Origin of the sequence: Anoxybacillus sp. EFIL (assembly GCF_013096955.1) — a bacterium.
In the GTDB taxonomy this organism is placed as follows: domain Bacteria; phylum Bacillota; class Bacilli; order Bacillales; family Anoxybacillaceae; genus Anoxybacillus; species Anoxybacillus ayderensis.
This window is the reverse complement of record NZ_SDLH01000003.1, coordinates 1-108,238: the sequence shown is the minus strand read 5'-3', so window position 1 is coordinate 108,238 and position 108,238 is coordinate 1. Positions and strand designations below refer to the sequence as shown.

The following is a 108,238-nucleotide window of genomic DNA, read 5'->3' as shown; positions in this document are numbered from 1 at the left end:
GTACGAAGCAGGACTCGTGTTGCAAGGAACGGAAATTAAGTCGATTCGCGCTGGAAAAGTGAATTTGAAAGATTCATTCGCAAAAGTGGAAAAAGGTGAAGTGTTTTTGCATAATATGCATATTAGTCCGTACGAACAAGGTAATCGCTACAATCACGATCCGTTGCGGACGCGCAAATTATTGCTTCACCGCCGTGAAATTAATAAGCTTATCGGTTATACGAAAGAGCAAGGCTATACGCTTGTGCCGTTAAAACTATACATTAAAGATGGCTTTGCGAAATTGTTGTTAGGGGTCGGAAAAGGAAAGAAAAAATACGACAAACGGGAAGATATGAAAAAGAAAGAAGCGCAACGCGAAGTAGAACGTGCATTTCGTGAACGTCAGAAATAATCCAAGAAGTTACAATTGCAAATGAGCGAGAATGTGCTATAATAAATGATGTCAGCCAGTTATAAAAGCTTAAGCTTCCTTCGTACGTTTCTCTTATACGGGGACGTTACGGATTCGACAGGGGTAGATCGAGCTTAAGCTGCGAGCCGAGGGGATCGTCCTCGTAAAAACGTCACTTAAAGATAACTGGCAAAGAAAACTACGCTTTAGCTGCTTAATTAACGCGGCTAACTCCTACCGCCATCGTCCATGTGGCGGCCTAGGGGTTCATACCAAGTGGGCTACGCCTAAGTCCGCCGTCTGAGGACGAGGGAAGAGATCAATCAGACTAGCTGCTCGGATGCCTGTCGGTAGGCGGAAGAAGCGGCGAAATAAAAATATACCGACTACGCTCGTAGACGCTTAAGTGGCGATATCTCTGGACGTGGGTTCGACTCCCACCGTCTCCATACTTAGTAAAGAGGAAAACGACTGCGTTGGCGGTCGTTTTTTATTTTGGGTATGTTTCTACCGTTTATAACTTTTTTATATACGAAAAAAACTAATTGACAAAGATTATCAATATCGATTATTATGTTATTTGTAAATGATAATGATAATCATTAGAAAGGAGAAAGGGAAATGAGGAAATTATTTTCTTATGTCCTGTCTTTATGTTTGCTTGTCGGATTGTTTGCTTTCAACGGTGGGACGGCTGAAGCATCGACCGAGTTAACCATTAAAGATTTAGCCGGGCGAACCGTGACGTTTGATCGTACACCCGAGCGTGTTGTTGTATTAAGTCCGGGGGATTTACATACGCTTCAAGCGCTTGGTGTACAAGTCGTAGGGCGACCGACTTCTGCTACACCTGTGGATGCAAGTTTACAATCTGTTCCGCAAGTAGGAAACATTCATCAACCAAACTTCGAAAAAATCGTTAGTTTACAGCCGGATGTAGTGATTGCGGGGGCATCTTTTTTAGGGCATATTCAAAAAGCACAATCATTGGGATTGAAAGTCGTTATCACTTCTGGTAGCTCCGTGGATGATATTAAGTCGTCTATTACGCTACTAGGAAAATTGTTTAACAAAACACAAAAAGCGAAAGTGTTAGTTGGAAAGATTGATAGTAAAGTAAAAAAATATAGTAAAACGAAAACAAAAGTGCGTGCTGTTATTTTATTCGGTTCAGGGGCTAGTTCCCTTGTCGCTTTACCGACATCATTTTCCGGTGATGTATTAGCGAAAGCTGGTGGAGAAAATATTGCAGCAAGCTTTTCGCAACTGAAAGACTATCCTGGATACGCTAATTTAAGTACGGAACGCATTATCGCGAGCAATCCAGATGTAATTTTCATCATTACACATGCGAACCATGCTGAAACAAAAAAAGCAATGATTAAGTTAATGTCAACAAGTTCATGGCGTAACTTGAAAGCGGTGAAAAATAAAAACGTCATCTTTTTACCAAGTGAACTGTTTGCCGCAAGCCCTGGAGTGAAAATTACAGACGCATTAGATCATATGAATAAAGAGTTATTAAAAGTGCGGGCAAAAATGAAAAAGTAATAGATGAGGGATAACATGACTGTTAGTGACACACAGGAAAGAAAACATCCTTATACAAAAAGAAGAATATGGACGTTCGTTTTTCTTCTCATCTCTATTGTATTTGTATGCTTATATTCGATCGTTACAGGAAGTGTAAAGTTGCAATTGCATGAAGTTTGGGAAGGGCTTACAGGGGAAAAAGATTCGATGTTTTATACGATCGTATGGGACTTACGATTGCCTAGAACGATCGTTGGCTTAATTGTAGGCATGTGTTTAGCTGTTTCGGGAACGATTATGCAAGGGGTAATGAAAAATCCACTTGCTGACCCTGGTATTATCGGTGTATCGTCAGGAGCGGCGTTAATGGCAGTCATTATTACGATTGTACTGCCGCAATATATCATTTTGTTGCCGCTTGCAGCGTTTATCGGAGGATTTGTCACAGCGATGCTTATTTACGCTTTAGCATGGCAAGGTGGTTCATCCATTGCAAGAATTATTTTAGTCGGTGTTGCCATTAACGCCATTATTGGTGCAACGATGAGTGCGATTATGTTGTTGTATAGCGATCGCGTGCAAGCGGTTCTTCCTTGGATGGCAGGCGTCATTTCAGGGGCGACGATGGAGCAGGCAAAATTGTTAGTGCTTTATAGCATCCCAGGATTGATTTTGTCGCTTCTTGCTATTCGGCACATTCGCATTCTCCATTTAGGAGATGAGATGGCGAAACTGTTAGGGCATCATGTGGAACGTTCTCGATTCTTTTTAATTGTCATTAGTACATTTTTAACAGGTATTGCGGTCAGTGTTTCTGGATTAATTGGTTTCATTGGTCTTGTCGTTCCACACATGATTCGACTTATTGTTGGAAGCGATGATCGTTTTGTGTTGCCGTTATCAGCACTAGGGGGCGGGGTGTTTCTTGTGTTTGCTGATACGATTGCGCGCAGTTGGTTTGATCCGATTGAATTGCCAGTCGGGTTGTTGCTTTCATTTTTAGGTGGACCGTTTTTCTTATATATTCTCCATAAAAGGGGGAATGTGCGTGCTTTCGGCTAAACATATTACGTATCAACACTCGGAGCATTTTTCAATTGAAGATGTTCATATTGACATTCAAAAAGGAGAAATTGTCAGCTTGATTGGCCCGAACGGTTCAGGAAAATCGACGCTCCTTCGTCTCCTTTCACATGTGTTAAAGCCAATCGGTGGAACCGTTTTACTAGATGGAAGTGAAATTCATACGTTAAGTCGTAAGGCGATCGCTAAAAAAATGGCGATGTTGCCTCAAACGAACAATCATCAATTGGATATGACGGTTCGAGAACTTGTCGAGTTTGGTCGAAACCCTCATAAAGGTTGGTTTCAATCGTTAAACGACGAAGATGAAAAAGTGATTCGTTGGGCATTAGAAATGACAAATTTGCAATCGTATGAATACCGATTTTTACACTCTTTGTCTGGTGGAGAGCGTCAACGTGCATGGATTGCGATGGCGTTGGCACAACGGCCTGAAGTGTTGTTGCTTGATGAACCGACAACATATTTAGATATTTCCCATCAATTAGAAGTGATGGAACTCATTCAAATGTTGAATGACCAATTAGGTATGACAGTCGTTATGGTTTTACATGACATTAATCAAGCAGCACAATACAGCGATCGAATGATTGTAATGAAAGACGGGAAGATTCAATATGATGATCGCACACAATGCGTCATTTGCAAACAAATGTTTCAAGATATATTCGGTATTGATGTCGATATCCGTTATGAAGGGGATAAGCCATTTTTTATTCCTATCCGAAAAACGTGTCACATTCCATGCTTAACGTAGAAAAGGTGAGAAAACATTGGAAGAGAAAAAAAGAGAGCGCTATGTGCAATTTGTGAAACAATGTAAAACAATGATGATCAGTACAATAAATGACCATGGTGAGCCGTTTATTAGTTATGCCCCCTTTGTGATAGACGAAAGTCATTTTTACATTTTTATTAGCCGAACGGCTGAACATTTCCAATATATAGAACGTAACGAGCGAGTTTCTGTATTGTTGATTGCTGATGAAGCAACATCAACCAATTTGTTTGCACGAGAGCGCGTTCGATTCACGTGTAAGCCAACGCACATTGGTAACAACGGAAATGATCATATTTTTGCTAAGTTTGAGGACATTCACGGCAAACCGATGATTCGTTTATTGCGAAGTATTGATTTTTCGCTTTTTCAACTTACTCCAATGGAGGGACGTTACGTTGTTGGTTTTGGGCAAGCGTTTGATGTCGATTTAAACGGTGAACGATTTACGCATGTAATTGTTGATAAAAATGAGGAAGGGAGACTTGAGGGGCAATGAGTACGAAAAAAATTATAAATATGACGGTCATCGGTTTTATCATGTTCAGTTTGCTTCTTTCTTTTCAACCGATTGTTTCAGAAGCGAAAACGAATGTGGCTACCATCGTCAATGAAGCGAAAGCGCAAATGAAAAAAGCCCATACAACGTATACAGCGTATGTTCAAAAAACAGGGAGCATCCCGCCACATGCGACCGTTTTAGCTGAGTATAAAAAGGCCCATCAGTTATATGTACAAGCGAAACAAGCTGTTCAAAAGTCTGCTGGGAAAGAGAAAAAGAAATATGTTAGTGAGTTAGATGGTGCGTATAAAACGTATATGGCTAAACGAGTCATTCCGTATTTGAATGCGTCTGTTGTATTTGAAGGATCTAAAAAGATGAGAACGGCTTTGGAGCAAGCAATTGTTGATGAAGATATGGATGCGTTGGAAGCGGCGCATAAACAGTTGCAAGTATACGTGCAAAATCGTCAGCTTCGTGTATATAACAACGTGTCCGAAGCGAATGTTCGAAAACTGCTTTTAGAAGAATTTTCAAAAAGTAAGGCGCTCTATGATAAATATGCAAATGATGTGAAGGTGTACGAGCAACTATTAAAAGCGAATGAATACCTCGAAGATGGGAAGCTCGCTGAAGCGAAAAAAGTGCTTGATGCAGTCAATGCATTATTATCAAAGCTATCGGATACGTTCCGGGCAGATTTGACAAATGAATATAACAACTTATCCGAAGTGTATAACGATTTAATTACGCCTCCTGTAGCTGAGCTAGATTATGTAGAAGCAACGAACGGTGCGCTTACGTTATATTTTGATATTCCTGTTTCTTCATTAAACGCAGCAAATATGAAAATAACGGTCGCGATTAATAAAGGGGAGGAGCAAGTTGTCCAACCGGCAACGATTACGTTAAGTGAAGACCGAACAGTAGCTACCATTGTAGTTCCGATGATCTCGGAAAAAGATGAAGAGCAGTCTGTTGTATATGCAGTTGAGTATGCAGGGAAAAAAGTAACTGCTGATCCATTCGTAATTTCAAAAAAATAAAAGGGAGAGATGACACATGTACGTTGTTACAAATGCGATTCGTGTAAAAAAAGGATATGCTTCACAACTTGTTGAGCGATTTAAAGAAAGAAAAGGTATCGAACAATCACCTGGGTTTATTCGTTTAGAATTGCATGTGACGCAAGGGCTTGAAGATTATGATGAAGTACGTGTATGCACTACGTGGGAGAACAAACAATCGTTCGAGGCTTGGACGCAAAGTGAGGCATTTCGTAAAGCGCATGAGCAAAAAGCAAAAGATCGTCCTGACTATGTGCTTGGAAACGAAATGTTTTCATATGAAGTTGCCCTTTCTTTTCAAGCATAGAAAAAAGCTAGGGAGCTAGTGCTCCTTAGCTTTTTATGCTTAATAGTACCATCCGCCGCCATATGGGTAAAACGGATATGGACGTGGTGGGTAGTAATATGGGCGTGGTGGATAAAACGGATAAGGCGTTAATGCGCTACCAAGTAATCCACCTAAAAAGCCTCCGAAAAACGGTGCACCAAAAAAGCCGAAAAACGGTCTGCGACCATACATTGAGCATTCCCTCCCTATACATTCTTCATTACATTGATAATGTATGCAGGGCATTTGTCCAATGGTTGGGCGTATAACAAAAACCGACTGCATAAGCAGCCGGCTTTTGTTATTGCATCATATTGTTGTATGGGAATTGGCTCGCGTATCCTTGAAATTGTTGATATGATTGTTGTAATTTTTGTTGATCTGCTTGTTCAAGCGCATACCAACCTTTTTTAAACATTAAGTTGTACAATTCACGTTGGCAATTTTGTGTTTCGGTGAACATATGCAAAATTTCATCATACAAATGTTGATGGCTTGCTTCGTTTAAAAATGTACAATAACTATCCGTCATATATTTTTCAGTTGATAACATATCATTAATAAAATCGCGATCGTTCATTTGTGGTGTTTTCGGAATTTGTGTTTCAGTATTTTGCACTTTCATATCGTTATGTCCTCCTTATTGCATGTGTGCGGATGGCTGTAATTGATGTAACAGTTGTTGATAATGGCGTTGATGCATTTGTCCGACACGCTCAATCACCTGTTTAATTTCTTGATCTTGGCATTGAGAAGCAAAAAAATGAGCTTTTTTCATCGCAAGTAAATTCCATGATAAGGCATCTGTCAAATAAAGGGCGTCTTTTGTTGAAATCATTTCAGGTGGTTGAGCCATCATCGCATGTTGTTGTGTATTCATTTGTTGTTGCATGATCATCCCTCCATGTAAAATCATGTTCGACTGTATATTGCCCACGTGCCGTATAGTTATACGTGTGTAGACAAAAAATATGACTATTCGACAAAAACATATTCAAGTGATTGAAAACGTGTTACAATACGGGTGGATGCGCTTGCAAAGGGGGTAAACAACAATGGAACAATTGATGCGCGACTTTTTCTTATTTTTGTCAAAAAACAAAACGTTAACAAAATTGGCGAAGCGGTACGGTCTTCGTTTCGGGGCGTCGCGTTTTGTAGCGGGGGAAACGATTGAACGTGCAGTAGACGTGATTAAAGAACTCAATCGTAAAGGACTAGCGGTCACCATCGACTACTTAGGGGAATTTGTTGATAATGAACAAGAAGCAAATGAAATGGCGAACCATTCGATTGAGGCGATTCGTGCGATTGGTGAAAATAAATTAAATTCACAACTATCGCTAAAAATGACATCGATGGGATTGGACATTTCCGATGAGCTTGTGATGAAAAATATGCGTCGCATTTTAGATGAAGCAAAAGCCCACGGGGTATTTGTGACAATTGATATGGAAGACTATTCTCGTTGCCAAAAAACGATCGATATTTTTAAGCAGTTGAAAAAAGAGTATGACAATGTCGGAACGGTATTGCAAGCATATTTGTATCGCACAGAAAAAGATATTGAAGATTTAAATACGTATCATCCAAACTTGCGCCTTGTGAAAGGGGCGTATAAAGAGTCACCAGAAGTAGCTTTTCCAGATAAAAAAGATGTAGATGAAAACTTTAAAAAGATTATTAAAATGCATTTATTAAATGGCAACTACACAGCTGTTGCCACACACGATGATGCGATTATCGAATACACGAAACAGCTCGTGAAAGAACATAACATTCCAAATGATCAATTTGAATTTCAAATGTTATACGGCATTCGCCCGGAGCGCCAAGAACAATTAGTGCGCGAAGGATATACGATGCGCGTCTACGTTCCATACGGAACCGATTGGTATGGCTACTTTATGCGTCGTTTAGCGGAACGCCCAGCAAATGTGGCATTTGTGTTAAAAGGTATATTAAAGAAATAAAGGTGGGCGCATCCCACCTTTATTCATTCCCCATATTTTCTTTTCCATATTGTTGATTTTGGCTCGTCTTTTTTCCGCCACCATCACGTTCCACTGTTGGTCCTGCATTTCCTTTTACGCTTGCAGCACTTACACCTGCTTTCGATGGGTGTTTTTTCATTTTCATCGCCATTCACCTCCTTTCGTATCATTTCCTAAATCGTTGACAAAATTCGTTACATTTATTTGTTGCGAAAATTTGAAATATAATTTATATTTAAGATAAAGGAAAAATGAATGACCATTCATTCAATCGGGATAAGGGGGAAGGAGAATGCGAATTAAAAAAGCAGCTGTTCTCGGTTCCGGTGTCATGGGATCGGGGATTGCGGCACATTTAGCAAACGTCGGCATTCCGACATTGTTGTTAGACATCGTACCGAAAGAGTTGACAGCCGAAGAAAAAGCAAAAGGGTGGACGCTTGAACATAAACAAGTACGCAATCGCATTGTCAATCAAGCGGTCGAACGTTTAATGAAGCAAAAGCCAGCACCGCTCATGTCGAAAGAAAATTTAGCGTTCATTGAAGTCGGTAACTTTGAAGACGATTTTCACCGTTTAGCAGAATGTGACTGGATTATTGAAGTCGTTGTTGAGCGGCTTGATGTGAAAAAAAGTGTGTTTGAAAAAGTGGATGAAGTAAGAAAACAAGGAAGTATTGTCAGCTCGAACACATCTGGCATTTCCATTGAAGCAATGGCGGAAGGACGCTCGGACGATTTTAAAAAGCATTTTTTAGGCACGCACTTTTTCAATCCGCCACGCTATTTAAAACTACTAGAAGTCATTCCGACAAAGCATACCGATCCATCGGTTGTTGCGTTTATGAAACAATTTGGTGAAAACGTGCTCGGAAAAGGAGTCGTTCTTGCGAAAGATACGCCAAACTTTATTGCCAATCGGATCGGAACGTACGGCTTGCTTGTCACTGTGCGCGAAATGATGAAAGGTGGCTATAGCGTAGGTGAAGTCGATTCTGTGACAGGTCCGTTAATTGGCCGCCCAAAAAGTGCAACGTTTCGCACGCTTGATGTTGTTGGGTTAGATACGTTTATTCATGTGGCCAACAATGTGTTTGAAAAAGTAGAAGGTGAAGAAAAAGAAGTATTTACTGTTCCATCTTTTATGAAAACAATGGTGGAAAAGGGGTGGCTTGGCAGCAAATCTGGTCAAGGATTTTTCTACAAGAAAGGAAAAGACATTTTTGAATTAAATTACGAAACGCTTGAGTATGAACCGACGAAAAAATTAAAGGCACCGTCTGTTGAAATGAGCAAGCAGGCAAAAGGGACAGCGAATAAATTGAAAGCGCTTGTATATGCGAACGATCGGGCAGGGCAATTGCTTTGGAACATTTTAAGTCCAACGTTATTATATTCGGCTGAGCTGCTTGGAGAAATTGCAGATGACATCGTAGCGATTGACCGTGCGATGAAATGGGGCTTTGGCTGGGAGCTCGGTCCTTTTGAAACGTGGGATGCAATCGGCGTGAAGCAGTCTGTTGAAAAAATGAAAGCCGAAGGTCGCCAAGTCCCATCGTGGGTAGAACAAATGTTGGCAAGCGGACATGAAACGTTTTATAAACACGAACATGGCCGAGTATCATATTACGACCGTGGGCAATATAAACCGGTTGAAGAAAACGAAAAAGTCATCCATGTTCAGCGCTTAAAAGAACAAAAAGGGGTCATTAAGAAAAATAGTGGTGCAAGCTTGATCGACCTCGGTGACGATGTGGCGTTACTTGAGTTTCATTCACCAAACAATGCGATCGGTTTTGATATTGTTCAAATGATTAACTATGCGTTAGAAGAAGTTGACCGCAACTATAAAGGACTTGTTATCGGAAATCAAGGAAAAAACTTCTGCGTCGGTGCAAACCTTGCGATGATTTTAATGGAAGCGCAAGATGACAACTATTTTGAAATTGAAATGGTCGTTCGTCAATTCCAACAAGCGATGATGAATATTAAATATAGCCCAAAACCAGTTGTCGTGGCGCCATTTGCGATGACGCTTGGCGGCGGAACGGAAATTTGCTTGCCAGCTTCACGCATTCAAGCATCCGCTGAAACGTATATGGGACTTGTCGAAGTCGGTGTCGGTCTCATTCCGGGTGGCGGTGGAAATAAAGAGCTGTATATTAAACATTTGAGCGGCATGCCGAACGGTGTGGAATTTGATCTACAAAAAGTTGCAAATAAAGTGTTTGAAACCATTGCGATGGCGAAAGTATCAACATCTGCCGCGGAAGCGCGTGAATTGAATTTCTTAAATGCACAAGATGGCATTTCGATCAATGGCGATCATCTCATTCATGACGCAAAACAAGCGGTGTTAGCGTTATATGAGAGCGGATACAAACCACCGGTGCGCAAAAAAATTCCGGTTGTCGGGGAAACAGGCTATGCGACGTTGTTGCTTGGTGCGCAAGGAATGTATCATTCCGGCTACATCTCAGAGCACGATTTAAAAATTGCGAAAAAACTTGCTTACGTTATTGCTGGTGGCAGCGTACCGTACGGAACAGAAGTGGACGAACAATATTTGCTTGATTTAGAGCGCGAAGCATTTTTAAGCCTTGTCGGCGAGCCGAAAACACAAGCGCGCATGCAACATATGCTTGTGAAAGGGAAACCGTTAAGAAACTAAGGGGGGATTGACGTGAAAGAAGCGGTCATCGTTGCCGGAGCGCGTACGCCTGTCGGCAAAGCGAAAAAAGGGACGTTAGCTAACGTCCGACCAGATGATTTAGGGGCGATCGTTGTCAAAGAAACGTTGAAACGGGCAGGAAACTATGAAGGAAACATTGATGATCTCATTATCGGATGCGCTATGCCCGAAGCGGAACAAGGGCTAAATATAGCGCGCAACATTGGGGCGCTTGCTGGCTTGCCATATACGGTGCCAGCGATCACGATTAACCGTTATTGTTCATCTGGATTACAAGCGATTGCATATGCTGCTGAAAGAATTATGCTCGGGCACGCGGATACAATTATTGCTGGTGGGGTTGAGTCGATGAGCATGGTTCCGATGATGGGCCATGTCGTACGTCCGAACGTGAAGCTTGCAGAAAACGCGCCAGAGTATTACATGTCGATGGGGCATACTGCCGAGCAAGTAGCGATGAAGTACGGTGTGACGCGAGAAGACCAAGATGCGTTTGCCGTTCGTAGCCATCAAAGAGCAGCAAAAGCGATTGCAGAAGGAAAATTTGTCGATGAAATTGTACCAGTCGATGTGACTGTCCGTCATATTGAAAATAATAAATTAGTAGAGAAAAAGATAACATTTAGTCAAGATGAAGGGGTTCGCCCAGATACAAATATGGAGACGCTTGCGAAGTTGCGTCCTGCCTTTTCGGTAAACGGAACAGTAACGGCGGGAAACGCTTCGCAAACGAGTGACGGCGCAGCTGCGGTGATGGTCATGGATCACGAAAAAGCGAAAGCGCTCGGTTTACAACCACTCGGTAAATTTCGTTCGTTTGCAGTAGCAGGTGTTCCACCAGAAGTGATGGGCATCGGTCCGATTGCGGCGATTCCAAAAGCGCTTAAGCTTGCGGGACTTGAGCTTTCTGACATTGGCTTAATTGAATTAAATGAAGCGTTCGCCTCACAAGCGATTCAAGTCATTCGGGAACTCGGATTAGATGAAGAAAAGGTAAATGTGAACGGAGGAGCGATTGCTCTCGGTCATCCGCTCGGTTGCACCGGAGCGAAGTTAACGTTGACACTTTTACATGAAATGCGTCGTCGCAACGAACAATTTGGTATTGTCACGATGTGTATTGGTGGCGGCATGGGTGCTGCTGGCGTATTTGAATTATTATAAGAGGGGGAATAAACAATGGAAAAAGCATTACAAATTGCGCAAGGTGGTAGCTTTTTAATTGAAGATATATCGCCAAATCAAGTGTTTACACCAGAAGATTTTACAGATGAACAAAAAATGATTGCGAAAACGACAGAAGAATTTGTCGTTAATGAAGTGTTGCCACAACTTGAGCATTTAGAAAATCATGAATTTGATCGCTCAGTTGCTCTTTTAAAACAAGCAGGCGAACTTGGATTGCTCGGCGCAGATGTGCCAGAAGAATACGGCGGCTTGAGCTTAGATAAAATTAGCTCCGCATTAATTGCTGAAAAAATGGCGCGCGCTGGAGGTTTCTCTATTTCGCACGGTGCGCACGTCGGAATCGGTTCGCTTCCAATCGTCTTGTTCGGAACAGAAGAGCAAAAACAAAAATATTTACCAGCGCTTGCGACAGGCGAAAAAATTGCTGCTTATGCGTTAACTGAGCCAGGTTCTGGTTCGGATGCGCTCGGTGCAAAAACGACAGCAAAACTCAATGCGGAAGGTACGCATTACATTTTAAATGGAGAAAAGCAATGGATTACAAACGCTGGATTTGCTGATGTGTTTGTTGTGTACGCAAAAGTAGACGGTGAACACTTTACAGCATTTATCGTTGAGCGCGAATTCCCAGGCGTATCGACAGGCGCAGAAGAGAAGAAAATGGGCATTAAAAGCTCATCGACGCGCACATTAATTTTACAAGATGCCCTCGTTCCGAAAGAAAATGTACTTGGCGAAATTGGAAAAGGTCACGTCATTGCGTTTAACATTTTGAATATCGGTCGTTATAAACTCGGTGTTGGTGCTGTCGGTGGAGCAAAACGTGCGCTTGAAGTGACGATTCAATATGCAAATCAACGTCAACAGTTTAAAACGCCAATTTCGAAGTTTTCGTTAACACAAGAAAAATTAGCAACAATGGCATCGAAATTGTATGCAGCTGAAAGTTCCGTTTATCGCACAGTCGGTTTATTTGAAGCGCGCATGGGACAATTAACAGATGAACAAGCAAAAGATGGAAAAGAAACGGCAAAAGCGATCGCCGAATATGCGATTGAATGTTCGTTAAATAAAGTGTTTGCGACAGAAATGCTCGATCACATCGTAGATGAAGGCGTACAAATTCACGGTGGCTATGGTTTCATGCAAGAATACGAAATTGAGCGCATGTATCGCGATTCGCGCATTAATCGTATTTTCGAAGGAACGAACGAAATTAACCGCCTCCTTGTGCCAGGTATGTATTTGCGTAAGGCGATGAAAGGTGAATTGCCACTTTTACAAAAAGCACAACAACTGCAAGAAGAGTTAATGATGCTTATGCCTGAAGAAGTAGGCGATGGCGTGCTTGAACAAGAAAAATATCTTGTTCGCAACGCGAAAAAAATTGCTTTAATGATCGCAGGATTAGCGGCTCAAAAATTCGGTCCGAAACTTGAAAAAGAACAAGAAGTGCTTGTAAATATTGCAGATATTGTCAGCAACGTGTATGCGATGGAGTCAGCACTATTGCGTACGGAAAAAGCAATTGCGCAATCTGGGGTTGAGAAAAATAAACAAAAAGTATTGTATACACAAATTTTCTGCCAAGAGGCGTTTAACGAAATTGAAGCGCATGCGAAAGAAACGATCGTTGCTGTGGAACATGGGGACATGTTGCGCATGATGCTATCGGCGTTGCGGAAATTAACGCGCCATACGCCAATCAACGTCATTGCGAAAAAACGTGAGGCGGCAGCAACGTTAATTGAAGCAGAGCGATATGTTGTGTAATAATGGAAGTACCAGACACATCGTCTGGTACTTTCGCTTTGTTATTGTACATAAGGATGATGAGGTGAGAAAATGACGACATTTTATTGGTATCCAAAATGCGGCACATGTCGCAAGGCGAAAAAATGGCTAGATGACAACAACATTTCCGTACAAGCTGTACATATTGTAGAACAGCCCCCGTCAAAAGAGCAGTTGCGGACGTTATATGAAAAAAGTGGGCTTGATTTGAAAAAATTTTTTAATACGAGTGGCATGAAGTATCGTGAACTTGGATTAAAAGACAAATTAAAGACGATGACAGAAGAAGAAATGTTACAATTGTTGTCATCGGACGGCATGTTAATTAAGCGTCCAATCATCACAAATGGAGAGCAAGTCATTGTCGGATTTGACGAACAAAAATATCATGAAATGTTTAAATTGTCGTGAAATCGTGTCGAAAATCGTGTATGATGAAAAGGAAAACAATGTGTTGGAGGGACAACGATGAGCATTCCAAAAGAGCTGCGTTATTCACAAGAACATGAATGGGTGCGTGTCGAGGGGGATACGGTTCGCATTGGTATTACAGATTTTGCCCAATCGGAACTCGGCGATATCGTATTTGTTGAGTTGCCAGAAGTCGGCGCACAACTTACAGCAAACGAGCCATTTGGTAGTGTTGAATCAGTAAAAACAGTATCTGAACTATATGCACCGATCAGTGGCAAAGTGATAGCTGTGAATGAAGAGTTAAACGATAATCCAGAGTACGTGAATGAATCACCGTATGATAAAGCGTGGATGATCGTCATCGAGCCAAGCGATATGAGCGAAGTAGACAACCTACTAACTGCTGAACAATACGAACAAATGATTAATCAAGACTAAAAAACAAATCGCAGGGCACCCTACAACACAGGGGTGTCTTTTTTGTTGAAACAAAAAACAATTGATATTACAAACGATGTTGTTGGGAAATTAAATAAGCATGGAAGTTTTCAGCTGTTTTATGACAACGAATGTGTTGGAGAGTTTGCTCAGGAAACGAACGAATTCAAGCTGAAAAGCGGATATGTAGAACAACAAGGGCGCATTTTGAAAACGGTGACAGTTACTGAACATCCAGATGCGAAATATGTGGATTGCGACACAGAAGGTGGTTGGTGTTAAGGACAGTGGCATCGCTGTCCTTTTCGATTTCATAAAAGGAGAAAAAGTGAACGACAACGAATATAATATACATAAATGAATGTGCAAGGTGATGACGATGGCGATCATTGAAGTGGAAAAAGTGATTATTGTCGAGGGGCGGTCAGATAAAAGAAAGATCGAGAGCATTATTAGTGAGCCAGTAGAAATTATATGCACAAACGGAACGCTCGGTACCGCCAAACTTGATGAATTAATCGAAGCTTTGTATGATAAAGATGTGTACATTTTAGTTGACTCTGATGAGGCGGGAGAAAAATTGCGTCGCCAACTTCGCCGTGAGTTTCCGGAAGCTGAGCATTTATATATTGATAAAATGTATCGTGAAGTTGCAGCTGCTCCGAAACATCATATTGCGGTCGTATTATTAAGCGCAAATATCGATGTACACGCACAATATTTGTAGAAAGTTGTGTGATGATTGTGAAGGTCGTTTATATGTACACGCCATTATGTGGCACATGCCAAGTGGCAAGCCGTATGGTTGATGTGCTTGAACAGTTATTGCCAACTGTCACGTTTGAGCGTCAAGACTTAAATTATGTGCCTGACAAAGCGATCGAATGGCATATTGAAAGCGTTCCATGCTTACTTATTTTTAAACGTGGTAAACTCGTGAAAAAAATATACGCCTTTCATTCCGTTCCACATGTATATGAAACGTTGCGAAAGCTGGCTGAATAAGCCAGCTTTCGACATATTTCTTGGGAAATTGACGAGGAAGGAAGACATTTGTCGAGCAGTTATAGAAGGAACTCACCGTCTTCGTATGGAAACAATGAATACGACAATACATGGGACGGGGGCGGTTGTATGAATATGTTAACACCAATTTTACCAAATGACGGTTTATATATTCAATTGCAATGGGAAAGCGGGCAAATTTTATTAAGCATATCAAAAGAAGGAATTCAACGCGTTGAAAAAGCGAACGAGGATCGGGTCATATCGATTCGTGGTTCCGCACAGGCCATTATGTCACTACTACAAGGATCGTTAAAACTTCAGCAACAACTTCGCTTAAACGAATTGTCCGTCACAGCATCGTTTCGCCACATTTTATTATTAGAGTCAGTTTTCTTTCTTGCTAAACCGTACGATCTTGTTCATTGACGAGCAGTTTTTATCGTGTTAAAATTCAAAATATTCAACAATTATTCGTTCAGGGGGAGAAATGATGAAATTTGAAACGATTGCTGTACACGGGGGACTACAAACCGATCCGATAACGAAAGCGCGTGCGGTACCGATTTATCAGTCAAATGCGTATTTGTTTGATAGCACAGAGCATGCGGCAAACTTATTTGCATTAAAAGAAGCAGGATACATTTACACGCGCATTCATAATCCGACGGTGACCGTATTTGAAGAGCGAGTAGCAAAGCTTGAAGGTGGTGTAGGGGCTTTAGCAGTGGCGAGCGGCATGGCGGCGATTACGATGGCCATTTTAAACGTCGCTCAAGCAGGAGATGATATTGTGTCTGCTTCCACGCTGTATGGAGGGACGTACAATTTGTTTGCAAATACGTTACCGAAATACGGCATTACAACTCATTTTGTCGATCCAGCTAACCCAGAAAATTTCCGCGCTGCAATTACACCGAAAACGAAAGCTATTTTTGCGGAAACGATCGGCAATCCGAGTTTGCATGTGTTAGATATTGAGGCGGTTGCAAACATTGCCCACGAAGCAGGTGTCCCGCTCATTATCGATAATACGTTTGCGACGCCGTATCTTTGCCGTCCGATTGAACATGGAGCAGACATTGTCGTTCATTCTGCGACGAAATGGTTGCTTGGCAACGGGACGACGCTAGGAGGCATCATTGTCGACGGTGGAAAGTTTGACTGGAACTCGCCAAAGTTTCCAGCGTTTACGACACCAGATCCGAGCTATCATAACCTTATCTATGCAGACATCGGAGCGGCAGCGTATATTGTGAAAGCACGTGTGCAGTTGTTACGTGATTTAGGACCAGCCATTAGCCCGTTCAACGCCTTTCAATTTAATTTAGGGCTTGAAACGTTGCACGTGCGCATGAAAGAACATATTGAAAACACAAGAAAAATTGTTGCATATTTAGATAATCATCCAGCTGTCCGTTGGGTGTTGTATCCTGAACATGACAACCATCCAGCGAAAGAGCTAGCGAAAAAATATATGCCAAAAGGGGCAGGAGCAGTCGTCGTTTTTGGCATTCAAGGGGGAAGGGAAGCAGGAGCTGCACTTATTAACAATGTGAAGCTTTGGTCGCATGTGGCAAACGTTGGCGATGCAAAAAGTTTAATTATTCATCCGGCAAGCACAACGCATCAACAACTAAGCACAGAAGATTTACAAGCATCTGGTGTAACAGAAGATATGATTCGTTTATCGGTCGGCATCGAAAATGTGGATGATTTAATCGAAGACTTAGAACAAGCGATTGAAGCGGCGACAGGGGTACGGTCGATGTATTCGCGGGTGTAAATATGAAAGGTGCTAGTTAGATTTTTCGACTAGCACCTTTCATTTTATGAGTTGTAACCGCAGCGCTTCGGCAACCGCTCCTGTTCGTGACGAAACTCCTAATTTTTCGAAAATAGAAGAAAGGTGACGTTCCACTGTTCGTTTGCTTATCTTTAGCCGTTCGCTAATTTGTACACTCGTTTGATCATCTGCCAACATTTGTAGTATATTGATTTCAATGTTTGTTAAACCATGCTTTGTTGAATACATAGTTTCACTATCCACCAAAAAATATTTTTCTCCTTCGTTGCTGTATCGGATCATATGTGCTAAATGAGTGGAAACTTTTTCTTTTGACAATACGACGGATACACCTGCCTCATGCGCAGATAAGGCGAGCGGTGGATAGTTGCATAGCATAATGACATTTATTGTGGGGTATATTTCCTTCGCATTTTTTATCCAGCCCAATGCTTTTATTATGTGCATGTGCACATTTATCACAATGACATCTGGTACATGTATATGTATGAAAGTATCTAGTGAATCGATACAAGAACAAGAACCGATAACTGTTATATTGCTTTCGTTTTCCAACAATTTTTTCAACCCAAGCAAATAGATAGGGTCAGAATCAATAAGCAATGTACGAATAGCCATGCAATTTCCCCTCCACTTTTTTACTAGATTCTACTTCATTTAATAAACTTTGTCATTTATTTTGAAGAAATTGGCGGATTTTCGCCAAAAAATTGGCGGAAAATACGGATTTTTTTCTTTTCTATTTTTGGTAAAATGAAAATAGCTGATCAGCTATTTTTGGGAGAAGAAGCGGAGGAGTATGAGCAATGTATAAGTTGAAATAAAGAACGTCCGATTTTTATACAATATGTTGTACCTATGGTGAGTAATCAGCTAAATAAAAATTTCTGCTTATATTCATGATACCGATGTTTAACTGGCGCTAATGTACAAGTCTATCTCATTATGGACAAGTAGCGGAGAACTAGCATTACAATTGGACTATGTGAGGAGAGAAAATAATGAAAAGTAAATTTAGAAGGCTTATTTTAGTTGCTACCCTAGCACTAACTGCTACTCTGTTATTAGATGGTTTTTTTGGGTCGTTAATTACTACTGAAGCTAGTACGCTCCCGAAACGAGTATATAAAGAGGGGAATGTAACAATTACAGTTACTCCTGCAGTAGGGAGTTCAATGGCAAAATTAAGCAATTCAAAATCAAAAATTGCTCCACTTGATACGATTGTCCGAGGAAATAAAGAAACAAAAACGGTTCAGAGTATGTATGGTACAGTGACGATGACAGTTACGTACGATCGAAATCTAACGACTAAGACTTCTACTATTACGGGGATTTATTCTTTAGTAAATACAGATTCTTACTTGAAATTAGTTGATAAATGGTATACATCTAGTGTTGCACAAGCTGACTACTATGACTCCTTTCATAAAGTGTACGTAACGATTAGAATTACAAAAGAAGAATGTAATTAAAGGGTCCGTTTGGCATGTAACTATGTATGCCTACAATTGGAAAGTTTAACTTCATTTTTTGAACTGAAGAGGCTGATCTGAAACGCTAATGCGTGCTGGGTCAGTCTTTTGCATTTTAACAAAGCGGTGGGTTGTTCGTAGCCCGACATCCGAAGAGTAGCGATTTCTCATGCTATATATTCCGTTCACTTGATTATGAAGGGGAAATAGTTGAAAAATTTTTATTGACACCGTCCTTCTTTCGATGATATACTCACTTTCGTAATTTAAAATGATCCTCAAACATATTAAAACGTTAACTGAATAAAGCGTTTAAAAGCGCTCTTATCAAGAGAGGTGGAGGGATGTGCCCGATGAAACCCGGCAACCGTCAGCGCTGCTGAAATGGTGCCAATTCACACAAAGCGTTTGCTTTGAGAGATAAGAGACAGAACGGACGATTCGCGCCTTTCTGTTCTCTTGAGCAGAAAGGCTTTTTTCATGGAAGGAAGGTGACAGCAACGTGATTACATTATCGAATGTAACAAAAGTGTACAAAGCAGCAAGTGGACATGTGACCGCTGTTGATCGTGTGAACTTGCATATTGAAGCAGGAGAAATTTTTGGCATTATCGGCTATAGCGGTGCAGGAAAAAGTTCGCTCATTCGGTTATTAAACGGATTAGAAAAGCCAACGAGCGGCGAAGTCATCGTCGATGGCAAGGAGATTGGAAAAATTGGCGGAAAACAATTGCGACAAGCGCGCCAGCAAATCGGCATGATTTTCCAACATTTCAATTTACTTTGGTCGCGAACAGTGCGCGAAAATATTGCATTCCCCCTCGAAATTGCCGGCGTCCCGAAAGAGGAGCGAATGAAGCGCGTTGATGAACTAATTCAACTTGTCGGACTGCAAGGAAGGGAAGACGCGTATCCGTCGCAATTGAGCGGAGGACAAAAGCAGCGCGTCGGCATTGCACGCGCGTTAGCGAACAATCCGAAAGTGTTGTTGTGCGACGAGGCGACGTCAGCGCTCGACCCACAAACGACAGATTCCATCTTAGATTTGCTCGTCGACATTAATAAACGTCTCGGTTTAACGATCGTATTAATCACCCATGAAATGCACGTCATTCGTAAAATTTGTGATCGTGTAGCGGTCATGGAAAACGGAAAAATCGTTGAAATGGGTGAAGTGCTTCACGTGTTTCGTAAGCCGGAGCAGCCGATTACGAAGCGTTTCGTTCAACAAGTAACTGAGCCGGAAGAAACGAAAGAAGCGATGTTGCATCTTCTTGAGCGATATCCAAATGGAAAAGTTGTACAGCTTACATTTGTCGGCGAAGCGGCTGAGCAACCGCTCATTACACAGCTTATTCGCCAATTTAATCTAAATGTGAATATTTTGCAAGGAAAAATTTCGCAAACGCATCACGGTTCATACGGGGTGTTGTTCGTTCATTTAGACGGTGCGAATGAAGAAATCGAGCGAGCGCTCGCTTTTATTCGCCAGCAAGAAGTTGGAGTGGAGGTGTTGGCGAATGTGGAATGAGCTATTTCCGAACGTCGTTTGGGATAAAATATGGGCGGCAACAGCGGAAACGTTATATATGACAGCTATTTCAGTTGCGGCGACGTTTGTGCTCGGCATTTTGCTTGGATTGTTACTCTTTTTAACGTCAAAGGGAAACATATGGGAAAATCGTATCATTAACAGCGTTATCGCATCGTTTGTTAACATTTTCCGTTCGATCCCGTTCATCATTTTAATTATTTTACTCATCCCGTTTACTAAGTTTGTTGTCGGTACGATTCTTGGTGCCAATGCGGCACTGCCGGCGCTCATTATTGGAGCGGCTCCATTTTATGCGCGCATGGTTGAAATTGCGCTTCGTGAAATTGATAAAGGAGTTATTGAAGCGGCAAAAGCGATGGGAGCAACGACAACGACAATCATCTGGAAAGTGCTCCTCCCTGAAGCGCTTCCTGCCCTTGTATCCGGAATTACCGTTACAGCGATCGCTCTCGTTGGCTATACGGCGATGGCGGGAGTTGTCGGTGCTGGGGGGCTTGGGAACTTAGCTTATTTGGAAGGATTCCAGCGTAACAATAACGATGTGACGCTCGTTGCAACAGTGCTCATTTTAGTCATCGTCTTTATCATTCAGTTTGTTGGTGACTTTGTCACTTCTAAAATAGATAAACGATAAAAGGAGGAAAAAACAAATGAAAAAATGGCTCTCTTTACTTGTTGCTGCCATGATCGTTTTCGCGCTCGCTGCTTGCGGAAACAATGAAAGTGCAGAGGAAAAAGCGAACAAGCTTGTCATCGGTGCATCAAACGTACCACATGCAGAAATTTTAGAAAAAGCAAAACCAATTTTAAAAGAAAAAGGAATTGAACTAGAAATTGTGACGTTCCAAGATTACGTGTTACCAAACAAAGCATTAGCGGATAAAGAGTTAGATGCAAACTATTTCCAACACATTCCTTATTTAGAAGCTCAAATGAAAGAACATGGCTATGACTTTGTGAATGCAGGCGGTATTCATATTGAGCCGATTGGCGTATATTCAAAAAAATACAAAAGTCTTGAAGAGCTACCAAACGGTGCAAAAATCATTATGAGTAACTCTGTTGCTGATCACGGTCGTATTTTATCGATGCTTGAAGAAAAAGGACTAATTCGATTAAAAGAAGGTGTCGATAAGACGAAAGCAACAATTGATGACATTGTTGAAAATCCGAAAAATTTAGTATTTGAAGCGGATGTTGAGGCAGGATTGCTTCCGCAAGTGTATAAAAATGATGAAGGAGATGCGGTATTAATTAACGCCAACTATGCGTTAGATGCCGGTTTAGATCCAGCAAAAGATCCGATCGCTGTCGAATCGCCAGAAAACAACCCATACGTGAACATTATCGCGGTTCGTAAAGGTGACGAAAACCGTAAAGAAATTCAGACGCTTGTTGAAGTGTTGCAATCAAAGGAAATTCAAGACTTCATTTTACAAAAATATAATGGTGCTGTTATTCCAGCAACGAAATAAGGATGTCCATTCGGGCGTCCTTTTATATTTTCTCGAAAACGACGCATGATAAAAAGGAAGGAGGAGTGCATATGTCGATGGAACAATGTTTACACGAATATAAGCAAGGGTTAGGCACGTTCACACAACAAATGCCTCATGTTGGACGAGCGTTTAACGCATTTACGGAAGCTTGCTTCGCCGAAGGGGAGCTATCAAAAAAAGAAAAACAGCTCATCGCACTAGCGATTAGTGTCGCTAAACAAGATGAATATTGTACCATTTATCATACGAAAGGGTGCATCGATGAAGGGGCGACAGAGAAAGAAATATTTGAAGCGTGTGCTGTCGCATCTGCTTTAGCTGGAGGGGCGACGATGAGCCAGTCCGTTACGCTCGTTCGACAATGTGTCGATGAATTTACTCGCATGCATTAAAGGGTAGGGGTTCCCTACCTTTTTTACATATGTGATAAAACGAGCAAACTTTTGAAACAAAAAAGTATCAAAATGCTTGCAATAAGGTTGCTAATACTTTTCATCTGTTATAAAATTGTAATGAGAATAAAGTGAGAATTACGTTTTTATGAACATAAGTGAAACTGGAGGTATTTTTTTATGGCAACATTAACGATTAAAGATCTTCACGTTGCAATTGACGGGAAAGAAATTTTAAAAGGGGTTAACCTTGAAATTAAAGGCGGCGAGTTCCATGCGATCATGGGACCGAACGGAACGGGAAAATCGACATTATCGGCGGCGATTATGGGCCATCCAAAATATGAAGTAACAAAAGGGAGCATTACATTAGACGGTGAAGACGTATTAGAAATGGAAGTAGATGAGCGTGCTCGTGCTGGTCTCTTTTTAGCCATGCAATATCCGAGCGAAATTAGCGGTGTAACGAATGCTGATTTTCTTCGTTCAGCGATTAATGCACGTCGTGGAGAAGGAAATGAAATTTCATTAATGAAATTCATTCGTCAGCTTGATGAAAAAATGGCGTTTTTAGAAATGAATCCAGATATGGCTCACCGCTACTTGAATGAAGGGTTCTCGGGCGGGGAGAAAAAGCGGAACGAAATTTTACAACTTATGATGTTGCAGCCGAAAATTGCTATTTTAGATGAAATTGATTCCGGTCTTGATATCGATGCATTAAAAGTTGTCGCAAAAGGTGTAAATGACATGCGCAATAGCGACTTTGGCTGTTTAATCATTACGCATTATCAACGATTGTTAAACTACATTACACCAGATTACGTACATGTCATGATGCAAGGACGTATCGTAAAATCAGGCGGTCCAGAATTGGCGCAACGTCTTGAAGCTGAAGGATATGACTGGATTAAAAAAGAGCTAGGCATTGAAGATGAAGTCGTTGAGCAAGAAGCGTAAGCGTTAGGAGGATTTATGATGATTGAGACGAAACTACCATTCGACCAACAGTATGTGCGCTCTTTTTCCGAAGGGCGTGGAGAACCGGACTGGCTTTTAAACGTTCGCTTACAAGCTCTTGCACAAGCGGAACAACTTCCTTTACCGAAGCCAGATAAAACGAAAATCGATCGTTGGAACTTTACACAATTTTCTACTCATCTCGTTGAAAGCGCTCCGCTTTCTTCTTTAGAAGAGTTGCCAGAGCAAGTGAAAGTGCTTATTGATATCGATGAACAACAAAAAAACGTATATGTGCAACGCGACCATACATGTGCATACGTATCGCTTGCGGATGAGTTGAAAGAAAAAGGCGTCATTTTTACTGATTTAGCGACAGCTGTTCGCGAGCATAGCGATCTTGTGCAAAAATATTTTATGGACGGTGTGAAAGTAAATGAGCATCGTTTGACAGCGCTTCATGCTGCCCTTGTAAACAGCGGGGTGTTTGTATACGTGCCGAAGCATGTACAAATTGACGTGCCGTTGCAAGCGGTGTACGTGCATGAAAAAGCGGAAGCGTTGTTTAATCACGTCATTATTGTTGCGGATGTGGGCAGTAAAGTAACGTATGTGGAAAACTACATTTCAACATGTGAACGTTCGGAAGCGATCGTCAACATCGTTACAGAAGTGTTTGCACGAGATGATGCGCAAGTGTTTTTCGGTGCGGTAGACAATTTGGCAAAGGGAACGACTGTCTATGTCAACCGCCGCGGTGTGACAGGGCGTCATGCGCGCATCGAATGGGCGCTCGGTTTAATGAACGACGGAAATACGATTTCAGAAAACATTACCCGCTTAATCGGTGATGGATCAGTCGGCGATACGAAGACAGTCGTTGTGAGTCGCGGTGAGCAAGTGCAAAACTTTACGACGAGCGTCATTCATTACGGAAAACATACAGAAGGATACATTTTAAAACACGGCGTTGTTAAAGATGAAGCGACATCGATTTTTAATGGCATTGGTAAAATTGAGCACGGGGCATCGAAATCGAATGCGGAACAAGAATCGCGTGTACTTATGTTAAGTCCAAAAGGACGCGGAGATGCGAATCCGATTTTATTAATTGACGAAGATGACGTGACAGCAGGCCATGCGGCATCGGTCGGTCGCGTGGACCCAACGCAATTATACTATTTAATGAGCCGCGGTATTCCGAAAACGGAAGCAGAGCGATTAATTATTCACGGCTTTTTAGCACCAGTTGTTAATGAAATTCCAATTGAGCGTGTGAAAAAACAATTAATTGAAGTGATCGAAAGGAAAGTTAAGTGATGAACGTAAAAGAACTTCGTCAACTATTCCCGATTTTAGATCAACAAGTCAATGGCAAACCGCTCGTTTATTTAGATAGCGCGGCAACATCGCAAAAGCCGTTGCCGGTTATTGAAGCGATTGACAATTACTATCGCCAATACAATTCGAACGTTCATCGCGGTGTGCATACGCTTGGCACAAAGGCGACTGATGCCTACGAAGGGGCGCGCGACAAAGTGCGCCGCTTCATCGGTGCTGCCTCAACGGAAGAAATTATTTTTACACGCGGGACGACAACGGCGATTAACTTAGTGGCGGCAAGCTATGGTCGAGCTCATGTGCGTGAAGGCGATGAAATCGTTATTACGTACATGGAACACCATAGCAACATTATCCCTTGGCAACAAGTTGCGAAACAAACAGGGGCAACGTTAAAGTACATTCCGCTACAACCAGATGGCACAATTCGATTAGAAGATGTCGAACAAACGGTGACACCGAATACGAAAATTGTAGCTGTCATGCACGTATCCAACGTGCTCGGTACAATCAACCCAGTAAAAGAAATTGCCCGAATTGCTCATAAGCACGGTGCGGTTGTTGTTGTTGATGGAGCGCAAAGCACACCGCACATGAAAGTAAACGTGCAAGACATCGATTGTGACTTTTATGCGTTTTCAGGTCATAAAATGTGCGGTCCGACAGGTATCGGTGTATTATACGGCAAAAAACGTTTGCTTGAGCAAATGGAACCTGTTGAGTTTGGTGGGGAAATGATTGATTTTGTCGGTCTGTACGAGTCAACATGGAAAGAGCTTCCGTGGAAGTTTGAAGGTGGTACACCAATTATCGCTGGAGCCATCGGGTTAGGAGCTGCGATTGATTTTCTTGAGCAAGTCGGTTTAGATCATATCGCTGAGCACGAACATCGTTTGGCGCAATATGCGCTTGAACAGCTCGCGACGATTGAAGGATTAACGATTTACGGTCCGAAAGAACGGGCAGGCCTTGTGACATTCAATATTGAAGATGTGCATCCGCATGATGTAGCAACGGTTTTAGATGCGGAAGGTATTGCTGTTCGTGCTGGTCATCATTGTGCGCAGCCGCTTATGAAATGGCTAAACGTGACAGCAACCGCACGCGCAAGCTTTTATTTATACAATACAGAAGAAGAGATTGACGCACTCGTTTCAGCATTAAAGAAAACGAAGGAGTATTTCAGCTATGTCTTTTAATAGCCATTTAGATACGTTGTATCGGCAAGTGATTATGGATCATTATAAAAACCCACGAAATCGCGGGGTATTAGAAGGGGAACACGTCGATATAAATATGAACAACCCGACGTGTGGCGATCGTATTCATTTAACGTTAAAAGTAGAAGACGGAAAAATTGTCGATGCAAAATTTGAAGGAGAAGGTTGTTCTATTTCGATGTCCTCTGCATCGATGATGACAGAGGCGATTAAAGGGAAAACGATCGAAGAAGCGCTGAAGCTATCGACGATTTTTTCCGACATGATGCAAGGGAAAGATTATGACGATTCAATCGATTTAGGAGATATTGAAGCGCTTCAAGGCGTATCGAAATTTCCTGCACGCATTAAATGTGCAACGTTAGCTTGGAAAGCGATGGAGAAAGGGTTGCACGGGCAACAAGGGTAGTCATAAAAAAGGAGGCGAACGGAATGGCGAAAAAAATTCCAGAAATCGGTGAATATAAGTACGGTTTCGCCGATAAAGACGTATCTGTTTTCCGCGCTGAGCGCGGATTAACGCGCGAAATTGTAGAAGAAATTTCGCGAATGAAAAATGAACCACAATGGATGCTTGAATTTCGTTTGAAAGCGTTAGATATTTTTTACAGCATGCCCATGCCGCAATGGGGTGGCGATTTATCGAGTTTAGATTTTGATGAAATTACGTATTACGTTAAACCATCAGAAAAATCTGGACGTTCATGGGATGAAGTGCCAGAAGAAATTAAAGCAACGTTTGATAAGCTCGGTATTCCAGAGGCGGAACAAAAATATTTAGCAGGGGTATCTGCACAGTACGAATCGGAAGTTGTATACCATAACATGAAAGAAGATCTTGAGAAATTAGGGGTCATTTTTAAAGATACAGACTCGGCGTTAAAAGAAAATGAAGATTTGTTCCGCGAGCATTGGGCAAAAGTCGTTCCGCCGACAGATAATAAATTTGCGGCACTAAACTCAGCCGTTTGGTCGGGTGGCTCATTTATTTACGTTCCAAAAGGTGTAAAAGTTGATACGCCGTTGCAAGCGTATTTCCGTATTAACTCTGAAAATATGGGACAATTTGAACGGACGTTAATTATCGTCGATGAAGGGGCGCATGTTCATTACGTCGAAGGCTGTACGGCGCCTGTATATACGACAAACTCGCTTCATAGTGCAGTCGTTGAAATTATCGTGAAAAAAGGAGCGTATTGCCGTTATACGACGATTCAAAACTGGGCGAACAACGTCTTTAACCTTGTGACAAAGCGCGCGGTTTGTGAAGAAAACGCAACGATGGAATGGATCGACGGAAACATTGGGTCGAAATTAACGATGAAATATCCAGCGGTCGTTTTAAAAGGAGAAGGTGCACGTGGATTGACCCTTTCGATCGCGATTGCTGGCAAAGGGCAACATCAAGATGCTGGTGCGAAAATGATTCATTTAGCACCAAACACGTCATCAACGATCGTATCCAAATCCATTTCAAAACAAGGCGGAAAAGTCACATATCGCGGTATCGTTCATTTCGGCCGAAAAGCGGACGGTTCTCGTTCAAATATTGAGTGTGATACGCTCATTATGGATAATCAATCGACATCCGATACGATTCCGTATAACGAAATTTTAAACGACAACGTTTCGCTTGAACATGAAGCAAAAGTATCGAAAGTATCGGAAGAACAACTATTTTATTTAATGAGCCGCGGCATTTCCGAACAAGAAGCGACAGAAATGATCGTGATGGGCTTTATCGAGCCGTTTACAAGAGAACTGCCGATGGAATATGCGGTTGAAATGAACCGTCTCATTAAATTCGAAATGGAAGGTAGCATTGGATAACCTTGATAAATAAAGGGTTTAGCGCTCCATTGTGGGCGCTTCACCCACAAAACACCCACAATTCATTTTTTCTCGGTGTACCGCTGATACAACTCCAGTGCCTCGTCCTCGATTTTTTGGGTCACATGGAGATATGTGTCAGCGGTCATTTTTATACTGGCGTGCCCTAAACGTTCAGAAACATACTTGATATTCGCTCCTGCTTCTAACAGATGTACAGCATGGCTATGACGCAACGCATGTGGCGATAACACAGGAAGACCAGCTCGTTTACATACCTCTTTGAAATATTCCCTCACAACATTCGTCCGCAACCAACGTCCGTCTTGTTGGTGAAAGACGATGTTCGTTTCCGGTTTCTTATAGCTAGGATATCTTAAATACATTTCGTTCCGATTGATGCGATGCTTTTTCAATAAACGAACAGTCACATCGTCTAGTTTAATTGTTCGCAAACTCGCTTTTGATTTCGGTGTTGATAAATACGGCGTCGAATTTGTCGGATATACGAGAGTTTTGTTCACTGTGAGCGTTTTGTTTTCTAGGTCAATATCATCCCATGTCAAAGCCAACGCTTCACCAATCCGCAATCCAGTTCGCGCTAAGAGTGTAAATAACACATAATATTGAATCGAATGTTGATACTTCGCGTGTTTTTGCGGCTTCTTTACTTCTTCTAAAAATCTATCCAACTGCCCTTTTGTGAAATACTTCAATTCGTCGTTTTTGTCCATCTCTTTCGGAATTGTAATTTTTACTAGCGGATTTTCACGTAAAATGCGAAACTCATGAACCGCATCGTTGAGTGCTGAACTCATCAAACTATGAATACGCCGAACTGTTCCTTCACTATAATGTTGTCTTAATTCGTTAATCCACTTCTGATACTCGACTCGATCGATTTCTTTTAGCTTGTAATTTCCCCAGCGTGGCAAAATGTTAAGTCTGACGTTTCGTTCTTGGAGCGTATACGTAATCGGCTTCACATTCGGTTTTTTATATACTTCCAGCCATTTTTCAAAATACGTATCTACTCGATCATTTCCGTCTTCCGTAAAGCCGTGATACGCAATTTCCATTTCAGCTTGTGCGGCAGCCAACTGGGCTTCTTTTTTTGTCTTGAACCCACGCTTCGCTTTTTCTTTGTACTTTCCTGTGATTTTGTCTTTATATCGAATGCGATATTCCCACGTTCCATTCTCGTGCTTACGGAAACTTGGCATATGACTACTCCTTTCTATAAAAATGATAGAAAAATAGTTAATTAGAATTTATAATAAAAGCATAGCTCATCTGAACGTAGTGGGATGTAAAGATCTCCCCTTCTGTAGACACTATTTTGTCTGAACGTAGCGGGATGTAAAGATAATCCGCACATTTTTCATGTCGGTCTTTTGCAAAAGTTTTATCTGAACGTAGTGGGATGTAAAGAAATAGCTTAAAAGAGCAACCATTTGCGTTGCTCTTTTAAATTTCTGACGTCAAAAATTTAATACCACTTTTTTTAATTTCCCGATGACTTGTACGTTTTTCATGTCTGTCTTTTGTAAAACAATCGGCTGGTATTTCGGATTTTCGCTTTGCAAAATAATTGTACCGTTTGTTTTATACACACGCTTCAAAACAATTTCGTCGTCGATTAGGACGGCGGCAATTTCTCCACTGTCCACATCTTCCTGCCTTCGGATGAGCAATAGATCGCCATCCATAATACGCGCGTTAATCATACTGTCGCCTTTCGCACGCACAAAAAAATATTCGCCGCCATTCAACCAACTTGTTGGCACTTCTTCATACCCCTCGATATCTTGGTATGCCAACACGCCATTTCCGCAGCTGACCGCCCCCACGATCGGGAGTTTGGTGAAGGTTAAATTGATACTATTTGGTTTTTCATCCCATTCAAGATTAAAACTAGGATCGATATCTGATTTCTTCACATTAAAAGCTTTAGCTAGTTTTTCTACATTCCCTGGATTAATCAGAGTCTTGCAATTAATGTAATCAGATAATGTACTTTTTGATATACCTGACATCTCACTAGTTTTTAATTGAGTCCATCCTCTTTCTTTCATTAACCTCTTTATGTTTTCAGATATGGTCTTTTTTAGCGGTAAATCTCTATCAATCAACAAACTCACCTCCCTTCACTCAAAATGTTATCCGAAATAATACGGAAAGTAAATAATTTTTCCGAAAAAAATCGAAAAAGTTATTGTGGGATTCAGGGTTTATAAAATTTATTTGATTTCCGAAAAAAATCGGTTGACATTCCGAAAAAACTCGGATAATATATAAACAAACAGAACGACAGGAGGTGAAACTGATTGCAGATTACGTTAAGAGCAGCAAGAGTGAACGCAGGACTAACCCTCATAGAAGCAGCAAAACTTTTTGGTATCAACAAGGATACACTTTCTAAATACGAAAAAGATTCTTCTAACGTGCCCAGAAAGTTTTTTATTAAAATCGAAGAAGTTTATGGAGTTCCTGTAGACAATATTTTTTTTGGTAAGGAATCCGAGTTTTTTCGGAAAGAAAAACCGAAGAGAACCGCATAAAGGAGGACGGAAATGAACCAGCTACAAGTTTTCAATCATGAAATGTTTGGGGAAATTCGATTCGTTGAGATTAACAACAACCCTTACGCTGTGGGTAATGACGTTGCGAAAGCATTAGGGTACATGAGACCACATGAAGCAATTTCAACCCACTGCAAGGGGGCGGTAACTTACCGCATCCCTACTAACGGGGGAGAACAAACGGTGAGAGTGATTCCAGAAGGAGATATATACCGATTAATAATCAAGGCGGCTGATCAAAGTAAAAATTTAGAAATAAAAAAGAAGGCGGAAGAGTTTGAACGCTGGGTCTTCGACGAAGTCCTCCCAACCATCCGCAAAACGGGCGGATACGTGGCGAACGAGGACATGTTTATCAACACGTATCTTCCGTTTGCGGACGAGCAGACGAAAATGATGTTCCGTGGCGTGTTGGAAACGGTGCGCCGACAAAATGAACAGATCGCGGCAATGAAGCCGAAAGTGGAGTATTTCGACGCGCTGGTTGATCGGAACTTGCTGACGAATTTCCGTGATACTGCGAAAGAGTTGCAGATTAAGGAACGGTTCTTCATCGATTGGTTATTGAAGAACAAATTCATCTACCGCGATCAGAAAAAGAAGCTAAAGCCTTATGCTCAATATGTTCCGTCCCTATTTGAATTGAAGGAATGGGAGCGAAATGGACGAGCTGACGTGCAGACGCTGATCACGCCAAAAGGGCGAGAGACGTTTCGGTTGTTGCTACAGAAAGAGCAAACCGCGTGAAAGGGGGTGAGGGGGATGGAAGTGAAAGTAAAACTATCTTGCTCAAACGTGGAAGAAGCAAAGCGGATTGTAGAGAAACTACTCGAAATTGAAAAAGAGCACAGCGCACGCTGCACTCTTTTCGTGGAAGTTGAAATCATTTAACTAAGAATAATGATAAGTATCGGGAGGTAGCGATGGAAAAGAATTATGCCACAGATGAAAAGAATATTCAAGCGCTGGTTGCTATCGTTGAAAAAGATGAGAAGATGAAACACGCATTTCATTGTATCGGCTGGCACCTGTATCACTTTTGGGAAGATGCAAAAGTGGAGCAGTTGGCAGACCTCGGGATGGTCTGCGCAACGTGCAAATACGTTAACGAATGCAATTGGAATCATCTTAGTCGATTCTGGCTTCTCGAAGAGCTAACAACAGACATTCGATATAGTGCGCTCATCAGACCAAATCGTAAGAGATCTCAGGAAGATTGTTGTAAATAGGGCATTGTTGCCGATCTTCATAAGAACAACCATGTAGTGAACCATAATCGCAATTGAATCCTGTTTTTCTATAACCAGTACGATGACTGTTTACAGTCGGCACACGCGCATAGTAAACGGTGATGTCATATTCACAATCTTGTTCTGGGCATGAACCGTAAACAATTCGGATCATTCTAAACACCCCCTTCCCTCGAGTTAATTCGACAAAAGGGAGGGAAAATCCTGCAATAGAAAACGGCGTGAAAGGAGGTGATGAGAGTGACAATAGAACAGCTTGAGCAAGCACTTCGTTCAATCAAGCACGTTGAACAAGAATTACAAATTGCATTGGGGAGAGACCGTTACGAAAAAGTCATGGGAGAGATCAAAGAAGCTTTATCGCGTAACGATCTCAATGAACATCAAGCGCATGAGTTGTTTAATCATCTAAGCGATATTTATCGATTGGAACGTATACATGTTTGAAATCGACTTGGAACAAGTCGTGAGACTCGTCGCTGTGACGACTTCTAAGCTCTTTGTTTAATTCGTTTACTGTACCTAACGAATGTTTAAGCATTTCTGTAAATTTTTCATTAAAACTAGATTACGAAGAATGAGAGGGGATACACGTGAATAACAAAAGAGAACAAGCGTTCAACGAATTGGTAACACACATCTGCAAACAGTGTCAGGAACACGGTTTTACACTCAAGGAACTAGAGAAAATACCACCACTTGTCAAAAAGTTTTATTACGATAATGCAATTCCTTATAGAGATAAGAGGGATTAACCCCCTTATCCGATGTGGCACTCAAAACTGCAGTGCCAACAACCATCAAAGTTAGTTTTTCCGGTTTCTCGTTTCACTCGCTCGATTGCGGATTTACAGTCGTTTTCGTACCCGATCATTATGCGGTTGTCATAGTTAGGCAAATAAGAACAATCTTCGCTGTGAACTTCGTGGTTTCCCTTATTATCAACATGTTTGTTGTAGTAATAAAACTTTGCCATTTTTTATCACCTCCCTTCCACGTCACTATTCGACACGAAGGGAGGAAATTCCTACAAAAAAGGAGGGGGAACAACTTGATTGATATCCAAGTAGATGAACACCAAGTGGAACGGCGTTTTATTGAGGAATTGCGAAAAAGATTAAACGACATTGAGCATCGGCATACGTTCTGGGACATGAAAGAGCTTTGCAAACAAACGTGTATGAGTGAAACGTTCATTCGAGAAACATTCTTTTACGATCCGCGCTTTCCAAAGTACAGGGTAGGAAAGAAGTGGCTCTTCCCAGCGAAAGAATGTGAACAATTTTTGATTATGTGGCTGAAAGAACAGCCAAGAAGCTAGAGGAGGATAACAATGAACATTAAACGCGTTTCGTTCGATGAGCTTCCGGTGTTTGTACGTAACCATGTAAATACGCTCTATGAGCAACCGCAAATCATTCAATCGTCCATTGTGGAATTTGACACTGTACCACCACTATACGTTGTGAGTGTGTTGGATTTGGATCGCAACATTATTACGGAAGTAACATTCGATGACGATAAAGGGCTACTGCACGAAAACGTGGTGACGTTAGGAACGATTCTTGAAGCGATTCAGAAGTACCCAGAACGGTTTGGGATTCGATTTCGGGAGGAGATAAAACAATGAACGTATTAGAAAACGATCGCCAGTTGGCGGAAAAGCTGGTCAACTTCGGGGCATTATGCTTACTCCAAGCGCGGTTGGAATTAGTACACGATCATTTTGACGAAGCAGAGAAATGGGCGGAGGAATTCCTTCGCTGCAAACGCGACTTGGACGAGCTTATCAAACGGAAAGAACAACATGACGAACTAGTGCGAATCGTTGAAACAATGAAAGAACGAGGCATTGACATTGCGCTTGTGATGAGAAAGGGGAATGAGTGATGAATGTACGTTTCTTCGCTACTCGCTTAATGAAAGTTTCAGAGGTTCGGAGGGTTTGTGAGGTGATGCGGAACAATCCGTTCCACATCATGGTGTTTGAGTATCGGCTCAAACAAAAGTTGCGTGAACTACAAAAACGGCCAGCGCCGCAACGCTAGCCTAACACGCACACATACCCATTATACAACAGACCATACGACAGGTCTAGTGCCTGTCGTCAGGTGCAGGAGCGCGTTTCTCCCATCCTCACGCGAGAGTCTCCCCCATCTCGCTCGCGCGTTCTTGCACTTGACGATGTGCGCTGGCGCATCGGATACATGCGAAAGGAGGTGAGTGGAATGACAAAAGAGCAAATCGCGTCTTTAGTTGAGCAACTGAAAGGTCTAAAAAAATACGAGTGGGAAAGAATTGCGCAACAAGTCAATCTATATTTCGCGTTAAAAGCCGCCAAGCTGGAGCTTGACGACTCTGAAGAATTGAAACGAAATCTCGAAGTTGAGTTTAACTTACGACGTTATTCGGACGCCATCGTCAAAACTGAGTAACGTTATTCACTAACAACTTGAATGAAATAGGGCTGATTCGATAGTCTTTCCCTTTGTAGTGAATGTTCACATAGTCCAATTGATATATGGTATGTTCATCTTTTTTATCGGGACTCCAAATCTCAGCGTTTTCTTCCCACCAAACAGAAGGGCTGACCATACGTGGTCCCATTAAGCATGTATCATCGGACGAGAGATCGACCCATTCACCAAGAAGATTGGCATATATCCTCTTCAAGGTTACTCACCCCCTTTCTTTTGTCGCAATTCGACAAAGAAAGGGGAAATCCTGCAAGAAAAGGAGGTGAGGAGGCGTGAAAGTATCCATTCAATTCAAAAATGCTGAAGAGTTCCAGCAGTTGCTTGAAAGAGCTGTCACTCTTTTGGAGCAACTACAGGAAACCCTTCAGCGGATCAATGAGTTTGAAATGGAATTTGAAGCATATACCAAGCCATCGAAAACCATCAATGTCACAAAGGATGTAAAGATAAAGTTTCCAGAGCCATTAAGCAAAGAGCGTATTCAGGAACTAGCAAAACCATTCATTTCACGACATGAATAAAATCGCGAGGGTCGAATGGATCGTTTAGATTAAGGTTTGTTAATAAAACCGTAATAAACGCGCCTAGCCTAATGGATTCAGCGACACTAACGGAAACTAGCGCAGATATCAGTTCATCATCTTTGAGTCCAAGTTGAATAAGGGTATCGTAATGGTTTCGAATACGATTGCTTATCTCAGGTTCAATAATCTCTTTGATTAAAGAGTCATCAAGAATTTGGAATATTTCTTCGATTTTCTGTAGCTTTTCTTTCATGTTAACACCTCCCTTCCACGTCACTATTCGACATGGAGGGAGGAAATCCCTACAAAAAGAGGTGAAAAGACGTGCACGACTTAGAGCATCCAGCGATCACGAGAGCATTGCGGACAGGCTATCCATACCCGATTGACTCAGAACATTGGGGTGTAGATGCGTGCGGTGATGAAATTATGTATGGCGATACGATCTATGAGTTCCCAGACGGGGAAGTCGTTCTCGAAGAAAACGTTTGGCAATATCTCATTGAAAATCTTGGTGTAGTACGAAAAATCGCAGAATGAAAAACGCCCCGATGGAGGCGAGGCGCTTTGAAAGGTGATTCACAGCTTAGAACAAGCTACCTACATAGTACAAGAATCACCTTCAAAAATCAAATGGAGGGATGAAAATGGCTGTTGTTTTTGCAAACACAAATGAAATGAGCCATGAGGAATGGCTGTCAGCGCGACGTAATGGAATCGGAGGCAGCGACGCTTCGGCAATTGCAGGATTGAACAAATGGAAATCACCTATTGCGGTGTACCTTGAAAAGACGGGACAAGCCCCAGAGGAAAGCATGAACAGCGAAGCAGCGTATTGGGGCACGATGCTTGAGGATGTCGTCGCTCAAGAATTTAGCAAGCGAACAGGTCTCAAAGTTCGACGTAAAAACGCTATCCTGCAGCATCCTGAACACTCGTTTATGTTAGCAAACGTTGATCGCCTTATTGTCGGTGAGAAAGCAGGACTTGAATGCAAAACAGCGAGCGAACATCTCAAAAATGAGTGGAAAGATGATGAGGTTCCAGCACAATATCTCATTCAATGCCAACATTACATGGCTGTAACAGGATACGATGCTTGGTGGATCGCGGTTCTCATCGGCGGAAATAAGTTCTTGTACAAAAAAATTGAACGCGACGAGGAGATTATCCAATATCTCATCGAGATTGAATCAAACTTCTGGAACAATCACGTGCTAAAGAAAAATCCGCCGATGTTTGACGGTTCGGATGCTTCGAGTGATTTGTTGAAAGCTCTGTATCCGACAGCTCAATTTGATGAGGAAATCGAATTGCCGTCTACTGCTCAAGAGCTGATTGCTAAGTATGAACAAGCAAAACAAGAGGAAGAGGAAGCTGCCACACGCAGAAAAGAGGCAGAAAATCAATTGAAAGCAATGCTTGGCGAATACGAAAAAGCTTTTGCTGGCGAGCGAATCATCACGTGGAAAAATGTTGTGAGCCATCGCGTGGATACGAAATTATTGAAAGCTAAGTATCCAGAAATCTATCAAGAGGTCGCTAAGGAATCAATATCACGGCGATTCTCTATCAAGTAGGTGAATAGACATGGCTAAATGCAGAGGTTGTGGCAAGGAGATCGAGTGGATTAAAACGCCTGCTGGCAAAGCTATGCCGGTTGATATTGAAACCATTACCGTAGTGACTGCAAAGGGTGAAGTTGTTAAAGGGCATATGCCTCATTGGGCAACTTGCTCTGCGGCGCAACAATTCAAAAAGAAATAGGGAGGTCATAAGAGTATGGCAACAAATCAAACGTTAAAAACTCAACTCGCAAACAAAGCAAAAAACACGGAGGCGACGCCTCCTTCCCCAGCTCAAACAATTGCGGCATATCTGAAAAAGATGGGACCAGAAATCGAAAAAGCTTTACCGAAACACATGGATGCTGACCGTATGGCACGCATCGCATTGACGACGATCCGGACGAATCCGAAACTGTTAGAATGCTCGGTTCCTTCTCTTCTTGGCGCGGTCATGCAAGCCGCACAACTCGGGCTTGAGCCAGGATTGATTGGGCATTGTTACCTAGTACCATTCAAGAACGGGAAAACAGGTCAATCGGACGTTCAATTTATCATTGGTTATAAAGGAATGATTGACCTAGCTAGACGGAGTGGAAACATTGAAAGTATCTACGCTCATGCGGTTTATTCAAACGACACATTCGAATATGAGTACGGCTTACATCCGAAACTTGTTCACAAGCCAGCAATGACGGATCGCGGCGAATTCATCGGAGCCTATGCGGTTGCTCATTTCAAAGACGGAGGGTATCAATTCGAGTTCATGCCGAAAGAAGAAATCGAAAAACGTCGGAAACGCAGTAAGGCGGCGAACGCTGGTCCATGGGTGACGGACTACGAGGAAATGGCGAAAAAGACGGTTATTCGGCACATGTGGAAATACTTGCCGATTTCCATCGAAATTCAACAACAAGTCGCACAGGACGAAGTAGTTCGTAAAGATGTAACAGCAGAACCAGAACCAGTGGAATACATCGAAGCCGAAGCGTTTGAAGTACCGATGGAGTCCGAAACACCGCAACAAGAGGAGATCGTCTTCGATGCTCAATGAACAGCCGCAATACAAAATCCTCCTCCCTAAATGGATTTGGGAGGAGGCAAAGGACAACGAGCATTTCAAACAGCTTGTATTGCAGTATATGCGAAGATATCCAGAATATGCTGTAAAAAGCGTGAAAGACGGGTTTGCGATTTGTGTGAAAAAATAGGAGGGATTGAGCTTGGCAGACGTACAGCTTGAGCATGGATATACCAAAATTGCAAACGAGATTTTAGAACACCTAGCGCTGACCAAGCTCAGCCCAACTCAGTTTCGATTAATTTTAGTGATATGGCGATATACTTATGGGTTTAATCGAAAAGATCATGCAATGTCTTTATCCTTTCTTGCGGAAGCTACTGGTGTTCATAAGCAACGAGTGAAGCAAGAACTGGATAAGTTGATCGAAAGTAATATCGTCATCGTTACCGAAGAAGGTACCAATTCAAAATCAAGGAAACTAGCGTTTAACAAGGATTACGATACATGGCTCTTGCAGTCAATGAAAGAGAGTGCAGTAAGCGAAATTGCTGACACCCGAGTAAGCGAAATTGCTGACACCCGAGTAAGCGAAATTGCTGACACCCGAGTAAGCGAAATTGCTGACACCCGAGTAAGCGAAATTGCTTACCAAGAAATAAAAAATATAAATAAAAATTTAAATAAATATAAAGAGGATGATGAAAGCACAGTGGACAAAATTTTAGACCTTCTACAAAAGAGTAAAATTTTAGATAAAAACGACATCACAGAATTCTTACGCGAAGACATTCAGGATGTAATTGATAACTTCGGTTTTATTAATCCAGAGGAGATGATCACAGAAGCTATTAAAGATGCAGCGCGTGGAAACGGAAAGACATGGAAGTTTGTGTATAAAAAATTGAACAAATGGAGAAAGCAAGGGATTCGAACCCTTGAAGATTTAGAAAAGGAGGATACTGATGGCAACGCGGTTCACAAACATCGCCGAGGTGTTAGCCGATCTACAAAAGAAGGCGGCAAGTCATATGAACAAGTCCTCCGAGAAGCCGAAGAGGCAAGAAGAGCATGGGGATGGAAGGGATGACTATGAGTGCCCACAATGCAAAGATACGGAGTTAATTATCAAGCGTGACGAAAAAGGAAATGAGGTCGCTGTTTTTTGCGAGTGTCGGGAACGGAAAGCGTGGAAACGTCGGTTCAAGCAAGCACTCATTCCAGATGAATTTGTGCATGCGAATTTCGAGAACTTCAAACGAGCGACGCCGTATCAGCAATCGATGTACGATATGACACTTGAGTATTTGAATGAATTCAAGAGGGATGGCGGAGAAAAGGTGATCTCGAAACATAATTTAGGTTTTATTGCGGTCTTCGGTGAACAGCGATTGCGAGACCTTCCACCTCATGAACGCGCCCCGATGAAGCAGAAGCATAACAATTTCGGCGTTGGCAAAACCCATTTGCAAATCGCTCTAGCCAAACGGCTCATTAAAGATGGGTTCAATGTGCTAGTGGTTTCAGATGTGGCATTCATGGACGAGCTCATTCAAGCAAAAATGATGAACGATGAGGGAGAAACGCTCAATCGACTTCTACATAGCGCGACCCATGCAGACGTACTTGTATGGGACGACATCGGCAAGGCGAAGTGGTCGGAAGCGAAAGAAGCATTGTACTACCAAATTATCAATGAGCGATACAGAAAGCAGAAGCCGATCATTTTTAACTCTAACGAAGATCGTGGGACGTTGAGCGAAAAAATCGGATATGCTGCAGCAAGTAGACTAATAGGGCAATGTGGCTCATATCTTCTTGAAGTTGAAGGTGAAGATTTTAGATTACAGGGAAGAAGGGATAACTGATGTGTGAAAAATGTTGCGGAAGAGGATATTCAGTTCAAGAAGTAATACCAGGGGCGTTTTCGTTCACTCCTTGTGATTGCATGTATGCAGAAATATCGAAACAGCAAGCTAGCAAGAGAATGATTGAATTTAGAAAGAGACTTGGTGAAGCGAAAGAACGGTTGAAGATGGAGGTGAGTGGATGATGGCAGTTCTCAGAGAAGTAGCTGAAAAGCAAAAACTCGTTCAAGAACGCAAAGAGTATTTAATTGATTTCCTGATCGATTACGAAGTATACGAGGGGTCAGACGGTCGGCAATTGTATGAGTTACCACTCGTTGAACTGGAACGGATGTATATCGCATTGCGATGCCAGATTGGTAGAGAGATGAGCCAAACACGCTCGTAAACTTCAAATTTTAGCCCATACGGCGTTTTTCTCGTTGAGATAATAGAAAGGTGCCAACAGAAAAGAAGAACGGCTTACAGGGCAAAATAAAGCGTTTAACAATGGATGAAAACGAGTTAAAAAAAATACGAGAGGAGATAAGGGAAAATGACAAAACCGAAAATATTGGAGCGTCTTGAAAAACTAATTGAGAATGCAAAGAGATATAGTTCGCTTGACTCTTTCAGGGCAGGTCTGGCGGCAGCAGTGGAAATACTTGAAGACGAGGAAATTGAAAAGCTTGAAGTGATGTTCCAAATGCAGCAAGCATTAGACGAACGTATCATCGCTGAGCGCAACATTGATAAAACGCTCGATGAATGGGTAATCGCGATCACGATCGCCATGGAAAGTGAAATCGATGAAATTCGTCGGGAAGTGAATTGGAAATGGTGGAAACAAGAAAAACAAATTGACTTAGATCGGTTGCAAGAGGAAGTGATTGACCTGTGGCATTTTCTATTATCCTTGTCACGCATGGTCGGGTTAACGCCAGCGACGATTCATGAGAAATACATGGCTAAAAACAAAATCAATCATCAACGTCAAGAACATGGATACTGAGGTGTAGCATGGCAACAAAGTACGGTTCAAAGAAGACAGAAGTGGATGGATACACATTCGATTCACAAGCAGAGGCACGTTACTATGAGCAACTGAAGTGGTTGCTTACGAACAAACAAATCAAATCATTCCGACTCCAGCCGCGGTATGTGTTGCTGGAGTCATTTGAGAAAAATGGCAAGACGTTCAGAAAGACAGAGTACATCGCCGACTTTGAAATCACGCATTTGGACGGTTCGATTGAAGTCGTTGACGTGAAGGGGTATGAGACACCTGTTTTCGCACTCAAACGCAAGCTGTTTGAAAAACTTTATCCCGATCACCGACTTTCAATTGTCACATACAACAAAACGCACGGTTGGATTGAATTGGACGAGCTCAAAAAGTTGAGAAGGAAGGTGAAAAAGGAGTGAGCAGATTTACGAGTATATCACCGTACCGACAAGGGTCTGTACGGTTTGGCAATCGACCTCATGGGATAGATACGACGGTGTGGACATATCAGCTGACGGCAGAGCAATTAGAAAGGTTGCGTGCTGGTGAAAAGCTTGATGATATTTTGAAAGATTGTGAAAGCGTGAAGGAGGAGAAAGATGTGTCAAACAAAAAAATCGATTTGACGGTTGATGAATATGTTGAAATGCACAAAAAAGGCATGAGTGATGCGGAGGTTGCACAAGTAAAAGGAATCACAAATCAACAGTTATATTCGTGGAAATATTTCAGAAAGGGGCATATCAAAAGAGCGCTTGAACAAGAAGCACAACAAGAGATCGCGTCTACGCTTGAAGAATCGGAAACACAAGCAATGTCGCAAGAGTCAATTGTCACAGAAGAAACGCAGTCAGACGATGACAAAGGCATTGAGTGGCTCAAACGTGAAGCGATCCACGCGCATAAGCTGTTGACGGAGAAGGAACAGGAATTGGAACAGCTTCAGGAGCTTTTCGAAACAGCTATGGCGGAAAATGAGAGATTGCACAAGGAAAACATCCTGCTAGAAAATCAGGTTCAGAGATTGAGAGAAGCGAACCAGGAATTAACCGAGCGAAATGACCGATACTCGGACAATTGCATCAATCTTCAACGTGAACTGAAAGCATTACGGCTTTATACGTTACAAAAACTGCAAAAAGATGTCTATGGTGCGTGATCGGATGAAGAAACGCAAACGCAAAGCAAAGTGGTATCTGTTGTTTCGACGTGAAGATGGACAAGCTGTCTATCGATATGAACCGTTGCGAAAATGTGAGTTGACTAGCAGAATTAGAAAAGGATGGAAGGTGGTGATGTGAGATGGGGAAATCGCTACGCAAAATCAAGCGTGAAAAGGTCCGGACATAAAAAAAAGACCGGACTTCTCCCGGCGTTCACTATATTTATTATAGCATGGGAGTGGTCCGATGGAGGAACTTTTAAAAGAATATAAGCAAACGTTGAAACAAACCAAAAAACTACTCGAATACGCACCAGAACAAGATAAAAAAATCATTCGTCAAATGATTGTCGACCTTGAATTCGTTATCGAGTGGCTCACGACAGGACGACGACCTGGTCATAAACGAGGCATCGAGCGTCGCGCAGCTTATCAACGGGAGAAACTGTTCGACCCGTTACTCATGCAAAAATATTTCCGTTCCAACGAACCTGTTTATGAATGGGACGATCACAACAAGGAAAGCATCATCACGAGTTGGGATCGGGAACGCATTGAGGACGCTTTATCCGTGCTCACTGAACGGGAACGAGAAGTGTATCTCATGTCACGAGGATATTGTCTAACATATGGCGAGATTGCGAATTATCTTTGTATCTCTTCAAGTAGTGTCCAAACGATGATTGAACGCGCTGAAAGAAAAATTAAAAAACGAATCAAAGAAAGCCTCTTCTGCATGTGCGGATGAGGCTTTTTTGTCGTGTAAATGCCACTAATAAGTAGAACGACGATTTCCTCCTTTCATGAGTGCCTAGCTTTTGACTAGGCACTTATTTTATGCATGGGGTGATGAGGATGTATAAGTTATGTGACCATTTATCGGATGATGAGATAAAAAAATTAAAAGCTAAGAAGAAAGAAAAATTGTCTATGCGTGAAGTGATGGAGTTAATGGGCGTTCGCCGTGACACGTACAAACGAGTGCGTGGGGCGATTAGACGTAAATAATGTCGAGATTTGACGAACGAATGTTGTAGGAAGATGCCTCCTTTTGTCGTAGATATTATTATAAAAAATATTTGCGTGAGATGGAGGCGTCAGTATTGAAAAGAATCTATTTGATAACTTTAATTTTTTCTATGTTTGTATTTTTAGCAGCTTGTGGTAACAATAATGAAAGAGAGCTCAATGTGGCTGAAACAAACGCATCTGAAAACATTAACAAGGATGATTCTATTTCTGTAGATAAAAACTTATTGGACGTAGAAGTTACTCTTCCTGCTTCTTTATTTGAAGGACAAGATATTGATAAAGTCGTAACTGAAGCTGAGCAAGATGGGATTAAAGAAGTTATAAAAAATGCTGATGGTTCTTTAACGTATAAAATGACAAAATCTAAACATAAGGAACTCATAAATGAATTAGAGTCTGGAATAAAGAAAACAATTGACGAATTAAAAAGAGATAAGAGTTTGATTGTAATTCAAGATATCACGTATAATGACAATTTTTCAGAATTCAACATGATTGTTGATGTATCATCATCTGAAAATAGTATGTATGGTCTAGCTGCCATCGGGTTAGGAATAAGTGGTATGTACTACCAAGTTTTCAACGGCGTCAAGGACTTCAAAGTAACTGTAAATATAAAAAATGCAAGTACAGGTGAAATTTTAGATACATTTGTATACCCAGATATTCTTAACAATTGAGTGATGAGCATCTCTTATAATGGGATGCTCTTTTATTTTTTGCAAGCTGGGGAGGTGTTGTGATATGGCACAGTTGACAGAAAAGCAAAAACGTTTTGCAGATGAGTATTTAATTGATCTTAATGCCACTCAAGCTGCGATTCGGGCTGGGTATAGTCCGAGGTCGGCTGCTGAGCAAGCTTCACGTCTGTTAAAAAATGCTAAGGTTCGCGCGTATATAGACGAACGAATGGCGGAACTGTCGAGGCGGACAGGCGTCAACCAAGAGCGTATTTTACGTGAGTTGGCTCGTATTGCATTTGTGAACGCTCCTGAGTTAATCAATATGGAAGATGCTACAATACGCGAAGATGCTACGATTGACGATATGGCTGCCATTGCAAGTGTAAGAGTGAAAGTGATTCCAACGGAGAACGGACAAGGAATTGAGCGAGAAATTCGTTTGGCCGATAAAATCCGCGCCTTAGATTTACTTGGCAAACGCTTCGCGATGTGGACAGAGCGCCAGCAGATCGATGCGAATTTCGGTGTTCAAATTATCGACGACATCGGTGAGGCTGATGAAACAGATTAGGCTTTCCGAAGTGTTTACGCCGACATTTCAAAAAGTGTGGGCGTTGGTCAAAGAACAGCGCTATTTGCGCTATGTGTTGAAAGGTGGCCGTGCTAGCGCAAAATCAACGCACATTGCGATGATGGTGTTATTGCTGGTGATGCGCTTTCCTGTGACGGCTTTGGTCGTTCGGAGAGTCGGGAACACGCTCGCAGATTCGGTGTTGGAACAGCTGAAAGAAGCTATGGAAATATTGGGCGTGACCGAGTATTTTCAGATTACGGTCAATCCAATGCGTATCACATATTTACCAAGAGGAAACCGCATTTTGTTTCGTGGTGCTGATGATCCACAAAAAATTAAGTCGATTAAAGCATCGAAATTTCCACTAGCCATTATGTGGATAGAGGAGTTAGCTGAGTTCAAAACAGAAGAAGAAGTGTCCGTTATCGAAAAATCTGTGTTACGTGGAGAGCTTCCAGACGGATTGCGATACACGTTTTTTTACAGCTATAACCCACCGAAACGGAAACAATCGTGGGTCAACCAAAAGTACGAAACGCAATTTCTTCCTGAGAACACGTTCGTTCATCACTCGACATATTTAGACAACCCATTTTTGTCGAAAGACTTCATCGAAGAAGCCGAACACACGAAGCGAACGAATGAGATGAAGTACCGTCATGAATATCTCGGTGAGCCGATTGGAAGTGGCGTTGTTCCATTCGACAACTTGGTGTTCCGAACCATTACAGATGACGAGATGAAGAGATTTGATAACATCCGACAAGGTATCGACTGGGGATATGGTGTGGATCCGTTTGCGTTTGTGCGTTGGCACTACGATAAGACACGAAGAATCATTTATGCGATGGATGAAATCTATGGCGTAAAGTTGTCGAATCGTGAAGCAGCCGAAAAAATCAAAGCAAAAAACTATCATCTCGAACCGATTATTGCGGATAGTGCCGAACCGAAATCGGTTGATGAGATGAAGAAAGAGCACGGCATTCCGCGAATTAAAGGCGCTAAGAAGGGATCGGGAAGTGTGGAATACGGTGAGAAGTGGCTAGATGATTTAGAAGCGATTGTCATTGATCCGAAGCGTACTCCGAACATTGCTCGGGAATTTGAGTCGATTGACTATCAGGTGGACGCAGACGGCAATCCGAAACCGAAGTTGGAAGATAAAAATAATCATTGTTTGTTAGGAGATACTATAATAAACACACCGACAGGAAATTTTAAAATTAAAGATTTAGTTGGTAAGAGCGGAATGGTTTATTGTTTTGATGTAGTAAATAAAAGGGCTACTGTAAGTCAATTTTTTGATGTTAGATTGACTAGAAGAAACACGGATGTTTGGGAAATAGAGTTGGAAGACGGTAGGAAAATCAGAGCAACAGATGATCACCCTGTTCTCACGAAAGAAGGATGGAAAGAACTAAAGCAATTGATTCCTGCACAAGATTGCATTTTGGACATGTCTAATCATATTAGATACAATTAGATATGAAATAGAACCAAGAGAGGTGCAGGAATGATAAAATATGAGAATAACGGTAAATATGCGTATTTTGATGGAATAAAATTCACCAGGGATGATAAAACGGGATATTATTTAAATTCAACTATTAGAAAAAGACTGCACAGATATGTTTGGGAGTACTTCCATGGAGAAATTCCGAAAGGATGGCATGTTCATCATGTTGACGGTGATAAAAACAACAACCACATTAGTAATTTAGTTATCATTCCACACGGAAAGCACGCAACTCTTCATGGGGAGATGAATGCTCTTGATGAACGATGGTTGGAATGGGCTCGTAATAATTTAGCGAAAAACGCACGTCCAAAAGCCAATGAATGGCATAAAACTGAAGAAGGAAAAGCGTGGCATAAGGAATTATGGAAGCGTTCGATTGGAAAGATGGAAAAACAGGTTTATAAATGTGAGTATTGTGCACAAGTGTTCGCTGCGAAACCTAATACAAAAAATCGTTTTTGTAGCAACAAATGCAAGTCAGCTTGGAGAAGAAAAGAAGGATTAGATAATGAAGAAAGGGTGTGCGAGTGTTGTGGGGAACATTTCGTTACCAACAGATTTAAAAAAACAAAATACTGTTCTAAAAAGTGTTCAAACAAAGCAGTTCCACGACTCCCACAATTACGTAAGAATTAAAAATATAAGGTATATAGGCAAAGGAGACGTTTACAATATGGAAGTAAAAGACCACCACAACTTTTCAGTTGAAGGTGGTCTTATCGTTCATAATTGTATCGATGCAACTCGTTACGCATTCGAAGATGATATGAAACGACCGTCTGTATCGATACTGAAATAGAGGAAGTGAGTGTATGTTGATTGAAGATTTATTTAGAGCTCCCTGGCATGAACAAGTGCTTTCGGAATTATCGAAAGGAATCATGACCGATGAACAGCTTTTGGCGGCGATCGTGAAAGACTGGGAAACGAGTGATAAGCGCAAATTGATGGTGATTGGCGAGCGATATTATCGCACGAAAATGGATATTGAAAAGAAAAACCAAGACATTACGTGGCGTTCGAATCAAAAGTTGGCGCATGACTTCGTGAAGAAGTTGGTGAATCAGAAGGTCGGCTATTTGCTTTCAAAGGAGCCGACGATCGCAACTGAAAACGAAGAATACCGCAAAATCATGCAAGACATGTTCGATAAACGGCTGCTGAAAACAATGAAAAACCTTGGCAAAGAAGCGATCAACAAAGGAATCGCTTTTTTGTATGTGTATATTGACGAAAAGGGCGAGCTGTCGTTTAAAAAGATTCCGAGCGAACAAATTATCCCGTTTTGGAAAGATAACGACCACGAAGAGATTGTGTCGTTTATTCGCGTGTATGAAGAAGTTGTATACACGAATACGCAAAAGCAAAAACAAAAGAAAGTGGAATATCACCATCCGAAAGGAATTAAGTATTACGTCCTGCAAGCTGACTCGCTCGTTCCAGACGTCCTAGCTGGAGTGGAAACGAACTATCATTTCACCATTAACGAGAAGCCATATCTGTGGGAGCGTATGCCGTTGATTGCGTTTAAGTACAACGAAGAAGAACAGCCACTCATTGATTGTATCAAGTCGTTGGTTGACGATTACAACTTGCAGGCTTCTGTGAACGCGGATTTACTTGCGGACATCCCGAATTTTATTTACAAGCTTGTGAATTACGGAGGAACAGAGCTACAAGAATTTTTAAACGATTTGAACCGATATCGGGCGGTAAAGTTAGATGAAAACGGTGATGTAGACAAGCTACAAGCCGATTTACAGACAGATGCAGTCGAAAAAGAATTATTGCGCATTCGCAAGGCCATCTATGAATTCGGACGTGGCGTCGATACGCAGGATGAGAATTTGGGGAATGCAAGTGGGGTGGCGCTGAGATACCGATACTCTGACTTGGATATGGATTGCAACATCCTTGAAACCGAGTTCCAGTCAAGCCTTGAGCAATTGATTTGGTTTATCGACCAGTATTTACTCATGACTGGGAAAGGCGATTTTACGAATGAGCCGATTTCAATTATCTTCAATCGTGACATTATTATCAACGAGTCCGAGGTAATCGCCAATTGTCAGGCGTCGGTTGGTATTCTTGATGACCAAACGATTCGCGAAAATCATCCGTGGTATACCGAGCAAGTGGAAGAACGATTGAAGAAGCAGCAGGAACAAGAACAGATGTATAACGGCTATCAAGGTGTGTTCCAAAAACAACAGAAAGATGGGAACATGAATGAATAGTCGGCAGTATTGGGAACAACGTTCGACGCAAAGAGAACAGGAAGCGCAGCTGATTGTCGAGAAGTATTTGGCGCAGATGAAGCAACGGCTCAAAGAAGCACAGCGCGATATTTTGAAGCAGATTGAAGCCTTTTACGCTCGGTATGCGAAAGATAATCAAATTTCTCTACATGAAGCAAGGAAGCTACTAACGTCACAAGAAATAGAGGCGTTTAAAGAAATTGACCTTGCTCGGTTTCGCGCGATGGCGCTTGAAGGGAATTCGCAATATGAAAATCTATTGAATGAGATCAGCTATCGCGTTCGAATTTCGCGATTAGAGATGCTTTTGGCGCAAATAGAAATGACGATGCTGCATTTATACGGCGGTAAAAATGGCTTACAAGACTACGTTTATACGGGGCTTGTCGATGTATACCAAAATTCGTACTATCACTTTATGTACGACTTTGCGATGGCTGGTATACCTGCCAATGCGCAAATTCTTGACGACAGCACGATGCGTGAAGTGATGTCGTATAACTGGAGTGGGAAAGAATTTTCCGAGCGAATTTGGGGACATGAACAAGAAACGATGCAGAACATTCGAAAGTCGCTCGAACAAAGCTTTATCATTGGTCGTTCCATCGACAAAACAGCAAAAGAAATTGTGAAAGTGACAGACGTCGCATATTCGCGCGCCGAAGCGTTGGTCAGGACGGAAGCGAGCTTCTTTCATAACTTGGCTGCGCAAAACAGCTATCGCGATGCAGGAATGGAGAAATACGAGATTTTGGCCACACTCGATATGCGGACATCAGATATTTGTAGATATCAAGATGGCAAGGTTTATAACGTCAAAGATTATAAGCCAGGCACGAATGCGCCGCCATTTCATGTCCGTTGCCGAACGACGACGATTCCGTATTTTGATGAGTCGGAATACACACACGGCGAAAAACGCCAGTCGATGAATGGATTGGTGGATTCTATTTCGTATGAGGAGTGGTATAAGAAGACGGTGTTAAGATAAACAGTTTCTCTCGTCTTTTTAGCATTTGTAGACGTTAAAGAACAAAGCGGTTCGTGGCCGTAACCACGTAAAAAAACGTAGCCAGGAGGAATGGAAATGAAACGTGAATTTCTTGAAAGTTTAGGTCTTGAAAAAGACGTCATTGACAAAATTATGGCCGAACATGGGAAGTCCGTTGAAGCTCACAAGACAAAAGTCGATGAGTTGAAAGCCAACCTTGATGATATGAAAAAGCAGCTTGAGCAGCGCGACAACGACTTAAAACAGTTGAAAAAGCAAGCAGAGGGAAATGAAGAGCTACAAACGAAGCTTGCGGACTTAGAGAAGCGATATAAAGATGAGAAGGCAGCATATGAAGCGAAAATTAAAGAAACACAATTAAACAGCGCGATTAAACTTGCGATTAATGGAAAGGTACATGACGCTGACTTGGTCGCATCGCTTCTTGATAAAAATACAATTGAACTCGATGAACATGGCAACATCACAAAAGGACTGGAGGAGCAGTTAAAGACGCTGCAAGAAACCAAGTCCTTTTTATTTGTGCCTGAAAACAGCAATCAACCAAAAATTACAGGTATTAAACCAGCTGAAGGCAGTCCGACTGGTGGGGATCCAGACGATCCGTTTTTAGCTGGATTCAATTCAATCTAATGGATACAGGAGGTAATGAGTAATGCCAATTAACTATGCAGAGAAGTATGCACCATATGTGGATGAGCGTTTTAAAAAGCAATCTCTTTCGAATGGAGCTGTGAATCAAGACTTAGATTGGGTTGGAGTCGAAACGGTGAAAGTATTTTCGATTCCGACAGTTCCAATGCGTGACTATTCTACAACAGGTTTTAATCGATATGGTATTCCTGAAGAGTTACAAAACAGCGTGCAAGAAATGAAAGTGACGCGCGACCGTGCGTTTACGTTCACCATCGACAACAAATCGAAACAAGATACGATGGGCGTCATGGAGGCTGGGAAGGCACTTGCCCGCCAGATTGATGAGGTGGTTGTACCAGAAGTGGATATCTATCGTTTTGCGGTGATTTGCGCGAATGCAGGAAATACAGCCGTGGCGCCAATTACAAAAGACAATGCCTATGAAGCTTTCTTGGATGCAACAACAACGCTCACAGACTTGAAAGTGCCATTGGTTGGTCGCGTGGCGTATATCGGAGCGAATTTTTACAAGCAAATTCGTTTGGATCCATCTTTTATCAAAGCGTCTGATATCGCGCAAGACGCGTTAATGAAAGGGCAAGTTGGTCAAATTGATGGGATTCCGCTAATCACCGTTCCATCTTCGTATTTACCAGCGAATGTCGAATTTTTCATTACACATCCGATGGCGACAGTTGCGCCAATTAAATTAACAGACTATGTGACGCATGAAAACCCACCAGGCATTAACGGTACGCTTGTAGAAGGTCGTATTCGTTATGATGCTTTTGTATTCGAGAACAAAAAGAACGCCATTTACGTGCACAAAAAAGCGTAAGGGGTGACAAAAGATGAAGAAGTTTAAAAAAAGCGACGAAGTGTTAATCGCAACAAACGACGTACAAGAAGCTGCCTTTAAAAAAGCCGGATATGAAGAAGTGACGGAAGAGGAGAAAAAAGGAACGAAGAAAGCAACAGAAAAGGTAGCTGAATGACAATGACGGTGCTTGATATTGTCAAAGCCAAGTTGGACAATCCACCGCCAGATGACCGCTTGGCTGTATACATTGACGAAGTAGGTCAAGCGATCAAAACGTTTTGTAATCGTGATGACATACCGGACGAGCTTCGGTATGTCCATGCGAACATGGTGGTCGATTTCGTTGGTCTGAAGCAAAAAAATGCTCCCGATGCCGAACCGACTGTTCAATCCATCAAAGAAGGGGACGTGCAAGTTACGTTTACAGCTCATGAAGAGAGCCAAGGAGAAATAGAAGTGGAAAGCATCGTTCATTCCTATAAGAGCGCGTTGTATAAGTTTCGCAAAATGAGGTGGTAGCATGTCGGTTCGTGACGTTTTTCTTAAAGCCAAATCCGCGGTGGAACGACTGTATGACCGAACAGCTACTATCCAGCGATATGAGGCGTATCAGAAGCCGAATGGCGCCGATGGAATGCGATGGGTGGCAAAGCATGAAAATGTGCCTTGTCGCCTTTCTTCTGTCGGCATGCAAACACTCAACAACACAGCACAAGATGATGTGAATTCCATTCAGTACGATGTGAAAGTTTTTTTGTCTAGCGACATCAACGTGCAAGCAGGAGATGTTTTTGTAATCGATGGAGTGCGCTACGAGTCAGCAAAAGAACCGTTTGTGTATGTCACCCATCAAGAAGTGCTATTAACTCGAAAGGATTACGCATAATGGGTTATGAATTTAGCGAAGTGCGGCTATTGAAGCAGCATTTAGTGGAGCTCAATAAAATCGCTCACCAAGTGCAAATGAAAGTCGCGCAGCGTATTGCACAGTTGGCCATTCGGAAAGTGAAGAAGTTAACGCCTGTCGATACAGGGAACTTGCGAAACAACTGGAAGTATTATGTGATGAGCAAGGGTGACACAATTTATATTCATATTTACAATCAAGCCGAATACGCGTCGTTTGTAGAAAACGGGCATCGTATCGTGGTGGCTGGTCAGACTGTCGGGTGGGTAGAAGGGCGGTTTATGTTGAAACTCACGATGAACGACATGCAAAAAATCGCCCCGAACATGTGGCAACGGGAGATGGAAAAGGAGATGAGGCGGATCCTTGGAGATTAAAACGCTCATCATTCAACAGATAAAAGAAGTTTTCGGAAACATCAAAGTATACGACGAAAAAGTCAAGCAGGGGCTTCAAACCCCTGCTTTTCTCGTTCGTATGATTCAGTCTGAACAAGAACGAAAAATCAAAGGGCAAGTGTGGCGGACGTATTCGTGGAATGTTGTATATTTTCCACAATCAATGGAAGTGGACGCTGAATGCGATGACGTGTTTGAAACGTTTCAAACGGAATTTCAGTATATCGCCAACAAATATCATGTGCATCGATTAGAAGGAGTAAAGCAAGATGATGTGCTTGTCATCACATTCGATGTGTCGGCGCGACTACAAGAAGTGACGACTGAAACGAAGATGCAGATGTTAGGAGGTGTTTGGATTGGCCAAACAAACTGAAAAACAAATGCGGTATGGAAAATCGGCTTTCATTCGTGCGCCAGAATACGCAAAAGATCGATTGTTGCTTGAAGTGTTACTTGATGAATCGAGAACGTACACGAAAGAAGAAGTGGACTCGCTGTTGAGTGAGTGGAAAGCGAAGGAGGTTCAATAATGGCAGGTGGAACATGGAAGACGCAAAACAAGGTTCGTCCTGGTGCGTATATCAATTTTGAAACGAACAGTTTAAACACGATGGCGCCTGATTCCAACGCAATTGTGGTGATTCCAGTCAAGTTGGACTGGGGAGAAACAAGAAAATTTGTGAAAGTTTCGCCGAACACGAAGTTTAAAGAAGTATTCGGCAAGGATTTAAGTGCAATCGTGCCGATCCGTGAGGCGTTTAAGGCGACAAATCAAGTCGTTGTCTATAACTTGAACAGCGAAGGAACAAAAGCAACGGCAACGGGCGGAGGATTAACGGCGACAGCGAAATATGCGGGTGCGGACGGAAATAAAATTTCGGTTGTCGTTACGGCGAATTTAGACGGAACCGCGACAGTGAAGACATACTTTGATGGGGCGGTTGTCGATACACAGACGGTAGCTGCCATCGCTAATTTACAGCCTAACGCTTTTGTGACGTTCAGTGGTCAATTGCCGACATCCGATGTCACGTTGACGCTTGCTGGAGGAACAACAGGGACGGCAACAAACGATGCGTACGCGGACTTTGCGGCAGGATTGGATACGCAAGAATTTAAGGTGGTGGCTGTTGGTACGGACGATTCGACGGTAAAAGCATTGTTGACATTGAAAGTCAAAGAATGGCGCGAGAATTACGGAAAAAATGTAACGTTGGTGACGAATGATTATAACGCGGCTGATCATGAAGGCGTGGTGTCGGTTCTCAATGGTGTCACGCTTGAAGGGAATGAGCAGCTATCGGCAAAAGATGCGTTGTATTGGTATGCGGCGGCATATGCGAGCGCTGGCACCAATTCATTGACCTATGCTGAGTATCCGGGCGCAATTGACTGCGAGCGCAAAACACATGAGGAAATCGAACAAGCATTGAAAGATGGACACATCGTTTATACGTTCAACCGCGACGCGGTCGTTGTCGAACAAGACATTAATACGTTCCGTTCTTTCACGTCGACGAAAAATCAAGACTTCCGCAAAAACAAAATCATTCGCGAAATGGACATTGTTTCGGACAATACGCAGTATATCTACTCCAAATATTTCATCGGGAAAGTCAATAACAACGAGGATGGTCGGAACTTGTTCAAAAAAGAAGTGATGAAAACCGTGTTAGATCCTCTCGTGCGAGTCGGAGCTTTAGAGCCATATAATCCAGATGAGATTGCAGTTGAACAAGGTGATGAAAAAGATGCGGTATTGGTGAATGTAGGACTCAAGTTCGTCGACGCCATGGAAAAACTCTATATGACAGTGGCATGCAAGTAATAAACGGAGGTGATGAATATGCCACGTGTAATGGATTCGAAAGACGCGATTTCTTCGAAAGAAGGGAAATTATATATCACGATTGATGGGAAGTCTTATGAATTTGCTGAAATCTTGAAATTCGATGCAACAATCGAATATATCAAAGCTGATGTGAAGCGTGTAGGTACACGCATGAACGGCAGTAAAATCGTTGGGGCAAACGGAAAAGGAAACATGACATATTACTATCACCACCCAGCAATTCGAGCGATGGCATTGGAATATTTACGGACAGGGAAAGCGCCGATTTTCGATGCGATGCTCGTTAATGCAGATATTACGAGCGCGGCAGGCAAGCAAACAGCAATCATTAAAAACATCGTGCCAGATAGCACACTCATTGCTAAATTGGATGGGGATTCGGATGATGTACTTAAAGATGAAGTGTCGTTTACATTTGATGATTTCGATTTGTTAGACCAATTCAAAACGATTAACTAAGGAGGAGTTACATGAGCAAGTTTAAGGCGTTTTTAAAGGGAAATGTAAAACAGTATGAAAATGTGGAATTGAAATTGGAGCGTTTTGACGAACCACTTGTGCTGCGCCCGTTAACTGCAGGCGAAGCTGATGCAATCAACGAGCGTTGTTTTAAATTCCGTCCAGGTAAAGGCGGAAAAATGGAACGTGTCTTTGATGTGGTGAGATACAACCGCGAAATTTGCGTGGCGTCGATTGTGTATCCTGATTTAAATGACCGCGAGCTGCAAGAGTCATATGGTGTTTTAGGTGCGGACAGGCTGTTTGCTGAAATGTTCCTCTTGGGCGAAGCCAACCAAATCCTTGAGAAGGTCACAGAAATTTCAGGGCTTGATAAGACGATGGATGAAGAGGTAGAAGAGGCAAAAAACTAATTGAAGAAGGTGGAGAGGCGTTTTATGCGTATGTTGCTCTCCACCGTTTTCATTGGCGACCTCGTGAATTTTTAGAAATGGATCGAAAAGAAAAAGCGTTTGTCATTGCGAGCATTCAATTGAAATTGGAAGAAGAAAAGAAAGAACACGACCGCATAAAAAGCAAAATGAGGGGGTGAGCGAATGGCTGGAGTCCAAACGACGCTAGCGTTAAATGACAAATTGACAGGACCACTCATGAAAATGATTCGTGCGATGGATGCGACCATTCGCGTCATGGAAAAAATGGATGCAAGCGCGACTCAATTAGATACAAAAGGACTAGCGAAAGCGCGCAAAGCGATTACAAACGCATCGGCTGATTTAGAACGTTTGATGGCGGCTTCTAAACAGGTGGATAGCTCTTTGACGCCGTTAGGCTCTAAATTCGCCAACTTGCCTCCACCAGTCAATCGGGCGACGAGTGCTGTGAAAGAGTTTTTCGGTGCATTTTTGTTATCGACAGCAGCTTTTGCTGCACTACAAGGAATTCAAAACGGAATTCAGTCATTTGTTCAAGCCTCAGACGCTTATGTTTCTACATCAGCTCGTTTAGCAAATATTAATGACGGTTTGCAGACACAGACAGAGTTACAAGAGAAAGTATACCAAGCTGCACAACGTAGCCGGAGTGGGTATATGGATATGGCTAATTCGGTTGCAAAACTCGGTTTATTGGCAGATGACGCATTCAAAAACAACGATGAGATGATTCGTTTCTCTGAATTAATGGGAAAAGCATTTACTGCGTCTGGTGCATCGACATTTGAACGCCAAGCTGGTATGTATCAGCTCACACAAGCGATGGCAGCAGGTAAACTACAAGGCGACGAGTTCCGTTCCATCATGGAAAATGCACCGTTGCTTGCCCAAGCGATTGCCGATTTTACAGGCAAAACAAAAGGCGAACTAAAAGAAATGTCGGCAGATGGAAAAATCACGGCTGACATCATCAAAGCAGCGCTCTTCAACGCAGCCGATGACATTGAAAAGAAATTCAAAAACATGCCGTTGACGTTCGCTGATGCGATGACCATGTTTAAAAACTGGTCGCTTCGTGCGTTTGAACCATTGTTGATTCGGTTTAATCAATTTGTCAACTCCGATGCGTTTGCGACGATGGCAGAGCATGCGATGTTTTTCGTCAACGTATTTATTAAAGGTATGGATCTCGCTTTTGATACACTAGAGTTCTTCTATCGAATGGTCGGCGCTGTGGGACGCTTTTTTGAAGAAAACTGGTCATGGATTGCGCCGATTTTAACCGTGATTGGTTCTGTTTTAGCTGGGATTGGCGCGGTTTTACTTGGGCTTGCGGCGAAATGGTTGATAGTGAAAACAGCTACAATGATTGCCGCGGCAGCTCAGTGGGCTTATAACACAGCCATGCTTAGTTCGCCAGCCACGTGGGTATTGCTTACTATCATTGCTTTGCTTGGGTTTGTTGCTTATGCCACAGTAAGATGGGGGGAGCAGACAGCAGAAGTTATTGGAGTTATTTTCGGACTATTCGCTAGTTTAGGGGCGTTCGTTTGGAATATCATCGCAAACATTTGGAATTTATTTGCGATGTTTGCTGATTTTTTAATGAATGTGTTTATTGATCCGACGTATGCGATAAAAAAGTTATTTTACGATATGGCTCAGATGATCATAAACACAATGGCGGCTATCGGCGGTTCATTCGATCGTGCCGCGAATTGGCTAGCGAATGCGTTTGTATCCGCCGCAAACAAAGCAATTGGAGCAATTAATATGGTCCTTCAAGCGCTTAATAAAATCCCGGTCGTGAACATAGGTACGATTGGAAAATTAAGTACTAATGTAGCAAGTAATATATCAGGTAGTTTAAAAAATTTCGCAGCTAATCTTCAAGCCCCAATTAGTGATACGAAAGGTGTTTCGCATTTGCCACGCCTAAACTTGATAAATATGCCAAAAGCATTTGATGCGGGGTATGCTGTTGGAAATAAAATGGGCAAATGGTTGTCTGATAAAACAGCTAATCTGTTGGATAAAGCTCAAAAACTAGCAGAAGGAATAAAAAAGGGAAATCCATTTTCGCAATCATTAGGAAGCCAACTAGCCAATAGCCCAGGCATGAAAAACCCTCTAGCAAGTGGGAAAGAGGATAAGAACCCGACAGGCGGTAAGCTTGATAAAATTGGAAAAATTGATGATGAAATCAACATTGCCGAAGAGGATTTAAAAGTCTTTAAAGAGTTGGCGACAATTAAGTCTATTCAGAACTTCGTCACATTAACGCCAACGGTGCAAGTGAAAACAGGTGACATTCGAAATAACGTTGACATCGACCAAATTGTTCGTCGTGTTGAAGAAAGTATGGTCAACGAAATCGCCCGTTCGGCAGAAGGGGTGTATGCGTGATGGAACGAGCTATTTATTTTCACGCAAATGACCAAGAAATGTTTCGGCTTCCTGTGAATCCTGAGAAAGTGAATGTAAAAACAGAAGGAGATGGAGAGGAGTTTACGATTGCAAAGCTCGGGCGTGTCAACGTACCGAAAGACAAAAAGTTATCGGGCTTCTCTCTTGAGTCTTTTTTTCCTGCACAACCTGCCCATTATGCAAGTGGAGCTGTTAGAGAGCCGCAATATTACATTGCTTTATTAGAAAAATGGATGAGAAATAAACAACCAGTGCGTTACATCTATGTCAACGGCTCCTTCACCATCAATGAATTAGTAACCATTGAGCACTTCGAATATGACGAATCGTTCGGCAGTGAAGACGTCAATTTTTCCCTTGAATTGAAAACATACGTGCCGTTTGCTCCAAAGAAAATGCAGGTGGTCAAAAAACAAACGTCATCGGCTGTTCAAGTCGTAAAGAAAAATGCGCCTGCGCGCCCAAATACGAAAGCAAAGCCAACGACGTACACATTGAAAGCAGGCGATAATCTTTGGAAAGTAGCAAAGCTTTATACAGGCAACGGCAACCGATATCCTGAGTTGCAGAAGTTAAACGGAATTAAAGACAGTCAATTGTGGAAACTACCAATCGGGTTAGTGTTAAAAATCCCTACAGATTGGGTGAAATGATGGAAGTATTAATTGATAATCGAGATGGAACGGTGTGGGATATGCCTGTTTCGAGCGTGCAATGGAAAACGAGCAGGATCGGAAAGGCTGGGACGTTGGATGCGAAGCTAGTGATTGAACAACGAACAAAGTTTCCGGTCAATAGCGGAGCAATTATCCGCGTAACAGATAGATCGTACAAAATTTTTTACGGATATGTGTTCGAAACAGGCTTTAATACAAGTAGTGAATTTCATGTAAAGGCATATGACCAATTGCGCTATCTCATGTATAACGATACATTCGTCTTTTCTGCGACGACAGCAACAGCTGGCATAAAGAAAATCGCAAACGACGCAGGGTTGAAAGTAGGAACGTTTGAAGATACGGGATACAAAGTGCCAGCGATGGTTGAAGACAACAAAAAAGCGTTCGACGTGGTCGCAAAGCTTTTAGATTCAACGTTAATTGCAACAAACAGAAATTACGTGCTCTTCGACAATTTTGGGAAATTGGAATTGCGAAATATCAATAACATGGCTATTCCAGCAGACGACTTCTACATTGGAGAAGAGAGTCTGCTTTTTGATTTTGATTACAAAAAATCAATCGACGAAGAAACGTATAATCGCGTCAAAATCGTACAAGACAACAAAAAAACAGGTAAACGAGAGGTCTACATCGCTCAAGACAGAGCGAACATTGCGAAATGGGGACGGTTGCAAGAATTTCGGAAAGTCGATGAAAAGATGACGGCAGCGCAAATTAAAGATTTGTTGGACAAGCTCATTAAGTTGCGGAATCGGGAAACTAAATCGTTGAAACTCAACTGTCTTGGTCATTGGAAAGTGCGTGCGGGTTGTTTTGTGTTTGTGTACATTGAAAAAATCGGCGTGAAACAATATTTCCTTGTCGATGAATGCACACACAGCTGGGATAGTGGCGTGCATACAATGCAACTTGATTTGAAGGTGATTTGATATGAGTTTAATAGATTTAATTAAAACGGTTGCCGTAAAGGCTGTAGAAGCGACGAATCCCGTTCATGTGTTGTTTGGCACGGTCGTATCTGAAACCCCTCTTGAGATTCAAATACATCAGAAGTTGAAGCTGACCGAAGAGTTTTTGGTTATTACAGAGCGTGTCACGCGATATGAAGTGAATTTGGAGCACAATCACGGTGGAGGGGTAAAAGCATTAAGCGGAATGTTAACTGATACACCGATTCGGACTGGATTGAAAAAAGGTGATAAAGTCGTTTTGCTTCGCGTTCAAGGTGGCCAACAATTTGTTGTTTTAGATAAGGTGGTGAAATGATGGTACTCCCTTCTGAAAACATCACAATCGAAGAAGCAGAAGTGATTGAACCATCGGCGATTCCGTCAAAAACGTATCGTCTTGATTTTGAAAATGGACAATGTAGTGGAATGATTGATGGAGTAGAAGCGATTAAGCAATCCATTTTTAAAATGTTGAACACCGATCGCTTTAAATATTTGATTTATAGCGATAATTACGGGTTTGAGAATTTAGTTGGAAAAGAAAGATTATTCGTTCAAGCTGAATTGCCGCGGAGAATCAAAGAAGCTGTATTGCAAGATGAACGAGTAACAGATGTAGACGTGACGGTGCAATTTTCTGGGGATTCAGCCGTTGCGAAAATCGTGTGCTACACCGTTTATGGAAAAGTGGAATTAACGAAAGAGGTGAACGGTGTTGTTTGAAAATCAGACGTTTGAAACGATTTTACAACGTATGCTTGATCGCATACCAGACGATATAGACAAACGAGAAGGATCGATTATCTATGATGCCTTGGCTCCTGCGGCGATGGAATTGGCGCAAATGTACGCAGAGTTAGATGTGGTTTTGCACCTTGCCTTCGGAGAAACCTCGACGGGTGAATATTTAGATAAGCGAACCGCGGATTTTGGTGTATACAGAAAGCAAGCAACACCTGCTGTGCGAAAAGGAATATTTACGGATGGAAACGATGTACCGTTTAATATTCCAATCGGAAGCCGATTTAGACTAAACGATATGGTCTATGTAGCGACTGAAAAAATCACAGATGGTCAATTTCGTATGCAAGCTGAAACACTGGGAAGTATAGGAAATCAAGATTTCGGCAGTCTTCTCCCGATTGAACCAATTGAAGGACTAGGAACAGCGACATTGGCAGATGTGTTGATTCCTGGAGAAAATGAGGAGAACGACGAGTCACTGCGGAAACGATTTTTGCAAAAGGTGCGAGAGCCAGGAACGAGCGGAAATGCAGCCGACTATAAACAATGGGCAACCAAGGTCGCAGGCGTAGGGGCAGCAAAAGTAACGCCTCTTTGGAACGGTCCGGGCACCGTGAAAGTCACGATTGTCAATACTGATATGCAGCCAGCTACAACGGAATTGGTTGAAAAGGTGCAGGAATATATTGAGCAAGTGCGACCGATCGGAGCTTCTGTCACGGTTGCTTCGGCGACAGGAAAGCCGATCGATGTTTCTGCGAATGTGGTGCTTGCGTCAGGATATACATTACAGAGTGTACAAGACGCATTTGCGGCGTCGTTGGATGAATATTTCAAAGAGATCGCTTTTTCCGTGACATATGTCAGCTATGCGAAAATCGGAACAATCCTATTGAACACGCCGGGTGTCATTGATTACAACAGATTATTTGTGAATAGTGGCACAGTCAATGTAGCGTTGCAAGATGAAGAAGTTCCAGTGCTTGGGGAGGTATCAATAAGTGTCTAATCTATTTCAATATCTCCCTAATTACTATCAAGATATACGAGAGTTTCAAACCTTAGTAGGGACAGAAAACGAAGAAGTTGAGCAATTGGGCGCTACAATAGATGAAATTTTGAAACAGTTTTATGTTGACACAGCCACATGGGGACTTTCTCATTGGGAGCGCATTTGCGGTATTCCAATCGATGAAAGTAAGCCGGTTGAGCAACGTCGTAGCGTGATCAAGTCAAAATTACGCGGCATCGGCACAGTAACGGTCGCTCTCATTAAAAACGTCGCAGAGTCATGGTATAACGGCGAAGTCGAAGTAACTGAACAACCTTCGCTTTACACCGTAAAAGTTAAATTCGTTAGCAAACTCGGGGTTCCGCCGAATTTAGCCGACATTCAAAACGCTTTGCGCGAGATTATTCCGGCACATTTGGCGATAGACTTCGAGTTTTCTTATTTGTTAATAAAAGACGTTCATAACGTAATGACGCTTTCGCAATTGGAAGCGACAACGCTCGATAAATTTGCAGGAGGTGCGTAAACATGGCAAGCACTACACCGCGACTAGGGCTGTATAAAAAAGATCCGATCGCAGATGCCAACGACACGTTTAATATACAGACGATGCTGAATGACAACTGGGACAGAATTGATGGGAAAGTCGCTATCTTAGGACCAAACGGAAAAATTCTATCTGAACAGTTGCCACAACAATCGCTACCGAATGCCAGTACCACACAGGCTGGTATCGTCCAACTCAATGATACGCTGACAAGCACAAGCACAACGCAGGCGGCGACAGCGAACGCGGTGAAACAAGTGAATGATGCAGTTGCTGCACATTCGGCTGAAACTGCGAAGCACGTTACACAAGTTGAAAAAGATGCTTGGAACGCAACACAAGCGAAAGCGAATGATCTTGAAATTCTCTATTGGATGGGGGCGATTTAATTGGCGGTAACAGCTAAAAAATTAGCAAGAGTAACAATAAACAGTACATCTACGACAACTTTATACACCGTTCCTGCCAATACAAAAACCATTGTAAAAAGTATTGCTATCGCAGGGGCAACAAACGCAGATACGGATTTTTATTTAATGATTGGTGGGGTTGCTCTTTTCAACGGTGCAACAGTAAAAATGAAAGATACGATTATCGTTGATGGTAGTTTTGTTTTAGAAGCTGGCGAAACAATCACAGCTAATTTAGCTAGTGGGACGAACATAATTTCTATTCATATTTCCGGTGTGGAGGTGGCGTAATGGGGATTCAGCGATTACAGCCTGTTAGTGGAGAAACGGATTGGATGAAAACAACACCAATCATTACAAAGTTCTCCACTATAAACAGCACATATGAAACTGCTGTCAACGTAACAGGTAAAGGGATTTTAACAGGAATAGCCGGTACATCACGATATGAAAACACCGCTGTTTATACATTTGTTGAGATTATTGTAGATGGAACGACGTTGATAACAGATTTACGCGTAAATTCACTAAATAATGGAAGTGTCGGAATACCTATGAATATCAGATTTAACAATAGTTTAAAAGTGAATGTACGTTCTACCGCAGGGGGCTACACAGTCGAAGCTACTATTACTTATGTGCTTGTATAAAAGGAGGAATAAAAATGATTTCAATATTACGTCAATACATTGAAGGCGACATGAATGTCATCGAATATACAAAAGACGGTGTAACTGTTTCTCATGTTGTAAAAACACCAGTCCAAAACGAAACGGCAGGGGAACAATTACCGCCTTTACCGCCGAATCCACTTTTGCAATTACAGCAAGAAAATCAACAACTCAAACAGCAATTAGCTCAAATTAACGGTGATTTTGTTGCCTTTATGGATTTCTATTTCTCAAATACAACAGCATGAGGTGATGAACAATGGCAGTTTATTCGTTTAGAACAAGCGCATACGCAAGAGATATTTATCTTTACGGAAATCGACGTATTTCGGATATTCCTACTGAATATCATGAACCTGTCAAACAATACGCGGCGCAAAACTTTACACAAGAGCAAATTGACAATGCGTTAGCGCAAGGGTGGATTACGCAACAAGAATATGATGAAACGCTGGCATATAAAACAGCGCAGTAGGACGATAATGTGTAATTAGCACTTGTCTCATAATGCGACATAAACACCACTGAAAAGTAGGTGTATTTTTATCCAAATTCTCCATATTCCACCCCTATGTTATATTTTGTAAAGGATGATTGGAATGAAAAAAGGATTTAAGTTATTGTGTGTTGAATGTAATGAAGCGGTAGTATTTGACAAAGATTTTGTAAAAGATGATATATCAAAAATTAACTGCTCAGTATTAGGTAACTATCCTTTTCAATCCCTTTATTTAGTTTGTTCTAATTGTGGGAATGAAATGGAAATAGAATTGTAAAATGTATAGGGGTGTGTTTATGGAACATTCGAAATTCGGAGCATTTATGATTCAATGCAATAAATGTTCCAGAGGTTGGTCGTTATCTGAAGATGACATGAAGAAATCGATTATTGTTTGCCAAGATCCGGAGTGTAAAAATGAATTTTCTATATATGAAGGCATAAAAAACGGATTAAAGAAAGTAGAAGATCATATTACTCCAAATGTCTTTCTAGCTAATGAAATGTACTATTTTTCAATTGATGTGAGAATTGGATACACCAAACAAGTGGAGTTACCTGAGAACATAAAGAAAATTTACAAAGTAATGCTATTTCCTATCGGACCATTTCTCGCAGGTGCAACTGATATTACTAGTAATGGATTTAATGTATTTACATCTTTAGCAGAACATAGTGATCCTTCAATTATTGGAGAAGTAGGAAAAATTATGATAACAGTTAATTATAAGTCAGAAGATTACGAAGTTCCATGGCTTCATATGCTTCAATATGCGTTTGATCAATTAAGATCTGAAGAATATCTTATGAGTATATTGTTATCTGAGATTGCTTTAGAAACATATGTTGATTCCACTTTAACACTAGGTTATTCAGAAATTGGGCTAGATAAAGATAGTATATCTAGGTTATTAAAAGCTGCAGAAATACCTGTAAAAGTAAATCCGTTAATGAATAATTTATTTGGAGTAAAATTAGCTACATCGTCTTCTTGGTCTAAATGGGAGAAAAAAGTTTTAAAGTGGAGAAATGAAATAGCTCATGGAACGAAAGTAAAAGCAACTAAAGAAGAAGCGATATTAGCATATGAGACTGTTGTTGATTCTATTTTTCATTTTATTGAAGGAGTAGATAATCACCTTAAGAAAAAAGGTTACGTCAACGGTTTATTCTTTAGAAGTCATACTGGCTCATAATATATATGAACGATAATGTGCAATAAGCACACTTTCGTATGAGAGTGTGCTTTTACTTTTGATGAAAGCGAGGAAAGCACATGAAGCATAATACAAACACACTATACACTACAGTTACAGGCGGTAGCGCATCAGCTATCGCCTATTTAATTGGCGGGGTGGATCATCTTGCTATTGCACTCGGAATCATGATGGCAGTGGATTATATTTCAGGTCTGATGGTTGCTGTCAGCACAAAGGAAGTGTCATCCAAGACGGCATTTCGAGGACTGATGAAAAAGATGGCCATGATTTTAGCTGTTATCGTGGCAAATCAACTGGACGCGGTGACTGGTAGCGGTGATTTTATGCGCAATACGATGATTATGTTTCTAATTGGTAATGAAGGCATCAGTTTTATTGAAAATCTAGGTCGTTTGGGCGTGTCTATTCCCGGGCAGGTCTCGAAGGTATTTGCGCAATTAAAAAGTGAAAATCAGAAGGGAGAGGAGAAATAATGTTCAAAGCGACTTATCACGAAAGGAACTTAGCAAACCTTGAAAAATTGGCTCCTAACACAAAAAGAGCAGCAATGGAATGGTACAATTGGTGCATAGCTAATGGAATTGATATTCTCATCTACGAAACAATACGCACAGAAGAACAACAGCGATATTATGTTGCCAGCGGGAAGTCACAGACTATGAAATCATATCACCTTGTTGGACAGGCTCTCGACTTTGTACCGATTATCAACGGCAAAACCGACTGGAATGGATATGGTCGATCGGACATGCGACAAGCGATCGCGAAAGCAAAGGAATTAGGCTTCGAGTGGGGCGGGGACTGGAAAGGATTCATCGACAAGCCACACCTACAATACAATTACAAAGGATATGGAACGGATAAGGAGTTAGATGGTAAACAAACTAGTGCTTCTACAACTCCAAAAACGACATACACCGTCCAAAAAGGCGATACATTGTCGGCGATTGCGAAAAAACATAATACCACAGTAGACGCGCTACAGAGATTGAATAATATCGCGAATCCGAATTTGATTCGGGTTGGGCAAAAGTTGCGCGTGAAATAACCCCTGCCACTCGGCAGGATAATAACCATGTGACAAAAATTATTGATATTTCAAGGTTTAATGGACATACCCTTTTATCTCGTGCAAAATTGGTGCAAAATTATTTTCGAGTGCAGAAAAGGCGGAATCCACTCCGCCTTTTCTTTAAGAAAAATAAGCAATAATTAGAACAATAACAACACACACCAGTACCACCACATCACTTGGCTTCATCTTTTCTTCTACCCGATATGTCCCGTACGTACCATCTACTGAATATATTCGCGGGCATATGGGCAATATAGATAATGCGTAAATAAAACTCCACTCAGGTCGCACTAAGTGGAGTTTTGGATTAGAGTTGATTAGGCATGTTCAGCTTCTAATTCTGCTAATGGGATAAACCATGCTTTTTTCCCGTAATTCTTAGCCCAAAGGACTTCTTGTGTCTTAGGGTGTCTTCGCCAAGCTCGGAAAATCCCATAAGACTGATGAGATTCAGACCATACTAATTTTGTGTTTTTTTTCATTATATACCACATCCCTTTACAAATTTTTATTTGCAAAGGGCCTTGAAAAGTGATACACTATAAATATCAATTCGGCAAAATTGATTTATAATGTAGCGACATTCACTTTTTTTCTATTCAGTTCTATGCAGGCCCTTTGCATGGGCTTTTTTTATTACACACCATTTTTTACCCTCCCATTCTTTAAATTTGACCAGATTGAATTTGAGCAACATACAATGAAACACCACAGCATAATGCAATTTCTTTTACAGACATACCTTTTATTATATGTGGTGGGGCAAGCAACTCAGCAGCAAATGTGTTTGCTTGCCACTCAGGATCCCTATATTTAGGTATGTTTTCAATAGCTTGATTTCTAGCTAAAGCTATACTTCCTGGTCTATGCATTATAAAGTGTCCAATCTCGTGAGCGACTGTAAATCTATCACGCCCAATACCCGAAATAGCATTCTCGTAAACATCCTCGCGTAACCTAATGACATTCTTTTCTGGATAAGTCACGCCATATTTATTCTTGAGTTCGTGCGGTGCTACAATCTCATAAGAAAAATCATGGAAAATTTGTGGTAGCCCCAACTCAAGAAATTCAACTACAGGAAAACATTTTTCGTCTTGTAACCCCAAGATTTCCCTAATTGCATTGGTCAAAGCCCTAATTTTCTTTCTAGAAGTAGGATTGGCAACTAGTAAACTCATTTAATCCCTCCTTTTTTTCTTTTTTGGAGGATATTTTTTATGAGCATTTTGTCGTCTTCAGTCAAATCTTTAAATTGTCTTGCTAATGCCAGTAGCGTATCTTTATCCTCCAAATCAAATCCTTCAAAATCCAATTTAACAACCTTTTGTGAGTTTTGTGCTGCTTTTTTCAACTCACTATACTCTTCGGTACCCAAAGAGTAAAGATTTGCAATTTTTTCAACCCAATCTTGAGGAACATTTCTCTTACCATTTTCAACAGCAGATAGATATGAAGAAGTTACTCCGAGTTTATCAGCCATGTGTTTTAATAACTCTCCATTATCAATTCTAAGCTTCCGACAAAATCTGCCGAACTCAGTTAACATGGTTGTTCCTCCTTTCTAATATGAAGTTTTTTCTATTAATAGATTAACATTACTCGAAAAACAAATCAACTATTTTTGTTGATTTTTTCAACAAAAATATTAAAGATTCTAGAAATTTTATCAAAATCCCCCCGCCAAACGGCGGTGATATAAAAAATAACTGAAATAGAAATTTTTTTATTTTATCTATTGTAATATTACAATAGATATGGTATAGTAAAATCAGAAAGGAGGTGAACGACAGGGAGATGATGAAGTGGCTGGACATCATCGAGAAACTTTGCAGTATCGCCGGTTTCGTCCTAGCGACTATCGCTTTCCTAGAGGGACGAAACCAAAAGAAAAAGCGACGCTCCAAAAAGAAACGTCGCAAATAAACCCAAAACGGAAGCCCGACCTTCGGGAAGGGCTTCTGTATAAAACATATTATCATCTCCCAAAAGGTATGTCAAAATTAGCCTGGATCGCAAACATCTTATTGGCGTTTGTTGCCTTACGTTTTTTCGTGACCACTGACTTTAGACATCTTGGCATATTGGACATCGTGTTATTGATCGTTATTGTTGTATGGGGGATTGCAGGTATTACTTATGTTATCTCGTATTTTCGCGACAGATGAGGGGGAAGTGAACGTGTCATATCACTTTGCATCACGAAAAGAACTCGAGGACTTCATTAAAAGTGAAGTCCTCGGAGTTGCTGAAACACTCGAGATTTTAAACGTGACATATCAACGCCTTAGCAAATTGATCGAATCGGGAAGGATTGTTCCGATCAAGAGTTTTCAAAAAGATAAATTGTTTTTCCGAGATGACGTTGAAGCACTTGTGAAAGAATTAAAGGAATTGCGCAAGAAGTATCGACCGTATGATACGGAATGGGTCTAATAACAACAAGAGGAAAAAGGCGGATCGCTCCGCCTTGTTTTTCACCCACAAAACACCCACAAAAATATTGTGGGTAGCATTTTTAATTAATGTGTCAACACGCGAAAACCTTGAAAAATCAACATTTGTGAGGTGCTATTTTCCCTAAAAAAGAGTAAAAATAATCAAATTCGAAATGGAAGGTAGCATTGGATAATAAATAGCTGATGATCTGCGCCATGCAGATCATCGGCTTTTTTTGTATGTTGTGGTAAGATGAATGTAGGTGATGAATATGATTTATGTCGGACTAACGGGATGGGGCGACCATGACAGTTTATATCCGTCTCGTCTTGCGTCAAAAGATAAGTTACAAGCGTATGCGGCTCACTTTCCAACCGTTGAGGTTGATGCGTATTTTTATGCCATTCAACCGCGCCAAAACGTTGAAAAATGGTTGACGGAAACGCCTGCGTCATTCCAATTTATCGTGAAGGCGTATCAAGGAATGACGGGGCATCAACGGGGCGACATTCCATATGCAAACAAAGATGAGATGTTTACTGCATTTCTCCAATCGATTGAGCCGTTTCAACAAGGAAATAAGCTCGCCATGGTATTGTTTCAATTTCCGCCGTGGTTCGATTGTAAAAAAGAGCATGTTCACTATTTGCGTTGGTGTCGGGAGCGAATGAAAGATATTCCTGTAGCGCTTGAATTTCGTCATCAATCGTGGTTTTCCCCTCCGTTTTACGAGAAGACGTTGCGCTTTATGGAGGAAGAGCGATGGATTCATAGCATTTGCGATGAACCGCAAGCGGGGGAAGGATCGGTACCGACCGTTCTTCATCCAACAGATCCAAATAAAACACTTATTCGTCTACACGGACGCAATGTCGCAGGCTGGAATAAAAGAGATGACGAAAATTGGCGTGCCGTCCGTTATTTATACCGCTACAACGAGCAAGAGCTACAAGAGTGGGCACAACATATTCGAATGTTACAAACAAAATGTAAACACATTTACGTACTATTTAACAACAACTCAGGCGGAGATGCTGCTCATAATGCAAAACAGTTGTTGCAGTTGTTAGGCATTGAGTATACAAATTTGGCACCGCGACAATTAGATTTGTTTTCATAATGGGGGATCAAAAATGGAATATATATTTCTTTTAATCATCGGTCTTTTAGCAGGAACGATTGGTAGCCTTGTCGGTTTAGGGGGAGGGGTCATTATCGTTCCCGCGCTTCTTTTTTTAAGTGCTGCGCACATATTGCCGACCATTTCACCGCAAGCAGCTGTCGGAACATCGCTTGTTGTCATTATTTTTAACGGATTATCATCAACTTTAACGTATATGAAGCATAAAATGGTTGACTATAAAAGCGGTTTGTTTTTTTTCATCGGCAGTGGACCAGGGGCGATGCTTGGCGCATGGGTGAATCAACATGTACATATGCACCATTTTTCGCTTTATTTCGGATTGTTTCTCATTGCCGTTTCGTTTTTGCTTATGTTTCAATCGCGTTTCTCCCCATCTAAAAAACGAACGTTTCCTGTTGTGCGTACATATGTCACGAATGAAGGGGAGGAAGTGACGTACGGGTATCATCCGTTTAGCGCTACGCTCATTGCGTTTGTTGTCGGGTTTGTTGGTGGATTTTTTGGTATCGGTGGCGGGTCGCTTATGGTGCCTGCGATGATGCTATTATTTTTATTTCCTCCTCACGTTGCCGTTGCGACATCGATGTTTATCGTCTTTTTATCATCTATTGTTAGTTCAATGACGCACGTCTTTATGGGGAATGTCGCTTGGACGTTTGCTCTTTCGCTTATTCCGGGCGTATGGATTGGGGCGAAATGTGGGGCGTGGCTTAATCGACGATTAAAAGGAAAAACGGTCGTGACGTTATTAAGAATGGTACTTATTTTACTTGGTGTTCGTTTAATTATGCAAGGACTTGGATTGTAAAAAAGAAAGGTGTGTTGCAAGCGTTGAGGGAGACGATACATATTTATCATACAAACGATGTGCATAGCCATTTTGAGCGATGGCCAAAAGTTGTTCATTATTTAAAAACAGTAAGAAAAAAGCATCAACAAAATCGCGAGCATATGGTTTTACTTGATATTGGTGATTTTATCGATCGATTTCATCCGATCACGGAAGCATCCTCTGGAAAGGGAAACGTCATTCTTTTAAACGATGTCGCATACGATGCGGTTACGATTGGGAATAACGAAGGAATAACACTTAGTCATGAACAGCTCGATACGTTGTATACGCACGCGGCATTTTCGGTCATCGTGGCGAACGTATTTTATGAAAACGGAGAGCGCCCGCATTGGATGAAGCCATATGTTATGATGACGTTTGGACATGTTCGCGTTGCATTTATTGGGGTGACCGTTCCGTTTCAGACGTTTTATGAATTGCTTGGATGGCGTGTTGCCGATCCGTTTGATACGGTTGCTAAGCTCATTGAACAACTTTCGGAAAAAGTAGATGCCATTGTTTTATTGTCTCATCTAGGGATAAGTGATGATGAAAAAATGGCTCATATGTTTCCACAATTGACTGCAATTTTAGGTGGCCATACACATCACGTATTTGAACATGGCAAGCGCGTGAATGAAACGTTGCTTTGTGGAGCGGGGAAGTTTGCGCAATATGTCGGATGTTTAACATTGTCAATTGATAAAAATAGCCGAAAAGTTGAGTCATGCGCATATGTCCAACATACCGATGCATTAGAACATGAATGTGCGGAAACGAAACAAAAATTAAATCATATGATTGAGCAAGCAACAAATGCATTGGCACAACCGATTGTGCATTTGCCCGAACCGTTACATATGGACTGGTTTTCCCCTTCCCCATTTGCGTCGCTTCTTGCGCAAGCGTTGAACGAATGGTGTGAAGGTGATATAGCGATGGTCAATGCGGGTGTTTTGCTTGCATCATTGCCAAAAGGCGTTGTGACGAAAGGGGATATTCATCGCATTTGTCCGCACCCAATTAATCCGTGCAAAGTATATTTACGTGGAAGCGAATTAAAAGAAGTCATTTTACAAGCGGAAACGGAACAAATGAAACAGTTGCGGGTGAGAGGGTTTGGGTTTCGTGGTGAAGTGATGGGACAGATGGTGTACGATGGCGTCACAATTGAGAAAGAGACCATGTCGGACGGTCAAGCACATGTGCGTCGCATTTTGATTCATCATCAGCCAATTGATGAGCAAAAAACGTATGCGGTCGCAACAATTGATATGTTTACGTTCGGACACTTGTATCCAGAAATATATCGTGCGAAAAAGAAATATTACATGCCTGAAATGTTGCGGGATGTGCTTGCGTGGAAGCTAAAAAACATGTATCAATAGGCACCCTTCGATCTTTTATTCATACATTGAATAAAAGAAAGGAGCGTGAATATATGATCGAATTAAAGCCGTTATGGATTGACGGAGAGCCGTTTACGGCCATTTCTGTTCAGTTGCCTAAAACGACGTTGTTAGCTGTTGCTAATGATAAAGGATATATTATGTGTGGGGCGTTAGATGTGGCTTTGTTAAACGAAAAATTGCGCGACCGTGGCATTGTAGCTGGAAGAGCGGTAGGAGTGCGGACAATTGATCAACTGTTAGAGGCACCGCTTGAGTCTGTTACATTTGCTGCTGAACAATTAGGTATTTCACGTGGCATGAAAGGGAAAGACGCCTTGCTCCTGATGAAATAAAATAATAATCCCCTGCTTGATCGCATACATATAGCGTGAGAGGGGGGATTTTTGTTGTATCAACAACTACGTAAAAGAAGAAAACCGCTACCCATCCGCTATATTTTTTTAATTACTTTCGTTTTTTTTATCATTTCGACTGTTGCGAGCCTTTGGTTTATTAATAGAGGAATCGAACCAACGCTGATGGCGATCGCAGAGAAAGAAACGCGCCGCTTAGCGAATTTAGTGATCAATAATGCGATTAATCAACAAATTGCTGAGGACGACTTTCGCGTTGAAAATTTTATCAAAATTGAAAAAGATGAGCATGGGAAAATTTCTGCGATCGATTTTAATGCTACCGTTGTGAATCGAGTATTAGCTAAAACGACAAATCGTGTTCAACGAAATTTAAAAGCGGCATCAGAAGGAAAACTATCCGCGCTTGAGTTTCCAGATGTTCAAATTGAAACAGAAAAAGAACAAGGAATCGTCTATTATATCCCGCTCGGACAAGCAACGAATAACGTATTGTTAGGAAATTTAGGACCGCGCATTCCGGTTCGTTTTTACGTTATTGGGGATGTTCATTCGGATGTAAATAAAAATATACGTCCGTTTGGCATAAATAACGCTTTAATAGAAATAGCAATTCATATTGAAGTCAACGTGCAAATTATTATTCCATTTGCAACAAAAACGGCAACGATTCAAAACGACATTCCTGTAGCGATTCAAATTATTCAAGGGGAAGTTCCGCAATTTTATAATCAAGGTGGGGAAGGAAATACGTCCATTGAACTTCCAGTTGAATAATAAAAAATTCTGAAAATTTTATTTTTTGAAATATTATTTTGACAAAAGGCTTGTCCGTTGATATACTTAAAACTAAAATGAAACAAAAAAGTCTGAAAAATTAAAATAATCGAACGAGGAGGTGCTCATCTTTTTATTACGTCACGATATGAAAAAATCAAAAACTGACTAAGGAGGGTATTTTATTATGGAGAGTCGTCAACAATGGGGCACACGCGCTGGCTTTATTTTAGCAGCGGCTGGCTCGGCAATTGGATTGGGAAACATTTGGAGGTTTCCGGCTGTCGCATATGAAAATGGTGGAGGGGCATTTTTCCTCCCGTATTTATTCGCATTATTAACAGCAGGTATTCCAATTCTCATATTGGAGTTTACGCTTGGACATAAGTATCGCGGTTCAGCGCCGTTAACGTTCGCCCGTCTAAGCAAAGGAACAGAATGGATTGGTTGGTGGCAAGTCCTTATTTCATTCGTTATCTCAACGTATTATTCCGTCGTTATTGCATGGGCGATGTCTTATACGTATTTTGCATTTACATCGAAATGGGGAGAAAATACAGGGGACTTTTTATTCGGTGAATATTTGAAATTAGCAGAAACGCCGGGTACGTTCGGAAGTTTAGTCCCAGCTGTTCTCATTCCACTTCTTCTCGTTTGGATCATTAACTTAGCCGTTTTGTATAAAGGTGTTCGAAAAGGAATTGAAGTCGCAAATAAAATTTTCTTACCAACGCTTATCGTTCTTTTCTTTATTATCGTCATTCGCGCTGTGACGTTAGACGGAGCGATCGAAGGATTAAATGCATTTTTCAAACCAAATTGGGATCAAATTATGAACGGAAAAGTATGGCTTGCTGCATATAGCCAAATTTTCTTTAGCTTATCGATTGCGTTCGCTATTATGATTACTTATTCAAGTTATTTACCAAAAAAATCTGATATTACGAATAACGCATTTATTACCGGTTTTGCAAACTCAGGATTCGAGTTATTAGCTGGTATCGGCGTATTTAGCGTCCTTGGCTTTTTAGCGCAACAACAAGGCGTAGAAGTAAGCGAAGTTGTGAAAGGTGGCGTTGGATTAGCGTTCGTCGTCTTCCCACAAATTATTAACCAGTTCCCTGCGTTTAATGAGCTTTTCGGGGTATTATTTTTCCTTTCATTGACATTAGCAGGACTGACATCGCTTATTTCGATTTCAGAAACGTATGTTTCAGCGATTCAAGAAAAGTTCGGTATATCTCGAACGAAAGCTGTTCTCGGCGGTGGTGGAGTAGCTGCGCTCATCGCATTAATATTCGCTTCGAACGGCGGATTATATTTCTTAGATGTCGTTGACTATTTCATTAACAACTTTGGCGTTGCGCTTGTTGGATTAGTGGAAGTAGTTGTCATTGCATGGGTGTTAAAAGAACTAAATGCCCTTCAAACACATGCAAATAGCGTATCAGATATTATGGTAGGCGCATGGTGGAAAATTTCGCTCTCTGTTGTCACACCAATTGTATTAGGATACATGATGTTTGATAGCATTAAAACAAATGTGAAAGAAAATTATGGTGGATACGATACGTTATTCGTCGTTAAATACGGATGGACTGTTGCGGCGCTTGTCATCGTTCTCGGTTTTGTTCTTTCAGTAAAACGCTGGAAAGATGGAGTGCTTTCCGTTCCGACAGACAAGGAGGTTTCAAGCTAATGGAAACAAGTGCACTTATTATGATGCTTGTCGGTATGGTAATTATTTGGGGAGGTTTTGCTGCGAGCGTCGCTCATGCAGTAAAGAAAAGTCGGCAATCATAAAAAAGATGGGGCAGATGCCTCATCTTTTTCTCATGCGTTCTTGTCGTTCCCACTGTTTTAAGTAAGGATATGGGTCAAACGACCATTCCGTATAGCCGTTATCTTTATACATGCCGTAGTGAAGATGCGGCGGAAATTTACCCGATGTGCCAGGCGGTCCGTAACCAGAACTTCCGACTGAACCGATCAACATGCCGGGCTCTACAATCGTTCCTTCCTCTAAGCCGTTAGCGAATCCATTTAAGTGCGCAAAATAATGATACGTATTGTTTATATCGCGAATACCGATGCGCCAACCTCCGTATTTATTCCATCCTTTTAATTCAACGATACCGTAACATGTTGAGCGAACAGGGGTACCGTAATGTGCAAAAATGTCTGTTCCTTCATGAATCCGTCGTCCGCCCCATCCGCGTGCATCTCCCCACGTACTGCGATAACTATATTCAAATCGTCTTGGAATTGGAAAGGCATATTGATCGAGTTGTAGCGTCCCAAAATGTTTATATAGCTTTACTTTTCCTAAAATGATATCGACGGTTTTGCTTCGCTCATAATAGTCCCACAGCGCCATTTTAATATGTGTATGGTCTGTGCCGTATGATCGTAAAAAGCGAGCAAACGCAAATAATACATCTTCATCGTTTGTTCGATCAGCGATACCGTCTCCATTCCCATCTATCCCCATTCCACCAAATTGGCTAATTGTAAATGGATTTTGATCTTCTTTATTTTGATTGAGTGGCCCAGCCCATCGTTCAGTGGGGATGTAAATACCGATAATTCCAGTTGGTTTTGGTAAATCGCGGCGCGCTTGGCGAATGCTCCGTTCATATTGATCAACAGCTGCGAAGTAGTACCACGGAATGAGCGAAATGGCTTCTGCTTTTTTATAAAGTTCCATTCGTTGATCATACACATTTGGTGCAGCAGCGAATGATTGGAACGGAATGAGAAGAAAAACGATTATGCACCATAATGTTTTCACGCATTCTTTCTCCTTTCTCCGATGTTCATATCATTAGTTTGAGGTAATCGACTGTTTTCATAAATAAAAAATGTTGGAAAAACAAACTGTTTTGTATTGTAAGGCAATAACTCGTATAATGGGTAATGTACATTAACGAGTGGAGCGTGAAAATGATGTCAACAAAAGAACAGCACCTTCGCAAACCAGAGTGGTTAAAAATAAAGTTAAATACGAATGAACATTATACAGGCTTGAAAAAAATGATGCGCGAAAAACAATTGCATACGGTGTGCGAAGAAGCGCGTTGTCCAAATATTCATGAATGTTGGGCCGTTCGTCGCACAGCGACGTTTATGATTTTAGGCGATGTATGTACGCGCGCTTGCCGCTTTTGCGCTGTGAAAACAGGATTGCCAACGGAGCTAGATTGGCAAGAACCAGAGCGTGTTGCTGAATCCGTTCGTTTAATGAATTTAAAACATGTTGTTGTGACTGCTGTTGCGCGCGATGATTTAAAAGATGGCGGTGCAGCTGTATTTGCTGAAACGGTACGTGCTATTCGACGGAAAAATCCGTTGACGACGATTGAAGTATTGCCGTCTGATATGGGTGGTGTATATGAAAACTTAAAAACGCTAATGGACGCTCGTCCTGATATTTTAAATCATAATATTGAAACAGTTCGTCGCCTCACTCCGCGCGTTCGTGCGCGCGCAACGTATGAACGCTCACTTGAATTTTTGCGCCGTGCGAAAGAAATGCAACCGGATATTCCTACAAAATCAAGCTTAATGGTCGGGCTTGGTGAAACAAAAGAAGAAATTTTAGAAGCGATGGACGATTTACGGGCAGTCGGGGTGAATATTTTGACGATCGGGCAATATTTGCAACCGACAAAAAAACATTTAAAGGTAGAGAAATATTACCATCCGCATGAGTTCATGGGGTTAAAAGAAATTGCGTTAGCGAAAGGATTTAGTCATTGTGAGTCTGGACCGCTCGTCCGCTCTTCTTATCATGCTGATGAGCAAGTACAATCGGCAAAAGCGAATGAGTAAACATATAATTAAGGATGTCCCTTTCATGTATGTGGGACATCCTTTTTCGTTATTGCATCATGTTCATTTCTTCGCGTTGCACACCGTTTTCATTTTCTCCGCTGCTCACTTTTCTACCTTGTGGCGACTTGAGCATTTCTTTAATCGTTTGTTGTAAAACTTGATCGATATTTTGATTATTTGCATCTAAACGGCCGAATCGTTCAATATCTTGAAACATGCGCGGATTGTCTGAAACGTATACGTGATAATAACGTGGAACGACAGAAATAGCTGTTTTTTTCACTTGATCGGCTGTTTCAAACCGATTTGTACTGTCTGTCTTGTAAACGACAAACACGGTATCGTCTGTGACGAGCGTCCCAACGTCATAAACGTTCGGAAGTTGGGTGCACAGTTTACTAATTAAATCGGCAACATTTTCTCTGTTTAATACAGGTATTGTCGCATACTGTGTTGTATCGCCCGGAATTGGGCTTTTTTGATGTCTTACGTAACCGAAATTTGTTAATCTCGAATCCATTCCGTTTCGAACACCATGTTCGTTATATAAATCGTTTCTTGAGCGAACGTTGATCGTTGTTCCGCTTTTCTCATACAAAGATGTGGATTCGTCGTTTATTCCAGCGCATCCAGATAAGAAAGCGATTGTACTAATTCCTGTCAGTAACCATGTATTCCGCAAAACAACTCCCCCCTTCTTTTTTATTGTTCGTTTTATTCAAAGCGTTATAATGGTGATTGCTTGGGAGAAAGACATGTTTTATGATAGAAATGGAAAGAAGAGGTGAGGATATATGATTTGCATTCATAATACATGTTACGAGCTTGTAGAAAATGTACGCAACGGATTTAACGAAGAAGCGTTTCGTGCGCGCTATACGGATATTTTAAATAAATATGATTACATTGTTGGCGATTGGGGATATAACCAGCTTCGGTTGCGTGGCTTTTTTGATGACCATAACCAAAAAGCGACATATGATACGAAAATAAGTACATTATCCGAATATTTGTTTGAATATTGCAATTTCGGTTGCGCTTATTTTGTGTTACGTAAAGTGAAAAAATAGGTCAGGCGTCCTGACCTATTTTTTATGAGTACGGTTGCTTGTTATTTTCGTTCGGATCATCGTGAACGGGATGTGCGCCTGGGTCTTGGCGCGGAATGTTTTGATGAAGCGACTTATACTCGTAATTAAACGCGCTGTAATATCGTTGCCCTTTTCGCCATGGGGTGCTTTTATTTTGAACAGGTTCATGTTCGCCGCGTGGGGAACCGTATGGACCTTCGGGCAACGTTTCTGGTACGAGGAAGTTTTTCATCGCTTCCACAGTTGAAAAATCGTGATATGTTTCATCGGTCATGTGAATTCTTCCTTTCGTTTTTTACATAGCGTACCACTTAACCGACGATTTCATGTAAAAAGCTTCGCAACTCGTTTGCCTCTTCTTCATTTAAGTTATATATGTGTTCAATATACCCAGGCTGTTGCAAGTCATCTGAACCGATAATCGCATATCGATTGCTTTGTAAATCAAGGATAAGCGCTTTCCCATAAAAACGGTCTGTTTGGACGATTGCTAAATCAAACCGTTCATTTTTTCCAACGAAGCTAACAAATCGTGTTTTCGTATCGACCGTATCGTCATATAAAAAGAAACGTTCCATATGGCATCCCTCCATCTCGTGTGTTATTGCTTCTTCATCTTAACAAATTTCTGTTAGCTGTGTAAAAGAAAGCGCTATGATACAATAAAATAAAAAACAGAAAGGGAGATGAATGATGTATTTTGTCGATCGCCAAAAAATTGAAAAAACATTGAAATATATGGAGGAAGTCGTCTCCTATGTCCAACAACCGTTTCATACGCCAATAGAGAAGCTAGCGCTTGAACGTATAGGGCATGTCATTATTGAATCAATCATTGATGTCGGAAATGCGATGATTGATGGATTTATTATGCGCGATCCAGGAAGTTACGAGGACATTATTGACATTTTAGTGGATGAGCGTGTTCTTTCTGATGAAGATGGCGAGGCATTAAAACAAATCATCCATTTCCGTAAAAAGCTTGTGCAACAATACATCGATGTACCACATGACGAATTATTGAAAGCGTTGCAAAACTATCGCCATGTTCTTCAATCTTTTCCGACCGCTATTCGCACGTATTTACATCATGAACTTGGACCTGTGTCCGCCTTTTTAAATGAAAATGTTTAAAAATTGTGTGTATAGGGAAAATCATATAAAATGGAAGAGGGTGAAAAGTGATGCGAAAAAAAACCTCTTCCACAAAAGAGCAAATTTTAAAAATGTTAAAAGTGCAAAAGCGGCTAACAGTCGGTGAAATGGCGGAGCAACTACAAATTACGGAGATGGCTGTTCGCCGTCATTTGAGCGCGTTAGAGCGTGAAGAGCTTATTGAATCGACGCTTGTTCGTCAGCCGATGGGAAGGCCGACAAACGTGTATCAATTAAGCGTAAAAGGACATCAACGGTTTCCGCGCCACTATCAACAAACGATGCTCGATTTTTTAGCTGATTTAGAACAGATGGGCGGAAAGCAAATGGTAGCCGAGCTGTTTCAAAATCGGCAAGAACGGATGAAAAAGTTGTATGAGCAACAATTTGGCAATAAATCGTTTGATGAGAAAATGAAAGAGCTTGTGGCGGTACAAAATGAGCATGGGTATATGTCGGAATTGGTACAACACGATGATGGTTCGTTTGAGTTAGTTGAACATAACTGTCCGATTGCAGAAGTAGCTCAAGCGTATCCGATTGCTTGTGAATGTGAGCGACAGTTGTTTGAAACGCTCATTCATGAAGCCGAAATTGTTCCGAAAACGTGTTTAGCTGACGGTGATGACGCGTGTCGCTACCATATTAAGCGAAAAAAATGAACAATCGTTGACATTCGTTGCGCTCTTTTTGACAAGTGCAGCTGTTTTGCGTTAAAGTTTGAACGTGCAAGTTGTCAAAAGGAGTGGCAAAAGTGAAAACATATAAAGGATATTTAATTGATTTAGACGGTACGATGTATCGTGGAACAGAACGAATTGAAGAAGCGTGCGCTTTTGTGCATCGCCTTCATGAAAAAGGTATTCCGTATTTATTTGTAACAAACAATTCTTCTCGCACACCGGAACAAGTAGTAGAAAAGTTGCGGAAATTCGGTATCCCTGCAACGAAAGAGCAAGTATTTACAACAAGTCAAGCCACGGCAAACTACATTTATGAAAAGAAGCCGAACGCCTCTGTTTATGTGATTGGAGAAGACGGTATTCGTCGTGCGCTTGAAGAAAAAGGATTTACATTTGCAAATGAAGATGCGGAAGTCGTTGTCATGGGGATTGATCGTAGCATTAATTACGAAAAATTAGCGATTGCTTGTTTAGCTGTTCGCAATGGGGCGCTGTTTATTTCGACAAACGGAGATATTGCAATTCCAACGGAGCGCGGACTTTTACCAGGAAACGGGTCGCTTACATCTGTCGTTGCTGTGTCGACACAAACGAAGCCGATTTTTATCGGTAAGCCGGAAAAAATTATTATGGAGCAGGCGCTAGAAGTGCTTGGTGTTCCGAAAGAAGAAACGTTAATGATCGGGGATAACTATGATACGGATATTATGGCAGGGATGAATGCCGGGATGGATACACTTCTCGTTCACACGGGTGTGACGACGAAAGAAATGTTGCAAACGTATGACCGACAACCGACGTATGTCGTAGATTCGTTAAAAGAATGGATGGAACGCATATAAAAAGGTGCCTAGTTGGGCACCTTTTTCCTATTTATTCGACATGGGCGGCGCGATGCGCTAGACGGCTTGAAGCAGCAGCAGCGATCGCTCCAACGATATCATCTAAAAATGTGTGGCATTGACCAGATGATTTATCATTTAATTGATGTAAAATGCCTGGTTTTTGTTTATCGATATATCCGTAGTTCGTAAAACCGATCGACCCATACACATTGACGATGGAGAGCGCTAAAATTTCATCTACCCCATATAATCCTTCGTCTTTTGCGATAAATGATTGAAGAGGTTCTTGTAGTAAACCTTTCTCTGCTAAAATATCGAGCTGAATGCCGGTAAACAGCGCGTTTTGTACTTCACGCTTAGCGATCACCCGATTCACGTTATGAATACATTCGTCCATTTGTAAGTCAGGATGATATTTAGATTGTAAATAATAAACGAGTTCAGCAATATGTTCGATTGTTACCCCGCGATCAGCAAGCCATTGTCGTGCGATTTGTTCCATTTTTCCTATTTTCTTTTCCTCCATCCAACTTCACCTATTTCGTTTTTTATTTTTTACAATGTATGTGACTTTTTTATGAAACGTGCGTTCATTTCCTCTCTCTTATGAAGTTTATACGTATTTTTGAAACATATACATGAAGGAAGGAGGGATGTGCATGGATTATTATTTTCGAGTCGATCATATGGAACAAGTAGGTGATCGCTTTCTCGTTCGAAGCGGAAATGACATATATATTGCGGTACCGACGAATGAAAAAGAAAGCGATATTCAGCAGTTATATTACATGGCGATGTATATGCGAACGCAAGGTGACGAAACGATTGCAACGTTGCTTCCAACGAAAACAGGACGTTTGATTGGCATGTTACAAGGAAAGCAAGTGAGTGTATGGAAAATGGAAAACCGAATGAAAACAGGAGATACCGCGCAACAACTCGCATTATTTCATCAGCGTGGTCGCACATATCCGTATGATGTTTCCGCTCGAAGTCGATTTGGCAAATGGGGAGAACTATGGGGACAACGAATTGATCAACTAGAACATTTTTGGCAATTACAAGTGAGGTCTTCCGAAAAAAATGAGGTGGATGAACAATTTGTTGAGACATTTCCTTACTATTTAGGTGTTGCCGAAAATGCGGTTCAATATGTGATGGATACACAATTAGATGAAGTTCCGATGCGCGGTGATATGCCGACGATTTGTCATGAACAATTTCCGCCCGAAACATGGGAAATGGGGAAAATACCAACGGATTGGGTGTTTGATCACGCAAGTCGCGATGTTGCGGAATGGATTCGAAAGCAGTGGTTAACGAAACAATCAGATGAAACGATTGAGCGTTTTTTACAAACGTATGAACATGTGCAATCGCTTAGCCGTTTTTCTTGGCGAATGATTTATGCCCGATTATTATTTCCGCTTCATTACTTTCAGTCGATTGAAAACTACTATGGATCAGAAGGTGACATGCGACAACGGTATGCGCAACAATTACGACAAGTATTTGAAGAGACTGACGTATATGAACAAAAACTTCGTCATTTTCATGATATGACTACGGTCTCTATTCCTCGTCTCGATTGGTTATAAATATGGTACAATAAAGCGGATAAAGATATGCTAAAGGGGACGAGGGTATGGGAAAACGATATGTTTTCATTACAAGAAAACTACCAGATGATGTCGTTGCACCGTTATATGACAAATATGATGTGAACATGTGGCCACATGAGCATCTTGTTGTTCCGCGCGATGTGTTACTTCAAGAAGCAAGCCGAGCGGAAGCATTAATTACGATGTTATCTGATCGCATTGATGAGGAGTTATTGCAACAAAGTCCGAAACTTCGCGTCGTTGCGAATGTAGCTGTCGGTTACGACAATATTGACGTAGAGGCAGCGACAAAACGAGGGGTCATTGTTTGTAACACGCCTGATGTATTGACAGAAACAACAGCGGATTTAACATTTGCTCTCCTGTTAGCAACGGCAAGAAGATTGGTTGAAGCAGCCGAGTTTATAAAAGAAGGAAAATGGAAAAGTTGGAGCCCGCTTTTACTTGCAGGGACGGATGTCCACCATAAAACGATTGGGATTGTCGGGATGGGGAAAATCGGGCAAGCCGTTGCACATCGGGCAAAAGGATTTCATATGCGCGTATTATACTATAATCGTTCACGAAATATCGAAGCCGAACGAACGCTTGGTGCGATGTATTGTTCGTTTGATGCGTTGCTTGAACAAGCGGACTTTGTCGTCTGTTTAGCTCCGTTAACGAATGAAACGTATCGATTGTTTAACCGCGAAGCATTTATGAAAATGAAGCGATCAGCTATTTTTATTAACGCGGGACGCGGGGCGGTTGTGGACGAAGAAGCGTTATATGATGCGTTAATCAACCGACATATTGCTGGTGCGGGGCTAGATGTATTTGCACAAGAGCCGATTCGTTCGGACCATCCGCTATTACAATTACCGAACGTTGTTGCTTTGCCGCATATCGGGAGTGCGACGAAAGAAACGAGGTACGCGATGATGCAACTATGTTGTCGCAACGTGATAGCCGTGCTAGAAGGAAAGGAGCCTTATACACCTGTACAGAGCCAATAGGCTCTTTTTTTATTTTTTTAGAAAATTTTTAAACATAAAACGTTTTCATATGGTACGATAATGAAAATAAGGATTGTAAAAGAAATGGAGATCCTCTATAATGTCTACTATACAAAAACAAATGTTCATTACAGAAAAACAAGAGGTGGGGAAGATGGTAAAAAGCGTATCAGTTGGATTGTTAGGATTAGGAACGGTTGGCAGTGGAGTTGTGAAAATTATTAAAAATCATCAAGATAAATTGATGCACCAAATTGGTTGCCCTGTTGAAATCAAAAAAGTTGCTGTGCGTGATCGCGATAAAAAAAGAGATGTCGTTTTGCCAGAGTCAGTATTAACGACAAACGTAGAAGAAGTCATTCATGACCCAGACATCGATGTCGTCATTGAAGTCATGGGAGGCATTGAAGAAACGCGACGATATATATTACAGGCATTAAAAAACGGAAAACATGTTGTGACGGCAAATAAAGACTTAATGGCGCTGTATGGAACAGAGTTGCTTTCCGTCGCATCTGAACACGGTTGCGATTTGTTTTATGAAGCAAGTGTCGCAGGAGGAATTCCGATTTTACGCAGCCTTGTAGACGGATTAGCTTCTGATCGAATTACAAAAATGATGGGCATCGTAAACGGGACAACAAACTATATTTTAACAAAAATGAGTAAATTTAATAGAAAGTATGAAGAAGTATTAGCAGAAGCGCAGGCGTTCGGTTATGCTGAGGCGGATCCGACATCAGATGTAGAAGGACTAGATGCAGCAAGAAAAATGGCGATTTTAGCTCGTCTTGGTTTTTCGATGAACATTGATTTGCAAGATGTATACGTCAAAGGGATTACCGGAATTACGGAAGAAGATTTAAATTACAGCAAACGACTCGGTTATACGATGAAACTAATTGGTATTGCCCATAGAGATGGAGAGAAAGTAGAAGTGAGTGTGCAACCGACATTGTTGCCAGAAACACATCCACTTGCGTCTGTCAATGATGAGTATAATGCCGTTTACGTTTACGGAGAAGCGGTTGGAGAGACGATGTTTTACGGTCCGGGAGCAGGAAGCTTACCGACAGCAACATCCGTTGTGTCGGACTTAGTTGCTGTAATGAAAAATATGCGCCTTGGGGTAAATGGGAGAAGCGCAGTTACCCCACAATACGATAAGCAGTTAAAAGACGATAGCGAAATATACTCGAAATATTTCTTACGCATTCATGTAAAAGATCAAGTTGGAGCGTTTGCGAAAATTACATCACTTTTTTCAGAGCGCGGAGTAAGTTTTGAGAAAATTTTACAATTACCTTTAAAACAAAAAGACTTGGCAGAAATTGTTCTCGTTACGCATCAAGCATCTTTAAAAGATTACCGTGATGTGTTGCAACAGTTGCGCGATTTAGAAGTTGTCGAAGAAGTGAAAAGTTCGTATCGAGTAGAAGGGGAAGGTGCGTTGTAATGTGGAGGGGATTGTTGCATCATTATCGTGACTATTTACCGGTGACAGATAAAACACCGATGTTATCGTTAAATGAGGGGAATACACCGCTCATTCCGCTCATTCATTTGTCGGAAAGACTCGGTGTAGAATTATACGTTAAAGCAGAGGGAGCAAACCCAACAGGATCTTTTAAAGATCGTGGGATGGTCATGGCTGTTGCGAAGGCAAAAGAAGAAGGAAGCGATACAATTATTTGCGCTTCGACAGGCAACACGTCTGCCGCCGCTGCTGCGTATGCTGCACGAGCAAATATGCGTTGCATTATCGTCATTCCTGACGGGAAAATTGCGCTCGGAAAGTTGGCGCAAGCGGTCATGTATGGGGCAGAAATTGTTGCGATTCAAGGAAATTTCGATCATGCATTAAAAATGGTGCGTCGTTTAAGCGAAATGGCTCCGGTGACGCTTGTCAATTCGGTCAATCCGTATCGTATTGAAGGGCAAAAAACAGCAGCGTTTGAAATTTGTGAGCAACTCGGGCAAGCCCCTGATATTCTCGCTATTCCAGTCGGAAATGCAGGGAATATTACAGCATATTGGAAAGGGTTTAAACAATTTCATGAAAAGCATGGAACAACATTGCCGCAAATGCGTGGGTTTGAAGCAGAAGGAGCGGCAGCAATTGTTCGTAACGAAGTGATTGAAAATCCAGAAACGATTGCAACAGCAATTCGAATCGGTAATCCCGCGAGCTGGGAATATGCTGTTCAAGCTGCGAACGAATCGGGAGGAAAAATTGATGAGGTGACAGATGCCCAAATTTTAGATGCGTACCGCCTACTTGCACGAGAAGAAGGAATTTTTGCAGAACCTGCTTCATGTGCGTCGATTGCTGGTGTAATGAAACAAGTCGAGAGCGGCGAAATTGCAAAAGGAAGCCGAATTGTTGCAGTGTTGACTGGAAATGGATTGAAAGATCCAAATGTAGCGATGGACGCAACGAATATTCAACCGATCGTCTTGCCAAATGATGAAGAAGCGGTGTTTGCGCACATTCAAGGAGCTGTCCTTCAATGAACGATGGAGAGATGTTAAAAATTGTTGTCCCAGGAAGTACAGCCAACCTTGGACCTGGCTTTGATTCGATCGGATTAGCTGTATCGTTGCATTTAACTTTAGAAGTTGTCCGTGCGGAAATGTGGGAATTCGTCCCGAAAACAAGTGAAGTGAAAAGTATTCCAACAGGCGAAAGCAATTTAATTTATCAAGTAGCAAATGAACTAGCTCGTCAGTATGGTGTGGCGTTGCCGCCGTGTCGCGTGTTTGTATCAAGTAATATCCCATTTACGAGAGGGCTAGGTAGTAGTGCAGCGGCGATTGTAGCAGCCATTGAGTTAGCAAATGAGCTTGGGCGTCTTGATTTGTCACAAGAGGAAAAAATGCGCGTAGCTAGCGTATATGAAGGTCATCCTGACAATGTCGGTGCTTCTTTATATGGGGGAGTAGTCATTGGAAGTCATTTGAAAGACCGTACACATATTGTACACATTCCTTCCATTCCAGTTGATTTAATTGCTGTCATTCCGACGTATGAATTGGAAACGAAAAAGTCTCGCACAGTTCTTCCAAGCGCATTTACGCGCGAGCAAGCCGTCGAGGCAAGCGCAATTAGTAACGTGCTTGTGGCGGCATTGTTTACAAATCATTGGTCGCTCGTTGGTGAGATGATGGATGCCGACTTATTTCATCAACCATATCGTGAATGTCTCGTACCTGAATTGCCCCATGTGCGTACAGTAGCGAAACGGAACGGAGCATTTGGGGTAGCGCTAAGCGGTGCTGGTCCGACTGTTCTTTGTTTTGCTGAACAAGGGAGAGGGAAAGAAGTATATGATGCGCTTGTGGCAACATTTCTACATTGTGATGTTCGCATGTTGTCAGTAGAAACAAAGGGGAGTTGTGTATATAAAATGGCGTTAGAGAAATAAATGATTTTCTTCATAATGAAAAGGGGTGCACATTTCGTACACCCCTTTTTCTTTAAAACACTTGTTCAACTTCAACAACGCCAGGAACTTCTTCAAGTAATGCGCGCTCAATACCAGCTTTCAATGTGATCGTTGAGCTTGGGCAGCTTCCGCACGCACCGAGAAGGCGAAGTTTAACAACGCCGTCTTCTACATCGACTAATTCACAATCTCCGCCATCGCGAAGTAAAAATGGACGAAGTTTATCTAATACTTCTTGTACTTGTTGTTTAATATCTTGATCTGCCATTTTCATCGACTCCTTTCACTAATTTTATTATAATCATCATGATGAAAAAAATCTATCAACGTTACTTAACTTTTTTCCAGGGGAGAGAATAAATATGATTGAAATATGTGTGTATGGGGCGGATATGATTTGTGCTTCTTGTGTCGGTGCACCATCATCAAAGGATACGTATGAATGGCTTCAAGCTGCCGTTTCGCGCAAATATCCGAACGATTCATTTCAATTTGTGTATGTCGATATTTTTCATCCGCCAGAAGATGAAGAAAAACGTCAATTGGCACAAAGGGTAATTGACGAAGACTTATTTTATCCTGTCGTTGTCATTGATGGGGAGATTGTTGACGAAGGAAATCCGAAATTAAAAAACATTTATGAAGCAATTGAAAAAAGGGCGAAGTAACTCGCCCTCATTCATTTTACACAACGCAAATCAGTAATTTGGGCTTCATGTTCAATGGAACGTTTAGAAAGTACATCTAAAATACGCTCTTGTCTTTTCTGATTTGCTTCAATATTTTTGACGATTTCATTCGTTTCAAGTACAGCTTGTTGGATCATTTTCAAGTCTTGTTTTGTGGCCATGGCTTTGAGGTCTTCTTTTGTGGCCATGTTTTCGAGATCTTGTTTTGTAGCCATTGTCTGTTTCATATTATTCATTTCTGCTTGAAGTTCGTTTAACTTTGTGAGAACTTGCTGGAGAACCGCTTCCAACACTTATCCCTCCTTTCTACTGGTTATGTGTATAAAGAAAACACCTTAATAAAATCTAAGGTGTTTTCGGCATGAGAAGATCATTATTTTGTTATGCTATGCTTATCATACCATAGTGTCAAACAAAAAACAGCATATGTTTATACGAAAAATGTAGGCAATTAATATCCGTTATGGTACTTGTACATCCATAAGACGCCTGATTTTAGTAGGCGCGGAACCCGTCCGGTTAGTGGGCGATCGGCAACGAGGCCAAAGCCATGTTTTTTGCCTAATGATCCTAAAATACCTTTTAACTTAATTGGCGGAAATTCGCTTGGTGGTTCTTCGTCTTTCCAGCGTTTTTGTAATACTTGAGCGATTTGTTCTGCTTGTCCTTCGGCAAGTTGGGCGCTCGGAGCGTGCGGTAAGCTTGCGCAATCTCCAACAACATATACATTTTCTATATTTGGAATATGATGTCGAGGTGTTAATACGACACGCCCTTGACTGTCTTTTTCCACATCGAGTTCGCGGACGACACGATTCGGTTGAATGCCGGCAGTCCATACAATCGCATCGCAATGGATTGCTTCGTCATGATTATACAACGTATGTTCCTCAACTTTTGTAATATTTGATTGACGAATGAGCTCTACACCATGCGAATGAAACCATTGCTCTACATAATGGCTTAGCCGTTCTGGAAACATAGATAAAATGCGTGTGCCGCGGTCAAATAGTTTAACGTGTAAATCTGGACGACTTTCAACTAATTCACTTGCCAATTCTACACCGCTTAACCCAGCACCGACGACACCGACGATGCTATGTGGTGGGAGATTGCTTAGTTTTTGATACGTTTCTCTTGCTTTATCAATTGTTTGAATGCTATAAGTAAAAATGTCTGCACCGGGTACACCGTGATATTTATCTTCACAACCTAATCCGATGACTAAGTCATCATACGGAATACACGTTCCGTCTTGAAGATGAACAACTTCATGATGTAAATCAATTTTTTTGACCTCACCAAAAACGTAAGATAGGCGAGGGTGTTCTGGGAATGGAACACGAATGTGCTGGTCACTAATTGTCCCAGCAGCTAAAGCATAATATTCTGTTTTTAAACAATGGTATGGAACACGATCAATTAATGTAATATGGATATGTTCTGGTAAATTCGGAAGGATGCGGAGTAAGATGCGCATATTTCCGTATCCGCCGCCAAGTAGCACGAGGTTTCTCATGGAAGCTTTCCCCTTTTGATAAAATTCGACCACTAAAAGTATAGCGAAATTGTGACAAAATAACAACATTTTTTCGAGAAACATGAATAATTAAGATGTTTTTCTTATGTCAATATTACATCATTTTTAGTGAAAGTGTTATAATATTAAGATTGAGGTGAATACATTGTTGAAACCGATCGTTGAATTTTGTATAAGTAATTTAGCAAATGGTTCGCAACGCGCGCTAGAGCAACTTGAAAAAGATCCGAATTTAGACATTGTTGAATACGGATGTTTAGGATACTGTGGAAAATGTGCCAATATGTTATTTGCGATGGTAAATGGGGATATTGTTACAGCAGAGGATGCAGAGCAGCTCGTTGAGCGAGTGTATGAATATATTGAAGAAAATCCAATGTTTTAGGGGGCTATTGTGCCCCCTTTTTTTCTTCACGAATTTCTTGCCAACGGTCGTAAGCCATATTGACAATTCCTTTTTCAATCGTCTCTTTTTTTCTAGCGATCACGCGCGAAAAATAAATGATCGCTTGTTTTTCTTTTCCTAGCCTACGATACAATTCTCCGATTAAATACAATAAGCGCACTTCGGACATATGTGTGTGAACAAAATCATCAGCCTCATAAGAAGCGATATATTGCTCGAGTGCTAATCGCATAAATCGCCGTTCTTCTTCGATTTGTTGGTTTGAACGATATAACCAGGCAAGACGCATATAAAGTCCAGCGAGCGTAATATGTTTTTCTTTTTTCAATGTGGCGGAATAAATGCCGAGCTTGTATGTATCAATGGCCTCAGCAAATGTACGAGCCCCACTGTAATTTTTCCCACGCCAATTGGCGCAAATGTTTTGTTGAATGGCCTCAAGCGTTTGTGGTGGAAAATACGTTGAAAATTCTTCTGTTGCCGCAAATCCGCAATGTGGACAAACGTGTACATAATACAAAAGCGGATTCGCTTCCTCGCTCGCATAATATGAGCAAAAGTCAGTGTCGTGCCGAATGGGACGAATGAAACGTGAACGGATTTTTTTCGTTGTATATGTTTGTTTACAAACAAGACATGTGACGGTACGATCATATAAAATATCCATTATGTTCCCTGCCTTGTATGATTGATAGTTATATTATACTATATGTCTCTCGGATTGCCTGTGACTTTTTATATATTTGTAAAAAAGTTGTCACGTTCATGGCAACGATGTATAGTGTTATTAAACATGTATGCGGAGGGACAGCTATGAGAAGTTTTTCGTTCACGAAAATGCATGGATTAGGGAATAGCTATATTTATGTCAATATGTTTAAAGAGCGTTTAGCAGAAGAGGAATTATCGTATATTGCAAAGCGAGTGGCAAATGTACATACAGGGATCGGATCAGATGGACTTATTTTAATTTGCCCGTCCGATGTAGCATCGGTGAAAATGCGTATTTTTAATAGCGATGGATCGGAAGGGAAAAATTGTGGCAACGGGTTGCGATGCGTAGCGAAATATGTATATGAGCATGGCATCGTTCAAGAGGAACAGTTTATGATTGAAACGTTATCAGGTCTTGTTCAAGCTCGCGTTTTTGTGGAAGACGGAAAGGTCAATAGTGTGGAAATCAATATGGGAAAACCTCGTTTATCTCGTGGAGAAATACCGATGGTCGGAAAAGAAAACGATGTCGTCATTAACGAACGAATTGATTTTGCAGGGCATACGTATTATATGACAGGTGTATCGATGGGGAATCCTCATGCGGTGTTTTATGTTGATCGTATTGAGGAGGCGCCGGTAACGACGCTTGGACCGATCGTTGAAAAAGATGAGCGATTTCCAGAGGGAATGAATGTCGAGTTTGTAGAAGTGGTGAATGAACGTGAGCTCCATTTTCGCGTATGGGAGCGAGGATCAGGGGTAACCGAAGCGTGTGGCACGGGAGCATGTGCGGCGGTTGTGGCGTCGGTGCTAAATGGAAAAACGAAGCGAGATGAAGAAACGGTTGTTCATTTAGCTGGTGGAGATTTGTATATTACGTGGAAAGAAAATGGCGATGTGTTGATGCGCGGTGCTGCAGAAACGATTTGCACAGGTGTATACTATTATTAAAAAGGAGTGAAGTTAAATGGAAAAAATTGTAGAACTCACAGAAAAAGCAGCGGAGCAAGTGAAACAGATGATGAAAGAAAGCGGAGAAGAAAACGTTTATTTTCGTGTCGGTGTTTATGGTGGAGGATGTAGCGGATTATCTTATGCGATGGGATTTGAGCATCAGAAGCGTGAAGAGGATTATGAGTTTGAACAAGACGGTTTGCGTATATTAGTCGATAAAGAAAGCGCGCTTGTATTAAAAGGAACGACGATTGATTACGAACAAGGGGCGATGGGTGGCGGATTTACGATTCATAACCCGAATGCTATCGCTTCGTGCGGATGCGGTTCATCGTTTCGTACAGCGACACATGCTGGTACACCAGAAGAATGTTGAGGGGTGATTATATAGTGAAGGGACAAAGAAACATTATCTTTGGACTGATATTCGCGTTGCTCGTAGCGTTATTTTCCATTGCCAATGTCCAAAATGTAGAGGTAAATTACATCGTTGGTTATTTTGAAACACCGTTAGTTATTGTGATTTTAAGTTCTGTTATATTGGGAGCATTGATTGTTTTTTTCGTCGGTGGATTGAAACTTGTTAAGATGAGGAACTATACAAAGAAGCTATATAAATTGAAATAAAGGTTTTCTCCCGTTCCACGGCGAATAAATACAAAGAGAAAATAGGGGAACGGAGAGAAAACTATGATGCCAAATCACAAAGACGAGATCGAAAAGTTGTCCACTGCCATGAAAGAAGCAAAAAGTAAACGAGCATATGAACGCTACCAAGCGATTTATCTTCATTTGCAGGGATATACCAAAGGAGAAATCGCAACGATTATTGGTCGATCCAAGAAAACTATTTATAACTATATTCATGCCTACGCCCAGCGCGGTCTTGATGGACTGGAGATGAAATACTCACCTGGCGCCCCACGTCGATTGACCCCTGAGCAGGAAAAAGAGCTGGCTTTGATCATTGAACATCAGCTCCCCGTAGATGTGGGATTCGAAGCAAAATATAATTGGACGCTTGCGATAATCGCTGAACTCATTCAACAAAAGTGGGGGCCAACATACACGCTTCGCGGAACAAGTGACATTCTGCATCGGTTAGGGCTAAGCTATACGAAACCGACCTATACACTAGCCAATGCCGATGAAGAGAAACAGAAAGAATTCGTCGAAATCACCTTCCCTGAAGTAAAAAAAAACTGGTAGATGGGAACATCGCCCATGTCCTCTTTCAAGATGAGTCGATGATTCGTGATTACCAAGCGATTCAAAAAACATGGTTTGTCAAAGGAAAACAACGAATCATTCCGACGTTTGGAAAACATCAAGGGCTGAAGCTGATTGGCACGTTGAACTACGAAACAGGGGAAGTGTTTTGCATCGAAGAAGAACGCTATGACGCGGAAACATTTCTTCGATTTCTTCAACTTGTGTTAGAACGCTATCCCACAGGCAAAATAGTGATGATTTTAGATAACGCTCGAATTCACCATGCCAAACTCATTCAGCCATTTTTAAAAGAACACGAAGATCGGTTAGAGCTCGTCTTTTTGCCACCATACAGTCCGCAATTGAACTTGATTGAAGGGCTATGGAAATGGCTGAAATCAGACGTGATTTACAACGTGTTCTATTCGAGTGTGCAAGAAATTAGAAAGAATGTCCAAGCCTTTATTCAGCGAATCAACCAGAAACCAGAACAAACGATCGATCGTTTGTGTGTTCAGTTGTAAATCTTTAATTCAACTTATATAGAAAAGGAAATTGAACAATTGCAAGCTGCTGTGAGAGAAAAAGAGATGCCTGGAGAAATAGAACAAGTATGTTTGGAAGAAGAAAAAGGGGCTTCCCTATAACTATGGGAAGCCTATTCTTTCTCTTATTCAAACATCGATGTAGAATGGAGCGGTTGTACTTTTGCGCTTGGATCAATGTATGATTTTGCGTTGTTGACCGCTGTTGGCGCTTCACCGAATCCGCAAGCGATTAATTTTACTTTTCCTTCATATGTGCAAATGTCGCCGGCTGCATACACACCTGGAATGTTTGTTTCCATTTTGGAGTTTACTTTAATAGAGTTTTTCTCGATTTCTAATCCCCACTCTTTAATTGGGCCGAGCGAAGAAATGAAGCCGTAGTTGACGATAACGGCATCGACATCAATCGTCTCGCGAGCTTTCGTTTTTACTTCTTCTAAAACGACTTGTTTGATACCGTTTTCATCTCCAATTAATTCGACAGGAACGAACGGTGTTTTGACGTCGACAGACGAGTTCATTAAGTTTTCAACGCTATGTTCATGGGCGCGGAATTTATCGCGTCGATGCACGATCGTTACTTTTTTAGCAATTGGCTCAAGCATAAGCGCCCAGTCAACGGCAGAGTCGCCACCACCGCATACAAGTACATGTTGACCAGCAAATTTATTTAAATCATCAACGAAGTAATGTAAGTTTTTTCCTTCGTACTGTACTGCGCTTTCGAGTTCTAATCGACGAGGTTGGAATGCACCGTTTCCTGCAGTAATAATGACCGCTTTGGAATAATGGATTTCCTTATTTGTTGTTAGTTTAAATGTACCATCTTCCAATTTTTCTAACTTTTCAACAGACTGTTCTAAACAAACAGTTGGGTTAAATTTGCTCATTTGCTCTTTTAAATTGTCGATCAGTTGTTGGGCGCGAATTTTTGGAAATCCCGCTACATCATATATGTATTTTTCTGGGTAAAGTGCAGAAAGTTGTCCGCCAAGTTGCGGTAAACTCTCGATAATTTTCACCGTTGCTTGACGCATTCCCCCGTAAAACGCCGTAAACAAGCCAACAGGTCCGCCACCGATTACAGTAATATCGTACAGTTTTTGATCTTCTTTCACGTTCATTCCTCCTAAAACGTAAATTCTCACGTATTATCATACCATAAAAAATGGTTGAACGCTTTTGTTGTTTTGAAAATTTCGACATGAACTCGACAAAAATTATGGCCAAAAATTGAACAAATAACTCTTGAAAAAGAGAGAAAAAAAGAATAAGATGTTAACGTAGAAATGACAACTTTGTTACAAAACGTTGTATTTTTTTGGTCTATTTCGTGAATAAATTCACAAACTTTTTAAACGATAAAAATCGTTCAACAAGCACAAGCTAAAAAAAATAAGAAAAGGTGGAAGTGATTCGCTTGAAGAAGCCAAATGTTGTTGTATTAGGTGCAGGTTATGGTGGATTAATGACAGTGACGCGTTTACAAAAGATGATTGGCGTCAATGAAGCAAGCATTACGCTTGTCAACAAACATGATTACCATTATGAATCAACATGGTTGCATGAGGCAGCTGCAGGAACGTTGCATCACGAGCGCGTTCGCTATGCGATTGCAGATGTCATCGATCAAAGTAAAGTAAAATTTATTCAAGATACGGTTGAAAAAATCAACCTCGAACAAAAACAAGTGTTGCTTCAAAACCATGAGCCGTTAACGTATGATTATTTAGTTGTTGCTCTTGGATTTGAATCTGAAACGTTTGGCATTAAAGGCTTAAAAGAATATGCCTTCTCGATTGCGAACGTCAACGCGGCACGTCAAATTCGCGAGCATATTGAATACCAATTTGCGACATATAGCACAGAAGAAGAAAAACGTGATGAGCGTTTGACGATTGTTGTTGGTGGTGCAGGATTTACAGGTATCGAATTTTTAGGTGAGCTTGTAAACCGCGTCCCAGAACTTTGCCGTGAATATGACGTTGATCCAAATAAAGTGCGCATCATTTGCGTAGAGGCAGCACCGACAGTTCTTCCTGGTTTTGACCCAGAACTTGTTGAATATGCGGTAAATGTTCTTGAGAAAAAAGGTGTTGAATTTAAAATTGGTACAGCGATTAAAGAATGTACACCGGAAGGCATTATCGTTAGCAAAGACGATCAAGTAGAAGAAATTAAAGCGGGAACAGTTGTATGGGCGGCTGGAGTACGTGGAAGTCACGTCATTGACGAATCAGGATTTGAAGCGATGCGCGGTCGTGTGAAAGTCGATCCGTTTTTACGTGCACCAGGACATGAAGATGTGTTTGTTGTTGGAGACTGTGCATTAATTATTAACGAAGAAACAAACCGTCCATATCCGCCAACAGCGCAAATTGCAATGCAACAAGGGGAAGTTTGTGCGAAAAACTTAGCTGTATTAATTCGTGGTCAAGGGGAATTACAACCGTTTAAACCAGACCTCAAAGGAACAGTATGTTCGCTTGGACACGATGATGCGATCGGTGTCGTATTTGGTAAGAAAATTTGGGGGGCAAAAGCAAGTGTCATGAAAAAAGTAATTGACAACCGTGCCCTTTACTTAATCGGTGGTCCAACACTTGTTGCGAAAAAAGGAAAATTCAAGCTATTATAAAAACGGGCGAAGCGACTTTTCGCTCGTTTTTTCTTTACAAATGATATATTTTTATGTATAATTATCTGAAAATTAAGAAAAAGGAGAGAGGGCTATGAATAAAACAACGTGCCAATATTGTGCGGGAAACGGTTATGTTCATGTTGCGGTTGGAGGGTCGGAAACGTGTCACTATTGTGAAGGGACAGGAGTAGAAAAAGATGAAATGGCAATGAAGCAATAATTGACTCATGTTTTCGCTTTCAGTACACTTAAAATGGTGTATTGGAGGTGAAAACGTATGGAGATGAGCATTCCTGTTTTATTTATTTCTATTTTATTGTTTTTTGTTTTATTTTTTGGTATTGGCTTTTTATTAAATATGATTTTACGAACGACGTGGACGATGGCGATATTAAGCCCGTTCGTTTTATTATTGTGGATCGATCAAATTTCTATAATGGACTATGTGACAAATCCATCCGCTTCCTTTGCTCACGTGAAAGAGCGAATAGGGTCGTTAGCGAGCGCCGATTTAATTATTTTAAGTAGCGGCATTGTAGGCGCAATCGTTTCAGGCATTGTCATTCAAACATTGCGTAAAAAAGGATATCGTATGTTTTAAACCTTCACAATCGTGGAGGTTTTTTTATTTCTCTTGCGGTGGATGTATATTTTTTTTGAATGTTGGAAAGAAATACAACCGTGGGAGGAGTGAATAAATGGGTATAAAATGGTTAAGACGAACGACCATGGTTGTATTGTTTATGTGTGCGTTCATGACGACATTTCAATCGATATCAGGCGTTGAAGCGAAGATGCTATCTGATTGGTTTTCACCTTCACGTTTTTCTTTTTTCTCGTTCAAGTCGTTGTTTTCAACGAACACGTATGAGTATGTAGCAGATCGTTTTCGTAAAAATGAAAAGCAAGTGACACAACTATCATCCCAACAAACAACAAACGAATCGTTGACGTTAGAAGAAGCATTCGATTGGTCGCAATATCCGTCCGTTACTGTTGTAGCAACAGGATATACGGCTGGAGTGGAATCAACAGGAAAAACGCCTGATCATCCGAGTTATGGGATCACGTATTCAGGTGTGCGTGTGAAACGTGATTTGTATTCCACGATCGCAGCAGATTTGAACATTTTCCCGATTGGAACGATTTTATTTATTCCAGGATACGGATATGGTGTTGTCGCAGATACAGGTTCCGCGATTAAAGGCCATAAAATTGATTTATATTACGAAACAGTAGATGATGTGTATAAACATTGGGGAAAGAAAAAAGTGAACGTATATGTCGTCAAACGCGGAGATGGAACATTATCTGAGCAAGAGATGATTGCACTGAACGAAAATGAATCGATGCAAGTGTTTCGGCAACAATATATAAAGAAAGAGGAAAAGGAAGTTGGTCTATAACCGAACTTCCTTTTCTTGTTATGCAACGTATTTGTTATATATTTGATGTTGGTTTAATGCTTTATAAATGCGTGGCGCAATGACGCCGGCAACGATTGATAAGATGATGTCTTTTGGAAGCGGAACGAGCATCCAGCTCCATGCCATCGTATACGAAAAGCCTTCTGGCGCTTCAGCCCATAGTTTAAACGCGACATACATCCAATTTGTTCCGACAACGTAGTTAATGATCATGCCGATGATAGTTGCTGTGATAAAGCGTGCTACGGAACGATTTGCACTTTTTTCAATAAGTAAACCAGTGACGTATGCTGCAAGAATAAAAGAAAGAATAAAGCCAAATGTTGGGGCAACGATCGTTGAAAACCCACCGCCAAACCGAGCGAAAACAGGTGCGCCGAATAACCCGATGAGCATATATACAGTCATTGCTATTGCTCCTCGTTTTGCTCCAAGAATGGCGCCAGCTAATACGCAAAAAAATGTTTGTAACGTAATTGGAACTCCACCAATAACGAGAAAAGGAGCCCACGATGTTATGTTTGCTCCGATCGCCATTAACGCTGCAAACATGGCGATAAACGTTAAATCTTTCGCTCGCATTTGTTAACCTCCTTTTTTTATTTGTTAACGAAATGGTATATGATAAAACAAAAAATGTCAATACATAAGTGTAACGTACTTGTGCAACATAACAATACGGAGGGGATGACAATGAGGGAAGAGGAACAATTGCTTCGCGCAAATCGATTAGGTGCAAAAGAAGATATTATCCATGTAAGTGAAACGGATGATGGACATGATTTGCGCGATGCAGCCTATATAGGTGAGAAGCAAATGGCGGCACCGAATTATCGCCAGTAAAGCAAGAAGGTGAGTTGGCAACAAGGCGACTCGCCTTTTTTTGGTGAAAGTGTAATATGAATCGTATTTGGATTAAAAGAGATTTTCATTTCCGATTCAATGCCGATGGATTGAAGTTGCTTTTGTACTTCTTCTTGTTTTGATTGTTGGGCTTTTTCCATTAACTGCTTCGCAAAAGTAGGATCGTTTGCGATTTTTGTCGAAATGGTCGTGGCATCTTTCAATAGCTTTTGTATCGCTTTTGCTGATTGTGTAAATTGTGTAATATTAACGTTTGGATACATTGTTCTCCCTCCTTGGAAGCAGTATATGACGAAAAGAAAAAAACGCTCAAAGGCGAGCCTTGAGCGTTTTTATAAGTAACGAATGAAAATATACGCGTGTGAAATAAGCAAGGAAATGAGCGTCAGCGGTGCTCCAATTTTTAGAAAATCAAAGTAGCTAAACCCGTGACCTTCACGTGAAGCAATCCCTGCAACGATGACGTTTGCAGATGCTCCAATTAACGTTCCGTTTCCACCTAAACAAGCGCCAAGCGCTAACGACCACCATAAAACATCAATTTGTGCTGAGTCTGGAGATAATCCCATGCCGACAGCCATATCTTGAATAAGTGGAATCATCGTCGCAACGAACGGAATGTTGTCAATGGTTGCTGATGCGATTCCAGATACCCAAAGAATTAAGTAAGATGCGAAATGAATATCGCCTCCTGTAATTTCCAATGCTTCCTCGGCCAAACTTTTAATAAGATCAATATCGACGAGTCCACCAACAAGCGTAAACAATCCAGCAAAGAAGAAAATGGTTGTCCACTCAACTGAAGCGAATACTTCTTCTAAGTCGTGTTCTTTTACGCCGATGAGCATTAAAATGACAGCCCCTGTCATTGCGATGACTGCTGCATCGACGTGAATCACTGAATGGAGTGTAAACCCTAAAATTGTTAATCCAAGCACAGAAACGGACTTTTTCAATAGTACGGCATCTTTAATGTATTGTTTTTCATCGATTTTCATGAGCCGTTCGATGAGCGCAGCATTTGCTTGAAGACGTTTGCGATAAAACACGTACAAAATAGTAATGACAACAGCCATGATGATGAGAACAACAGGACCTAAATGAAATAAAAAGTCGTTAAACGTTAAATGTTTATTGGCTGAGCCGATCATAATGTTCGGTGGATCCCCGATTAACGTCGCCGTTCCGCCAATGTTTGAGAAAAGCACTTCAGAAATTAAAAATGGAACAGGCTCTACTTCTAACATACGTGTAATGGAAAACGTAACCGGAACGATTAATAAAACAGTTGTTACATTGTCTAAAAAGGCGGAAAGAACAGCTGTCAGCAAGGATAAAATGACTAAAATGTTAATTGGGCTTCCTTTCGCCATTTTTGCAGCTTTGACCGCAACATATTGGAAAAAGCCTGATTTACTCGTAATGCTAACAAGAATCATCATTCCGATTAAAAGCGTAATCGTCCCCCACTCGATATGATGAGTGTACGCTCGATGTAAATCAACGATGCCGAAAATGATCATAAAAGCGGCACCTAATAAAGAGATGACAGCACGATTCACTTTTTCTGAGATGATGATGGCGTATGTAATCAAAAAGATTGCAATGGCCGCATAATATTGAAAATTGTTTACTTCATGAGTGATTGCCTCATGCACCATCTTTCATTCCTTTCTATATTTCAGTTTTTTAGTGTCTGAAAGCAGCTTGGACATGTTAAATGCGTCGTGTCATCGTTTACATTGCGAATATAAAAAGAAAATCCGCAGTTCGCGCATTCGATACGTGATAAACGATCGATAAACAATTTTGTGGATGGCGATCCTTGTTTTGTTGTATCAATGACTTCCACATGTACATGTTCACGGGAATCGTCTTCTGCAAGCACTTGTCCTTCTGTTTCTTCTTTTACGCGCCAACCATGGTCTAAAATATGTTGCTCTAGTTGGCTATGAGAAGAGTTCGCTAACATATCTTCAGCTAATGCCATTAACTGTTCATTTGTCAAAGATTCGAATGGAATTTTTTGTTTTTTTTCGTTCCAATACCCTCTTAATTGCCCTTCTGTAAATACGAATGTGATAACTTTGTGGATCACGACGTTTTTCAAACGAGTACGCCTCCCTTTTTTGTTTACGAATCCAATTATATTCCTTTTTGCGAAGCGATACAATTGTCTTTATGATATAATGAGTGAGAAGATATATGGAGAGGTTGATTGCATGAATAACATTATATTTGGATTGTTTTTATACTTCCCAGAAGATAAAACAGAGTATATTCCTGCTGCCATTTCGTTTACCGCATTTTTTATTGCAGCAGTGTTGACGATGCGGTTGATTATAAAAATTTCAAAACGTCAAGAAGAAAAAGCGAAGCAATTAGAAGAACAGTTGAAAAAACAACAAATAAACGATTAAATGAATACAAACGGGGCATAATAAGCTGTAAATATGTAGTTGGAGGGCTTATTGTGCGTCAAATAATGATATGTGTCGTCTTGTTACTTGTGAGCGGATGTATGGAAGAAAAAGTGAAAAACGTCGATGTCAATATGATTAATGAAGATGGTGATTCGGTCGGGACGATTAAAATGTCGCAGCAACCTGAAGGGGTGAAACTCGACATTGGTTTAAAAGGACTGCCTCCAGGAGAACACGCGATCCATATTCATGACAAAGGAACATGCGAACCACCTACATTTCAATCAGCTGGGGAACATTTCAATCCGGAAGGAAAAGAGCACGGTCTCCTTCATCCGGAAGGAGCGCATGCAGGCGATTTACCGAATTTAATTGTAAAAGAAGATGGAACGGTAAAAGTACAATTAATGGTCCCAAATGTCAATTTATCAGAAGAGAAAAACGGCCTATTCACTAAAAACGGAACATCGATTGTCATCCACGAAGGAAAAGATGATGGGATGTCTCAGCCAGCGGGAAATGCAGGCAAGCGAATCGCATGCGGTGTGATAAAAAAACCGTAGTCGCAAGCGATGTCGTCTTGCTTATTTTTTTGAAAAAAGGCGTGCATTTTTTTCTAAATTATGTGAAAATTTATGTCAGGGGTGATTCGTGTGAAACTAACTGAAAAAGAAATTGAAATCGTTGAATTGTTAGAAAAAAACGCTCGTTTGCCGATTGATACGATGGCGAAAATGGTTTCTCTCTCCGTTTCAGAAGTAGAGGATATAATAAGAAAATTAGAAGAAGCGAAAGTGATTGTACAGTATGCAACGATCGTTGACTGGCGGAAAGTAGATGGCCATGAAGGTGTGACGGCGATGATCGATGTGAAAGTGACACCGAAGCGCGGCGTTGGATTTGACGAGGTAGCTGAACGTATTTATCGCTTTCCGGAGGTTAAGTCTGTCTATTTGATGTCTGGTGCCTACGATTTATCTGTTGTCATTGAAGGACGTTCCATGTCTGAAATTGCCCATTTTGTTTCTGAAAAATTATCGACGCTCGATTCCGTCATTTCAACGACAACCCATTTTATTTTAAAGAAATATAAGCATGACGGCACCGTGTTTGAGCAAGGTGATCAAGATCGAAGAATCGTGGTGGCTCCGTGATGCAAAAGACGAAAACGTACGTATCTGACACCGTATCACGCTTAAAACCGTCCGGTATTCGTCGCTTTTTTGATTTAGCGGCAAGTATGGAGGGGGTCATTTCACTTGGAGTTGGCGAGCCGGATTTTATTACCCCTTGGAGTGTGCGGGAGGCTTGCATTTTATCATTAGAACAAGGATATACATCATATACAGCGAACGCAGGTTTATGGGAGTTAAGAAAAGAAATTAGCGACTATGTAGCGCGCCGTTTTCACGTGTTATATGATCCAGCTGATGAAATAATTGTGACGGTTGGGGCAAGTCAGGCGCTCGATGTGTCTCTTAGAGCTATTTTAAATCCAGGTGATGAAGTCATTGTTGTTGAGCCGAGCTTTGTTTCATACGCACCGCTTGTTTCATTAGCTGGGGGTGTGCCAATTCCCATTCAAACGAGTGGGAAACATCAATTCAAATTGCAACCAGAACAAATTGAACAAGTTGTGACACCGAAGACGAAAGCATTAATCATTTGTTCGCCAAATAATCCGACAGGCACCGTGTTAAATGCCGAAGAACTGGCGCAAATTGCTCGCATTGTAGAAAAGCATGATTTGCTTGTCATTTCAGATGAAATTTATGCGGAGTTATGCTACGAAGAACAATACACAAGTTTTCCGGCAATTGATCGCATGCGAGAGAGAACAATTTTAATTAATGGATTTTCGAAAGGTTTTGCGATGACAGGTTGGCGCCTCGGATTTATTGCTGCACCGAGAGAATTAGCTACCGCGATGTTAAAAATTCATCAATACACGATGATGTGTGCACCGACGATGGCGCAATATGCTGCCATTGAAGCATTACAAAATGGAGCGGCTGATGTCGAACAAATGAAAAAAAGCTATCGGCAACGACGTAACTTTTTTGTTCAATCATTAAACGAAATCGGTCTTTCTTGCCATATGCCGGGAGGGGCATTTTATGCATTTCCGTCCATTCGGTCAACAGGCATGACATCAGAGCAGTTTGCGGAGCGATTATTGTTAGAGGAAAAAGTAGCTGTCGTTCCCGGTCACGTGTTTGGAGTAAGTGGAGAAGGATATATTCGTTGTTCATATGCATCATCGCTCGAACAGTTGCAAGAGGCTATTCGGCGCATGAAGCGATTTCTTGAACGACTGTAAAAGAAAGCTGACGCATTGTCAGCTTTCTTTGTTGTATTTCAGTTCATATAACATTTGCATGACGCGCAAAAAGTCTTCTTCGCTAAATTCTTTCGCTTTTCGCAAAATAAGTTTTGCGCGTTTAATGCCAATGTCTTTAATTAAATATTCGATTTCTGGATCGATACTAGATGAATTCGATAAATCGGCACGCTCTAATAATTCAGATGCAGGGACATCGAGAGCAGTGCAAAGTTTTAAAATGGTTGGTGTGTCAGGGACTTGTTCCCCGGATTCGTATTTTTGAATGGTCGCTACCCCTACTCGAACTTTCATCGCCAACTCTTGTTGTGACATATTTCGCTGTTCGCGATACATGCGAATATTTTCGCCGATTGTACTCATTTATTCTCCCACCTCTCCAAAATTCGTTTACATATTTATCATACCATGTTCCAGTTTATACTCGTGCACAAAATTAACACTTTTTAAGTGAATTATGTTACAATTTTTCAAAAAACGAGGAGTGTTTCATTTGGAGTGGAAGGAAGGTGCGATTGTTACGGGTATTGTGACGGGAATACAGCCATACGGGATATTTGTATCGCTTGACGAACGAACTCAAGGACTCATTCATATTTCAGAAATTACAGATGGGTACGTAAAAAATATTTATGATTATGTGGATGTGGGGGATTCTGTTCGGGTGAAAATTATCGCGATCGATGAAAAAACAAAGCGAATTAGCTTATCGTTGCGTGATGTTGATCATGACACAACAAATATTGAGACTCCTTTAGGATTTCAACCGTTAAAAATGCAACTAGAAAAATGGATTGCGGAAGCGAAAAAAACATACAACTCACCGAGTGATCGGTGAGTTGTATGTTTATGTTCTCGACATTTTTGGTTCTGTACGTCCGAGTTCCTCCGTCGGTTTAAACAGTAATACGAGGTTAATGAGCCCAGCAATTCCGACGAGAGCGTAAACAATGCGTGCAAACGCCGATGCTTGACCGCCGAAAATGGCTGCTACAAGATCGAAGCGGAAAAAGCCAATGAGCCCCCAGTTTAGCGCTCCAATAACAGTAAGCAATAGTGCAATTCGTTGTAACGTACTCATGTTCATCCTCCTTTAAAATATCGTATTCACTTATAGAATGAATCATTTTGAGAGAAGTATGCATAAGAAAATGCAATTTTCTTTACTTCTTTGTTTCTTTTGGAAATAATGAAAGGAAGGAGGGATGAACATGGAAAATTTTATTTTTCATAATCCAACGAAATTAATTTTCGGTAGAGGACAAATTGAACATTTGAAAAAGGAACTTCATTCGTATGAACACATTTTAATTGTATATGGCGGAGGAAGCATTAAGAAAAACGGCGTATATGATGATGTCGTATCTATTTTGCGTTCATTGAATAAGTCTTGGTCCGAGCTAGCGGGTGTCGAACCAAATCCTCGTTTATCTACTGTTCAAAAAGGAATTCACATTTGCCGTGAAGAGAAAGTCGATTTTATTTTAGCAGTAGGCGGAGGAAGTGTCATCGATTGTGCCAAAGCCATTGCAGCAGGTGCATTATATGATGGAGAGGCATGGGATTTTATTTCGCGAAAGGCGACGGTTGAGCGAGCGCTGCCAATTGGAACAGTATTAACGCTAGCTGCGACAGGATCGGAAATGAATGCAAATTCCGTTATTACAAATTGGGAAACGAAGGAGAAATACGGATGGAGTAGTCCAGCTGTTTTCCCTCAATTTTCGATTTTAGATCCTGTTTATACAACAACTGTTCCGAAAGATCATACAGTGTATGGCATCGTTGACATCATGTCGCACGTATTAGAACAATATTTTCACCATGCGCCAAATACGCCATTACAAGATCGTATGTGTGAGTCCATTTTACGAACTGTAATCGAAACGGCTCCAAAACTTATTGAAAATTTACAGCATGTTGATCATCGTGAAACGATTTTATATTGTGGAACAATGGCTTTAAATGGAATTTTACGCATGGGGCTACGCGGTGATTGGGCGACACATAATATTGAGCATGCTGTGTCAGCAGTGCATGACATTCCACACGCAGGTGGGCTAGCTATTTTATTCCCAAATTGGATGAAGCACGTGCTTGATGAACATATCGATCGTTTTAAGCAGCTAGCTGTTCGGGTGTTTGATGTTTATCCAGAAGGCAAAGGAGATCGAGAAATTGCGCTAGAAGGAATTGGAAAACTTCGGGCGTTTTGGAACAGATTAGGTGCTCCTTGTCGATTAGCAGATTATCATATCGGTGAACAATCATTGCCAATAATAGTAGAAAAAGCGATGGCGTTCGGCCCATTTGGTAATTTTAAAAAGTTGCACGATGATGATGTCATGGCGATTTTACAAGCCTCATTGTAAAGTGCGAAAAATGTCATAATGAATCCGTTTACATTGTTTTCGTGAACTTGATTCTCGCTGTTTATTTCGCTAAAGTGAAAGAGGATACAATCATTGAGGAGGAAACGTACATGACGCATATTCAGTTTGACTATTCAAAAGCGTTGTCTTTTTTTGGTGAACATGAATTAACGTATTTGCGTGATGCAGTGAAAGTGGCGCATCATGCCCTTCATGAGAAAACAGGACAAGGAAACGACTTTTTAGGATGGATTGATCTCCCTGTCGCATATGATCGCGAAGAGTTTGCTCGCATTCAACAAGCAGCGAAAAAAATTCAAGAAGACTCTGATGTATTGTTAGTCGTCGGCATCGGTGGTTCTTATCTTGGTGCTCGTGCGGCAATTGAGATGTTGCAACATTCTTTTTACAACGCGCTCCCGAGCGAAAAACGAAAAACACCGCAAATTATTTTCGTCGGCAACAACATTAGTTCTACATATATGCGCGATGTTATGGATTTACTGGAAGGAAAAGATTTTTCAATTAACGTCATTTCGAAATCAGGAACGACGACAGAACCAGCGATTGCATTCCGTATTTTCCGTAAACTTCTTGAAGAAAAGTACGGAAAAGAAGAAGCGCGCAAACGCATTTACGCCACGACAGACCGTGCGCGTGGGGCGTTAAAAACGTTAGCGACTGAAGAAGGATATGAAACGTTTGTCATTCCAGATGATGTAGGTGGCCGTTACTCTGTTTTAACAGCGGTCGGGTTATTGCCGATTGCCGTAAGCGGAGCGGATATTGAAGCGATGATGAAAGGTGCTGCCCAAGCTCGCGAAGATTTCAGCAAATCGGAACTAGAAGAAAACATTGCTTATCAATATGCTGCTGTACGTAATGTGCTATACAACAAAGGAAAAACAATTGAGATGCTTATTAACTACGAGCCAGCGCTACAATATTTTGCTGAATGGTGGAAGCAATTGTTTGGTGAAAGTGAAGGGAAAGATCAAAAAGGCATTTTCCCAGCTTCAGCAAACTTTTCGACAGACCTTCATTCGTTAGGGCAATATGTGCAAGAAGGTCGTCGCGACTTGTTTGAAACTGTATTAAAAGTAGAAACACCACGTCATGAATTGACGATTGAGGCAGAAGATAACGACTTAGATGGATTAAACTATTTAGCAGGAAAAACAGTTGATTTTGTCAACACAAAAGCGTTTGAAGGGACATTGTTAGCACATACAGACGGTGGTGTACCAAACTTAGTTGTAACGCTACCACGATTAGATGAATATACATTCGGTTATCTCGTTTACTTCTTTGAGAAAGCGTGTGCGATGAGCGGCTATTTGCTTGGAGTCAATCCGTTTGATCAGCCGGGTGTAGAAGCATACAAAGTGAACATGTTTGCCCTTCTCGGTAAACCTGGATACGAAGAGAAAAAGGCTGAGCTTGAAAAACGATTGAAATAATGAAAAAAAGAGCTTTTCCTGGGTGCAGGGAAAGCTCTTTTTTTGGGCATGATAACAAGCAGAGGAGGAGTGATCGATATGATTGAAATTCCATCTGCATTAGAGGGAAAAACGTTTTTATTAAATGTGTTAGAACAAGAATTAAAGCCACTCGGCTATGTGATCGGTGGAAATTGGGATTACGATCACGGTTCGTTCGACTATAAGATGGCGGATGATGTTGGGTACCAATTTTTACGCCTTCCATTCGTCGCGATCGATGGACAACTGGATTCGTATGGGGCAACGGTTGAATTGAAGCGCCCATACGTCTTATGCCATAAATATCAGCGTGGCTTAGATGACAATGTGCATATTGGGAATATAAACGCATCATTTAATCAATTTTCTGAGCCAGAAGATCCCGATGCAACGGTACCAGATCAATATGTAGCGATGGCAAAAACGCTCGTCAAAGATTTAGAAGAACGGTTATTGCGCTAATACGATAAGTTCATCAGTCGACTGAATGATCGTATGAGATGGTGGATTAATTACAACATGTTGATTGTTTGCGACACCGATAAGCAATATATCTTCTTTTTTTAATTCCGTGAGCATTGACGCAAAAGACATCCCGATCCATTCGTCGCGCACAGCTAGCCGTTTGATCGAGTGTTTTTTGAATTGCTCGACGTCGTTTAACACGTTTGGGGATGAAAGGCAATTGGCCATTAAAAAGCTGATCCATTTATTTGTTTCAATTGTTTCATCTGCCCCAGCGCGCTTGGCATTATCAACTTGGGGAGTTGTTAATATTTCCACAACAGTATACACGGATGGATGAAGTGCTTTCACTGTTAAAAGGGTGACGATGGATCCTAAATCGGCCTCCGTTTCGTTTTTATGTTGGTTGGCAGTAATAATGACGGTGCGAGCTTCAAATACGTTTGCTTTTTTCCACACATCGTCATGCGTCGGATTTCCTTTAATGAAATGAACGTGTTTCGGAACATCCCAACGTTTTAGTGTTTCATCGATCACGAGACACGGAATGTTGGACGGCATGAGAGCAAGTAGCTGGCGAACGCGTTCATTCCAACCGACTAAGATGACATGTCCCCCTTTTGTATAAGGGAGTTCACCAGTTGATAAAGCATTTTCTTTTGAAATTGCTTTTGTAGATAGCGTGACAAAATAAGCCGAGACAAAAGCTGTACCGAGCAAAATAAGAGTGATCGCGACAAGTTTACCACTTAATGTTTTCGGTACGAGGTCGCCATAACCAATCGTTGTTGTTGTAATTAACGCCCACCATATGCCGTCGAATGCTGTTAAAAATGTTTTTGGCTCAACGATATGAATGATTATCCCAAATAAACAGATGATTGTTGTAATGGTGAATATGATTCGTATCAGTGGAGAAAGTCGCCAATATGAAGCGAGAAATTCATACCATCTCATCTATTTTCCCTCCCGTTTTATCATTGTAGACGAGATGGTGCTATTTCTTACATATTTTTTCTTTAAAAACAAATGATATAAACGAAAGGAGGGACGTTGATGGATATGCACCGCGTGAAACAAATTGTTTCTTCACCAGATGATATTCGGGTATGTTATCACGGTCAATCTGTTTGGATTGATGGGTACGATGAAACAAATCGAACAGCTACCGTACATATGCGTGGTCGGGAACATGAACGCCACATCGTTCCAGTGGAAGAACTAACAGAAGAGTAAAAGAAAAACCCTTGCGATGCAAGGGTTTTTTGATGGAGCATACCGGGTTCGAACCGGTGACCTTCGCGCTGCCAGCGCGACGCTCTCCCAACTGAGCTAATGCCCCTTTTCGTTTATATTTTAAAAACATTTTGTTTTTTCGTCAATCGATATTAAGAAATCATGGGGATTGCTTGCATAATTGTTTCGCTATTTTGTTCAATTGAAATCTCAGTATTTTCCATCCACTCTAAAAAGGAAGATGTTAATTGTGGATCGAATTGTGTTCCTGCTTCTCTTTTGATTTCTTCATAAGCTTCTTCCCATGTAAGTGATGCGCGATATGGCCGAATGCCTGTCATTGCTTCAAGTGAATCAGCTAACGCCACGAGACGAGCGAGAAAAGGGATGTTCTCTCCTTTTTGGTTATATGGATATCCATTTCCATCCCATCGTTCATGGTGGTATAAAACAATATGAGAAATTTCAGATGAAACATGGTAATGTTGTAATATTTGTATACCGAATAGTGGATGTTTTTTCATTTGAGCAAATTCTTCTTCAGAGAGTTTCCCTCTTTTTGTTAAAATATGAACAGGAATGTGTAATTTCCCGATATCGTGAATGAGTGCTCCAAATTGAAGCTCTCGCTTTTCTTCATCATTGAGTTTCAAAAACGAAGCAAAAGATAAAGCGATTTTCGTCACTCGATATGAATGAAGGAAAGTTAGCTCGTCCTTTTTTGAGAGCTGGCGCATAAGGAAGCAAAGTTCCATATTTTTTATAATAGAGGACATGTCGTTCTCCACCTTTTTGTTTCGAAGGAAATTTTCATCATATATACTAATATAAATGAGAATCATTTTCAAGCTAAATATTTTCGATATCGACGCCACGAACAGAAGGAATTTGATGAACAAACTCGTATACATCTGTTGTTGCGCGTTTTTGATCGACAGATACTTTTAATTCAACAAAGTGATTTCCGTTATCTAAGTCTTTTATGCGCACCGTTTTAATGCGGATATTTTTTTGTTTAATCGTATCGATGACTTCAGACATTTTCGTTGCATCTAGCACGGTGAGTTTCACAGAAAGCTCTTTTTCCCTTAGTTGTTTCGGACCGAAAACGGTTGTTATAAGCGGAATAAGCTCGACGCTAGCGATAAGGAAGATGACGCACAATATCGCTTCGATATAAAAGTTTGCCCCCACAGCGATTCCGACACCTGCGGCTCCCCAAATGAGCGCGGCAGTTGTTAAACCGGAAATGCTATCGTTTCCGCGGCGAAGAATAACACCTGCGCCGAGAAAGCCGATACCTGATACAATTTGAGCAGCGAGGCGAAGTGGATCCATATTTATATGGTCGCTTTTTGGAAATGTGTATGCTGATTCGATTGAAACGATTGTTAACAAACAACTGACAATCGAAATAACGAGGCAAGTTTTAAGACCAACTGGTTTTCGCTTTAATTCTCGTTCTAGACCGATAACGAGCCCGAGAACAGCAGAGATTCCGAGTTTCATGAGTACATGGGCGTCCATGAGACATTCCTCCTTTTCTTTGTAATTAAGTATATTCGAAAGGATGACGAACATGAAGGCGTATATCGCATTAATTATTGGAGCACTTTCTATTTCCACTTCAGCGATTTTTGTCAAATTTACAGATGCTCCGTCAGCTGTTATCGCATTTTATCGCCTCTTTTTCGCAGTTGTTTTCATGACTCCGTTGTTTATTGTAAAACATATACGTGAAACGAAACAGATGAATAAAAAAGATTGGGCTTTTGCGGTGTTGTCTGGAACATTGCTTGCGTTTCATTTTATTCTTTGGTTTGAATCGCTTCGTTACACATCCGTTGCAAGCTCCGTCGTTTTAGTTACGTTGCAGCCGATATTCGCTTTTGTTGGTGGATTTTTCTTTTTCAAGGAAAAGATGACGATGAGTGAATGGGTAAGTGCGCTACTTGCAATTTTAGGTAGCGTCATTATTAGCTGGGGGGATTTTCGCGTAAGTGGTGAAGCACTTTATGGGGATATGCTTGCATTGATTGCGTGTGCTATGGTCACGGGCTATTGGTTAGTCGGTCAACATTTACGAAAGCAATTTTCTCTAATTACATATACGTATATCGTTTATGGCATTGCGTCACTCGTATTAAGTGTATATGTATCGTTGTTTCGTTATTCATTTTTGTCGTATAATGCGAATGACTGGTGGTGCTTCGTTTTGCTGGCGGTTATTCCGACATTATTCGGGCATTCTCTTTTTAATTGGGCGATGAAATGGGTAAATGCAGCAATGGTATCCATGGCTATTTTATTTGAACCGATTGGAGCCATTATATTAGCTTATATATGGTTGGACGAAAAAGTTTATTTATCGCAAGGAATAGGCTCGTTTTTTATCATCGTTGGGATTGGAGCGTATATCCTCGGAAAACATATAAAAAACAATAAAAAAATAGTTGCATTTCAAAAAAGAACATGATATATTTTAAATCGTCGCTGTTGTGATGCGATAATAAAAAATCGTTCTTGACATTAAAAAGACGATGTGATAAATTGAAAAAGTCGCAAAAAAAACGACAAGATGTTCCTTGAAAACTGAACGAAGCGAAAAGCGTACAAAAGCTAAGGATAACTTTTCTATGGAGAGTTTGATCCTGGCTCAGGACGAACGCTGGCGGCGTGCCTAATACATGCAAGTCGAGCGGACGATTCAAAAGCTTGCTTTTGAATCGTTAGCGGCGGACGG

The 108,238-nt window shown here is 41.3% G+C and carries 153 protein-coding genes, 1 tRNA gene, 1 rRNA gene, 1 other RNA gene, 2 pseudogenes and 1 riboswitch (1 of these 159 cut by a window edge); of the genes and pseudogenes, 128 read left to right on the top strand and 30 right to left on the bottom strand.

Annotated elements, in window-relative coordinates; translation table 11 throughout:
* The 8 genes from smpB to ES017_RS06500 form a co-directional block, all read left to right on the top strand.
* Positions 1-394 carry the 3' portion of an SsrA-binding protein SmpB gene (gene smpB / locus ES017_RS06535; RefSeq protein WP_003399367.1) on the top strand. 71 nt of this gene lie to the left of the window's left edge, so the window shows 394 of its 465 coding nt (coding positions 72-465); its start codon lies off the left edge, out of view; its stop codon occupies positions 392-394.
* 99 nt (positions 395-493) lie between these two features.
* Positions 494-846, top strand: a transfer-messenger RNA (tmRNA) gene (ssrA, locus tag ES017_RS06530).
* A gap of 169 nt (positions 847-1,015) precedes the next feature.
* Positions 1,016-1,945 carry an ABC transporter substrate-binding protein gene (locus ES017_RS06525; protein ID WP_021093679.1) on the top strand — a complete coding sequence of 310 codons (930 nt, stop codon included), beginning with the start codon at positions 1,016-1,018 and terminating at the stop codon, positions 1,943-1,945.
* A 15-nt stretch (positions 1,946-1,960) separates the two neighbouring features.
* Complete coding sequence (locus ES017_RS06520) at positions 1,961-2,989, top strand: FecCD family ABC transporter permease (protein WP_021093678.1); 1,029 nt, start codon at positions 1,961-1,963, stop codon at positions 2,987-2,989.
* The gene (locus ES017_RS06515; protein ID WP_021093677.1) at positions 2,976-3,767 is read left to right on the top strand and encodes an ABC transporter ATP-binding protein; all 792 of its coding nucleotides are present in this window, start codon (positions 2,976-2,978) and stop codon (positions 3,765-3,767) included. Before ES017_RS06520 ends, ES017_RS06515 begins: the two co-directional genes overlap by 14 nt.
* Before the next feature lie 16 nt (positions 3,768-3,783).
* Entirely contained in the window at positions 3,784-4,287 is a 504-nt protein-coding gene (locus tag ES017_RS06510) for a HugZ family pyridoxamine 5'-phosphate oxidase (RefSeq protein WP_021093676.1), read from the top strand.
* Positions 4,284-5,336: a hypothetical protein gene (locus ES017_RS06505; protein ID WP_021093675.1), complete on the top strand. Its 1,053-nt coding sequence runs from the start codon at positions 4,284-4,286 to the stop codon at positions 5,334-5,336. The genes ES017_RS06510 and ES017_RS06505 overlap by 4 nt, the downstream gene beginning before the upstream one ends.
* A 16-nt stretch (positions 5,337-5,352) precedes the next feature.
* On the top strand, positions 5,353-5,664 hold the full coding sequence (locus tag ES017_RS06500; protein ID WP_021093674.1) for an antibiotic biosynthesis monooxygenase: 312 nt from the start codon (positions 5,353-5,355) through the stop codon (positions 5,662-5,664).
* A 39-nt stretch (positions 5,665-5,703) separates the two neighbouring features.
* On the opposite strand, the gene ES017_RS06495 is transcribed toward ES017_RS06500, so the two are convergent.
* The 3 genes from ES017_RS06495 to ES017_RS06485 all read right to left on the bottom strand — a co-directional run bounded on the left by ES017_RS06495 (position 5,704) and on the right by ES017_RS06485 (position 6,577).
* Complete coding sequence (locus tag ES017_RS06495; RefSeq protein ID WP_009362281.1) at positions 5,704-5,877, bottom strand: hypothetical protein; 174 nt, start codon at positions 5,875-5,877, stop codon at positions 5,704-5,706.
* 109 nt (positions 5,878-5,986) lie between these two features.
* Positions 5,987-6,310, bottom strand: coding sequence for a spore coat protein (locus ES017_RS06490; protein WP_009362280.1), 324 nt, complete (start codon positions 6,308-6,310; stop codon positions 5,987-5,989).
* A gap of 15 nt (positions 6,311-6,325) precedes the next feature.
* Positions 6,326-6,577 (bottom strand): hypothetical protein, encoded by a 252-nt coding sequence (locus ES017_RS06485; protein ID WP_026011626.1) that lies wholly within the window; start codon positions 6,575-6,577, stop codon positions 6,326-6,328.
* A 163-nt stretch (positions 6,578-6,740) separates the two neighbouring features.
* On the opposite strand from ES017_RS06485, the gene ES017_RS06480 reads away from it, so the two are divergent.
* A complete protein-coding gene (locus ES017_RS06480) occupies positions 6,741-7,658 on the top strand; it encodes a proline dehydrogenase family protein (RefSeq protein WP_019417439.1) in 918 nt (305 codons plus the stop codon).
* A gap of 19 nt (positions 7,659-7,677) precedes the next feature.
* Here ES017_RS06480 and ES017_RS06475 read toward each other — a convergent pair whose 3' ends face one another.
* Complete coding sequence (locus ES017_RS06475; protein WP_009362277.1) at positions 7,678-7,824, bottom strand: YuzL family protein; 147 nt, start codon at positions 7,822-7,824, stop codon at positions 7,678-7,680.
* Positions 7,825-7,971: 147 nt separating this feature from the next.
* Between ES017_RS06475 and ES017_RS06470 the strand changes: the two genes are divergently transcribed.
* From ES017_RS06470 to ES017_RS06425, 10 genes are all read left to right on the top strand, one after another.
* Positions 7,972-10,350: a 3-hydroxyacyl-CoA dehydrogenase/enoyl-CoA hydratase family protein gene (locus tag ES017_RS06470; protein WP_075039413.1), complete on the top strand. Its 2,379-nt coding sequence runs from the start codon at positions 7,972-7,974 to the stop codon at positions 10,348-10,350.
* 12 nt (positions 10,351-10,362) lie between these two features.
* On the top strand, positions 10,363-11,535 hold the full coding sequence (locus ES017_RS06465; RefSeq protein WP_021093671.1) for an acetyl-CoA C-acetyltransferase: 1,173 nt from the start codon (positions 10,363-10,365) through the stop codon (positions 11,533-11,535).
* 15 nt (positions 11,536-11,550) lie between these two features.
* Positions 11,551-13,332, top strand: coding sequence for an acyl-CoA dehydrogenase family protein (locus tag ES017_RS06460; RefSeq protein WP_021093670.1), 1,782 nt, complete (start codon positions 11,551-11,553; stop codon positions 13,330-13,332).
* Positions 13,333-13,404: 72 nt separating this feature from the next.
* Positions 13,405-13,764 (top strand): arsenate reductase family protein, encoded by a 360-nt coding sequence (locus ES017_RS06455; RefSeq protein WP_021093669.1) that lies wholly within the window; start codon positions 13,405-13,407, stop codon positions 13,762-13,764.
* A 57-nt stretch (positions 13,765-13,821) separates the two neighbouring features.
* The gene (gene gcvH, locus ES017_RS06450) at positions 13,822-14,205 is read left to right on the top strand and encodes a glycine cleavage system protein GcvH (RefSeq protein ID WP_021093668.1); all 384 of its coding nucleotides are present in this window, start codon (positions 13,822-13,824) and stop codon (positions 14,203-14,205) included.
* A 42-nt stretch (positions 14,206-14,247) separates the two neighbouring features.
* Positions 14,248-14,487 (top strand): YusG family protein, encoded by a 240-nt coding sequence (locus tag ES017_RS06445; protein ID WP_021093667.1) that lies wholly within the window; start codon positions 14,248-14,250, stop codon positions 14,485-14,487.
* Positions 14,488-14,584: 97 nt separating this feature from the next.
* Positions 14,585-14,932, top strand: coding sequence for a ribonuclease M5 (locus ES017_RS06440; protein ID WP_021093666.1), 348 nt, complete (start codon positions 14,585-14,587; stop codon positions 14,930-14,932).
* Between the two features lie 8 nt (positions 14,933-14,940).
* Positions 14,941-15,210 (top strand): thioredoxin family protein, encoded by a 270-nt coding sequence (locus ES017_RS06435; protein WP_035062821.1) that lies wholly within the window; start codon positions 14,941-14,943, stop codon positions 15,208-15,210.
* Positions 15,211-15,339: 129 nt separating this feature from the next.
* Positions 15,340-15,639 (top strand): hypothetical protein, encoded by a 300-nt coding sequence (locus ES017_RS06430; RefSeq protein WP_021093664.1) that lies wholly within the window; start codon positions 15,340-15,342, stop codon positions 15,637-15,639.
* A gap of 64 nt (positions 15,640-15,703) precedes the next feature.
* Positions 15,704-16,996 carry an O-acetylhomoserine aminocarboxypropyltransferase/cysteine synthase family protein gene (locus ES017_RS06425; RefSeq protein ID WP_021093663.1) on the top strand — a complete coding sequence of 431 codons (1,293 nt, stop codon included), beginning with the start codon at positions 15,704-15,706 and terminating at the stop codon, positions 16,994-16,996.
* A 39-nt stretch (positions 16,997-17,035) separates the two neighbouring features.
* Here the strand turns inward: ES017_RS06425 and ES017_RS06420 are convergent, their stop codons facing one another.
* Entirely contained in the window at positions 17,036-17,635 is a 600-nt protein-coding gene (locus ES017_RS06420) for a response regulator transcription factor (RefSeq protein WP_004892423.1), read from the bottom strand.
* A 383-nt stretch (positions 17,636-18,018) separates the two neighbouring features.
* Between ES017_RS06420 and ES017_RS06415 the strand changes: the two genes are divergently transcribed.
* The 10 genes from ES017_RS06415 to sufB all read left to right on the top strand — a co-directional run bounded on the left by ES017_RS06415 (position 18,019) and on the right by sufB (position 27,289).
* Positions 18,019-18,492: a hypothetical protein gene (locus ES017_RS06415; protein ID WP_004892420.1), complete on the top strand. Its 474-nt coding sequence runs from the start codon at positions 18,019-18,021 to the stop codon at positions 18,490-18,492.
* A 321-nt stretch (positions 18,493-18,813) separates the two neighbouring features.
* Positions 18,814-18,919, top strand: a riboswitch (SAM riboswitch).
* A 75-nt stretch (positions 18,920-18,994) separates the two neighbouring features.
* Positions 18,995-20,023, top strand: coding sequence for a methionine ABC transporter ATP-binding protein (locus ES017_RS06410; RefSeq protein WP_171334892.1), 1,029 nt, complete (start codon positions 18,995-18,997; stop codon positions 20,021-20,023).
* Positions 20,013-20,681 (top strand): methionine ABC transporter permease, encoded by a 669-nt coding sequence (locus tag ES017_RS06405; protein ID WP_171334891.1) that lies wholly within the window; start codon positions 20,013-20,015, stop codon positions 20,679-20,681. Before ES017_RS06410 ends, ES017_RS06405 begins: the two co-directional genes overlap by 11 nt.
* A gap of 16 nt (positions 20,682-20,697) precedes the next feature.
* On the top strand, positions 20,698-21,522 hold the full coding sequence (locus ES017_RS06400) for a MetQ/NlpA family ABC transporter substrate-binding protein (protein WP_003398320.1): 825 nt from the start codon (positions 20,698-20,700) through the stop codon (positions 21,520-21,522).
* 71 nt (positions 21,523-21,593) lie between these two features.
* The gene (locus tag ES017_RS06395) at positions 21,594-21,938 is read left to right on the top strand and encodes a carboxymuconolactone decarboxylase family protein (protein WP_171334890.1); all 345 of its coding nucleotides are present in this window, start codon (positions 21,594-21,596) and stop codon (positions 21,936-21,938) included.
* Positions 21,939-22,118: 180 nt separating this feature from the next.
* On the top strand, positions 22,119-22,898 hold the full coding sequence (gene sufC / locus ES017_RS06390; protein WP_171334889.1) for a Fe-S cluster assembly ATPase SufC: 780 nt from the start codon (positions 22,119-22,121) through the stop codon (positions 22,896-22,898).
* Between the two features lie 15 nt (positions 22,899-22,913).
* Complete coding sequence (sufD, locus tag ES017_RS06385) at positions 22,914-24,218, top strand: Fe-S cluster assembly protein SufD (RefSeq protein WP_035062819.1); 1,305 nt, start codon at positions 22,914-22,916, stop codon at positions 24,216-24,218.
* A complete protein-coding gene (locus ES017_RS06380; protein WP_021093657.1) occupies positions 24,218-25,438 on the top strand; it encodes a cysteine desulfurase in 1,221 nt (406 codons plus the stop codon). Before sufD ends, ES017_RS06380 begins: the two co-directional genes overlap by 1 nt.
* Complete coding sequence (gene sufU / locus ES017_RS06375; RefSeq protein ID WP_021093656.1) at positions 25,428-25,868, top strand: Fe-S cluster assembly sulfur transfer protein SufU; 441 nt, start codon at positions 25,428-25,430, stop codon at positions 25,866-25,868. Before ES017_RS06380 ends, sufU begins: the two co-directional genes overlap by 11 nt.
* A 23-nt stretch (positions 25,869-25,891) precedes the next feature.
* Positions 25,892-27,289, top strand: a complete 1,398-nt coding sequence (gene sufB / locus ES017_RS06370) for a Fe-S cluster assembly protein SufB (RefSeq protein ID WP_042535181.1) — start codon at positions 25,892-25,894, stop codon at positions 27,287-27,289.
* Positions 27,290-27,351: 62 nt separating this feature from the next.
* Here sufB and ES017_RS06365 read toward each other — a convergent pair whose 3' ends face one another.
* Together ES017_RS06365 and lexA are read right to left on the bottom strand one after the other, a co-directional pair.
* Positions 27,352-28,512 carry a site-specific integrase gene (locus ES017_RS06365; RefSeq protein ID WP_042894454.1) on the bottom strand — a complete coding sequence of 387 codons (1,161 nt, stop codon included), beginning with the start codon at positions 28,510-28,512 and terminating at the stop codon, positions 27,352-27,354.
* Positions 28,513-28,770: 258 nt separating this feature from the next.
* Positions 28,771-29,421, bottom strand: coding sequence for a transcriptional repressor LexA (gene lexA, locus ES017_RS06360; protein WP_171334888.1), 651 nt, complete (start codon positions 29,419-29,421; stop codon positions 28,771-28,773).
* A gap of 195 nt (positions 29,422-29,616) precedes the next feature.
* On the opposite strand from lexA, the gene ES017_RS06355 reads away from it, so the two are divergent.
* The 11 genes from ES017_RS06355 to ES017_RS06310 all read left to right on the top strand — a co-directional run bounded on the left by ES017_RS06355 (position 29,617) and on the right by ES017_RS06310 (position 34,119).
* The gene (locus tag ES017_RS06355; RefSeq protein WP_216367462.1) at positions 29,617-29,850 is read left to right on the top strand and encodes a helix-turn-helix domain-containing protein; all 234 of its coding nucleotides are present in this window, start codon (positions 29,617-29,619) and stop codon (positions 29,848-29,850) included.
* Positions 29,851-29,862: 12 nt separating this feature from the next.
* Positions 29,863-30,618: a phage antirepressor KilAC domain-containing protein gene (locus ES017_RS06350; protein WP_171334887.1), complete on the top strand. Its 756-nt coding sequence runs from the start codon at positions 29,863-29,865 to the stop codon at positions 30,616-30,618.
* A gap of 15 nt (positions 30,619-30,633) precedes the next feature.
* Positions 30,634-30,762, top strand: a complete 129-nt coding sequence (locus ES017_RS16075; RefSeq protein ID WP_256368956.1) for a hypothetical protein — start codon at positions 30,634-30,636, stop codon at positions 30,760-30,762.
* 32 nt (positions 30,763-30,794) lie between these two features.
* Entirely contained in the window at positions 30,795-31,100 is a 306-nt protein-coding gene (locus ES017_RS06345) for a hypothetical protein (RefSeq protein ID WP_171334886.1), read from the top strand.
* A gap of 255 nt (positions 31,101-31,355) precedes the next feature.
* Complete coding sequence (locus tag ES017_RS06340; RefSeq protein WP_216367461.1) at positions 31,356-31,568, top strand: hypothetical protein; 213 nt, start codon at positions 31,356-31,358, stop codon at positions 31,566-31,568.
* Positions 31,569-32,172: 604 nt separating this feature from the next.
* Complete coding sequence (locus ES017_RS06335) at positions 32,173-32,442, top strand: group-specific protein (protein ID WP_042894468.1); 270 nt, start codon at positions 32,173-32,175, stop codon at positions 32,440-32,442.
* Positions 32,443-32,454: 12 nt separating this feature from the next.
* Complete coding sequence (locus ES017_RS06330; protein ID WP_042894471.1) at positions 32,455-32,751, top strand: hypothetical protein; 297 nt, start codon at positions 32,455-32,457, stop codon at positions 32,749-32,751.
* Positions 32,748-33,011, top strand: a complete 264-nt coding sequence (locus ES017_RS06325) for a hypothetical protein (protein ID WP_171334885.1) — start codon at positions 32,748-32,750, stop codon at positions 33,009-33,011. The genes ES017_RS06330 and ES017_RS06325 overlap by 4 nt, the downstream gene beginning before the upstream one ends.
* A complete protein-coding gene (locus ES017_RS06320) occupies positions 33,011-33,169 on the top strand; it encodes a hypothetical protein (protein ID WP_019417319.1) in 159 nt (52 codons plus the stop codon). Before ES017_RS06325 ends, ES017_RS06320 begins: the two co-directional genes overlap by 1 nt.
* Before the next feature lie 180 nt (positions 33,170-33,349).
* A complete protein-coding gene (locus tag ES017_RS06315) occupies positions 33,350-33,556 on the top strand; it encodes a hypothetical protein (RefSeq protein ID WP_171334884.1) in 207 nt (68 codons plus the stop codon).
* Between the two features lie 314 nt (positions 33,557-33,870).
* Positions 33,871-34,119 (top strand): hypothetical protein, encoded by a 249-nt coding sequence (locus ES017_RS06310; RefSeq protein WP_042894483.1) that lies wholly within the window; start codon positions 33,871-33,873, stop codon positions 34,117-34,119.
* Here ES017_RS06310 and ES017_RS06305 read toward each other — a convergent pair.
* The gene (locus ES017_RS06305) at positions 34,100-34,375 is read right to left on the bottom strand and encodes a hypothetical protein (protein ID WP_171334883.1); all 276 of its coding nucleotides are present in this window, start codon (positions 34,373-34,375) and stop codon (positions 34,100-34,102) included. The genes ES017_RS06310 and ES017_RS06305 overlap by 20 nt on opposite strands.
* 71 nt (positions 34,376-34,446) lie before the next feature.
* Between ES017_RS06305 and ES017_RS06300 the strand changes: the two genes are divergently transcribed.
* The 47 genes and pseudogenes from ES017_RS06300 to ES017_RS06075 all read left to right on the top strand — a co-directional run.
* Positions 34,447-34,662, top strand: coding sequence for a YqaI family protein (locus tag ES017_RS06300; protein WP_042894489.1), 216 nt, complete (start codon positions 34,447-34,449; stop codon positions 34,660-34,662).
* A 107-nt stretch (positions 34,663-34,769) separates the two neighbouring features.
* Positions 34,770-35,702, top strand: coding sequence for a YqaJ viral recombinase family nuclease (locus ES017_RS06295; protein WP_171334882.1), 933 nt, complete (start codon positions 34,770-34,772; stop codon positions 35,700-35,702).
* A gap of 10 nt (positions 35,703-35,712) precedes the next feature.
* The gene (locus tag ES017_RS06290) at positions 35,713-35,889 is read left to right on the top strand and encodes a hypothetical protein (RefSeq protein WP_171334881.1); all 177 of its coding nucleotides are present in this window, start codon (positions 35,713-35,715) and stop codon (positions 35,887-35,889) included.
* A 15-nt stretch (positions 35,890-35,904) separates the two neighbouring features.
* Positions 35,905-36,741, top strand: coding sequence for a recombination protein RecT (gene recT, locus ES017_RS06285; RefSeq protein WP_171334880.1), 837 nt, complete (start codon positions 35,905-35,907; stop codon positions 36,739-36,741).
* Between the two features lie 169 nt (positions 36,742-36,910).
* Complete coding sequence (locus tag ES017_RS06280) at positions 36,911-37,798, top strand: replication protein (RefSeq protein WP_171334879.1); 888 nt, start codon at positions 36,911-36,913, stop codon at positions 37,796-37,798.
* The gene (locus ES017_RS06275; protein ID WP_171334959.1) at positions 37,740-38,576 is read left to right on the top strand and encodes an ATP-binding protein; all 837 of its coding nucleotides are present in this window, start codon (positions 37,740-37,742) and stop codon (positions 38,574-38,576) included. The genes ES017_RS06280 and ES017_RS06275 overlap by 59 nt, the downstream gene beginning before the upstream one ends.
* A gap of 181 nt (positions 38,577-38,757) precedes the next feature.
* The gene (locus ES017_RS06270) at positions 38,758-38,964 is read left to right on the top strand and encodes a Fur-regulated basic protein FbpA (RefSeq protein ID WP_171334878.1); all 207 of its coding nucleotides are present in this window, start codon (positions 38,758-38,760) and stop codon (positions 38,962-38,964) included.
* A gap of 147 nt (positions 38,965-39,111) precedes the next feature.
* Positions 39,112-39,567: a dUTPase gene (locus tag ES017_RS06265; RefSeq protein WP_171334877.1), complete on the top strand. Its 456-nt coding sequence runs from the start codon at positions 39,112-39,114 to the stop codon at positions 39,565-39,567.
* 8 nt (positions 39,568-39,575) lie between these two features.
* Positions 39,576-39,980, top strand: a complete 405-nt coding sequence (locus ES017_RS06260) for a DUF1064 domain-containing protein (RefSeq protein ID WP_042894494.1) — start codon at positions 39,576-39,578, stop codon at positions 39,978-39,980.
* A gap of 77 nt (positions 39,981-40,057) precedes the next feature.
* A complete protein-coding gene (locus ES017_RS06255; protein WP_171334876.1) occupies positions 40,058-40,720 on the top strand; it encodes a hypothetical protein in 663 nt (220 codons plus the stop codon).
* Positions 40,721-40,970: 250 nt separating this feature from the next.
* Entirely contained in the window at positions 40,971-41,471 is a 501-nt protein-coding gene (locus tag ES017_RS06250; RefSeq protein ID WP_171334875.1) for a sigma-70 family RNA polymerase sigma factor, read from the top strand.
* Between the two features lie 107 nt (positions 41,472-41,578).
* The gene (locus tag ES017_RS06245; RefSeq protein ID WP_171334874.1) at positions 41,579-41,731 is read left to right on the top strand and encodes a hypothetical protein; all 153 of its coding nucleotides are present in this window, start codon (positions 41,579-41,581) and stop codon (positions 41,729-41,731) included.
* Positions 41,732-41,826: 95 nt separating this feature from the next.
* Positions 41,827-42,435, top strand: coding sequence for a hypothetical protein (locus ES017_RS06240; RefSeq protein WP_171334873.1), 609 nt, complete (start codon positions 41,827-41,829; stop codon positions 42,433-42,435).
* Between the two features lie 64 nt (positions 42,436-42,499).
* The gene (locus ES017_RS06235; protein WP_171334872.1) at positions 42,500-43,009 is read left to right on the top strand and encodes a terminase small subunit; all 510 of its coding nucleotides are present in this window, start codon (positions 42,500-42,502) and stop codon (positions 43,007-43,009) included.
* A pseudogene (locus tag ES017_RS06230) lies at positions 42,993-44,195 on the top strand (PBSX family phage terminase large subunit); the annotation flags it as partial. The gene ES017_RS06235 and the pseudogene ES017_RS06230, both read left to right, overlap by 17 nt.
* Positions 44,169-44,498, top strand: coding sequence for a Hint domain-containing protein (locus tag ES017_RS16255; RefSeq protein WP_483296343.1), 330 nt, complete (start codon positions 44,169-44,171; stop codon positions 44,496-44,498). The pseudogene ES017_RS06230 and the gene ES017_RS16255, both read left to right, overlap by 27 nt.
* A 30-nt stretch (positions 44,499-44,528) precedes the next feature.
* Positions 44,529-45,170, top strand: a complete 642-nt coding sequence (locus tag ES017_RS06225) for an HNH endonuclease signature motif containing protein (RefSeq protein ID WP_171334870.1) — start codon at positions 44,529-44,531, stop codon at positions 45,168-45,170.
* The gene (locus ES017_RS16215) at positions 45,067-45,333 is read left to right on the top strand and encodes a hypothetical protein (protein ID WP_368737187.1); all 267 of its coding nucleotides are present in this window, start codon (positions 45,067-45,069) and stop codon (positions 45,331-45,333) included. Before ES017_RS06225 ends, ES017_RS16215 begins: the two co-directional genes overlap by 104 nt.
* 13 nt (positions 45,334-45,346) lie before the next feature.
* The gene (locus ES017_RS06220; protein WP_171334869.1) at positions 45,347-46,771 is read left to right on the top strand and encodes a phage portal protein; all 1,425 of its coding nucleotides are present in this window, start codon (positions 45,347-45,349) and stop codon (positions 46,769-46,771) included.
* A complete protein-coding gene (locus ES017_RS06215; RefSeq protein WP_253263363.1) occupies positions 46,764-47,783 on the top strand; it encodes a minor capsid protein in 1,020 nt (339 codons plus the stop codon). The genes ES017_RS06220 and ES017_RS06215 overlap by 8 nt, the downstream gene beginning before the upstream one ends.
* A 96-nt stretch (positions 47,784-47,879) precedes the next feature.
* Entirely contained in the window at positions 47,880-48,437 is a 558-nt protein-coding gene (locus tag ES017_RS06210; protein ID WP_171334868.1) for a phage scaffolding protein, read from the top strand.
* Positions 48,438-48,459: 22 nt separating this feature from the next.
* Positions 48,460-49,278, top strand: a complete 819-nt coding sequence (locus ES017_RS06205; RefSeq protein ID WP_171334867.1) for a N4-gp56 family major capsid protein — start codon at positions 48,460-48,462, stop codon at positions 49,276-49,278.
* A 13-nt stretch (positions 49,279-49,291) separates the two neighbouring features.
* Complete coding sequence (locus ES017_RS06200) at positions 49,292-49,435, top strand: hypothetical protein (protein WP_171334866.1); 144 nt, start codon at positions 49,292-49,294, stop codon at positions 49,433-49,435.
* A complete protein-coding gene (locus ES017_RS06195) occupies positions 49,432-49,779 on the top strand; it encodes a head-tail connector protein (RefSeq protein WP_253263362.1) in 348 nt (115 codons plus the stop codon). The genes ES017_RS06200 and ES017_RS06195 overlap by 4 nt, the downstream gene beginning before the upstream one ends.
* A 1-nt stretch (position 49,780) precedes the next feature.
* Positions 49,781-50,146, top strand: a complete 366-nt coding sequence (locus ES017_RS06190) for a hypothetical protein (protein ID WP_171334865.1) — start codon at positions 49,781-49,783, stop codon at positions 50,144-50,146.
* Positions 50,146-50,544 (top strand): HK97 gp10 family phage protein, encoded by a 399-nt coding sequence (locus ES017_RS06185; protein WP_171334864.1) that lies wholly within the window; start codon positions 50,146-50,148, stop codon positions 50,542-50,544. The genes ES017_RS06190 and ES017_RS06185 overlap by 1 nt, the downstream gene beginning before the upstream one ends.
* Positions 50,534-50,941: a phage tail terminator family protein gene (locus ES017_RS06180; RefSeq protein ID WP_171334863.1), complete on the top strand. Its 408-nt coding sequence runs from the start codon at positions 50,534-50,536 to the stop codon at positions 50,939-50,941. The genes ES017_RS06185 and ES017_RS06180 overlap by 11 nt, the downstream gene beginning before the upstream one ends.
* Positions 50,925-51,098, top strand: a complete 174-nt coding sequence (locus ES017_RS06175) for a hypothetical protein (RefSeq protein ID WP_171334862.1) — start codon at positions 50,925-50,927, stop codon at positions 51,096-51,098. Before ES017_RS06180 ends, ES017_RS06175 begins: the two co-directional genes overlap by 17 nt.
* Positions 51,098-52,396, top strand: coding sequence for a phage tail sheath subtilisin-like domain-containing protein (locus ES017_RS06170; protein ID WP_171334861.1), 1,299 nt, complete (start codon positions 51,098-51,100; stop codon positions 52,394-52,396). The genes ES017_RS06175 and ES017_RS06170 overlap by 1 nt, the downstream gene beginning before the upstream one ends.
* A gap of 18 nt (positions 52,397-52,414) precedes the next feature.
* Positions 52,415-52,879: a phage tail tube protein gene (locus ES017_RS06165; protein WP_042894538.1), complete on the top strand. Its 465-nt coding sequence runs from the start codon at positions 52,415-52,417 to the stop codon at positions 52,877-52,879.
* A gap of 11 nt (positions 52,880-52,890) precedes the next feature.
* Positions 52,891-53,292, top strand: a complete 402-nt coding sequence (locus ES017_RS06160; protein WP_042894517.1) for a phage tail assembly chaperone — start codon at positions 52,891-52,893, stop codon at positions 53,290-53,292.
* A 183-nt stretch (positions 53,293-53,475) separates the two neighbouring features.
* A complete protein-coding gene (locus ES017_RS06150) occupies positions 53,476-55,719 on the top strand; it encodes a tape measure protein (protein WP_171334860.1) in 2,244 nt (747 codons plus the stop codon).
* Positions 55,719-56,393: a LysM peptidoglycan-binding domain-containing protein gene (locus ES017_RS06145; RefSeq protein ID WP_171334957.1), complete on the top strand. Its 675-nt coding sequence runs from the start codon at positions 55,719-55,721 to the stop codon at positions 56,391-56,393. Before ES017_RS06150 ends, ES017_RS06145 begins: the two co-directional genes overlap by 1 nt.
* Positions 56,393-57,352, top strand: coding sequence for an XkdQ/YqbQ family protein (locus ES017_RS06140; RefSeq protein WP_171334956.1), 960 nt, complete (start codon positions 56,393-56,395; stop codon positions 57,350-57,352). The genes ES017_RS06145 and ES017_RS06140 overlap by 1 nt, the downstream gene beginning before the upstream one ends.
* Position 57,353: 1 nt before the next feature.
* Positions 57,354-57,689, top strand: a complete 336-nt coding sequence (locus ES017_RS06135; RefSeq protein ID WP_042894519.1) for a DUF2577 domain-containing protein — start codon at positions 57,354-57,356, stop codon at positions 57,687-57,689.
* Positions 57,686-58,096, top strand: coding sequence for a DUF2634 domain-containing protein (locus tag ES017_RS06130; protein WP_253263361.1), 411 nt, complete (start codon positions 57,686-57,688; stop codon positions 58,094-58,096). Before ES017_RS06135 ends, ES017_RS06130 begins: the two co-directional genes overlap by 4 nt.
* Complete coding sequence (locus tag ES017_RS06125; protein ID WP_171334954.1) at positions 58,089-59,126, top strand: baseplate J/gp47 family protein; 1,038 nt, start codon at positions 58,089-58,091, stop codon at positions 59,124-59,126. The genes ES017_RS06130 and ES017_RS06125 overlap by 8 nt, the downstream gene beginning before the upstream one ends.
* Positions 59,119-59,655: a YmfQ family protein gene (locus ES017_RS06120; RefSeq protein ID WP_171334859.1), complete on the top strand. Its 537-nt coding sequence runs from the start codon at positions 59,119-59,121 to the stop codon at positions 59,653-59,655. The genes ES017_RS06125 and ES017_RS06120 overlap by 8 nt, the downstream gene beginning before the upstream one ends.
* A gap of 2 nt (positions 59,656-59,657) precedes the next feature.
* Positions 59,658-60,065 carry a tail fiber protein gene (locus tag ES017_RS15905; protein WP_253263360.1) on the top strand — a complete coding sequence of 136 codons (408 nt, stop codon included), beginning with the start codon at positions 59,658-59,660 and terminating at the stop codon, positions 60,063-60,065.
* Entirely contained in the window at positions 60,066-60,377 is a 312-nt protein-coding gene (locus tag ES017_RS06110) for a hypothetical protein (RefSeq protein ID WP_171334858.1), read from the top strand. It abuts the gene before it with no gap.
* Positions 60,377-60,736 carry a hypothetical protein gene (locus ES017_RS06105; protein WP_171334857.1) on the top strand — a complete coding sequence of 120 codons (360 nt, stop codon included), beginning with the start codon at positions 60,377-60,379 and terminating at the stop codon, positions 60,734-60,736. The genes ES017_RS06110 and ES017_RS06105 overlap by 1 nt, the downstream gene beginning before the upstream one ends.
* A gap of 14 nt (positions 60,737-60,750) precedes the next feature.
* Positions 60,751-61,005 carry a hypothetical protein gene (locus tag ES017_RS06100; RefSeq protein ID WP_171334856.1) on the top strand — a complete coding sequence of 85 codons (255 nt, stop codon included), beginning with the start codon at positions 60,751-60,753 and terminating at the stop codon, positions 61,003-61,005.
* A gap of 11 nt (positions 61,006-61,016) precedes the next feature.
* On the top strand, positions 61,017-61,232 hold the full coding sequence (locus ES017_RS06095) for a hypothetical protein (RefSeq protein ID WP_171334855.1): 216 nt from the start codon (positions 61,017-61,019) through the stop codon (positions 61,230-61,232).
* A gap of 124 nt (positions 61,233-61,356) precedes the next feature.
* The gene (locus tag ES017_RS06090) at positions 61,357-61,533 is read left to right on the top strand and encodes a hypothetical protein (RefSeq protein ID WP_171334854.1); all 177 of its coding nucleotides are present in this window, start codon (positions 61,357-61,359) and stop codon (positions 61,531-61,533) included.
* 19 nt (positions 61,534-61,552) lie between these two features.
* Entirely contained in the window at positions 61,553-62,452 is a 900-nt protein-coding gene (locus tag ES017_RS06085) for a hypothetical protein (RefSeq protein WP_171334853.1), read from the top strand.
* Positions 62,453-62,532: 80 nt separating this feature from the next.
* Positions 62,533-62,949, top strand: a complete 417-nt coding sequence (locus ES017_RS06080; RefSeq protein WP_171334852.1) for a phage holin family protein — start codon at positions 62,533-62,535, stop codon at positions 62,947-62,949.
* Positions 62,949-63,389 (top strand): annotated as a pseudogene (locus ES017_RS06075) (M15 family metallopeptidase); the annotation flags it as partial. The gene ES017_RS06080 and the pseudogene ES017_RS06075, both read left to right, overlap by 1 nt.
* A gap of 827 nt (positions 63,390-64,216) precedes the next feature.
* Here ES017_RS06075 and ES017_RS06070 read toward each other — a convergent pair.
* Positions 64,217-64,732, bottom strand: coding sequence for an ImmA/IrrE family metallo-endopeptidase (locus ES017_RS06070; protein ID WP_042895097.1), 516 nt, complete (start codon positions 64,730-64,732; stop codon positions 64,217-64,219).
* On the bottom strand, positions 64,729-65,100 hold the full coding sequence (locus ES017_RS06065) for a helix-turn-helix domain-containing protein (RefSeq protein ID WP_171334850.1): 372 nt from the start codon (positions 65,098-65,100) through the stop codon (positions 64,729-64,731). The genes ES017_RS06070 and ES017_RS06065 overlap by 4 nt, the downstream gene beginning before the upstream one ends.
* Before the next feature lie 248 nt (positions 65,101-65,348).
* Between ES017_RS06065 and ES017_RS16070 the strand changes: the two genes are divergently transcribed.
* From ES017_RS16070 to ES017_RS06025, 9 genes are all read left to right on the top strand, one after another.
* Complete coding sequence (locus ES017_RS16070) at positions 65,349-65,477, top strand: hypothetical protein (RefSeq protein ID WP_256368955.1); 129 nt, start codon at positions 65,349-65,351, stop codon at positions 65,475-65,477.
* Between the two features lie 255 nt (positions 65,478-65,732).
* Positions 65,733-65,987: a DNA-binding protein gene (locus ES017_RS06060; RefSeq protein ID WP_042895115.1), complete on the top strand. Its 255-nt coding sequence runs from the start codon at positions 65,733-65,735 to the stop codon at positions 65,985-65,987.
* Between the two features lie 274 nt (positions 65,988-66,261).
* Positions 66,262-67,110, top strand: a complete 849-nt coding sequence (locus ES017_RS06055; RefSeq protein WP_009362257.1) for a DUF72 domain-containing protein — start codon at positions 66,262-66,264, stop codon at positions 67,108-67,110.
* A gap of 13 nt (positions 67,111-67,123) precedes the next feature.
* Positions 67,124-67,942 carry a sulfite exporter TauE/SafE family protein gene (locus ES017_RS06050; protein ID WP_019417420.1) on the top strand — a complete coding sequence of 273 codons (819 nt, stop codon included), beginning with the start codon at positions 67,124-67,126 and terminating at the stop codon, positions 67,940-67,942.
* A gap of 23 nt (positions 67,943-67,965) precedes the next feature.
* Complete coding sequence (locus ES017_RS06045) at positions 67,966-69,354, top strand: bifunctional metallophosphatase/5'-nucleotidase (protein ID WP_136260186.1); 1,389 nt, start codon at positions 67,966-67,968, stop codon at positions 69,352-69,354.
* A 53-nt stretch (positions 69,355-69,407) separates the two neighbouring features.
* Entirely contained in the window at positions 69,408-69,710 is a 303-nt protein-coding gene (locus tag ES017_RS06040) for a YunC family protein (protein WP_009362254.1), read from the top strand.
* Positions 69,711-69,761: 51 nt separating this feature from the next.
* On the top strand, positions 69,762-70,508 hold the full coding sequence (yunB, locus tag ES017_RS06035; RefSeq protein ID WP_136260187.1) for a sporulation protein YunB: 747 nt from the start codon (positions 69,762-69,764) through the stop codon (positions 70,506-70,508).
* Between the two features lie 187 nt (positions 70,509-70,695).
* On the top strand, positions 70,696-72,207 hold the full coding sequence (locus tag ES017_RS06030; protein WP_136260188.1) for a sodium-dependent transporter: 1,512 nt from the start codon (positions 70,696-70,698) through the stop codon (positions 72,205-72,207).
* Positions 72,207-72,311: a methionine/alanine import family NSS transporter small subunit gene (locus tag ES017_RS06025; protein ID WP_009362251.1), complete on the top strand. Its 105-nt coding sequence runs from the start codon at positions 72,207-72,209 to the stop codon at positions 72,309-72,311. Before ES017_RS06030 ends, ES017_RS06025 begins: the two co-directional genes overlap by 1 nt.
* Before the next feature lie 19 nt (positions 72,312-72,330).
* Here ES017_RS06025 and ES017_RS06020 read toward each other — a convergent pair whose 3' ends face one another.
* Positions 72,331-73,299 (bottom strand): M23 family metallopeptidase, encoded by a 969-nt coding sequence (locus ES017_RS06020; RefSeq protein ID WP_019417415.1) that lies wholly within the window; start codon positions 73,297-73,299, stop codon positions 72,331-72,333.
* 125 nt (positions 73,300-73,424) lie between these two features.
* Here ES017_RS06020 and lipA point away from each other — a divergent pair, with 125 nt between their 5' ends.
* Positions 73,425-74,339 (top strand): lipoyl synthase, encoded by a 915-nt coding sequence (gene lipA, locus ES017_RS06015; RefSeq protein ID WP_019417414.1) that lies wholly within the window; start codon positions 73,425-73,427, stop codon positions 74,337-74,339.
* A 49-nt stretch (positions 74,340-74,388) separates the two neighbouring features.
* Here lipA and ES017_RS06010 read toward each other — a convergent pair whose 3' ends face one another.
* The gene (locus ES017_RS06010; RefSeq protein WP_026011621.1) at positions 74,389-75,024 is read right to left on the bottom strand and encodes a YhcN/YlaJ family sporulation lipoprotein; all 636 of its coding nucleotides are present in this window, start codon (positions 75,022-75,024) and stop codon (positions 74,389-74,391) included.
* A 112-nt stretch (positions 75,025-75,136) separates the two neighbouring features.
* Between ES017_RS06010 and ES017_RS06005 the strand changes: the two genes are divergently transcribed.
* Positions 75,137-75,412 (top strand): YutD family protein, encoded by a 276-nt coding sequence (locus ES017_RS06005; RefSeq protein ID WP_003398297.1) that lies wholly within the window; start codon positions 75,137-75,139, stop codon positions 75,410-75,412.
* Positions 75,413-75,434: 22 nt separating this feature from the next.
* Here ES017_RS06005 and ES017_RS06000 read toward each other — a convergent pair whose 3' ends face one another.
* A complete protein-coding gene (locus tag ES017_RS06000; protein ID WP_019417413.1) occupies positions 75,435-75,707 on the bottom strand; it encodes a hypothetical protein in 273 nt (90 codons plus the stop codon).
* Between the two features lie 37 nt (positions 75,708-75,744).
* The gene (locus ES017_RS05995) at positions 75,745-76,011 is read right to left on the bottom strand and encodes a DUF3055 domain-containing protein (RefSeq protein WP_049720901.1); all 267 of its coding nucleotides are present in this window, start codon (positions 76,009-76,011) and stop codon (positions 75,745-75,747) included.
* A 115-nt stretch (positions 76,012-76,126) separates the two neighbouring features.
* Here ES017_RS05995 and ES017_RS05990 point away from each other — a divergent pair, with 115 nt between their 5' ends.
* The 3 genes from ES017_RS05990 (at position 76,127) to ES017_RS05980 (ending at position 78,113) form a co-directional block, all read left to right on the top strand.
* On the top strand, positions 76,127-76,567 hold the full coding sequence (locus ES017_RS05990) for a DUF86 domain-containing protein (protein ID WP_009362245.1): 441 nt from the start codon (positions 76,127-76,129) through the stop codon (positions 76,565-76,567).
* Between the two features lie 50 nt (positions 76,568-76,617).
* Complete coding sequence (locus ES017_RS05985; RefSeq protein WP_009362244.1) at positions 76,618-77,250, top strand: helix-turn-helix transcriptional regulator; 633 nt, start codon at positions 76,618-76,620, stop codon at positions 77,248-77,250.
* A gap of 92 nt (positions 77,251-77,342) precedes the next feature.
* Complete coding sequence (locus ES017_RS05980; protein WP_026011619.1) at positions 77,343-78,113, top strand: TIGR01457 family HAD-type hydrolase; 771 nt, start codon at positions 77,343-77,345, stop codon at positions 78,111-78,113.
* 31 nt (positions 78,114-78,144) lie between these two features.
* Here ES017_RS05980 and ES017_RS05975 read toward each other — a convergent pair whose 3' ends face one another.
* Positions 78,145-78,642, bottom strand: coding sequence for a phosphatidylglycerophosphatase A family protein (locus tag ES017_RS05975; protein WP_009362242.1), 498 nt, complete (start codon positions 78,640-78,642; stop codon positions 78,145-78,147).
* A 133-nt stretch (positions 78,643-78,775) separates the two neighbouring features.
* On the opposite strand from ES017_RS05975, the gene yutH reads away from it, so the two are divergent.
* From yutH to thrB, 5 genes are all read left to right on the top strand, one after another.
* On the top strand, positions 78,776-79,714 hold the full coding sequence (yutH, locus tag ES017_RS05970) for a spore coat putative kinase YutH (protein ID WP_019417410.1): 939 nt from the start codon (positions 78,776-78,778) through the stop codon (positions 79,712-79,714).
* Positions 79,715-79,761: 47 nt separating this feature from the next.
* A complete protein-coding gene (locus tag ES017_RS05965; RefSeq protein ID WP_019417409.1) occupies positions 79,762-80,733 on the top strand; it encodes a 2-hydroxyacid dehydrogenase in 972 nt (323 codons plus the stop codon).
* A 154-nt stretch (positions 80,734-80,887) separates the two neighbouring features.
* Positions 80,888-82,189, top strand: coding sequence for a homoserine dehydrogenase (locus tag ES017_RS05960; protein ID WP_171334953.1), 1,302 nt, complete (start codon positions 80,888-80,890; stop codon positions 82,187-82,189).
* Positions 82,189-83,247, top strand: coding sequence for a threonine synthase (gene thrC / locus ES017_RS05955; RefSeq protein WP_035062813.1), 1,059 nt, complete (start codon positions 82,189-82,191; stop codon positions 83,245-83,247). The genes ES017_RS05960 and thrC overlap by 1 nt, the downstream gene beginning before the upstream one ends.
* On the top strand, positions 83,244-84,158 hold the full coding sequence (gene thrB / locus ES017_RS05950; protein ID WP_021093635.1) for a homoserine kinase: 915 nt from the start codon (positions 83,244-83,246) through the stop codon (positions 84,156-84,158). Before thrC ends, thrB begins: the two co-directional genes overlap by 4 nt.
* A gap of 52 nt (positions 84,159-84,210) precedes the next feature.
* On the opposite strand, the gene ES017_RS05945 is transcribed toward thrB, so the two are convergent.
* Positions 84,211-84,447, bottom strand: a complete 237-nt coding sequence (locus ES017_RS05945; RefSeq protein WP_003398276.1) for a NifU family protein — start codon at positions 84,445-84,447, stop codon at positions 84,211-84,213.
* A 94-nt stretch (positions 84,448-84,541) separates the two neighbouring features.
* On the opposite strand from ES017_RS05945, the gene ES017_RS05940 reads away from it, so the two are divergent.
* Positions 84,542-84,847 (top strand): YuzD family protein, encoded by a 306-nt coding sequence (locus ES017_RS05940; protein ID WP_021093634.1) that lies wholly within the window; start codon positions 84,542-84,544, stop codon positions 84,845-84,847.
* An 11-nt stretch (positions 84,848-84,858) separates the two neighbouring features.
* Here ES017_RS05940 and ES017_RS05935 read toward each other — a convergent pair whose 3' ends face one another.
* Both ES017_RS05935 and ES017_RS05930 read right to left on the bottom strand, forming a co-directional pair.
* Positions 84,859-85,161, bottom strand: coding sequence for a hypothetical protein (locus tag ES017_RS05935; protein ID WP_021093633.1), 303 nt, complete (start codon positions 85,159-85,161; stop codon positions 84,859-84,861).
* Positions 85,162-85,319: 158 nt separating this feature from the next.
* Positions 85,320-86,387 (bottom strand): NAD(P)/FAD-dependent oxidoreductase, encoded by a 1,068-nt coding sequence (locus tag ES017_RS05930; protein WP_009362234.1) that lies wholly within the window; start codon positions 86,385-86,387, stop codon positions 85,320-85,322.
* A 166-nt stretch (positions 86,388-86,553) separates the two neighbouring features.
* On the opposite strand from ES017_RS05930, the gene ES017_RS05925 reads away from it, so the two are divergent.
* Positions 86,554-86,793: a YuzB family protein gene (locus tag ES017_RS05925; protein WP_021093632.1), complete on the top strand. Its 240-nt coding sequence runs from the start codon at positions 86,554-86,556 to the stop codon at positions 86,791-86,793.
* 4 nt (positions 86,794-86,797) lie between these two features.
* Here ES017_RS05925 and ES017_RS05920 read toward each other — a convergent pair whose 3' ends face one another.
* Positions 86,798-87,481 (bottom strand): DUF2225 domain-containing protein, encoded by a 684-nt coding sequence (locus tag ES017_RS05920; RefSeq protein ID WP_021093631.1) that lies wholly within the window; start codon positions 87,479-87,481, stop codon positions 86,798-86,800.
* A 146-nt stretch (positions 87,482-87,627) separates the two neighbouring features.
* Between ES017_RS05920 and dapF the strand changes: the two genes are divergently transcribed.
* The 4 genes from dapF (at position 87,628) to ES017_RS05900 (ending at position 90,221) form a co-directional block, all read left to right on the top strand.
* Entirely contained in the window at positions 87,628-88,482 is an 855-nt protein-coding gene (gene dapF / locus ES017_RS05915; protein WP_021093630.1) for a diaminopimelate epimerase, read from the top strand.
* Positions 88,483-88,498: 16 nt separating this feature from the next.
* Positions 88,499-88,861 (top strand): HesB/IscA family protein, encoded by a 363-nt coding sequence (locus ES017_RS05910; protein WP_021093629.1) that lies wholly within the window; start codon positions 88,499-88,501, stop codon positions 88,859-88,861.
* Positions 88,807-89,112, top strand: a complete 306-nt coding sequence (locus ES017_RS05905; protein ID WP_306464359.1) for a LapA family protein — start codon at positions 88,807-88,809, stop codon at positions 89,110-89,112. Before ES017_RS05910 ends, ES017_RS05905 begins: the two co-directional genes overlap by 55 nt.
* A gap of 63 nt (positions 89,113-89,175) precedes the next feature.
* Positions 89,176-90,221 (top strand): IS630-like element ISBs2 family transposase gene (locus tag ES017_RS05900; protein WP_015374552.1). Its coding sequence is split into 2 segments (ribosomal slippage): positions 89,176-89,679 and positions 89,682-90,221, totalling 1,044 coding nucleotides; the frame shifts between segments, so codons are not numbered across the junction.
* Between the two features lie 146 nt (positions 90,222-90,367).
* Here the strand turns inward: ES017_RS05900 and ES017_RS05895 are convergent.
* On the bottom strand, positions 90,368-91,363 hold the full coding sequence (locus ES017_RS05895) for an NAD(P)/FAD-dependent oxidoreductase (RefSeq protein ID WP_021093627.1): 996 nt from the start codon (positions 91,361-91,363) through the stop codon (positions 90,368-90,370).
* Between the two features lie 293 nt (positions 91,364-91,656).
* On the opposite strand from ES017_RS05895, the gene ES017_RS05890 reads away from it, so the two are divergent.
* The 4 genes from ES017_RS05890 (at position 91,657) to ES017_RS05875 (ending at position 94,292) form a co-directional block, all read left to right on the top strand.
* Positions 91,657-92,883, top strand: a complete 1,227-nt coding sequence (locus tag ES017_RS05890) for an NAD(P)/FAD-dependent oxidoreductase (RefSeq protein ID WP_035062810.1) — start codon at positions 91,657-91,659, stop codon at positions 92,881-92,883.
* Between the two features lie 94 nt (positions 92,884-92,977).
* Positions 92,978-93,106: a YuiA family protein gene (locus ES017_RS05885; protein WP_021093625.1), complete on the top strand. Its 129-nt coding sequence runs from the start codon at positions 92,978-92,980 to the stop codon at positions 93,104-93,106.
* Positions 93,107-93,163: 57 nt separating this feature from the next.
* Complete coding sequence (locus ES017_RS05880; protein ID WP_009362225.1) at positions 93,164-93,487, top strand: YuiB family protein; 324 nt, start codon at positions 93,164-93,166, stop codon at positions 93,485-93,487.
* A 97-nt stretch (positions 93,488-93,584) separates the two neighbouring features.
* Positions 93,585-94,292: a 3D domain-containing protein gene (locus ES017_RS05875; protein WP_021093624.1), complete on the top strand. Its 708-nt coding sequence runs from the start codon at positions 93,585-93,587 to the stop codon at positions 94,290-94,292.
* A gap of 18 nt (positions 94,293-94,310) precedes the next feature.
* Here ES017_RS05875 and ES017_RS05870 read toward each other — a convergent pair whose 3' ends face one another.
* Positions 94,311-94,895 (bottom strand): biotin transporter BioY, encoded by a 585-nt coding sequence (locus ES017_RS05870; protein ID WP_021093623.1) that lies wholly within the window; start codon positions 94,893-94,895, stop codon positions 94,311-94,313.
* A gap of 111 nt (positions 94,896-95,006) precedes the next feature.
* Here ES017_RS05870 and ES017_RS05865 point away from each other — a divergent pair, with 111 nt between their 5' ends.
* Positions 95,007-95,156, top strand: a complete 150-nt coding sequence (locus tag ES017_RS05865; protein ID WP_167338105.1) for a hypothetical protein — start codon at positions 95,007-95,009, stop codon at positions 95,154-95,156.
* Here ES017_RS05865 and ES017_RS05860 read toward each other — a convergent pair.
* From ES017_RS05860 to ES017_RS05850, 3 genes are all read right to left on the bottom strand, one after another.
* Positions 95,144-95,440: a YuzC family spore coat inner layer protein gene (locus ES017_RS05860; protein WP_075039561.1), complete on the bottom strand. Its 297-nt coding sequence runs from the start codon at positions 95,438-95,440 to the stop codon at positions 95,144-95,146. The two genes, ES017_RS05865 and ES017_RS05860, sit on opposite strands and share 13 nt — an antisense overlap.
* A gap of 69 nt (positions 95,441-95,509) precedes the next feature.
* Positions 95,510-96,838 carry an ArsB/NhaD family transporter gene (locus tag ES017_RS05855; protein ID WP_216367458.1) on the bottom strand — a complete coding sequence of 443 codons (1,329 nt, stop codon included), beginning with the start codon at positions 96,836-96,838 and terminating at the stop codon, positions 95,510-95,512.
* A gap of 20 nt (positions 96,839-96,858) precedes the next feature.
* Positions 96,859-97,287: a hypothetical protein gene (locus ES017_RS05850; RefSeq protein WP_021093619.1), complete on the bottom strand. Its 429-nt coding sequence runs from the start codon at positions 97,285-97,287 to the stop codon at positions 96,859-96,861.
* 112 nt (positions 97,288-97,399) lie between these two features.
* Here ES017_RS05850 and ES017_RS05845 point away from each other — a divergent pair, with 112 nt between their 5' ends.
* The 4 genes from ES017_RS05845 (at position 97,400) to ES017_RS05830 (ending at position 99,920) form a co-directional block, all read left to right on the top strand.
* Positions 97,400-97,597 carry a hypothetical protein gene (locus tag ES017_RS05845; RefSeq protein WP_021093618.1) on the top strand — a complete coding sequence of 66 codons (198 nt, stop codon included), beginning with the start codon at positions 97,400-97,402 and terminating at the stop codon, positions 97,595-97,597.
* 65 nt (positions 97,598-97,662) lie between these two features.
* A complete protein-coding gene (locus tag ES017_RS05840; protein WP_216367477.1) occupies positions 97,663-98,163 on the top strand; it encodes a superoxide dismutase family protein in 501 nt (166 codons plus the stop codon).
* Positions 98,164-98,253: 90 nt separating this feature from the next.
* Entirely contained in the window at positions 98,254-98,754 is a 501-nt protein-coding gene (locus ES017_RS05835) for an Lrp/AsnC family transcriptional regulator (protein WP_042535192.1), read from the top strand.
* A complete protein-coding gene (locus tag ES017_RS05830; RefSeq protein WP_171334849.1) occupies positions 98,754-99,920 on the top strand; it encodes an aminotransferase in 1,167 nt (388 codons plus the stop codon). The genes ES017_RS05835 and ES017_RS05830 overlap by 1 nt, the downstream gene beginning before the upstream one ends.
* Positions 99,921-99,938: 18 nt before the next feature.
* Here the strand turns inward: ES017_RS05830 and ES017_RS05825 are convergent, their stop codons facing one another.
* Complete coding sequence (locus tag ES017_RS05825) at positions 99,939-100,304, bottom strand: helix-turn-helix domain-containing protein (protein WP_021093614.1); 366 nt, start codon at positions 100,302-100,304, stop codon at positions 99,939-99,941.
* Positions 100,305-100,398: 94 nt separating this feature from the next.
* Here ES017_RS05825 and ES017_RS05820 point away from each other — a divergent pair, with 94 nt between their 5' ends.
* The gene (locus ES017_RS05820; protein WP_042535194.1) at positions 100,399-100,779 is read left to right on the top strand and encodes a CvfD/Ygs/GSP13 family RNA-binding post-transcriptional regulator; all 381 of its coding nucleotides are present in this window, start codon (positions 100,399-100,401) and stop codon (positions 100,777-100,779) included.
* Positions 100,780-100,788: 9 nt separating this feature from the next.
* Here ES017_RS05820 and ES017_RS05815 read toward each other — a convergent pair whose 3' ends face one another.
* Positions 100,789-101,022 carry a DUF378 domain-containing protein gene (locus tag ES017_RS05815; RefSeq protein ID WP_004892293.1) on the bottom strand — a complete coding sequence of 78 codons (234 nt, stop codon included), beginning with the start codon at positions 101,020-101,022 and terminating at the stop codon, positions 100,789-100,791.
* 130 nt (positions 101,023-101,152) lie between these two features.
* On the opposite strand from ES017_RS05815, the gene ES017_RS05810 reads away from it, so the two are divergent.
* From ES017_RS05810 to ES017_RS05800, 3 genes are all read left to right on the top strand, one after another.
* Positions 101,153-102,313 carry an iron-containing alcohol dehydrogenase gene (locus tag ES017_RS05810; RefSeq protein WP_171334848.1) on the top strand — a complete coding sequence of 387 codons (1,161 nt, stop codon included), beginning with the start codon at positions 101,153-101,155 and terminating at the stop codon, positions 102,311-102,313.
* A gap of 110 nt (positions 102,314-102,423) precedes the next feature.
* On the top strand, positions 102,424-103,773 hold the full coding sequence (locus tag ES017_RS05805) for a glucose-6-phosphate isomerase (RefSeq protein ID WP_009362211.1): 1,350 nt from the start codon (positions 102,424-102,426) through the stop codon (positions 103,771-103,773).
* A 78-nt stretch (positions 103,774-103,851) separates the two neighbouring features.
* Positions 103,852-104,256: a YugN-like family protein gene (locus tag ES017_RS05800; RefSeq protein WP_009362210.1), complete on the top strand. Its 405-nt coding sequence runs from the start codon at positions 103,852-103,854 to the stop codon at positions 104,254-104,256.
* On the opposite strand, the gene ES017_RS05795 is transcribed toward ES017_RS05800, so the two are convergent.
* Positions 104,245-105,216, bottom strand: coding sequence for a potassium channel family protein (locus ES017_RS05795; RefSeq protein ID WP_021093611.1), 972 nt, complete (start codon positions 105,214-105,216; stop codon positions 104,245-104,247). The genes ES017_RS05800 and ES017_RS05795 overlap by 12 nt on opposite strands.
* A 99-nt stretch (positions 105,217-105,315) precedes the next feature.
* Here ES017_RS05795 and ES017_RS05790 point away from each other — a divergent pair, with 99 nt between their 5' ends.
* Positions 105,316-105,495, top strand: coding sequence for an H-type small acid-soluble spore protein (locus tag ES017_RS05790; RefSeq protein ID WP_021093610.1), 180 nt, complete (start codon positions 105,316-105,318; stop codon positions 105,493-105,495).
* A gap of 33 nt (positions 105,496-105,528) precedes the next feature.
* Here the strand turns inward: ES017_RS05790 and ES017_RS05785 are convergent.
* The 3 genes from ES017_RS05785 to ES017_RS05775 all read right to left on the bottom strand — a co-directional run bounded on the left by ES017_RS05785 (position 105,529) and on the right by ES017_RS05775 (position 107,022).
* A tRNA-Ala gene (locus ES017_RS05785) sits at positions 105,529-105,601 on the bottom strand.
* A gap of 46 nt (positions 105,602-105,647) precedes the next feature.
* Positions 105,648-106,271 carry an HD-GYP domain-containing protein gene (locus ES017_RS05780; protein WP_171334847.1) on the bottom strand — a complete coding sequence of 208 codons (624 nt, stop codon included), beginning with the start codon at positions 106,269-106,271 and terminating at the stop codon, positions 105,648-105,650.
* A 73-nt stretch (positions 106,272-106,344) separates the two neighbouring features.
* Complete coding sequence (locus tag ES017_RS05775; RefSeq protein ID WP_021093608.1) at positions 106,345-107,022, bottom strand: MgtC/SapB family protein; 678 nt, start codon at positions 107,020-107,022, stop codon at positions 106,345-106,347.
* 52 nt (positions 107,023-107,074) lie between these two features.
* Here ES017_RS05775 and ES017_RS05770 point away from each other — a divergent pair, with 52 nt between their 5' ends.
* Together ES017_RS05770 and ES017_RS05765 are read left to right on the top strand one after the other, a co-directional pair.
* Entirely contained in the window at positions 107,075-107,971 is an 897-nt protein-coding gene (locus tag ES017_RS05770) for a DMT family transporter (RefSeq protein ID WP_021093607.1), read from the top strand.
* Between the two features lie 157 nt (positions 107,972-108,128).
* Positions 108,129-108,238: ribosomal RNA gene (locus ES017_RS05765) — 16S ribosomal RNA — on the top strand; the annotation flags it as partial.

Excerpts from the sequence above, each read along its gene's own strand:
- ES017_RS06325 (WP_171334885.1), top strand. The coding sequence starts at position 32,748 with ATGAACGTATTAGAAAACGATCGCCAGTTGGCGGAAAAGCTGGTCAAC.
- ES017_RS06330 (WP_042894471.1), top strand. The coding sequence starts at position 32,455 with ATGAACATTAAACGCGTTTCGTTCGATGAGCTTCCGGTGTTTGTACGT.
- ES017_RS05770 (WP_021093607.1), top strand. The coding sequence starts at position 107,075 with ATGAAGGCGTATATCGCATTAATTATTGGAGCACTTTCTATTTCCACT.
- ES017_RS06395 (WP_171334890.1), top strand. The coding sequence starts at position 21,594 with ATGTCGATGGAACAATGTTTACACGAATATAAGCAAGGGTTAGGCACG.
- ES017_RS06005 (WP_003398297.1), top strand. The coding sequence starts at position 75,137 with ATGATTTGCATTCATAATACATGTTACGAGCTTGTAGAAAATGTACGC.
- ES017_RS06145 (WP_171334957.1), top strand. The coding sequence starts at position 55,719 with ATGGAACGAGCTATTTATTTTCACGCAAATGACCAAGAAATGTTTCGG.
- ES017_RS05945 (WP_003398276.1), bottom strand. The coding sequence starts at position 84,447 with ATGGCAGATCAAGATATTAAACAACAAGTACAAGAAGTATTAGATAAA.
- yutH (WP_019417410.1), top strand. The coding sequence starts at position 78,776 with ATGGATTATTATTTTCGAGTCGATCATATGGAACAAGTAGGTGATCGC.
- ES017_RS06305 (WP_171334883.1), bottom strand. The coding sequence starts at position 34,375 with ATGAAAGAAAAGCTACAGAAAATCGAAGAAATATTCCAAATTCTTGAT.
- ES017_RS16070 (WP_256368955.1), top strand. The coding sequence starts at position 65,349 with ATGATGAAGTGGCTGGACATCATCGAGAAACTTTGCAGTATCGCCGGT.
- ES017_RS05775 (WP_021093608.1), bottom strand. The coding sequence starts at position 107,022 with ATGGACGCCCATGTACTCATGAAACTCGGAATCTCTGCTGTTCTCGGG.
- ES017_RS06160 (WP_042894517.1), top strand. The coding sequence starts at position 52,891 with ATGAGCAAGTTTAAGGCGTTTTTAAAGGGAAATGTAAAACAGTATGAA.
- ES017_RS05885 (WP_021093625.1), top strand. The coding sequence starts at position 92,978 with ATGAATAAAACAACGTGCCAATATTGTGCGGGAAACGGTTATGTTCAT.
- sufB (WP_042535181.1), top strand. The coding sequence starts at position 25,892 with ATGGCGAAAAAAATTCCAGAAATCGGTGAATATAAGTACGGTTTCGCC.
- ES017_RS06345 (WP_171334886.1), top strand. The coding sequence starts at position 30,795 with ATGGAAAAGAATTATGCCACAGATGAAAAGAATATTCAAGCGCTGGTT.
- ES017_RS06105 (WP_171334857.1), top strand. The coding sequence starts at position 60,377 with ATGGGGATTCAGCGATTACAGCCTGTTAGTGGAGAAACGGATTGGATG.
- ES017_RS06150 (WP_171334860.1), top strand. The coding sequence starts at position 53,476 with ATGGCTGGAGTCCAAACGACGCTAGCGTTAAATGACAAATTGACAGGA.
- ES017_RS06320 (WP_019417319.1), top strand. The coding sequence starts at position 33,011 with ATGAATGTACGTTTCTTCGCTACTCGCTTAATGAAAGTTTCAGAGGTT.
- ES017_RS05780 (WP_171334847.1), bottom strand. The coding sequence starts at position 106,271 with ATGTCCTCTATTATAAAAAATATGGAACTTTGCTTCCTTATGCGCCAG.
- ES017_RS06495 (WP_009362281.1), bottom strand. The coding sequence starts at position 5,877 with ATGTATGGTCGCAGACCGTTTTTCGGCTTTTTTGGTGCACCGTTTTTC.
- ES017_RS06275 (WP_171334959.1), top strand. The coding sequence starts at position 37,740 with ATGAACAAGTCCTCCGAGAAGCCGAAGAGGCAAGAAGAGCATGGGGAT.
- ES017_RS06190 (WP_171334865.1), top strand. The coding sequence starts at position 49,781 with ATGTCGGTTCGTGACGTTTTTCTTAAAGCCAAATCCGCGGTGGAACGA.
- ES017_RS06295 (WP_171334882.1), top strand. The coding sequence starts at position 34,770 with ATGGCTGTTGTTTTTGCAAACACAAATGAAATGAGCCATGAGGAATGG.
- ES017_RS06315 (WP_171334884.1), top strand. The coding sequence starts at position 33,350 with ATGACAAAAGAGCAAATCGCGTCTTTAGTTGAGCAACTGAAAGGTCTA.
- ES017_RS05930 (WP_009362234.1), bottom strand. The coding sequence starts at position 86,387 with ATGAGAAACCTCGTGCTACTTGGCGGCGGATACGGAAATATGCGCATC.
- gcvH (WP_021093668.1), top strand. The coding sequence starts at position 13,822 with ATGAGCATTCCAAAAGAGCTGCGTTATTCACAAGAACATGAATGGGTG.
- ES017_RS06405 (WP_171334891.1), top strand. The coding sequence starts at position 20,013 with ATGTGGAATGAGCTATTTCCGAACGTCGTTTGGGATAAAATATGGGCG.
- ES017_RS06245 (WP_171334874.1), top strand. The coding sequence starts at position 41,579 with ATGTATAAGTTATGTGACCATTTATCGGATGATGAGATAAAAAAATTA.
- ES017_RS06250 (WP_171334875.1), top strand. The coding sequence starts at position 40,971 with ATGGAGGAACTTTTAAAAGAATATAAGCAAACGTTGAAACAAACCAAA.
- ES017_RS06100 (WP_171334856.1), top strand. The coding sequence starts at position 60,751 with ATGATTTCAATATTACGTCAATACATTGAAGGCGACATGAATGTCATC.
- ES017_RS06455 (WP_021093669.1), top strand. The coding sequence starts at position 13,405 with ATGACGACATTTTATTGGTATCCAAAATGCGGCACATGTCGCAAGGCG.
- sufU (WP_021093656.1), top strand. The coding sequence starts at position 25,428 with ATGTCTTTTAATAGCCATTTAGATACGTTGTATCGGCAAGTGATTATG.
- ES017_RS06235 (WP_171334872.1), top strand. The coding sequence starts at position 42,500 with ATGGCACAGTTGACAGAAAAGCAAAAACGTTTTGCAGATGAGTATTTA.
- recT (WP_171334880.1), top strand. The coding sequence starts at position 35,905 with ATGGCAACAAATCAAACGTTAAAAACTCAACTCGCAAACAAAGCAAAA.
- ES017_RS06220 (WP_171334869.1), top strand. The coding sequence starts at position 45,347 with ATGTTGATTGAAGATTTATTTAGAGCTCCCTGGCATGAACAAGTGCTT.
- ES017_RS06065 (WP_171334850.1), bottom strand. The coding sequence starts at position 65,100 with ATGTTAACTGAGTTCGGCAGATTTTGTCGGAAGCTTAGAATTGATAAT.
- ES017_RS06030 (WP_136260188.1), top strand. The coding sequence starts at position 70,696 with ATGGAGAGTCGTCAACAATGGGGCACACGCGCTGGCTTTATTTTAGCA.
- sufD (WP_035062819.1), top strand. The coding sequence starts at position 22,914 with ATGATGATTGAGACGAAACTACCATTCGACCAACAGTATGTGCGCTCT.
- ES017_RS06500 (WP_021093674.1), top strand. The coding sequence starts at position 5,353 with ATGTACGTTGTTACAAATGCGATTCGTGTAAAAAAAGGATATGCTTCA.
- lipA (WP_019417414.1), top strand. The coding sequence starts at position 73,425 with ATGTACATTAACGAGTGGAGCGTGAAAATGATGTCAACAAAAGAACAG.
- ES017_RS06380 (WP_021093657.1), top strand. The coding sequence starts at position 24,218 with ATGAACGTAAAAGAACTTCGTCAACTATTCCCGATTTTAGATCAACAA.
- ES017_RS05905 (WP_306464359.1), top strand. The coding sequence starts at position 88,807 with ATGCGGTTCATCGTTTCGTACAGCGACACATGCTGGTACACCAGAAGA.
- ES017_RS06340 (WP_216367461.1), top strand. The coding sequence starts at position 31,356 with ATGAGAGTGACAATAGAACAGCTTGAGCAAGCACTTCGTTCAATCAAG.
- ES017_RS06200 (WP_171334866.1), top strand. The coding sequence starts at position 49,292 with ATGAAGAAGTTTAAAAAAAGCGACGAAGTGTTAATCGCAACAAACGAC.
- ES017_RS06480 (WP_019417439.1), top strand. The coding sequence starts at position 6,741 with ATGGAACAATTGATGCGCGACTTTTTCTTATTTTTGTCAAAAAACAAA.
- ES017_RS06415 (WP_004892420.1), top strand. The coding sequence starts at position 18,019 with ATGAAAAGTAAATTTAGAAGGCTTATTTTAGTTGCTACCCTAGCACTA.
- ES017_RS05800 (WP_009362210.1), top strand. The coding sequence starts at position 103,852 with ATGATTGAAATTCCATCTGCATTAGAGGGAAAAACGTTTTTATTAAAT.
- ES017_RS06195 (WP_253263362.1), top strand. The coding sequence starts at position 49,432 with ATGACAATGACGGTGCTTGATATTGTCAAAGCCAAGTTGGACAATCCA.
- ES017_RS06185 (WP_171334864.1), top strand. The coding sequence starts at position 50,146 with ATGGGTTATGAATTTAGCGAAGTGCGGCTATTGAAGCAGCATTTAGTG.
- ES017_RS06070 (WP_042895097.1), bottom strand. The coding sequence starts at position 64,732 with ATGAGTTTACTAGTTGCCAATCCTACTTCTAGAAAGAAAATTAGGGCT.
- ES017_RS06430 (WP_021093664.1), top strand. The coding sequence starts at position 15,340 with ATGAATATGTTAACACCAATTTTACCAAATGACGGTTTATATATTCAA.
- ES017_RS05855 (WP_216367458.1), bottom strand. The coding sequence starts at position 96,838 with ATGGTGCATGAGGCAATCACTCATGAAGTAAACAATTTTCAATATTAT.
- ES017_RS06050 (WP_019417420.1), top strand. The coding sequence starts at position 67,124 with ATGGAATATATATTTCTTTTAATCATCGGTCTTTTAGCAGGAACGATT.
- ES017_RS06350 (WP_171334887.1), top strand. The coding sequence starts at position 29,863 with ATGAACCAGCTACAAGTTTTCAATCATGAAATGTTTGGGGAAATTCGA.
- ES017_RS15905 (WP_253263360.1), top strand. The coding sequence starts at position 59,658 with ATGGCAAGCACTACACCGCGACTAGGGCTGTATAAAAAAGATCCGATC.
- ES017_RS06425 (WP_021093663.1), top strand. The coding sequence starts at position 15,704 with ATGAAATTTGAAACGATTGCTGTACACGGGGGACTACAAACCGATCCG.
- ES017_RS06135 (WP_042894519.1), top strand. The coding sequence starts at position 57,354 with ATGAGTTTAATAGATTTAATTAAAACGGTTGCCGTAAAGGCTGTAGAA.
- ES017_RS05790 (WP_021093610.1), top strand. The coding sequence starts at position 105,316 with ATGGATATGCACCGCGTGAAACAAATTGTTTCTTCACCAGATGATATT.
- ES017_RS05820 (WP_042535194.1), top strand. The coding sequence starts at position 100,399 with ATGTTACAATTTTTCAAAAAACGAGGAGTGTTTCATTTGGAGTGGAAG.
- ES017_RS06260 (WP_042894494.1), top strand. The coding sequence starts at position 39,576 with ATGGCAACAAAGTACGGTTCAAAGAAGACAGAAGTGGATGGATACACA.
- ES017_RS06440 (WP_021093666.1), top strand. The coding sequence starts at position 14,585 with ATGGCGATCATTGAAGTGGAAAAAGTGATTATTGTCGAGGGGCGGTCA.
- ES017_RS05910 (WP_021093629.1), top strand. The coding sequence starts at position 88,499 with ATGGAAAAAATTGTAGAACTCACAGAAAAAGCAGCGGAGCAAGTGAAA.
- ES017_RS06215 (WP_253263363.1), top strand. The coding sequence starts at position 46,764 with ATGAATAGTCGGCAGTATTGGGAACAACGTTCGACGCAAAGAGAACAG.
- ES017_RS06055 (WP_009362257.1), top strand. The coding sequence starts at position 66,262 with ATGATTTATGTCGGACTAACGGGATGGGGCGACCATGACAGTTTATAT.
- ES017_RS05870 (WP_021093623.1), bottom strand. The coding sequence starts at position 94,895 with ATGCGAGCGAAAGATTTAACGTTTATCGCCATGTTTGCAGCGTTAATG.
- ES017_RS05960 (WP_171334953.1), top strand. The coding sequence starts at position 80,888 with ATGGTAAAAAGCGTATCAGTTGGATTGTTAGGATTAGGAACGGTTGGC.
- ES017_RS06090 (WP_171334854.1), top strand. The coding sequence starts at position 61,357 with ATGAAAAAAGGATTTAAGTTATTGTGTGTTGAATGTAATGAAGCGGTA.
- ES017_RS06095 (WP_171334855.1), top strand. The coding sequence starts at position 61,017 with ATGGCAGTTTATTCGTTTAGAACAAGCGCATACGCAAGAGATATTTAT.
- ES017_RS05940 (WP_021093634.1), top strand. The coding sequence starts at position 84,542 with ATGATTGAAATATGTGTGTATGGGGCGGATATGATTTGTGCTTCTTGT.
- ES017_RS06040 (WP_009362254.1), top strand. The coding sequence starts at position 69,408 with ATGATCGAATTAAAGCCGTTATGGATTGACGGAGAGCCGTTTACGGCC.
- ES017_RS06210 (WP_171334868.1), top strand. The coding sequence starts at position 47,880 with ATGAAACGTGAATTTCTTGAAAGTTTAGGTCTTGAAAAAGACGTCATT.
- ES017_RS06170 (WP_171334861.1), top strand. The coding sequence starts at position 51,098 with ATGGCAGGTGGAACATGGAAGACGCAAAACAAGGTTCGTCCTGGTGCG.
- ES017_RS05830 (WP_171334849.1), top strand. The coding sequence starts at position 98,754 with ATGCAAAAGACGAAAACGTACGTATCTGACACCGTATCACGCTTAAAA.
- ES017_RS06085 (WP_171334853.1), top strand. The coding sequence starts at position 61,553 with ATGGAACATTCGAAATTCGGAGCATTTATGATTCAATGCAATAAATGT.
- thrC (WP_035062813.1), top strand. The coding sequence starts at position 82,189 with ATGTGGAGGGGATTGTTGCATCATTATCGTGACTATTTACCGGTGACA.
- ES017_RS06520 (WP_021093678.1), top strand. The coding sequence starts at position 1,961 with ATGACTGTTAGTGACACACAGGAAAGAAAACATCCTTATACAAAAAGA.
- ES017_RS05965 (WP_019417409.1), top strand. The coding sequence starts at position 79,762 with ATGGGAAAACGATATGTTTTCATTACAAGAAAACTACCAGATGATGTC.
- ES017_RS05975 (WP_009362242.1), bottom strand. The coding sequence starts at position 78,642 with ATGGAGGAAAAGAAAATAGGAAAAATGGAACAAATCGCACGACAATGG.
- ES017_RS06505 (WP_021093675.1), top strand. The coding sequence starts at position 4,284 with ATGAGTACGAAAAAAATTATAAATATGACGGTCATCGGTTTTATCATG.
- ES017_RS06485 (WP_026011626.1), bottom strand. The coding sequence starts at position 6,577 with ATGCAACAACAAATGAATACACAACAACATGCGATGATGGCTCAACCA.
- ES017_RS06490 (WP_009362280.1), bottom strand. The coding sequence starts at position 6,310 with ATGAAAGTGCAAAATACTGAAACACAAATTCCGAAAACACCACAAATG.
- ES017_RS05815 (WP_004892293.1), bottom strand. The coding sequence starts at position 101,022 with ATGAGTACGTTACAACGAATTGCACTATTGCTTACTGTTATTGGAGCG.
- ES017_RS05985 (WP_009362244.1), top strand. The coding sequence starts at position 76,618 with ATGCGAAAAAAAACCTCTTCCACAAAAGAGCAAATTTTAAAAATGTTA.
- ES017_RS05990 (WP_009362245.1), top strand. The coding sequence starts at position 76,127 with ATGTATTTTGTCGATCGCCAAAAAATTGAAAAAACATTGAAATATATG.
- ES017_RS05920 (WP_021093631.1), bottom strand. The coding sequence starts at position 87,481 with ATGGATATTTTATATGATCGTACCGTCACATGTCTTGTTTGTAAACAA.
- ES017_RS06265 (WP_171334877.1), top strand. The coding sequence starts at position 39,112 with ATGACAAAACCGAAAATATTGGAGCGTCTTGAAAAACTAATTGAGAAT.
- ES017_RS06165 (WP_042894538.1), top strand. The coding sequence starts at position 52,415 with ATGCCACGTGTAATGGATTCGAAAGACGCGATTTCTTCGAAAGAAGGG.
- dapF (WP_021093630.1), top strand. The coding sequence starts at position 87,628 with ATGAGAAGTTTTTCGTTCACGAAAATGCATGGATTAGGGAATAGCTAT.
- ES017_RS06525 (WP_021093679.1), top strand. The coding sequence starts at position 1,016 with ATGAGGAAATTATTTTCTTATGTCCTGTCTTTATGTTTGCTTGTCGGA.
- ES017_RS05810 (WP_171334848.1), top strand. The coding sequence starts at position 101,153 with ATGGAAAATTTTATTTTTCATAATCCAACGAAATTAATTTTCGGTAGA.
- ES017_RS06140 (WP_171334956.1), top strand. The coding sequence starts at position 56,393 with ATGGAAGTATTAATTGATAATCGAGATGGAACGGTGTGGGATATGCCT.
- ES017_RS05875 (WP_021093624.1), top strand. The coding sequence starts at position 93,585 with ATGGGTATAAAATGGTTAAGACGAACGACCATGGTTGTATTGTTTATG.
- ES017_RS06365 (WP_042894454.1), bottom strand. The coding sequence starts at position 28,512 with ATGCCAAGTTTCCGTAAGCACGAGAATGGAACGTGGGAATATCGCATT.
- ES017_RS05825 (WP_021093614.1), bottom strand. The coding sequence starts at position 100,304 with ATGAGTACAATCGGCGAAAATATTCGCATGTATCGCGAACAGCGAAAT.
- ES017_RS05840 (WP_216367477.1), top strand. The coding sequence starts at position 97,663 with ATGATATGTGTCGTCTTGTTACTTGTGAGCGGATGTATGGAAGAAAAA.
- ES017_RS06475 (WP_009362277.1), bottom strand. The coding sequence starts at position 7,824 with ATGAAAATGAAAAAACACCCATCGAAAGCAGGTGTAAGTGCTGCAAGC.
- ES017_RS06025 (WP_009362251.1), top strand. The coding sequence starts at position 72,207 with ATGGAAACAAGTGCACTTATTATGATGCTTGTCGGTATGGTAATTATT.
- ES017_RS05865 (WP_167338105.1), top strand. The coding sequence starts at position 95,007 with ATGAGGGAAGAGGAACAATTGCTTCGCGCAAATCGATTAGGTGCAAAA.
- ES017_RS06460 (WP_021093670.1), top strand. The coding sequence starts at position 11,551 with ATGGAAAAAGCATTACAAATTGCGCAAGGTGGTAGCTTTTTAATTGAA.
- ES017_RS05795 (WP_021093611.1), bottom strand. The coding sequence starts at position 105,216 with ATGAGATGGTATGAATTTCTCGCTTCATATTGGCGACTTTCTCCACTG.
- ES017_RS05845 (WP_021093618.1), top strand. The coding sequence starts at position 97,400 with ATGAATAACATTATATTTGGATTGTTTTTATACTTCCCAGAAGATAAA.
- ES017_RS06205 (WP_171334867.1), top strand. The coding sequence starts at position 48,460 with ATGCCAATTAACTATGCAGAGAAGTATGCACCATATGTGGATGAGCGT.
- ES017_RS06470 (WP_075039413.1), top strand. The coding sequence starts at position 7,972 with ATGCGAATTAAAAAAGCAGCTGTTCTCGGTTCCGGTGTCATGGGATCG.
- ES017_RS06420 (WP_004892423.1), bottom strand. The coding sequence starts at position 17,635 with ATGGCTATTCGTACATTGCTTATTGATTCTGACCCTATCTATTTGCTT.
- ES017_RS05805 (WP_009362211.1), top strand. The coding sequence starts at position 102,424 with ATGACGCATATTCAGTTTGACTATTCAAAAGCGTTGTCTTTTTTTGGT.
- ES017_RS16075 (WP_256368956.1), top strand. The coding sequence starts at position 30,634 with ATGGAAGTGAAAGTAAAACTATCTTGCTCAAACGTGGAAGAAGCAAAG.
- ES017_RS05880 (WP_009362225.1), top strand. The coding sequence starts at position 93,164 with ATGGAGATGAGCATTCCTGTTTTATTTATTTCTATTTTATTGTTTTTT.
- ES017_RS06130 (WP_253263361.1), top strand. The coding sequence starts at position 57,686 with ATGATGGTACTCCCTTCTGAAAACATCACAATCGAAGAAGCAGAAGTG.
- ES017_RS06400 (WP_003398320.1), top strand. The coding sequence starts at position 20,698 with ATGAAAAAATGGCTCTCTTTACTTGTTGCTGCCATGATCGTTTTCGCG.
- ES017_RS05995 (WP_049720901.1), bottom strand. The coding sequence starts at position 76,011 with ATGGAACGTTTCTTTTTATATGACGATACGGTCGATACGAAAACACGA.
- ES017_RS06270 (WP_171334878.1), top strand. The coding sequence starts at position 38,758 with ATGATGGCAGTTCTCAGAGAAGTAGCTGAAAAGCAAAAACTCGTTCAA.
- ES017_RS06290 (WP_171334881.1), top strand. The coding sequence starts at position 35,713 with ATGGCTAAATGCAGAGGTTGTGGCAAGGAGATCGAGTGGATTAAAACG.
- sufC (WP_171334889.1), top strand. The coding sequence starts at position 22,119 with ATGGCAACATTAACGATTAAAGATCTTCACGTTGCAATTGACGGGAAA.
- thrB (WP_021093635.1), top strand. The coding sequence starts at position 83,244 with ATGAACGATGGAGAGATGTTAAAAATTGTTGTCCCAGGAAGTACAGCC.
- ES017_RS06080 (WP_171334852.1), top strand. The coding sequence starts at position 62,533 with ATGAAGCATAATACAAACACACTATACACTACAGTTACAGGCGGTAGC.
- ES017_RS05860 (WP_075039561.1), bottom strand. The coding sequence starts at position 95,440 with ATGTATCCAAACGTTAATATTACACAATTTACACAATCAGCAAAAGCG.
- ES017_RS06225 (WP_171334870.1), top strand. The coding sequence starts at position 44,529 with ATGATAAAATATGAGAATAACGGTAAATATGCGTATTTTGATGGAATA.
- ES017_RS06000 (WP_019417413.1), bottom strand. The coding sequence starts at position 75,707 with ATGACCGATGAAACATATCACGATTTTTCAACTGTGGAAGCGATGAAA.